This window comes from Streptomyces sp. ISL-43, from assembly GCF_018614195.1.
Classification (GTDB): domain Bacteria; phylum Actinomycetota; class Actinomycetes; order Streptomycetales; family Streptomycetaceae; genus Streptomyces.
On the sequence record NZ_JAGGOT010000008.1, the window covers coordinates 55824 to 169577 of the forward strand.

Sequence of the window (113754 nt, forward strand, 5' to 3'; positions counted from 1 at the left end):
GCTACAAGGCCTTCATGGACTCCGAGTACTGGCGGCTCGGCCTGCCCGAGGAGATCGGCGGCACCACCTCGCCCCGCTCCCTCATCTGGGCGTTCGCCGAGACGATCCTCGGCGCGAACCCGGCCGTGTGGATGTACTCCTCCGGCCCGGCGTTCGCCGGCGTCCTCTTCGAAGAGGGCAACGAGGCGCAGAAGAAGATCGCCGAGATCGCCGTCGAGAAGCGCTGGGGCTCGACCATGGTCCTCACCGAGCCGGACGCCGGCTCGGACGTGGGCGCCGGCCGCACCAAGGCGGTCCAGCAGGCCGACGGCTCCTGGCACATCGAGGGCGTGAAGCGCTTCATCACGTCCGGTGAGCACGACATGGAGGAGAACATCCTCCACTACGTTCTCGCGCGCCCCGAGGGCCACGGCCCGGGCACCAAGGGCCTGTCCCTCTTCCTCGTGCCGAAGTTCCACTTCGACTGGGAGACCGGCGAGCTGGGCGAGCGCAACGGCGTCTACGCGACGAACGTCGAGCACAAGATGGGCCTCAAGGCCTCCAACACGTGCGAGATGACCTTCGGCGACCAGCACCCCGCCAAGGGCTGGCTGATCGGCGACAAGCACGACGGCATCCGCCAGATGTTCATGATCATCGAGTTCGCCCGCATGATGGTCGGCACGAAGGCGATCGCGACGCTCTCCACCGGCTACCTCAACGCGCTGGAGTACGCCAAGGAGCGCGTGCAGGGCCCGGACCTCGCGAACTTCATGGACAAGACGGCCCCCAAGGTCACCATCACGCACCACCCCGACGTGCGCCGCTCGCTCATGACGCAGAAGGCGTACGCCGAGGGCATGCGCGCCCTGGTCCTGTACACCGCCTCCGTCCAGGACGAGATCCAGGTCAAGCAGGCCTCGGGCGAGGACGCCTCCTCCCTCGTCGGCCTCAACGACCTGCTCCTGCCGATCGTGAAGGGCTACGGCTCGGAGAAGTCCTACGAGCAGCTCGCCCAGTCCCTGCAGACCTTCGGCGGCTCCGGCTACCTGCAGGAGTACCCGATCGAGCAGTACATCCGCGACGCCAAGATCGACACCCTCTACGAGGGCACCACGGCCATCCAGGGCCAGGACTTCTTCTTCCGGAAGATCGTCCGCGACCAGGGCGCCTCGCTGAACGTCCTCTCCGAGACGATCAAGAAGTTCCTGGCCGAGGCCGTCGGCGGCGAGGACCTCGCCCCGGCCCGCGACGCGCTCGCCAAGGCCGCCGTCGACCTGGAGGCCATCGTCGGCCAGATGATCGTCGACCTCACCGCCACCGGCGAGGACGTCAAGAACATCTACAAGGTCGGCCAGAACACCACCCGCCTGCTGATGGCCTCCGGTGACGTGGTCGTCGGCTACCTGCTCCTCAAGGGCGCGGCCGTGGCCGCCGAGAAGCTGCCGGCCGCCTCCGCCAAGGACGCGCCGTTCTACACCGGCAAGATCGCGGCGGCGAAGTTCTTCGCCTCCCAGGTCCTCCCGGGCGTCTCGGTCGCCCGCGCGCTCGCCGAGAGCGTCGACAACACCCTGATGGAGCTCGACGAGGCCGCCTTCTAGGTCCTCTCCATCCCACAGCTGTACGCGGTGTACGTACGCGCAGACGGCCGGGTCCTCCCGCACGGGGGCCCGGCCGTCGGCGTGCGCGCTGCCGGGCCGGCCGTGCCCCCGGACCGGCTGTGGTCTGCGGGGTTCCCGGGTTGTCGGTGCTTCGTGGGACGCTCGTGGGTATGAGTCCACAGGAGCAGCAGCGCGGCAGCAGGGGGTACTCCGTCCCGACCGGGCGGCCGTACGCCCTCAAGGAGCTGCAGTCCGCCGTGGGCAGCCTCGGCGACCACCTCAAGGAGCTCTACGACGGAGCCCACCCCACCGAGTACGAGTCCGTCGCCGACGCCCTGTACACCGCCTTCCAGACCGCCTCGGGGCTCGCGCCCGCCAAGAGCTACACCGGCTGTCCGGAGCACCCCAACGGCGCCCTCGACCCCGAAGCACCCGAGGGCTGGGGCCGCTGCCTGATCTGCAACGACCGGCGGCGCCTGGGCCTGCGCGCCCAGGGCGCCCGGGCGGCCGCCGCCGCCCCGCCCGCCGCCGGGGAGCAGCGCCGGCTGGGATACCCCGTGCCCGACCCCCCGTACACCCTCCAGGCGCTGCGCGAGCGGCTGCGCACGGTCGAGGACCGGCGCTTCCACCTGAGCCTGTCCTCGCCCCCCGAGGAGTTCGTGCGGATGGCCGACGACCTGCACCGCGCGTTCATCGTGGCCCGCGAGCTGTCGCGGCCGCGCAACGCCTCCGGCTGCTCCGAGCACCCCGGAGCCCCCATCGATCCCGACGCGCCACCGGGTGAGGCCTGTATCTTCTGCGCCGGACGCAAAAGACGCGCACAGCGCTCCGCGCAGACCCCGGAGATGCTCCCGCGCATCCGCCGGGGCGAGCGCAGACAGCTGCAGCGACGCTTCGAGCGCCCGCCGGGCTGAGGAGCTCGGGGACCGGGCCACAGCCCTCGCGGTCCCTTCCTCTGGCTATCCGCCGCAGTCCGGCCATGACGAACACGACCGTCGTTAAGGTGAACCACATGAGCTCTCCCGCCGCCCGCTTCGACCGCGGCCACACCGACGACCTGATGACCTTCCTGACGGCCAGTCCGTCGCAGTACCACGCCGTGGCCAACGCGGCCGAGCGGCTGGAGAAGGCCGGATTCAGGCAGTTGGCCGAAACGGACGCCTGGGACGCGAGCACGGGGGGCAAGTTCGTACTCCGGGGCGGCGCGATCATCGCCTGGTACGTGCCCGAAGGCGCCGCCGCGCACACCCCGTTCCGGATCGTCGGCGCGCACACCGACTCCCCCAACCTCCGGGTCAAGCCGCTGCCCGACACCGGCTCGCAGGGCTGGCGGCAGATCGCCGTGGAGATCTACGGCGGCACCCTGCTCAACACCTGGCTCGACCGCGACCTCGGCCTGGCCGGGCGGTTGACCCTGCACGACGGCACCGAGCGGCTCGTCAACATCGACCGCGCGCTGATGCGCGTACCCCAACTCGCCGTCCACCTGGACCGGTCGGTGAACACCGACGGGCTCAAGCTCGACAAGCAGCGCCACATGCAGCCGATCTGGGGTCTGGGCGAGGTCCACGAGGGCGACCTGATCGCCTTCCTGGAGGACGAGGAGGGGCTCGAGCGCGGCTCCGTCGCCGGCTGGGACCTGATGGTCCACTCGATCGAGCCGCCGGCCTACCTGGGCCGCGACCGCGAGCTGCTGGCCGGCCCGCGCATGGACAACCTGCTGTCCGTGCACGCGGGCGTCGTCGCGCTGGCGGCGGCCTCGGCCGCCGACAAGCTCGACCACATCCCCGTACTGGCCGCCTTCGACCACGAGGAGAACGGCTCGCAGTCGGACACCGGCGCGGACGGGCCGCTGCTGGGCAACGTGCTGGAACGTTCAGTCTTCTCGCGCGGCGGCACCTACGAGGACCGCGCCCGGGCCTTCGCCGGCGCCATCTGCCTCTCCTCGGACACCGGCCACGCCGTGCACCCCAACTACGCGGAGCGGCACGACCCCTCGCACCACCCGCGCGCCAACGGCGGCCCGATCCTCAAGGTCAACGTCAACCAGCGGTACGCGACCGACGGCAGCGGACGCGCGGTGTTCGTGAACGCCTGCGAGCGGGCCGGCGTGCCGTGGCAGACCTTCGTCTCCAACAACTCCATGCCGTGCGGCACGACGATCGGCCCGATCACCGCCGCCCGCCACGGAATCCAGACCGTCGACATCGGCGTGGCCATCCTGTCGATGCACAGCGCCCGCGAACTGTGCGGCGCGGACGACCCGTACCTCCTGGCCAACACGATGGTCGCGTTCCTGGAGAGCTGACGCTCTTCCGACCCGTCGGTACCGGCGCCCGCCGGGGGACGTCCCCCGGCGGGCGGGTGACGCACGACCCCGCTACCGCATGGCGCACCCATCGTGACGGCGCGTCATGTTCTTCTGCCTTCTCGTCACGCCGGGTATTCCCCGCCCGGCCGAGAAGGAGAGCCCCGTGATCCGCACGCTCCGCACACTCCGTCTGCCGCGCATCGCCGGCAGCGGTGCCGTCGCCGTCACCCTCGCCCTGCTCACGTCCGCCGCCGCCACCACGGCCACCGCCACGGCCGCGGCCGAACCGCCCCCGCCGTCGCGGTCCTCGTTCTCGCTCACGGATCCGCGCGTCGTCGCCCACTTCGACTTCGCCGCCGGGCAGACACCCGAGGCCATCGCCCTGGAACCCGACGGCTCCGCCGACCTGACCTTCGCCCTCGCCCGCCAGGTCGCCCGGGTCACCAAGCACGGCGACACCCGGATCCTCGCGACCCTGCCCGCCGTCGAGAACCCGGCCACACCCGTCGTCGGCGTCGCGGTCGTCACCGGGATCGTGCGCACCCACGACGGGACGATCTACGTCCCCTACCTCACCGGCACGACCGAGACCGGCATCTACCGGATCGACCCGGACGGCGAGGTCTCCAAGTTCGCCGACCTGCCCGCGGGCAGCTTCGCCAACGGCCTCGCGCTCGACGAGCACCACGGCGTGCTCTACGCCGCCGACTCGGTCCTCGCCACGGTGTGGCGCGTCTCCCTCGACGACGGCGAGGTGACGCGGTGGGCCACCGGCGCCGCGCTCGAACCGACCTCGTTCATCGGCGCCAACGGCATCAAGGTGCACCACCACGCGGTGTGGGTGTCCAACTTCGACCGGGGCACGCTCCTGCGCATCCCGATCGGGGCGGACGGGTCGGCGGGGGCGATCGCGGTCCGGGCAACCGGGCTGGCGGGGATCGACGATTTCGCCTTCCCCGGACCCGGCGACACGGCCCTCGCCGCCCTGAACGCCACCAGCGAGCTCGCCCAGGTGCGGCCCGACGGCACCCACACCGTCCTGCTGACCGCGCAGGACGGGCTGTCCAACCCCACGTCGGTGGCGATCCGCCACCACAAGGTCTACGTACCCAGCGCCGCCTTCGTCACGATGCGCGACCCGAACCTCCTCCTCGCCCGCATCGGGAAGGACGAGGAGAAGGACGGGGAGAAGGACGGACACGGGGACCACGGGGACCACGGGGACCACGGGGACCACGAGGGGCAGGAGGACCACGAGGGGCAGGAGGGGCAGGAGGGTTAGGCCCGCGCTCCGGCCGTCTACGCGTCGAGGCCCGCGAGGACGAGGGGGAGCCGGGCGACACCCTGCGGGGTGACCCGTACCGGCACCCCCCAGTCCTGCTGGTGGACGTGGCAGGCGGGGTACTCGTTCTCCGGGTCGTCGTCGCAGGAGGCGGCCATCGCGGAGACGTGCAGGACGCCCTCGGCGACCTCCGGGTTCAGCGCGAGCTCCCGGATCAGGTCGGTCCCGGCCCCGTCCCCGCCCGCCAGCAGCTCGGGCGGGGTCGAGGAGACCAGCAGGCGCGTCGAAGGCCCGTACCGGGTGTCCAGCTTCTGGCCGCTCGGAGCCTGGAAGACGATGTCCAGCCGGAGCGTGCCGGGGGCCACCTCGGTCGCGGCCCGCCGCGTACGGTGGGCGACCGCGTCCACGCGTACGGCCTCCTCGGGGAGCCGCAGCCGGGTCAGCCGGTGTCGGGCGGACTCGACGACCACGATGTCCTCCCCGGCCAGCACGGCGGCACTGGGCTCGCGCAGGTCGGTGGCGAGCGTGGTGACCTGCCCGGTCGCCGGGTCGTACCGCCTCAGGGCGTGGTTGTAGGTGTCGCACACCGCGACCGAGCCGTCGGGCAGGGCGGTGACTCCGAGCGGGTGCTGGAGCAGCGCCTGGGCGGCGTCGCCGTCGCGGTGCCCGAAGTCGAACAACCCCGTCCCGACGGCGGTGGTGATGACGTATCCGGCATCGGTGCGGTGGACGTACCGCAGGGCGCTGGTCTCGGAGTCGGCGATCCACAGCCGGTCCCCGGCGGCCGCGAGCCCGGACGGCTGCGCGAACCAGGCCTCGGCGGCCGGCCCGTCGTGCAGCCCCTCGTTGGTCGTGCCGGCGGCGACCTCCACGGTCCCCGCCTCCGGATCCCAGGTCCACAGCTGGTGGACGCCCGCCATCGCGATCCACACCCGGCCCTGCCACCAGGCCACGTCCCACGGCGAGGACAGGTCCACCTCCAGGGCCGGCCCGGAGGTGGGCGAGCCCTGCCACCACTGGCGCCCGGTCCCGGCGACGGTTTCGACAGTGCCCGTGGCGGGGTCGAAGCGGCGCAGCGCGTGATTGACGGTGTCGGCGACGATCACGGACCCGTCGGGCAGCAGCGCCAGCCCCTGCGGCTCGCTGAAGCTCCCGGCGGTGAAGCCGCGCTCCCCGCTGCCGACGCGTCGTACGACGCTCTCCCCGTCGGCGGCCAGCTCCACCAGCTGGTGGCGCGTCGAGTCGGAGACGAGGAAGTTCCCGGACGGCAGCGGGAGCGCCTTCCCGGGGAACCGCAGCACACCCGCCACCGGCTCGGGAGCCACGTACGGCCCGTCCCCGCGCCGCAGCGTCCCCTTGGCCTCGTGCTCGGCCTCCAGCTCCTCGACGAGTCGCGCGATGGCGTGCGCGTGCCCCTCGCCGGCGTGCTGCGCGACGATGTACCCCTCGGGGTCGATCACCACGAGCGTGGGCCACGCGCGGACGGCGTACTGCTTCCAGGTCGCGAGCTCGGGGTCGTCGAGCACGGGGTGGTGCACCCCGTACCGCTCGACGGCGTCGACCACGGCGGCGTGCTCGGCCTCGTGCACGAACTTCGGCGAGTGCACCCCGATGATCACGACGGTGTCGCGGTGCTTCTCCTCCAGCTCGCGCAACTCGTCGAGGACGTGCAGGCAGTTAATGCAGCAAAAGGTCCAAAAATCCAAGATCACAACACGTCCCCGCAGGTCGGCGAGGGTGTACGGCTTACCGCCGGTGTTGAGCCAGCCGCCCTTGCCGATCAGCTCGGGGGCACGGACTCGGGCGCGACGGGGTGCGGACGCGGCAGAATTCATGCCCCAAGGGTGCCACCCCGTCCTATGTGCACCCGTCCGGGTGACGACCCCGGGCGAAGCCCCGTGGGACGCTGGTCGAAGGCAGCGAAGGAGGCGTCCGGCATGACCACCGCGCACGACTACAGCGAGGGCATCGACCCCGAGCACGCGCTGAAGTACGCCATCCAGCGCTGGCACGGGGACCGTAGCGAGATCGTTGAAGGGATCCTCACGCAACTGACGCCGAGCTGGGACCACGAACGAGCCGCGAAGCTCGTACGCCGCCAGATCGAGGGGCGGGTGGACGAGCTCGGCTGTGTGGAGGGATCGGGGAATCTCGATCTGCCGGGCTCCGCGAACTGGTACGTCCCCGATATCGCCGTGGTCCCTGAGGACCTCGCACAGGGTGGCTCGTCGCTACTGCCCGACCAGACCCTCCTGATTGTCGAGGTCACCTCGAAGTCCAACGCCGAGACCGACCGGGTCGTCAAGCGGAAGCGGTATGCCGAGTACGGCGCGCCGCTGTACCTGCTGGTCGACCGGCTGGAGAAGACCGTCACCCTGTTCGGCGGCCCGGGCCGCCTCGGCTACACCGACGTCGACGGTCCGCACCCCTTCGGGACCCCGGTCCACCTCCCGGCCCCGTTCGACCTCGACCTCGACACCAGCGGGCTCTAGGCGAAGAGGGCCGTCAGGCGGGGGAGGCGGGGGGAGATTTCGGCGGTGTCGTCGAAGTCGAAGTCCCAGGACGGGTCCAGGGGCGGGTAGCTGATCGTGAAGGAGTCCGACGGCTATCTCCGGCGCCGGGTAGTGCGCGAGCAGCTCCGCCGCGCGCACCGCGACCTGGTCGGGCTCCGCGTCCGCGCGGGCTGTTTCGATCAGCTTCCAGAACGTCTGCTTGTCCATGGGCCGAGCGTCGCACCCGGGTCTGACATCACGTCGTGAACGCGTGGAGGGAGCGGACGAGGGACGTCACGAACGCTTCGCGGGTCGGCTCGGGCAGGAGGTCGAGGGAGAGGTACGGGTTGAGGTCCTCCAGTTCGACCAGGAGGAGCTCGCCCGAGGGGGCGCGGCAGGCGTCCACGCGCTGGCCCGCTCGGCCGGGGCCGGGGACGGCCGAGCGGGCGGGGCCATGGACGGCCGCTCGGCCGGGGCCGGGGACGGCCGCTCGGCCGGCGGCTCCGGCTGCCCCGCCGCCGGTGCCGCCCCTCTGTCCCCTATGTCCCCGTCCGCCACGTCCCGCACTCACCCTTCGTCTCGCGCTGACTTCGCACAAGTGGACCCCACCGGTTCAGCGACCCAGGCGGCGGTCCTTCAGGGCCGGGAACTGCTCCCGCGTCTCGGCGACCTTCGCCGGGTCGAGCTCCACCGTCAGCACGTCCTCGCCCGGGCCCGCCTCCGCCAGGACCTCGCCCCACGGGTCGACGACCAGGCTGTGGCCGGCCTGCTCGACGCCCGCGTGGGTGCCGGACAGCCCGCACGCGAGGACGTACGACTGGTTCTCGACGGCCCGTGCGCGGTTCAGGAGGGTCCAGTGGGAGCGGCGGCGGGCCGGCCAGCCCGCGGCCACCACCATCGTCGTCGCCCCGGCGTCGACCAGGCCGCGGAACAGTTCCGGGAAGCGAAGATCGTAGCAGGTGGCGATGCCGAGCGTCTGCTCCGGCAGGGCGACGGTGGTCAGGGAGTCGCCGGCGGACATCAGGACCGCCTCGCCCTGGTCGAAGCCGAAGCGGTGGATCTTGCGGTAGGTGGCCGCGAGCTCGCCCGTCGGGGAGAGGACGAGCGCGGTGTTGTAGAGGGAGCCGTCGCCCGCGCGCTCCACGAAGGAACCGGCGTGCAGCCAGACCCCCGCGTCGCGGGCCGCCTTGGACATGGCCTCGTAGGTCGGGCCGTCCAGCGGCTCCGCCTCCGTCTCGAACTGCTCGTAGGCGAAGGCCCCGATGGTCCACAGCTCGGGGAGGACGACGAGATCGGAGGCGGACTGTTCGCGTACGAGGTCGGCCGCGCGGGAGCGGCGGGAACCCACCGACTCCCCCTCATTCACCGCGATTTGGATCAGGGAAGCGCGCACAGTACCACCGTCCTGGCATTCAAGCCGTCAACTCGGGCCTACGATCGTCACACGAAAGCACTGCCGGGGTGCTCTTCGGCAGCGTAGTTTTGAAGCCATTGCATAAGCTTCCAGAACGCGCCAACGCGCCAATGAACAGCACGCGAGGGGTCCCGTTGACCGTCCATCCGCATCCCAGCCTTCAGCCCTATGCCGACGCGTGGACGCACTCCATCGAGGCGATATCCGAGCTGGTCCTTCCGCTGACGGAGGGCGAGTGGAGCAGGGCGACGCCCTGCCCCAACTGGTCCGTGCGTGATGTCGTGTCACACATCATCGGCATTGAATGCGAGCAGCTCGGCGACCCCCGGCCGATCCACACCCTGCCCAGGGACCTGCGGCACGTGGTCGACGAGTTCTCCCGGTACATGGAGGTGCAGGTCGACGTACGGCGTCACCACACCGCGCCGGAGATGACCTCGGAGCTGGAGTACACGGTCATCCGCCGCTCGCGCCAACTCCGCAACGAGAAGCGGGATCCGGACACCTTGATTCGCGGACCGCTGGGCGAGCCGGCGACGCTGGAGCACTCGCTGCGGCTGCGCGCCTTCGACGTGTGGATCCACGAGCAGGACCTGCGGGCGGCGCTGGGCGCGCTGGGGAACTGGGACTCCCCGGGCGCGCACGTGGCCCGGGACGTCCTGCTGGCCGGGCTGCCGAAGGTCGTCGCGAAGAAGGCGGGCGCGCCCGCGAACTCCGCGGTCGTCATCGACGTGCACGGAGCACTGGAGTTCATGCGGACCGTACGGGTCGACGCGGAAGGGCGCGGCACGATCGACAAGGCCCCGTCGCTGGGGCCGGCGGTGACGCTGACGCTGGACTGGGAGACGTACGTACGCCTCGCGGCCGGCCGCGTGCGGGCGCACTCGGTCGCCGACCGGGTGAAGGTGGAGGGCGACCAGGCGCTGGCGGAGGCCATCCTGACGCACTTCTCCGTGACGCCGTAGCCGACCGGCCGGCCGGCCACACCCGGACTCCTGCGCGCGCGGCACACGCGGCCGCGCGGCCCGCTCGTAGGGACGGGGGTCTGTCCCGCCCGGCCCATGTCAGAGGACGCGGGCCCCGGCGCCTACGTGCACCCCGTCCTACGTGCACCGGGCCGGCGGGGCCGCGGCCCGTTCCGGCAGCAGCACCGGCACCGGCACCGGCACCGACCGCTCGCGTTCGCGGGCCAGGGCCCGGCCGCGCAGGCGCAGGATCTGGGCGATGCCGAACACCTCCAGGACGAAGACCGAAGAGAACGCGACGCGGTAGTTGTCGCCCGTGGCGTCGAGGAGCAGGCCCACCACCAGCAGGGTCGTCATGGACGCGATGAAGCCGCCCATGTTGGTGATCCCGGATGCCGTGCCCTGGCGCTCCGCCGGGTTGGCCGGACGGGCGAAGTCGAAGCCGATCATCGAGGCCGGACCGCACGTGCCCAGCACCAGGCACAGGCAGACCAGCAGCCACATCGGGGCGTGGTCCCCCGGGTAGACCAGGACCGAGCCCCACAGCAGCGCGGTGACGGCGACCGTGCCGAGCGCGAGGGGGATCCGCGAGGACTGCCGCCGGCCCACGACCTGGCCGTAGACCAGGCCGAGTGCCATGTTCGAGGCGACGACCAGCGTCAGCAGCCCGCCCGCGGTGGTGCGCGAGAGGCCTTGCGCCTCGACGAGGAACGGCATGCCCCACAGCAGCAGGAACACCATCGCCGGGAACTGCGTGGTGAAGTGCACCCACAGGCCGAGCTTGGTGCCCGGCTCCTTCCAGGAGTCGGAGATCTGGCGCCGTACGAATTCCCCCGCGCCGAAGCCTCCCGCCCCGGTGGCCGCCGGCGCGGGCTCGTGGCCCTCGGGGTGGTCGCGCAGGAACAGCACGAGCGGGACCAGCACGATCAGCCCCGCCACCGCACTGCCCGCGAACGCCGGGATCCAGCCGACCCCGTGCAGGACGGGCGCCAGCACCAGGGTGGAGACCAGGTTGCCCGCCATCCCGATCAGGCCCGCCAGCTGCGCCATCAGCGGGCCCCGGCGGGCGGGGAACCAGCGCGTCCCGAGCCGCAGCACGGAGATGAAGGTCATGGCGTCGCCGCATCCCAGCAGGGCGCGGGCGGCCAGGGCCATCCCGTAGGAGGGGGAGAGCGCGAAGCCGATCTGGCCGGCGGTGAAGAGCACCGCGCCCAGGGTGAGGACCTTCTTGGTGCCGAGCCGGTCCACCATCAGGCCGACGGGTATCTGCATGCCCGCGTACACCAGCAGTTGCAGGAGGGAGAAGGTGGACAGCGCGGAGGCGTTCACGTGGAAGCGGTCGGCGGCCTCCAGCCCCGCGACGCCGAGGCTGGTGCGGAAGATGACCGCGACGAAGTACACGGCGACGCCGATCGACCACACCAGGACCGCCTTGCGGCCGCCCGGTGGATCCTTGACGACGGGCACGACGGGCACAAGGGGCACAGCAGGAGCAGCGGCCGGAGCCGCCGCCCCGCCGGCCTCGGCGCTCATCGGTCGGACCCCCGCACCAGTTCCGCGACCCGGCCCACGTGCGCCCGTACCGCGGCGGCGGCCGTCTCGGCGTCGCCCGCGCGCAGCGCGTCGAGGATCTCCGTGTGCTCGGACAGCGTCCGCTCCACCCGGTCGGGGTGCGCGTGCAGCACGGCGACTCCCATGCGCAGCTGGCGGTCGCGCAGCTGGTCGTAGAGGCGGCTCAGGATCTGGTTGCCGGCGCTGCGCACGATCTCCGCGTGGAAGGCCCGGTCCGCGGCCATCATCGCGCCGAGCTCGCCGGCGGCGCCGAGCCGGCGCTGCTCCTCGATGAGCTCCGCGAGCCGCTCCAGCAGGCCGGGCGGGGCGGGCACGGCCCTGCGGACGGTGAACTCCTCGACCAGCAGACGGGTTTCGATCACGTCGGCGATCTCCTGGGCGGAGACCGGGAGGACGAGGGCGCCCTTCTTCGGGTACAGCTTCAGCAGCCCCTCGGTCTCCAGCCGCAGCAGCGCCTCGCGGACCGGCGTGCGGGAGACCCCGACGGCGACGGCGAGCTCGCCTTCCGTCAGCAGGGTCCCGCCCTCGTAGTGGCGCTCCAGCACGCCCCGCTTCACGTGCTGGTAGACGCGTTCGGCGGCGGTCGGGGCGGTGGTGGCTGATGGCATGCGCACAGCATAGATACAACAGAGGTGCAAGCCGCCGCCCGTCCAGGATGCGGACCCCCACCGGCGGGGCCCCTCACCGGCCCTCACTCCCCCGGCGCCGCCACCACCACGTCCAGGACGAACTCGTCGTACGGCGCCTCCTGCGGATACGGCGGCCGGACCTGCGCGAACCGGATCCGCGCCCGGCCGCCCGCCCGGGCCCGTACGACGTACACGCGCTCGACGCTCGCCCCGGGCAGCGGAGGCTCCGCGGCGGCGGGCGGCGGCGGGCCCTCGGACACGGAGACGGCGTCCGCGTCCCCGGTCACCTGCCAGGTCCACACGTACCCGCGCGCACCACGCCCTGTCAGCCGCAGCTCGTACGGCTCACCCGGGGCCAGCGACACCTCGCGTACCTCCACGCGCACTCCTCTTCGCCCGGCCCCCGAGACCGGGTCCCCTCACGCCGGGCCGATCACGGCCCCTTCGTGCCAGCCCGCGCCGTCGCGCCAGTAGTGCTGGAGCAGGCGGTCGGTGCGCAGGGCGATCACCTCCAGGTTGAACCCGAAGCTGCCCTGCAGCATCCCGGTGACGGCCAGCACGTCGTGGCCGAAGACCGCGGAGCGCTGCCAGGCCGTACCGGCCGCGTTGCCGCGCCACCAGTGCTCGATCCGGCCGCCCGCACCCGTCACGCACAGCTCGTAGTTCCCGGCGGTGTCCTCGTCGGCCGCCCCGTGCTGCGCCTCGATCATGCAGGGTGCGGAGGTGATCCCGGCGCCGAAGATCTCGCCGGGGCGCCAGACGAAGCCGTTCGGGTCGTCGCGCCACCACAGCTGCATCCGGCCGTCGGTGCGGGCGGCCACCAGGTCCAGGTGGCGGGAACGGGTCTGGATCAGGGCCGGGCCGTAGTGGGCGATGCCGGAGGCGAAGCGGCCGCCGTCGTTCCAGGTCCAGGGGGCGCCGTTGATGCGCCACCAGTGGTTCAGGCGGCCGTCGGCGGTGCGGACGACCACCTCGAAGTTGCCCGGCGCCCCGTAGTCGCTCTGGATGAAGCCCGGGGTCGAGCCGATCGCCGCGTCGCCCGGGCCGAATGCGCCGCCGTCGCGCCAGGCGCCGCCGGACTGCTCGTAGTACCAGTGGCGCAGCCGGCCGCCGGCGGTCACGTGCAGCGACTCCATGTTCCGGTTGTAGGTGGTGCCCGTGAAGGCCGGCTGGCCGGAGGCGTCCGACGCGAAGGCCCGGCCGCGGGCCCACGGGAAGGGGTCGTCGCCCCCGCGCCACCAGTGCTGGAGCGAGCCGCCGCCGCCCCGCGCCGCCATCTCGAAGTTGCGGTGGGCGCGCCCGTTGCCGCTCTCGTAGACGTTCCCGGCGTGCAGGCGGCGCTTGCTCCACGGGTCGATGTTGGTGTCCTGCAGCCCGCACTTCGCCCAGTCGTCGATCCGCGCCTCGCCGTACGCGATCCGGCCGTAGCCGCCCACGTGGTAGCCGGTCCCCCAGGAGTTCTTGAACAGCCAGCAGCCGGCCGCGTCGTCGTAGCCGGTGATCAGGACGCAGTGGCCGCCCGCCAGGCGGTCGCTGGTGCGGTGGTAGACGCCGGAGCCGAGGCCGAAGAAGTCCTCGTACACGTCGAAGCAGGCGGTCAGCGGGCCCACCGTGTCCAGCCACGCCTTCTGCTGCTCCACGTCGCCGAGCCGGACGTGCCCGGTGATGCGGACGGTCCGGCCGGAGCGGTCCCAGCTCGGGGTGTACTCGGCCCGCCAGGCCTCCCGGCGGTCGACGGGGGTACCGGGCGGCGGCGGCGAGTACGGCCAGCAGCCCGGGTCCGCGAGTCCGCCGTTGGTCCGGATCCAGTCGAGGGCGGCCTCGGGGCTGCCCGTCTGCCCGCAGGGGGCCTTCATCCCGTCGTGCACGTCCCCCTCGGACCGCTCGGCCCACACGTGGTGCTCGATGCGGGCCATCGACTCCACCAGGCCGGCCGCCCCGAACGCCCAGCACGCGCTGCACGGGTTCTGGTCCTTCACCTTGGTGAGCCAGGGCCAGCCCCACCGGCTCCGCCAGTCCACGGCGGAGGGGCGGGCGGTGGGGGCCCGGGTTCCCGTGCCCGTGCCCGTGCCCGGGAGCAGGCCGTGCGCCGTCCTGCGCCGGGTGAGGTGCGGATTGCCACTGGCCCGGCCCACGAGGCTCCGCAGGTCCACCGGCGGCGCGGCCTCGGCGGGGGTCAGCTCGACTGCCGCCGCCGTGCTCGCCCCCAGGCCCAGGGCGGGCCGCGGTACGGGATCCCCGTCGGCGAGGTGCTCGCTCACGGACCACCGCGCCCCGCGCGCCGCGAGCAGGGCCCGCAGCTCCCCCGCCGTCTGGACACGCCCCTCCGACTGCTCCGGCATTCCGGCCCCCCAACGCACCGTACGGATCCGAGCCCCGGGAGCGTCCACCTGGGCGGGGGGCGCGTCAAGGGGGTCCGTACGGTCGCGCGGCGGCACGCGGGGGCGCTGGCCGCTTCGTGAACGGGAGCCCCGGGGGCCGGGCGTGCCGCAGCCCGGGGTGCACCGGGGCGGGGCCGCTGCCGCGGAGGGAACCGGAGCCCCGGGGCGGGGGCGTGCCACGCTCGGCCGCGAGGGCCCGGCGGGGCGCTGCCGCTCCTGGGCGGGCAGCGCCGGGGCCGGGGGTGCGGCAGCCGCTACTGGACGGGCAGCGGGACCGGGACCGGGAGCGGGGGCAGGCCCGGGAGGCCGAGGCCGGTGAGCAGGGCGACCAGGGCCGCGACCAGGTCGGTCACCACGTCGGTGGCCTTGGCCTTGGCGTCCGTGGAGCAGCCGCAGGGGCCGGCGGCCTTGGTGAGGCCGTCGACGGAGCCCTTGAGCTTGTCGATGGCACCCGTGGCCAGGTCGAGCGGGCCGGCGGCGGCCTTGGCCTTGTGGGCGGAGACGGGGAGCGCCACGGGCAGCTTCGGGGCGTCCACGGGGAGCGCCGGCGCCTCCACCGGGAGCTTCGGGGCATCGACGGGCAGCTTCGGCGCCTCCACCGGCAGCGCCGGCGCCTCCACCGGCAGCTTCGGAGCGTCCACCGGCAGCTTCGGCGCCTCGACCGGCAGCTTCGGCGGGTCCACCGGGAGGTTCGGCGCGTCCACCGGCGGGACCGGTACCGGCACGGCCGGGGCGGCGGGCAGGCTCTTCTTCAGCTCTGCGATCGCGGCGTCGATCTTCTCCTTGAAGGCGGCCAGGTCCGCCTCCGGGATCTTGCCGTCGGGGGACTTCAGGACGGCGGCCAGCAGATCGGTGACGGGTTTGAGCAGCCCGCCGACCCCGCCCAGCGACTGCACCTGCGCGAGCAGGGCCTCGGTACCGGGGATGGCCTTCCCGGCCGGCGCGGCGGCCACGAACGCGGCGGCCTGCGGCTTCGCGGACGACTCCGCGGCCGCCGACGCCAGACCGGGGGACGCGGTCAGGAGGCTCAGGCAGAGGGCGGCGGGGACGGTGTAGCGCGTGATGCGGTGCAACGGATCTCTCCTGTCGAGGAGCCGCGGCATGGGACGTGCCGGGGCGTGAGGTGACGTGGGACGTGACATGGGACGTGTCCCAGCCCACTCACCGACACCCCGTCAGACCCCGCAACCCGAGCCCCCGCACCGCCGCCGCGGACACGCCGCGCAACCGGCCTACGTACGCCTTTGACCTGCGTGTACACCGTCACCCTCGAACGATGCCCCGTCAGGCGGGTCCCTCCCAGCGGATCTCGCCGTCCTGGACCCGGTCCGTGGCGGTGAGTCCGACCCGCGTGGCAACGGCGGCGGATGCGGTGTGGTCGGGGTGGACGTGCGCGATGACGGTGCGCACCCCGGCCTGCTTCCCGAGCCACTCGACCATCGCCCGGGTCGCCTCGACGGCGATGCCGCGGCGCTGCCAGGGCGTACCGACGACCCAGGCGATCTCGGCGGCCTCCCCGGACACGGTCGCCTGGACCGTCCCGGTCAGGCAGCCCTCGGCGTCGAGCCGGACCACCCAGTTGCACCAGGAGACGGCGGGGTCCGGCGAACCGGCGACCAGCCGCGCGTAGCGGGTGCGCAGCTCTGACACGGTGAGCGGAGCCCCGCCGATGAAGGCGTGCAGCTCCGGATCACCCAGCACCGTGGTCATCTCCTCGGCGTGCGCAGCCTCCAGCGGCAACAGGGTCAGCCGCCCGGTCCGGATGATCACCCCGCCTGCGCCGCGAAGGCGGTCCACGCGGTGGCGGTGACCCGGATGACGGGCCCGTCGCTCCGCTTGCTGTCCCGAACGGCAACCGTGCCGGCGATGTTGGTGGCCACCTCCACGCACTCCGTGTTGGCTTGGTCGCTGCTGTAACTGGACTTCACGAACTCGTATTCGTTCACGGGCTTACATACCTTTGCTGATGGCATCGATCAGGCTCACGGAGTCGTGCGGCGCAAGACTCAGCCGTGACACCCGGGCGAACGCCCGGCCGTACGCCTCGTTGGCCTCCGCCCCCTCTGCCCACAGGGTAGAGCCGATGGTCTCGGCGTAGCCGACGTCCAGCGCCCCGGGATCCGCGAACGAAACGATGTTGAAGGAACCGTCGACTCCATGGTGTCTCCCCGCCCGGAAGGGCAGCACCTGCACGTGGACATGCGGCAGCTTCGCCATCTGCACCAGATGGTCGAGCTGCGCGCGCATCACTTCGACAGTGCCGACTTGGTGGCGCAACGCGGCTTCCCACAGCACTGCGTGGAACTCCAGGGGCGCGTCACCCCGCAGCCGGGCCTGCCGCTTGATGCGTGAGGTCACCAACGCCTCGATCTCGTCGGGGTGCGACCAGTTGGACGTGACGCCCAACGCCCTCACGTATTCCGGGGTCTGGAGAAGTCCGGGGACCAAGGCAGGGTGCCACGTGCGGATACGTGTGGCGATCTCCTCCATCGCGATGTACTCACCCAGGCCGCCCACGATCGGCATGTGGTGCCACCAGCCCTTGGCCTTGCGACGCTCTCGGTCCAGCTTGGCGAGGGACAGCAGGCTGTGGACCACTGCCTCGTCCGTCACCCCGTAGAGCTTGCACAAGGCCACGATGTCCGGGTCGCGGAACGGAACCCAGCCGCGCTCCATCTTGGCGACCTTGGCCGCCGTCGCACTCAGTACCTGCGCCGCCTGTGGCTGGGTCAGCCCCGCCGCGTCACGCAAGCGCAGCAGCTCCCCGCCCAATCGGCGTGCCAGCACCGTCGATACCCGGTTGTCCGTGGCCACTTGGCCCACCTCCCTGTACCGAATGCAGTCAACCGTGCCCGGCCGGAACCGCACAACTACTCCTTGGGGATAGATATCTCCGGAAGAGGTTGCACCCACCCACGCGGTCACTCTACGGTCAGTGACGAACTACTCACCGCACAGAGTCAGTTGGCGGAAGCGCACCGGGCTGTCCACGAGACGGCACCGGCATGCCACCGCCCGTACCGGAGGTGCACAGCAATGGACGGACTCACACGTCGCGACGTACGGAACTACCCGCCCCGCCAGGACTCCGTACCCACCGCCCGCCGGCACACCGCGTGGCTCGCCGTGGCGTGGGGGCGGCCCGAGCTCGCCGCGGACGCGGCGCTGCTGACCAGCGAGCTGACCACGAACGCGCTACTGCACGGCTCCGTGTGGGACCGGTACTTCCGGGTCGAGGTCCGGCTCACCGGAGCAGTGCTCCGCATCGAGGTCACCGATCCGAAAGGAGAGCGCCGCCCCGAACCGCGAGCAGCCGCCGACGACGACCAGTTCGGGCGGGGGCTGCACATCGTGAGCGCGCTCTCGGAGCGCTGGGGCGCGTCCGACCGGGTCGTCGGCAAGACCGTATGGGCAGAACTGGCGCGGACCGACCCCCGCCAGGACAACCGATAGGCGGCCGCCGCGGGGCATTCGCGTCGGATCACCCTTCCGTGGAGGCGAGTTTGCCTCCCTTCCGATCAATGGCCCAAGATCGCTCGGGCCGCCCCCCTCCCTGTCGGCCGAGAGGAAACGCCGTGCAGATCGCGCCCACCCTTGTACGCGTGCTCGTGGCCGGCTTGGCCGCGGCACCGCTCATCCTCGCCCCCTCGGCCGCAGACGCGGCCGGGACTGCACCGCACGCATGGCGCGGTCCCGACCCCTCCACAGGTGACGGTCTGCGGAAATGCATGGAACAGGCAAAGGCGGAACGGCCGGCGGCTTGGACCTGCATCGGCGGCACCTTGACGGTCACCGAGGACAACCAGGGGCGGTCGACGGACCGCACCACCGTCGTCGCAGACGACTTCACGATTACCCCGGCCCCGGCCCCGGCTTCCGCCCCCGCCTCCCGCGCCGCGGCGGACGACTACGACTCCTGGTGCGAGAACGGCAGCGTCTGCGGCCGGGAGATCAGCCGCTACGCGGCCGAGGTCAAGGGAAACGGCGCATACGGGGACCGTAACGGATCCATCGGGTCCATCGACATCGTGTACCGACAGGAATTCAACGGCCCTTGGCCCCAGTGGCGCAGCCTGCTGATCCACGACTCCGGACCGCAGATCAACCCCGGCAACTGGACGAACGACTGCCGCATCAACATCAAGGACGGGCCCGATGCCTACTGCGGCAGGAACACCGTGAACTTCAACGACATCAACGCCTCCCAGCGTCGGGCATGGTGGCCGTCGCCGACGCGTCTGGCCTCCAACGAGTCCAAGGTGACCGACAGCCGCAACTACCACGACGACCACTCCGGGGAGTTCGTCGCCTGGGGGCACACCCAGATGTTCAAGGCAGGCGTGCTCCACACCGGCCGCTGGAACAATTGTGACTCGGGCACCTGCAAGTACTACCAAGTCCCCTGGCGTCCCTGAGAGCTGCCGATGGAGAAGGCAGCAGGCAGCCTGGGAATCAATCCCGGGCCGGCCCTTGGGCGAGTGCGGCCAGTTCCTTCGCGCACAGTGCCACGAGTGAGCGGCTGAGCGACAGGTCCACACCTTCGCCATCGGCGCGGGCACAAAGGTGGTCGAGCAGCCCGGCCAGGTCTCCAAACGGCCCCACGGGGCGCAGGAGCCACAGCCGGCCTGCCGGCGGCGCCGGAACCCCGGCGTCGGCGAGCAGCGTGCCCTCGTCGGCCGTGATGACGCGCAGCTCCTCCTCGGTCATCGGCTCGCATCTCACGTCGGTGATCGCGAGCAGGGCGTCCATGCATGTTTCGACCACCCACCGGGTCGACCGGTCCCGGATCCAGGTACGCGCCCCCTGGGGCCAGACGTACGGCAGAAACGCCCACGACGGGGCGTCCGGAGCCAGCTCCCAGCCGAGCTTCCTCAACTCACGTACCTCGGGAAGACGGTCCGGTTCCTGCTCGCTGCGCCCCGACCGACGCAATGAGAAGCCGTGCGGCTGTCCATCCTCGTCCCAAGACATGACGGCAGAATACTCCCGGCGCTTCCGAATCCCCCGAAGGAGAAGTCCGGGCCGGGCGGACCTCCTTCCCGGACTCGACAGGCCCTCGGCAGGACCCCCGGCAGCGCCCCGGCTGGCCCCGTTAGGGTGATGCGCATGGATGGGTGGACGGCGCCGATTTCCATCGAGCGCGAGCTGTACGAGGCCAAGGCGCGCGGAGACCGGGCGGGGCACCTCGACGCCTCGCCCGCAGGGAGCAGTTCCTGCCGCAGTCCGCGCACACCGTGTACCTGCCCAGGTCCTGCGCGGCCTGCTCCCCGCCGGGATGGTCAGCCCCGTCCGGGAGTTCGCACTGCGCGTGCGACGCGTCCTCGCCTCCGACTTCGCCGGCCCGTCGACGAGGAGGAGTTCGGCGAGTGGTACGCGGGCTCCCAGGCCACCCACCTCACCCTGACCACCGACCCGGCGAGCCCCTGGCGCAACATCCCCTGGCGGGCGGCCGAAAGGACACCATGACGCAGCAAGAGACCACCGAGACAGCGCGCATGGACGGCTCGGCCGCGCTGCGGGCCGCGGACGCGTTCGAGCTGATCTACGCCGAAGCGTTCGCGGAGCCTCCGTACAACGAGACCGCGGACGACGTCGCCGCCGCCTTCCACCGCTTCCCGGTCCAGACGCGCAAGCCCGCCTTCCGCGCGGCCTTGGCCCGTACCCCGGAGGGCGAGCCGGTCGGCATGGCGTACGGCTGGTCGCTCCCGCCCGACACGGTGTGGTGGGACGAGTTCACCGAGCCCGTGCCCGCCGCCATGCGGCGCGAGGACGGGCACCGGACCTTCGGGCTCATCGAACTCGCCGTGCGCGGACCGTGGCGCGGACAGGGTGTCGCGCGACGGCTGCACACGACGCTGCTCGACGGCGTCGCGGCCGAGCGGGTGCTGTTGAACGTCCACCCGGGGAGCGAAGCGGCATCGGCCGCCTACCGGGCGTGGGGATACCGAAAGATCGGCGAGGCGCGGCCCGGGGGCGAGGGCACGGACCTCCGTGACGCGATGCTGCTCGATCTGCGGCGCTGAAGGCGACAGCGCTCACGGTCAGGGTTCCATGGCGGCCTTGTCGGACTCGCTGCGCAGGACGCAGAACTCGTTGCCTTCGGGATCGGCCAGGACGGCCCAGCCCGAGCCGTCGGGATTGCGGCGATCGGCGACCAGCACGGCGCCGAGGCCCAGGAGCCGGTCCACCTCCTGCTCGCGCGAGGTCTCGGGGCGCAGACACAGGTGGATCCGGTTCTTGACCGTCTTGGCCTCGGGCACCTGGTTGAAGTACAGCACCGGGCCCTCTGCCAGCAGTACCTGTGTATCCAGGTCACCCGGTCTGGCGGCCGGATTCACCGGGCGGCCCGTCACGCCGCTCCAGAAGCGGGCCAGCCCATAGGCATCCGCACAATCGATCGCTACGTTCTGCACTACCGAAACCATGCGTCCCAGCCTTCCCGATCACGGCTCAGGACGCGACCGCGGTGCGGCGCTCGTCACGGCTCCGCGGGAGGCGGGCGAGGGTGACCGCGCGCAGCAGCCATTCCACCGGGCCGTACCGGTACCTGGCCATCAGGTGCTTGCTGAGGGCGAGTTGGGCCCCGTACAGGACGAGCGCGCCGAGTACGACGACGGCCGCGCCGAGGCGGTCGTACAGGGCGAGGCCGTAGGCGGTGAAGACGAGGGCCATGACGAGGGACTGGCTCAGGTAGTTCGTCAGGGCCATCCGGCCGGCGGGGGCGAGGAGTACTGCCGTGCGCTCGCCCCGGGCCGTCTTCATGAAGAGGAGCATCCCGCAGACGTACGCGGCGGTGAGCGCGGGGGCCGTGACCGTGCCCACGACCGAACCGAGGAGGCTCCACCGGGGACCGAGCGCGCCGCCGGCGGCGAGAGCCATGAAGAGGCTGCCGGGCAGGCCCAGGGCGACGCCGAGCACGCAGATGCGGCGCATCCGGGCCGCGTACTGCCCCGTGTCGGCGAGGAGCCGCCGCTTGCCGCAGTACAGGCCGGTCAGGAAGGCGGCCAGGACGAAGCCGCCCATCAGCAGCACCGCGGGGAGCGTGTCGGGCAGCTGGCCGAGGTTGGCCCGCACGACGGACGCCGGGTCGCCGCGGTAGTCGGCGACCAGTGCGGCGGCTTCCGCGGAGAGTTCGTTCAGTTCGGCCGCCTCCGCGTCCGACATGAACAGGGAGCCCAGACCCAGGAGGAGCAGGAAGGCGCTCGCGCATCCGTACACGATCCGGGCCGCGCGCAGGGCTGCCCCGGGCGAGCAGTTCCGTGCGGCGATCAGGACCAGGCCGAGCAGCGCGTAGGTCATGAGGATGTCGCCGGTGTACAGCAGTACGGCGTGCAGGAAGCCCAGGACGAGCAGGCCGAGCGAGCGGCGCAGCATCCGGGGAACGGCGCTCGCGCCGTCGCGTGCGGCGGAGTCCTGCTGGAGGGTGAAGCTGTAGCCGAAGAGGAACGAGAACATCAGGTAGAACTTGCCGACCACCAGGGCCTGTACGACCCCCTCGACGGTCCGGTCGAGCGTGGTCGCGTCCGGGTCGACGGCGCCGCCGGGGCCGTACGGGCCGGCCATCATCAGCGCGTTGACCAGCAGGATGCCCAGGAGCGCGAAACCGCGCAGGGCGTCGACCTCCGGTATGCGTGCGGACCGGTCTGTCCGTTCGTGCGCAGCAGCCGTTGCGGACACGGCTTCCCCCCAGGTGGTCGTGGGCGCGTGGAGCGCCCTTCTCCTGGGGTGACGGTAGCCCGGCGGGCCGGGGCACGCGTTCCTCGGGTCGATGCCACGCGTTCCTGCGGCTTGCCCTTCGACTCCGCGGCCGACCTGCCCCAGTCGTCCCGAGTCCGCGCCGAAGTCGCTTTGGGCGGGCGGGCGTCCCCATTACCGTGCCCACATGACTCTTGTGCTGAACGACACCGTACGAAAGCTCCTCGACGCCCCGCACCCCGCTGTGCTCGCCACCCTCAACCCGGACGGCAGCCCGCAGAGTTCGGTGGTGTGGGTGACCCGGGACGGGGACGAGATCCTGATCTCCACCGAACGCGGCCGCCGCAAGGAGCGCAACATCGTGGGGGACCCCCGCATCGGCCTCACCGTCTTCGACCTGGCCAACTCCTCGCTCTACGCCGAGATCCGCGGCACCGCCACCGTCACCGAGGACATCGGCCGGGCCGTCGCCGTCCGCGTCGCGGAGGAGTACGAGGGCCCGGGCGCGGGCGAGGAGTATGCGAACGCCCCGGCCGAGAACGTCCGGGTCGTCATACGCCTCACCCCGGCCAAGGTGCTCGGCAGCGCGGCGCGCTGAAGCCCCCGCGGAAGGCCCCCTACGGAAGCCCCGGCCGCACCGCCGCCCAGGCGTCCACGGCCACCGCCAAGGGGTCGGTCGCCGCGAGGTACGGCCGGGCCGGGGCCATGCAGGGGATCAGGTTCTTGATCCGGCGCAGCCGCAGGATGGCGGGGCGCGGCAGGTCCCGCCATCCGGGGGCCTGCGCCGCCGCCTGCGCCGGGGTCAGCTCGAAGAGGGCCAGCACGTCCCGGCACAGGGCGGCGGGGTCACGGTCCGGATCCCCGTCCCCGCCGGGACCGAAGCGCTGGAGCAAGTAGTGCCGTACGTACGGCTGTTCCTCGGGACGGCCCAGCCGGTCGAGCGCGGCGAGCGCGATGCGGCCCCAGCGCAGCCGCACCCCGTCGGGCAGCCCCTCGTCCTGCATCCGGAACGTGGCCAGGGACCGCAGCTGCTCCGAATCCGGCTCCTCCAGCAGCGGGGGCCCGGTGGCCAGCCACGCCTCCAGCTCCACCAGCGCGTGCCCGGTCGGCGGTACGCACGTCAGCACCTGCCCCCGCGCGAGCAACGCGACCACGGGCCCCGTGAGGTGTACCTTCGCCACGTGCCCGGCGTCGAAGGATCCGACCGTGCGCCCGTACCGCTCGATCCCCCGCAGCCTGGTCCGCAGCTCGCCGGTCGCGTACACCTGCCCGGCCCGCGCCACTCCGCCGATGCACCGCACCACGCACACGCCACCCGTGACATCGGCCGCCTCGACGGCACACACCTGCAACTCCGCGAAGGACACCCCGCCCCACCCCTCTCCCGGCCGGGAGGCCCCGGGAGCCTCCGCGCGCGGTCACTTCCGGCTTCGGCGGCTCACCGCCAGGTGTTGGTGTCGACGATCCCCGCCGCCGCCCACGGAAAGCTCACCGGCCCAGGCCTCGGGCTTCACGAGCCGTGGGTTCGCCACCGCCCGCGCGCCCGCCACGTACGCGAGCCACCGCAGGTCCTCCCAGGCGAAGGAGGGCTCGCCCCACGTGTCCGTCCAGAGCCGCAGCACCCCGTTCCCCGTGGGCGCGGCCGTCAGGTCCCACCAGGCCCAGCCCCGGACCTCCAGGTCGGGATCGAAGCGCGCGAGCCAGTTCTGCAGCTCCCAGGGCGCACCGCCGGTATCTTCCCGTCCTCATCCCTCACGCGTCAGGGGACCCCGTCGGTTCCCTCAGGCCCCCTGGGCCGCCTCCAGGACCAGGCGGATCTCCGTGACCTCGTAGCCGGCCCGCGTGAAGGCGGCGGCCATCGGGACGTTCACCGTGTCCGTGGTGGCGGTGATGCGCTGGGCGCCCTCGGAGGCGTGGAAGCGGGTGATCTCGGCGAGGATCTCGTCGATCAGGCCCTGCCCGCGCTGTTCGGGGACGACGCCGAGGTAGCCGACGTTGCGGTGGTACGGGGTCGCGGAGGGGATCGCCATGCCGGCGAGGGTGCCGTCCGGGAGGTGGGCCAGGCGCCACCAGGAGCGCTCGCCGGGGCAGTCGAGGTAGAACTCGATGTCGTCGCGCGCCAGTTCCCCGGCGTCGATCGTGCGCAGCTCGTTCTGCGTGTGCAGGTCCAGGCTGCCGGCCGAGAGGCGGACGAAGGCGTCGAGGAACTCCTCGTCCGTGCCTTCGCGGAAGACGAGGCGGCCGGTGGGCTCGGCGGTACCGGCGGCGGGGGTCCACTCGAAGCGGAGCCGCTCGATCTCGCGGACCAGGCCGGAGGAGGCGGCGGCCTTCTGGCGCCAGGCGACCGCGTCGGCCAGGCCGTCCGGGGAGGTGCGCCAGTCGCGCGGCAGCGAGATGTTGTAGTCGGGGAGCTTGCCGAAGGCCTCGTGCCCGGCGGCGAGCAGTCCGGCGGCGACGGCGGCCGGGTCGGCCACGGAGCCGCGTACGTGGAGGCAGTCGAGCGCGATCGGGCGCTCGCTGTCGGCACGGCCCCACCACAGCGCGCGGGCCAGGATCTCGCCGTTCTCGTCCTCGGCGAACCAGGTCCACTCGGGGCGCATCTGGCCCGCGGCGAACTCTTCGCAGATCTTCTCGGGGGTGAGGGCGGGGACGGGGCCGTCGGCCGGGTAGGCGAGGGCGCGGTCCAGGTCGGTGGGGTCTGCTGTGACAGCGCGGAAATGCATTGGCCGATGATCACACCGCAGCGGAAACCCCCACAAGGGCATTTCGCCGCGTCGGAGCGGCTGCCGGGCGGCGTACCGGGACCGGCCCCCGGGCAGGTGCCAGGGGGCCGGTCCGGGCCGTCAGGACCAGGTGATCAGACGGCGGGGGTGCTCCAGGACGGCGGCGATGTCCGCGAGGAAGCGGGAACCGAGTTCGCCGTCGATGAGGCGGTGGTCGAAGGACAGCGCCAGGGTGGTGACCTGGCGGGCCTTGACCTTGCCCTTGTGGACCCAAGGCTGGAGCTTGATCGCGCCGACCGCGAGGATCGCGGACTCGCCGGGGTTCAGGATGGGCGTGCCGGTGTCGACGCCGAAGACGCCGACGTTGGTGATGGTGATGGTGCCGTTCTGCATGTCGGCCGGGGAGGTCTTGCCCTCGCGGGCCGTGGCGACCAGCGCGGACAGGGACCCGGACAGCTCGCCGAGCGTCTTGGCGTGGGCGTCCTTGATGTTCGGGACGATCAGCCCCCGGGGGGTGGCCGCGGCGATGCCCAGGTTGACGTAGTGCTTGAGCACGATCTCCTGGGCCGCCTCGTCCCAGGACGCGTTGACGTCCGGGTTGCGGCGGATGGCCACGAGGACGGCCTTGGCGATCAGGAGCAGCGGGTTGATCCGCAGACCGGCGAGGTCCGGGTCCTCCTTGAGCTCCTGGACCAGCTTCATCGTGCGCGTCACGTCGAAGGTGATGAACTCGGTGACGTGCGGCGCGGTGAAGGCGGAGCCGACCATGGCCTGGGCGGTGACCTTGCGGACGCCCTTGACCGGGATGCGGGTCTCCCGCGCGGATGCCTCGGCCGGGGCCTGGACCGCGGCCTGGACCGAAGCGGCCGGAGCCGGGGCCGCTGCGGCCGGGGCCGCTGCGGCCGGAGCCGCCGCCGGAGCCGCCGCCTGCGGGGTGATCGCGGCCGCGGCGGCCGCGTGCACGTCCTCTCGGGTCACGATCCCGCCCTCGCCGGTCGGGACCACGGCGGCCAGGTCGATGCCGAGGTCCTTGGCGAGCTTGCGCACCGGCGGCTTGGCCAGCGCCTTGGCGCTGGCGGCGCCGGAGGCCGTGCCGTTCTGGGCCGGGACCGCGACGGTCGGCGCGGCCGGGGCAGCCGCCTGGGCGGCGACGCCCGTGCCGTTCCGCGCGGCTACCGCCGCCTGCGGAGCCGCCTTGCGCGGGCGGCGCTTCGTAGAGGCCGTGGAGACTCCGTAGCCGACCAGCACGGGCTGGCGGGCCGCGGGAGCCTCCGGCGCCGCCTCGGCGGCCACCGGGGCCGCGGGGGCGGCCACGGCCTCGGCCGCTGCCGCCGCCGGAGCCTCGTCGGCCGGGCCCGTCCGGACCGAGATGATGACCTGGCCGACATCGACCGTCACGCCCTCCTCGAAGAGGAGCGCGTGCACGACGCCGTCGAAGGGGATGGGGAGCTCCACCGCCGCCTTGGCGGTTTCGACCTCGCAGACGACCTGGCCGTCGGTGACGGTGTCACCGGGCTGGACGTACCACTTGAGGATCTCGGCCTCGGTGAGGCCCTCGCCCACATCGGGCATCTTGAATTCGCGGATCGTCACAGGGCTCTCCTCAGTACGCCAGCGAGCGGTCGACTGCGTCGAGCACCCTGTCCAGGCCCGGCAGGTACTCGTCCTCCAGGCGGGCCGGCGGATACGGGGCGTGGTAGCCGCCCACCCGCAGCACGGGCGCCTCCAGGTGGTAGAAGCACCGCTCCGTGATGCGAGCGGCGATCTCCGAACCCACACCGAGGAACACCGGCGCCTCGTGGACGACCACGAGCCGGCGGGTGCGCTCCACCGACGCCTGCAGACCGTCGAAGTCGATCGGGGACATCGAGCGCAGGTCCACGACCTCCACCGACTTGCCCTCCTCGGCGGCGGCCGCGGCCGCCTCCAGGCAGACCTTCACCATCGGGCCGTAGGCCGCCAGGGTGATGTCGGTGCCCGAGCGCGCCACCCGCGAGCCGTGCAGCGCGTCCGGGATGGCCTCGACGTCGACCTCGCCCTTGTCCCAGTAGCGGCGCTTCGGCTCGAAGAAGATCACCGGGTCGTCGCTGAGGATCGCCTGCTGGAGCATCCAGTAGGCGTCGCTCGCGTTCGACGGGGAGACCACCTTCAGGCCGGGGATGTGCGCGAACAGCGTCTCCGGGGACTCCGAGTGGTGCTCGACCGCGCCGATGCCGCCCGCGTAGGGGATGCGGATGACGACCGGCATCTTGATCGTGCCGAGCGAGCGCGCGTGCATCTTGGCGAGCTGCGTGACGATCTGGTCGTACGCCGGGAAGACGAATCCGTCGAACTGGATCTCCACGACCGGCCGGTACCCGCGCAGGGCCAGGCCGATCGCGGTGCCGACGATGCCCGACTCGGCGAGCGGGGTGTCGATGACCCGCTCCTCGCCGAAGTCCTTCTGCAGTCCGTCGGTGATGCGGAAGACGCCGCCGAGCTTGCCGACGTCCTCACCCATGATCAGGACCTTGGGGTCCTCTTCCAGGGCCTTGCGCAGGGAGTCGTTGAGCGCCTTGGCGATGGTGAGCTTCTGTACGGCCATGACGGTCACTCCCCGCCTTCGAAGGACGCGAGGTAGGCGGCGAACTGCGCGCGCTCCTCGTCGACGAGCGCGTGCCCGTCCGCGTAGACGTTCTCGAAGATCGCCATCGTGTCGGGGTCGGGCATCGAGCGCACGACCTCGCGCACCCGCTTGCCGAGCGCCTCGCTCTCCACCTCCAGCTCCTCGAAGTACGCCTCGTCGGCGCCTCCGGTGGCCAGCAGGTGAGCCTTCAGGCGCAGGATCGGGTCCTTGGCCTCCCAGGCCGCCGTCTCCTCGTCGCGCCGGTACTTCGTCGGGTCGTCGGAGGTCGTGTGCGCACCCATGCGGTACGTGAACGCCTCGACCAGCGTGGGGCCCTCGCCCCGGCGGGCGCGCTCCAGCGCCCACCGCGTCACCGCGAGGCAGGCCAGCACGTCGTTGCCGTCCACCCGGACGCCCGGGAAGCCGAAGCCCTGCGCGCGCTGGTAGAGCGGCACGCGCATCTGGCGCTCGGTCGGCTCGGAGATCGCCCACTGGTTGTTCTGGCAGAAGAACACCACGGGCGAGTTGTACACGGCCGAGAAGGTGAAGGCCTCCGCGACGTCGCCCTGGCTGGACGCGCCGTCGCCGAAGTAGGCGATGACGGCCGAGTCGGCACCGTCCTTGGCCACGCCCATCGCGTACCCGGTCGCGTGCAGCGTCTGCGAGCCGATGACGATCGTGTACAGGTGGAAGTTGTTGGTGGTCGGGTCCCAGCCACCGTGGTTCACACCGCGGAACATGCCGAGGAGGTTGGTCGGGTCGACCCCGCGGCACCAGGCCACACCGTGCTCGCGGTAGGTCGGGAAGACGTAGTCGTCGTCGCGCAGCGCCCGGCCGGAGCCGATCTGCGCGGCTTCCTGCCCGAGGAGCGAGGCCCACAGGCCCAGCTCGCCCTGGCGCTGCAGGGCGGTCGCCTCGCCGTCGAAACGGCGGGTCATGACCATGTCGCGGTACAGGCCGCGCAGGTCCTCGGTGGTGATGTCGGCGACGAAGGGCGCGAATTCCGCGACGTCGGGATGGTCCGCGGCGTCGACCCGTTCCCCTTCGGGCGTCAGCAGCTGTACGAGCTGGGGCTCGGCGTTATGCGTCTTCGCGGTGGCAGCGGCGGGCTTGGCGGCGTTGGCCGTGCCGGCCGGCCGCTTGGTGCCGCTGCTGCGTCGCGGCTTGCGCGCGGCAGTGCTCTCCACGGTCACGATTGCTCCTCCGTCGGTCCGGCACCCGGGTTCTCCGGGGTCCAGTGCGGCTCACCTGTATCTCTGCCCGCGCACGGGGTGGGTGCGCTTCGGGTGTGGGATTCAGGCGTGACAGGTGCCCCGGCGAGTGCCCTGCGCAATGCACGTTACCCAGTGCGTCGCATAACTGCGAAACCCCGTTTGACCTGCGATTTTGCTTGGATTTCCAAGTAAATCGGCTGAAGCGGGAACAACCACTGGTCACAGCCTTGCAGGGGGCCGGAACAACGGCACGTTATCCCGGGCTTCACCTTCAGGGAAGAGTTTGAGTGTTTGAATCCTCGACCCCTTGTGCGACGCGTGTGCGGCGCGGTGCGCGTCCGCTATCCGGGTCCGGCCGGCCCTGGAGCCGCCCGCACGATTACCCCGGCGGCGGCAACATGTCAGCTTGCTCCGATTGCGCCCGCTCCGCCCTCAAAAGCGCCCCTTAGAGCACTTCGCCGCTAGGATGGACGCAGAAAGGAGCCATGCTCTTGACACGAGCGGCTCTTTTCTGCTGAGTCGCCGCCGGTGGTCATCCGGGGACGCACAACCACTCGGACGGGTAGTCGATGAGCGCACAAGACGGTCAGGCAAAGATCAAGGTTTTCCTCCTGGACGACCACGAAGTGGTGCGTCGGGGCGTGCACGAGCTGCTGTCCATGGAATCCGACATCGAGATCGTCGGTGAGGCCGGGACGGCCGCGGACGCGCTGGTCCGCATCCCCGCCACCCGCCCGGACGTGGCCGTTCTCGACGTCCGGCTGCCCGACGGCAGCGGCGTGGAGGTCTGCCGCGAGGTGCGCTCGCAGAACGACGACATCAAGTGCCTGATGCTCACCTCGTTCGCCGACGACGAGGCCCTCTTCGACGCGATCATGGCCGGGGCCTCGGGCTACGTACTCAAGGCGATCCGCGGCAATGAGCTGCTCAATGCCGTACGGGACGTCGCGGCCGGCAAGTCGCTGCTGGACCCCGTCGCCACGGCCCGCGTGCTGGAGCGGCTGCGCGACGGCAAGAACGGCAAGGGCGACGACCGGCTCTCCAACCTCACCGACCAGGAGCGCAAGATCCTCGACCTGATCGGCGAGGGCCTGACGAACCGCGTGATCGGCGAGCGGCTGCACCTCGCCGAGAAGACCATCAAGAACTACGTCTCCAGCCTGCTCTCCAAGCTGGGCATGGAGCGCCGCTCCCAGGCCGCCGCGTACGTGGCCCGCCTGCAGGCCGAGAAGCGGAACTAGGTCGTCTCTTTCGGATCTTGTCGGCCGAGCCCCCCGGGGCGACAGCCCCGCAGGTGACGCAGTGTGACGCCCCGTGGATGCCCTATTCCACGGGGTGCTCTGTTTGATTCGGGACCAACGTCCTCGATGTGTGGGGCGGGGTCCTCTTTTCCGGCGCCGTGTCGGTACCGGAAAGTGGGTGACATGTCCCCAGAGGAACTCCACGCCATCGAACTGCTGCGCCGCGTGCCGTACGGCCGAGTGGCCACCAGCATGCGCGCGCTGCCCTTCCTCGCCCTCGCCCGCCACATCGTGGTGAACGGCAAGGTCGTCCTGCGAATGCACGCCGGTTTCGGCTACCACCAGGCCTGCAATGGCAGCGTGGTCTCCTACGGCGCCGACAACTTCAATTCCCCGGATCCCCAGTTGTGGTCGGTGCAGTTCACGGGCACCGCGAACATCGTCGAACCCACCACCGCCGAACTGGAACTTTTCGGTCCGGGCCCGCACTTCGTGGACGGCGCGGTCTTCGACCCCGTGTACATGCGCATAGAACCCCAGCTCGTCACCGTCCACACCCTCGCGGGGAATCTGGACCGGCAGTACCAGCACGCGCTCTGAGGGATTGTCGTCCCCCGTGCGAACGGCCCGGCGGAATTCCGCCGGGCCGTTCGCATTACTCAGGGTTACCGACGCGGGGTCACTCTTCCACGTTCCGCGCGTCGGGGGTCACCGTCGAAGTCGGGGTCGGCGTCGGCTTCGGCGTCTTCGTCGCGGTCGGCGTCGGGGTCGGCGTCGGAGTCGGGGTCGGCGTCGGAGTCGGCGACGGCGACCAGCTCGGCGTGCTCTTGGTGCGCGAAGCCGACGGCGAGGTGCTGTCGTACGAGCGCGAGGACTCAGGGGTCCGCGACGACGTGTTCTCCGGCGTCGGGGTGCTCGCCCCGCCGCTGGGAGAGGCCGACGAGGAGGACGTGATCGGCGGCGTCGTGTTCGGATCGGCGCTCTTGCCGCCGATTCCGTTGACCGCGTACGCCGCGTACGCCACGCCCGCCGCGACCGCGAGGACCGCGAGGACCGCGAAGAGCCACAGCTTCCAGCGGCCGCCGCCGGCCCGGTCGTCGTAACCGTCGTAGCCGTCGTACCCGCCGTTCCCGCCCTGGCCGCCCGCGCCCCCGCCGGGGAAGGCCGAGCCGTCGTCCGGGTTCAGCGGCGGCACCATCGGCTGCTGGAACTGCGAGGTCGAGGCGTGCGCGCCGTACTGCGGCTGGCCTTGGCCTCCGGGCATCGGCATCGCCGTGGTCTGCGAGGGGCCGCGCCCGTGCGGCAGCGCCATCGTGACCGGGCCGGTGTTCCAGGTGCCGGTGTTCGATCCCTGGTCGTGCAGCATCTGCAGGGCGTACTGGACCAGCCCGCGCATCTCCTCGGCGCTCTGGAACCGGTCGTCCGGGTCCTTGGCCAGCGAGCGCATGACGAGCCCGTCGAGCTCCTGCGGGATCGAGTGGCCCTCGGGCAGCTGCGAGGGCGGGACCGGCGCGTCCTGGACGTGCTGGTAGACCACCGACAGCGGGGTCTCCCCGGTGAACGGGGGACGCAGCGCGAGGAGTTCGTAGAGCAGACAGCCCGTCGCGTACAGGTCGCTGCGGTGGTCCACGGCCTTGCCGAGGGCCTGTTCCGGCGACAGGTACTGCGGGGTGCCCATGACCATGCCGGTCTGAGTCATCGTCGACTGCGCGCCGTGCAGGGCGCGCGCGATGCCGAAGTCCATCACCTTGACCGCGCCGGCGTCCGTGATGATCACGTTGGCGGGCTTGATGTCACGGTGCACGATGCCGTGCTGGTGCGAGTACGCGAGCGCTTCGAGCACACCGGAGACGATGATCAGCGCCTGGTCGGGGCCCGGGGCCTCGGCGCTGATCAGCAGGTCGCGGATGGTGCGGCCCTCGACCAGTTCCATGACGATGTAGGGGACGACGTTCGGTCCGACCCGGTCCTCGCCCGAGTCGTACACGGCGACCACGGCATGGTGGTTGAGGCCGGCGACCGACTGCGCCTCGCGCGTGAAGCGGGCCTTGGAGACCGGGTCCTCGGCGAGGTCGGGGCGCAGCAGTTTGACGGCCACGGTCCGGCCGAGCCGGACGTCCTCGGCGGCGAACACCTCGGCCATGCCGCCGCGTCCCAGACGGTGGGTCAGCCGGTAACGGCCGTCTCCCACCAGGCCGCCCGCGCCCCAGTGCTCAGGACCTTCGGCCATCCCGGCGCCGCTTCCCTCGGGTTCGGGTGCCATCAGTCCTCACCGTCGTCTGTCTCGGCCGCCGCTCAGCGGTAGGTCCTCGTCGTGTGCTCCGATGAACGCTACAGCCTCGCAACCGGTCACCGTTCGGACAAGGACCCCGCGCGGCACCTTGTGGTCACGGAACGGGCACCCGGCTTGACGTGTGCTTGCCCTCCGGCAGACTGGGCGCGACATGCGCTCAGCCGGACGCGTAGGGACACATCCCGAGGGGAAGCAACAGTCATGAGCCAGGACGGCACTCAGGGCCAATACGCGGGCGGCTCTCTTGCCGGTGGCCGTTACCAGCTAAGGGATCTGCTCGGCGAGGGCGGGATGGCTTCCGTGTACCTCGCCTACGACTCCGCGCTCGACCGGCAGGTCGCGATCAAGACGCTGCACAGCGAGCTCGGACGCGAGCAGTCCTTCCGCGAACGCTTCCGCCGCGAGGCCCAGGCTGTTGCGAAACTGTCGCACACCAACATCGTCTCGGTGTTCGACACCGGCGAGGGCGTGGTCACCTTCGCCGACCCCGGCCGGGACGACGGCGCGGTCATGCCGTACATCGTCATGGAGTACGTCGAGGGGCAGCCGCTCGGCTCCGTCCTGCACGGGGACATCACGCAGTACGGGGCCATGCCGGCCGACAAGGCGCTGAAGGTGACGGCCGACGTGCTGGCCGCCCTGGAGAGCAGCCACGAGATGGGGCTGGTCCACCGCGACATCAAGCCGGGCAACGTCATGATGACGCGGCGCGGCGTGGTCAAGGTGATGGACTTCGGCATCGCGCGGGCCATGCAGTCGGGGGTCACCTCGATGACGCAGACCGGCATGGTCGTCGGCACCCCGCAGTACCTCTCCCCCGAGCAGGCGCTCGGCCGGGCCGTGGACGCCCGCTCCGACTTGTACGCGGTCGGCATCATGCTCTTCGAGCTGCTGACCGGGCGGGTCCCCTTCGTCGCGGACTCGGCGCTGGGCATGGCGTACGCGCACGTGCAGGAGGACCCGGTCGCCCCGTCCTCCATCAACCGCTCCGTGACCCCGGCGATGGACGCCCTGGTGGCGCGGGCCCTGAAGAAGAACCCGAACGAGCGTTTCCCCACGGCGGCGGCCATGCTCGACGAGGTGGCGCGAGTGGCGGGCGCCGGGCAGACCGGGGCCCCGGTCATCGTCCCCGGCTCGCACCCGACCAACAGCGGTGCCGGGCTCGGCTCGGCCGTGTTCCCGCCGGTGGAATCCGGCCTCCAGGCCCCGCCGCACTCGCTGCAGCAGCCGTACCAGGCCCCGCAGACCCCGACGCCGTACTCGTACGCGCCGGCCCCGCCGCCCGCGCAGACGCCCGCGCCGGGCTCGTACGGGTACCCACAGCAGCACCAGACGCCGGCTCCGCAGCCGTACGCGGCGTCGACCCCGCCCCCGTACTCGATCTCGCCGCAGGGCGGGCAGCACGTGCAGGGGCAGACCGGCGGGGGCGCCGCCGGGAAGAAGAACACCCCGCTCGTGGTGGGCGCCGTCGTGGTGGCGCTGCTGGCCATCGGCGGGCTGATCGCCGTGCTGAACATGGGCGGCGACAAGAACAAGGGCGGGACGGCGACCCCGGGCTCCTCGACGTCGCCGTCCGGTCCGGCGAAGACCGGGCACAAGGGGCCGGACCTCTCCCGCACGATCGACGCCTCGAAGTGCAAGGAACCCTCGAAGGACTTCAGCGACGCGACCAAGGTGCGGGCGCCGGACTTCCGGTACATGAACCAGGTCTCGGTGAAGGCGTGCATCCGGGCCGGCGGCTGGAAGTACGAGGAGAAGCCCCGGGACGAGGCGGTCTACGGCGAGGGAACGGTCATCGAGCAGCAGCCCGCCGGCGACGACAAGATCGACCCGAAGAACACCACCTTCACCCTGTGGATCTCGACGGGCAACCCGGAGTGACGCGGCGGGCCGCAGGCGCGGAGCGGTGACGCGGGGGCGGTAACACGTTGTGGTGAAGGGGAGTTCGCCCGGGTGGTCCCGGTTCTGATACATACGCGCAGGACAGACCGCCGAACCTCCGGGAGTCCTCTTGCCGAACCTCGCCCGCGTCCTGACCGGCGCCGCCGCCGCGGTGGCGGCCGGCCTGCTCGCCGTCTCGCCCGCCTCGGCCGCCAGGCCCTCGTCGAGCTGCGACACCACCGGCGCCTACGGCAGCGCCGACTGGACGTGGCTGGACGGCTCCGCCATCATCCACGTCACCCTCACGTCGGTGGACACCGCCGACGACTCCCGGGTCGCGGCGGTCCAGCTCTACACCCTGGACAACGCCGGCCACTCGCACGAATGGCCGTGGCGCTTCAACAAGGGCGGGGCCGGGAGCAGCCGCACCTGGGAGACCGACCTGCGGGACGGCCGGGGCATCGTGCGCGTCGGAGTGCACGCGGCGGCGTTCAACGACGCGGGCTACCGGACCCTGTGCGGGTCCGGGTCCGTGCGCAACCCGTACTTCTGATCGGGCCGGTGCCTGCGGCCGGCTCCCCAGGGCCGGTCGCTCACGGCCGGCTCCACAGGGCCGGTCGCTCACGGCCGGCCGACGCGGCCATCCCGTACGGCCCGTACGGGATGCCGGTTTTGTCCCGTTGTGCAAATCTGAGTGCGTGACATACGCCCGCGCGCTGCGCTGGACCGCCGGGGCCGCGATGGTGACCGCCTCGCTGCTGGCCACGGCGCCCGCGCACGCCGGTCCCGCGCACGCCGCCCGCACCGCCGCGCCGTCGTACGCGGACGACGCCGGCGACCCGGCGGACCCGGTGTTCGAGGAGCTCGCCGGAAGCGCCGCCGGGGCCGGTCGGGAGCGGCCCGGGCTGCCGGTGTCCGAGCCCGCCAACCCCGAGGCCGTGGTCGTCTCGCGCCCCGTGCCGGTGCGCCCGCGCCCCGAGCCCGCCCCGCCGGATCCCCTGGCCCTCTCCGTGCCGGCGGTGGCCGGCGCGCTCGGCACCGAGCCGAACGAGCGCGCCGCCGATCTGGCCGCGCACATGCTGCCCCTCGGAACGGGGTTCGCCCTGATGGGGACCGGTCTCGGCTTCATGGGGATGCGACTGCGCCGAGGGCGCTAGACCCCGCCGAGAACCCGCCCCCGGGCCCGCCCCGGGTCCCTCCCGAGACGTACGGAGCCCCCTCCTCCCCCTCGCGGCGTAGGCCTCAAGATGGTTGCGGCGAGGGGCATACTCGGTATACATACTGAGTATGTCGATCCGCCACGGCCTTCTCGCCCTGCTGGAACGGGGCCCTCGGTACGGCTCCCAACTCCGCACCGAGTTCGAGTCCCGCACCGGTTCCACCTGGCCGCTCAACGTCGGGCAGGTGTACACCACCCTCGCGCGCCTGGAGCGCGACGGCCTCGTCGCCCCCGGCGGCGAGGACACCGCCGGGCACACCCTCTACGCCATCACCGAGACCGGCCGCCGCGAACTGCGCGAGTGGTTCGAGCGCCCCGTCGACCGGGCCAACCCGCCCCGCGACGAACTCGCCATCAAACTCGCCATGGCCGTCGGCGCCCCCGGCGTGAACATCCGCGCCGTCATCCAGGCCCAGCGGCACGCCACCGTCCACGCCATGCAGGACTACACCCGCCTCAAAGCACAGGCGCTCACCGCCATCGAGACGGGGGGCGGCAGCGAACGCGACGACATCGCCTGGCTGCTGGTCCTGGAACAGCTGATCTTCCAGACCGAGGCCGAGGCCCGCTGGCTCGACCACTGCGAATCCCGGCTCGTACGGCTCTCCGCGAACCGCGAGCTCGCACCGGCCGAGGCCGAGCCACCCGAGGGCCGCGGCCCGGGCGGGCCCGCCGAGGCCACCACCACTGCCATCTCGACCACGACCACCGACCGGCCTCTGCCCCGTACCGCCCGCACGCGGCGGGGCTGAACAACCGCACCACGTCCCAGGGGGGACCCTTCATGCCCGACCAGCCCGTATTGCAGCTGGACCAGCTCGTCCGCACCCACGGCAGCGGCGCCACCGAGGTGCACGCCCTGCGCGGGATCAACCTCAGCGTGTATCCCGGCGAACTCGTCGCCGTCATGGGCCCCTCCGGGTCCGGCAAGTCCACGCTGCTGACCCTCGCCGGCGGACTCGACACCCCGAGCAGCGGCAAGGTGATCGTCGAAGGCACCGACATCACCACCGCCAGCCGCAAGCAGCTCGCCGCCCTGCGCCGCCGCAGCATCGGGTACGTCTTCCAGGACTACAACCTGATCCCCGCCCTCACCGCGGCCGAGAACGTCGCCCTGCCGCTCGAACTCGACGGCGTCTCCGCCCGCAAGGCCCGCGTCTCCTCGCTCGCGGCCCTGGAGGAGATGAACCTCGGGCAGCTCGCCGACCGCTTCCCCGACGAGATGTCCGGCGGGCAGCAGCAGCGCGTGGCCATCGCCCGCGCCCTCGTGGGCGACCGCCGCCTCGTCCTCGCCGACGAGCCGACCGGCGCCCTCGACTCCGAGACCGGGGAATCCGTACTCGCCCTGCTGCGCTCGCGCTGCGAGGCCGGCGCGGCCGGAATCCTGGTCACGCACGAGCCGCGCTTCGCGGCGTGGGCCGACCGCGTGGTGTTCCTGCGCGACGGCAGCGTCGTCGACGAGACCCTGCGCAGCCAGGCCGACTCCCTGCTCACCGGGCAGGCGGCCGCTCAGTGATCGCTTCGTACCACTCCTGGATCGCGGCCATCCGGATAGCCCGCCGCGACGCCTGGCGCTCCAAGGGCCGCAGCGCCCTCGTCCTCGCCATGATCGCCCTGCCCATCGTCGGCGTGAGCGCCGTCGACCTCACCGTGCGCAGTTCCCAGCTCTCCGCCGAGCAGCGCATGGAGCGGCTGCTCGGCGCAGCCGACGCCAAGGTGAGCGACCCGGAAATGAGCACGGCGCTCTACCAGAGCCCCGACGCCCAGAATTACGCCCCGGTCGGCGGATTCGACAAGTACGACCCGTCCGTCGGGGCCGGGCGGGACGAAGTCACCAAGCCCGCGCCGGAACTCCCGGCCGGCGCCCAGGCCGTCAAGGACAGCCTGTCCTACGGGAAGGTCCGTACCCGGTACGGGATCCTGGAGACCGAACTGCGGGAAGTGGACCCTGCGCACCCGCTGGTCAAGGGGCTGTGGAAGCTGGACCGCGGCCGGCTGCCGCAGGCGGCGGGCGAGGTCATGGCCACCAACGCCTTCCTGGAGGAGTCCGGTTACTTCGTCGGCTCCAGCGTGACCCCGCGCGAGTCGACCACCTCGTACAAGATCGTGGGCGCCTACGAGATGCCCGACGCGCTGAAGCGGCCGCAGCTCCTCGCGACGGCCGGCACCCTGATCGCCCCGCTCGACCGGGACCTGAAGGCCGCCGGCAGCCAGGGCCTGCGCGCACGCGACGACTATCTGGTGAAGGTCGGCGGCGACGGTTTCACGTGGAACATGGTCATGCAGGCCAACGCCAAGCGGCTGCTCGTCGAATCGCGCGCCGTCCTGCTGAACCCGCCGGCCGACTCCGAGGTGCCGCTCTACAAGGAGCAGCCCAATGACCAGTGGCGGCCCGGCGCCGTCATCGGAGCCACCGAACTCGCCATCGTCTCCACCGTCGTCGGCCTCGCCATGCTGGAGATCTGCCTGCTGGCCGGACCCGCCTTCGCGGTCGGCGCCCGGCGCTCGCGCCGCCAGCTCGGCCTGGTCGGCGCCAACGGCGGCGACCGGCGGCACATCCGGGCCATCGTGCTCTCCGGCGGCCTCGTCATCGGCGCCGCGGCGGCCGTCAGCGGCACCGTCATCGGCGTGGCCCTCACCATCGGGCTCCGGCCGGTGCTGGAAGACACGATCGGCAAGCGCTTCGGCGGCTTCGACGTCCGCCCGCTGGAACTCCTCGCCATCGGCCTGCTCGCCGTCCTGACCGGGCTGCTGGCCGCCATCGTCCCGGCCGTCACCGCCTCCCGGCAGACCGTGCTCGCCTCCCTCACCGGCCGTCGCGGCGTGCGCCGGGCCAACCGGGTGCTGCCCGTCCTCGGCCTGCTCGCCATCGCGGGCGGCGCCGCCATCGCCCTGTTCGGCACCGTGTCCGGCATGGGCTCCACGGTGGTCGCCGGCGGCAGCGCCATCGCCGAGCTCGGCGTCGTCGCCCTCACCCCCACGCTGGTCGGCCTGTTCGGGCGGGCCGGACGGTGGCTGCCGCTCTCGCCCCGGCTCGCACTGCGCGACGCCGTCCGCAACCGGGGCCGTACGGCACCCGCCGTGGCCGCCGTCCTGGCCGCCGTCGCCGGCACCGTCGCCGTGGCCACGTACCAGCACAGCAAGGAGATCCAGGCGCGGCACGAGTACGTCGCCGAGCTGCCCTACGGGACCGGGCTGATCGAGACCAACGAGAACTCCGCCTTCCGGGACGTCACCCAGATGCGCGAGGCCCTATCGAAGGAACTCCCGCTGGCCGTACGGGCCGACGTGGAACGCCCCGCCGTCGGCAAGCCGGGCTGTTCCACGTACTCCTCCAGCCCGGACTGCGGGCGGGCCGAGATCGTCATCCCGAAGGAACAGCGCTGCCCCCTCTTCACGGCCGAGAACGGCCCCAGTTCCTTCAGCCTGGAACGACAGAAGGAGCTGCGCAACGACTGGCGGTGCAAGGACCAGCGCTTCGGCGTCCGGGCCCCCCTGGTCGTCGCCGACGAGAAGCTGCTCTCCGTCCTGGCCGTCGAGGATCCGGCTGCGGTGTCCGCGCTGAAGGCGGGCAAGGCCGTCTCCTTCAAGAAGCAGAACGTGCTCGACGGCAAGGTCACCGTCCGGCTGATCATGGGCCGGGACGGGGGCTCCGCGGCCCCCGGTGATCCGGAGCCCGGCGAGGACAAGGTGTTCGCCACCCACCAGGCACCCGAGACGGCGAACGGCTACGGCGTGGAGCTTGTGCTGCCGCCCTCCGCCGCGAAGAGCGCCGGAATCGCCACCGCCCCCTTCGGCTCGTACTTCACCCTCGACGGTGAGGCGAGCTCCGAGCAGCGCCAGCGGCTGGACGGTGCCCTCGACAAGATGGGCCTGGACGCGTCCGTACGGATCGAGAAGGGCTACGAGGGCGACGACAGCCTGGCCATGCTCGCCCTGACCGTCTTCGCGGGCCTGGTCACCATCGGCGCGGCCGGCATCGCCACCGGACTGGCCCAGGCGGACGCCGAAGGCGACCTGAAGACCCTGGCGGCGGTCGGAGCGCCGCCGCGGGTGCGGCGCACGCTCAGCGGCTTCCAGTGCGGGGTGGTCGCCATGATGGGCGTCGTCCTCGGCTCGGCGGCCGGGATCCTGCCCGCGGTCGGACTGCGCCTCACCGAGCGGCGGGCCATGGCCGACATGGTGCGGTCGGGCATCGAGAACGGCTACGCGGCGGCCTCCGAGGCCGTGCCGTACGTGCCGATCGCGGTGCCGTGGACCACGCTGGCCGGGCTGCTGGTCGCGGTACCGCTGGGCGCGGCGCTGCTGGCGGCCCTGGTCACCCGTTCCAGCGGGGCGCTGGCGCGGCGCGAGGTCTGACGCGCGACGGCCGCCTGCGGCCGTGCACGGGCGGCGCATTGGTGCCCCCGCACAGGGTGGATCACGCCTGTGCGGGGGCACACCGTGTGAAAGCGAAGGTGTGCGAGAGAATGACGGCATGGAGATGCCGAGGAGTGAACGGTCGCAGGACAGCCCCCCGCACGGCCTGATCGTGGGGCAGGACGGGATGCCGGTCGGCGGCGCCGATGACGAGTCGCGCGAGGTCCCGGTGACGGAGATGGTCGAACAGCCCGCCAAGGTCATGCGGATCGGCAGCATGATCAAGCAACTCCTGGAAGAGGTACGCGCCGCACCTCTGGACGAGGCCAGCCGGGTCCGTCTCAAGGACATCCACGCCGCGTCGGTGAAGGAGCTGGAGGACGGTCTGGCTCCCGAGCTCGTCGAGGAACTGGAGCGGCTCTCCCTGCCCTTCACCGAGGAGGCGATTCCCTCCGAGGCGGAACTGCGGATCGCCCAGGCCCAGTTGGTGGGCTGGTTGGAGGGCCTGTTCCACGGCATCCAGACGGCCCTGTTCGCGCAGCAGATGGCGGCGCGGGCCCAGCTGGAGCAGATGCGCCGCGCTCTGCCTCCCGGTTCCTCCCACGAGGACGACGAGGACGGCTCCCACGGCGCGATCCGCTCGGGCCCCTACCTCTAGGCCCTGCCCAGGCCCTGCTACCGAACCGAACGAGGCCTCCGGGGCCGCACGCACCCTCAGGGGCGCGGGCGGCCCCGGAGCCGTTCGGGGCGCAGTCCCGGGGGCCGCGGAGTGCGGGCGAAGTCCGGTCTCACAGCGGGCCCGTAAGGACCCGGTAAACGGCGGAACCCGTCCGCAACGCGGCCCCCGCATACTCGGGGCATGACCTACGACGCCATCGTCCTGGCCGGCGGCGCCGCACGGCGGCTCGGCGGGGCCGACAAGCCCGGCCTCCTCGTCGGCGGCCGCCCGCTCCTCGACCGCGTCCTCGACGCCTGCGCCGACGCGGCCACCACCGTCGTCGTCGGCGGCCGCAGGCCGACGGCCCGGCCCGTGCGCTGGGCCCGCGAGGAGCCGCCCGGCGGAGGCCCCCTCGCCGCGCTGGACGCCGGGCTGCGGCACACCACGGCCGCGCTGGTCCTCGTACTCTCCGCCGATCTGCCGTTCCTGGACGCGCGGACGGTACGCCGGCTCCTCGACGCGCCCGGCGCCGACGGGGCCGTGCTCCGGGATCCGGACGGCCGCGACCAGCCCCTCGTCGCCGCGTACCGCGCCGAGCCGCTGCGCCGGGAAATCGCCCTGCTGGCCACCGAGCACGGCTCCGTGACCGGCCTCCCGCTGCGCGCCGTGACCGCCGAACTCGACCTCGCCCACGTCACCGCGGCTGCGCCACTCGCCTCCTTCGACTGCGACACCTGGGACGATCTCGCCGCCGCTCGCGCCCGGATCAGGGAGCATGGAACCGTGCTGGAATCATGGATCACCGCCGCCAAGACCGAGCTGGGCATCGATGTCGACGTCGACACCAAGACCCTGCTCGACCTCGCCCGTGACGCCGCCCACGGCGTCGCCCGGCCCGCCGCACCGCTGACCACCTTCCTGGTCGGCTACGCGGCGGCCCGCGCCGAAGCCGCCGGCGCCGACCCCGCCGAGGCCGTCGCCGAGGCCTCCGCCAAGGCCGCCGACCTGGCCCTGCGCTGGGCCGCGGAAGCCGCCGAGACCGCCGGCGCCGAGGGCACCGCCGCCGAAGAGACTGGATCCGGATGACCGCCGACACCGACGCCGACGCCGACGCGGACACCACCGCCGCCGCCACCGACGCCGCCTCCGACGCCGACCGGGCCCTCGACCAGGCCCTGGCCCTGGTCAGCCGCAACCCGGACGGCGGCGGCCACCGCGCCGCGCCCTGGCTCCGGGCCCGGCAGACCGCCGTCCGCGCCGGGACGGCGGCCCCGGTCCGCAGCCACCGGGTCCCCCTGGCCGCCGCGCTCGGCGAGGTCCTCACCCAGCCCCTGACCGCCCTCGGCGACCTGCCCTCCTTCGACACCTCCGCCATGGACGGCTGGGCCGTCGCCGGACCCGGCCCCTGGACCGTCCGCCCCGGCGGCAGCGCACTGGCCGGCTCCGAGCGCCCCGCGCCCCTCGCGGACGGCGAGGCCGTACGGATCGCCACCGGCGCCCGGATCCCCGCCGACACCACGGCCGTGATCCGCAGCGAGCACTCCCGCGAGGCCGGCACCCAGCTGCACGCCGAGCGGCCCGTCGCCACCGGCCAGGACATCCGCCCGCGCGGCCAGGAGTGCCGCTCCGGCGATCTCCTGCTGCCCTCCGGGTCCCTGGTCACCCCGGCCGTCCTCGGCCTGGCCGCGGCCGCCGGGTACGACGAGCTCACCACCCGGCCCCGGCCGCGCGTCGAGATCCTGGTGCTCGGCGACGAGCTGCTCACCGAAGGCCGCCCGCACGACGGCCTCATCCGGGACGCGCTGAGCCCCATGCTGGGCCCCTGGCTGACCCGGATCGGCGCCGAGGTCGTCTCCGTACGGCGGCTCGGCGACGACCGGGCGGGCGCCGAAGCACTGCTGCGGGCCGTCACCACCTCCACCGCCGACCTGGTCGTCACCACCGGCGGCACCGCCTCCGGCCCCGTGGACCACGTACACCCCGTGCTCGCCAAGGCCGGCGCCGAGCTGCTCGTCGACGGGGTCGCCGTACGCCCCGGGCACCCGATGCTGCTGGCCCGCCTCGGCGGCCGCGCCGACGGCCGCCACCTGGTGGGCCTGCCCGGCAATCCGCTCGCCGCCGTGTCCGGGTTGCTGACGCTCGCCGAGCCGCTGCTGCGCGCCCTCGCCGGCCGCGGCACGCGCCCCCGGTACGCGGTGCCCGTGCAGGGCGACGTACCGGGCCATCCGCACGACACCCGGCTCGTACCGGTCCGGCTGACCGACGAGCACGCCGTACCGTTGCGCTACAACGGCCCGGCGATGCTGCGCGGGGTGGCCGCCGCCGACGGGCTGGCCGTCGTACCGCCGCACGGGGCGCGCTCCGGGCAGGACCTGGAGATCCTCGATCTCCCGTGGGCTTCGGGGGGATGTTTCACGTGAAACTGCACGGCTCGGACGCGATGGCCCGCGGCGCCGACGAGAAACTCGTCTCGCGGCGCATCAAACTGCCCAGACGGGAAGTCGAGAAGCCGCTGCGGCAGGTCACGCGGCGGCTGCTGATGGCGCTGTTCGTGATGTGCCTGACGGTCCTGATCGTGTGGATCGACCGTGCGGGCTACCACGACAACGCCAACGAGAAGGTCGACTTCCTCGACTGCGTCTACTACGCGACCGTCACCCTGTCGACGACCGGCTACGGCGACATCGTCCCGTACAGCGACAGCGCGCGGCTGGTCAACGTCCTGCTCATCACGCCGCTGCGCGTCCTGTTCCTGATCATCCTGGTCGGAACCACCCTGGAAGTCCTCACCACCCGCACCAGGGAAGAGTGGCGGCTGAAACGCTGGAGGAAGAACTTGCGCGACCACACGGTCGTCGTCGGCTTCGGTACGAAGGGCCGCTCGGCCCTCCAGACGCTGCTGGCCACCGGCCTCTCCAAGGAGCAGGTCGTCATCGTCGACCCCAGCTCCAAGGTGATCGACATGGCCAGCGCGGAAGGCTTCACGGGGGTCGTCGGCGATGCCACGCGCTCCGAAGTGCTGCTGCGAGCCGAACTGCAGAAGGCGCGTCAGATCGTCATCGCCACGCAGCGGGACGACACGGCGGTACTGGTCACCCTGACGGCCCGCCAGCTCAACCGCGGCGCGAAGATCGTGGCGGCCGTCCGGGAAGAGGAGAACGCGCCGCTGCTGCGCCAGTCGGGCGCGGACGCGGTCATCACGAGCGCGAGCGCGGCGGGCCGGCTGCTCGGACTGTCGGTGCTCAGCCCGAGCGCGGGCACCGTGATGGAGGACCTGATCCAGCAGGGCAGCGGCCTCGACCTGATCGAGCGTCCGGTCACCAGGTCGGAGGCCGGCAAATCGGTCCGGGACACCGCCGACCTCGTCGTCAACGTCCTGCGCGGCCACCGCCTGCTCCCGTACGACGATCCGCACGCGAGCCCGCTCCAGCTGACGGACCGTCTCATCACCATCGTCCGCGCGGCCCCGCCGACGTCCCCGCCGGTGATACTGGGATCGGCCGAGTAGCTCTCCGCCCGACCGGCCCGACCGGTAGCCTCCGGCCCATGCATGCGATCACCATCGAACAGCCCGGCGGTCCCGACGCCCTGGTGTGGGCCGAAGCGCCCGATCCGGTGGCCGGGGACGGCGAAGTCCTCGTCGAGGTCGCGGCGAGTGCCGTGAACCGCGCCGACGTCCTGCAGCGGCAGGGGTTCTACAACCCGCCGCCCGGGGCCTCGCCCCATCCCGGCCTGGAGTGCTCCGGGCGGATCTCCTCGATCGGGCCCGGGGTCTCCGGCTGGTCGGTCGGCGACGAGGTGTGCGCGCTGCTGGCCGGCGGCGGGTACGCGCAGAAGGTGGCCGTCCCCGCGGGCCAGCTGCTGCCGGTGCCGGCGGGCGTGGACCTGGTGACGGCGGCGGCGCTCCCGGAGGTCGTCACGACGGTCTGGTCGAACGTGTTCATGGTCGCGGGCCTGCGCCCCGGCGAGACCCTGCTGGTGCACGGCGGGTCGAGCGGCATCGGGACCATGGCGATCCAGCTGGCGAAGGCGGTCGGCGCGCGGGTCGCGGTGACGGCGGGCGGCAAGGAGAAACTGGCGCGCTGCGCGGAGCTGGGCGCTGACATCCTGATCGACTACCGCGAGCAGGACTTCGTCGAGGAGGTGCGGGCGGCCACCGGCGGCGCCGGGGCGGACGTGATCCTGGACATCATGGGCGCCAAGTACCTGACGCGGAACGTGGAAGCGCTGGCCGTCAACGGGCGCCTGGCCATCATCGGGCTGCAGGGCGGGGTCAAGGCGGAGCTCAATCTCGCCACCCTGCTGGGCAAGCGCGCGGCGATCACCGCCACCACCCTGCGGGCGCGGCCGCTGGAGGAGAAGGCGGCGATCGTCGCGGCGGTACGTGAGCACGTGTGGCCCCTGGTCGCCTCGGGCCGGATCCACCCGGTCGTGCACGCCCGCTTCCCGATGCGGGAGGCCGCCGAGGCCCACCGCGTCCTGGAGTCGAGCACCCACGTGGGCAAGCTGCTGCTCACCACCTGAGCACCCGGGCGCGGCGGGGCCGGTCTTCGGCCCCGCCGCCCGGTCCGGGCTACAGCGTGCGCAGCAGGACGCCCGGGGACTCGACGCAGTCGGCCACGTACCGCAGGAAGCCGCCCGCCGTGCCGCCGTCGCAGACCCGGTGGTCGAAGGTCAGGGACAGCTGCACGACCTGGCGGACCGCCAGCTCGCCCTTGTGCACCCACGGCTTGGCCATGATCCGGCCCACGCCGAGCATCGCCGCCTCGGGGTGGTTGATGATCGGCGTGGAGCCGTCCACCCCGAACACCCCGTAGTTGTTCAGGGTGAAGGTGCCTCCCGTGAGGTCGGCCGGGGTCAGCTTGCCCGCCCTGGCCAGCTCCGTGAGGCGCGCGAACTCCGCCGACAGCGACTCCGCGTTGCGCGCCTGCGCGTCCCGGACGACCGGGACCATCAGGCCCCGCTCCGTCTGCGCGGCGAAGCCCAGGTGCACGGCCGGGAGCCGGACGATCTCGTTCGCCGCGAGGTCCACCGTGGAGTTGAGCTCCGGGTACCGCGCCAGCGCCGCCGTGCAGATGCGGGCCAGCAGCGCGAGCACCGAGATCTTGGGCCCGCCCACCGCGTTCATCGCGGCCCGCGTCGCCATCAGCTCCGTGGCGTCCGCGTCGACCCAGCACGTGGCGTCGGGGATCTCGCGCCGGCTGCGCGACAGCTTGTCCGCGACCGCACCTCGTACCCCCTTGAGCGGGATCCGCGTGGCGCCTTCCGGCGCGCCGGACGGGGCCGGTGCGAGGGAGGCCGCGGCGGGGGCCGCGGCCGCCGGCTGCGGGGCGCGCAGCGCCGTCTCGACGTCCGCGCGCAGGATCAGGCCCTCCGGGCCGGATCCGCGCAGCGAGCGCAGGTCCACCCCGTGGTCCCGGGCCAGCTTGCGGACCAGCGGCGAGATGACCGGCACGGGTCCGGAAACGACGGCGGGAGCGGTGGCGGCGGGAGCGGCGGGGGCGGGAGCGGCGGGGGCGGTGACCGCCGGTGCGGTGACCGCGGGGGCGGCGACCGCCGGTACCACGGCCGGAGCCTGGGCCGCGGGGGCGGGCCCCGGCGCGGCGGAGCCGGGTCGCACCCGCCTCCGACGCGCCGGACGTGAATGGTCCGTCCCGTAGCCGACCAGAACGTTCCCCGAGCCGGACGAAGGCGCTGCGGGCGCGTCGGAGGCCTCGGCCGCACCGCCCACCGCCACGGTGATCAGCGGTGCGCCGACCGGCAGTTCGGTGCCCTCCTCGCCGAAGCGGGCGGTGACCACACCCCCGTACGGGCAGGGCACCTCCACCATCGCCTTGGCCGTCTCGACCTCGACGACGGGCTGGTCGATGGCGACGACGTCGCCGACCGCCACCAGCCAGCGGACGATCTCCGCCTCCGTCAGCCCTTCCCCGAGGTCCGGCAGCTTGAACTCCATGACCTGCGGCATCAGTTCTCCCACTGCAGACGGGCCACGGTGTCCAGGATCCGGTCCACGCCGGGCAGGTGGTACTTCTCCAGCATCGGCGGCGGATACGGGATGTCGAAACCGGTCACGCGCAGCACCGGCGCCTCCAGGTGGTGGAAGCACCGTTCCGTGACGCGGGCGGCGATCTCCGCGCCCGGCCCGCCGAAGCCGCCTGACTCGTGGACCACCACCGCGCGCCCGGTCCGCCGTACGGAGGCCACGACGGTCTCCTCGTCGAAGGGGACCAGCGAGCGCAGGTCCACGACCTCCAGGTCCCAGCCCTCCTCGCGCGCCGCCTCGGCCGCCTCCATGCACACCGGCAGCGAGGGCCCGTAGGTGATCAGGGTCGCGCTCGTGCCGCTGCGCCGGACGAGGGCCTTGCCGATCTCCGGCACCGCCGCGGGCGCCTGCGGCGACCACTCGGCCTTGGACCAGTACAGCCGCTTCGGCTCCAGGAAGATCACCGGGTCGTCGCTGGCTATCGAGGCGCGCAGCAGCCCGTACGCGTCCTCGACCGTCGCGGGTGTCACGACGGTGAGCCCGGGCGTGGCCACGTAGTAGGCCTCGGAGGAGTCGCTGTGGTGCTCCACACCGCCGATGCCGCCGCCGTAGGGCACGCGGATGGTGATCGGGAGCGGCATCGCGCCGCGCGTGCGGTTGCGCATCTTGGCCACGTGGGAGATCAGCTGCTCGAAGGCCGGGTAGGCGAACGCGTCGAACTGCATCTCCACGACCGGCCGCAGCCCGTACATGGCCATGCCCACCGCCGCGCCGAGGATTCCGGCCTCCGCGAGCGGGGTGTCCGTACAGCGGTCCTCGCCGAACTCCTTCGCGAGCCCGTCCGTGATGCGGAAGACCCCGCCGAGCGCCCCGACGTCCTCGCCCATCACGTGGACGGTCGGGTCCTCGGCCATCGCGTCGCGCATCGCCCGGTTCAGGGCCTGCGCCATGGTCGCCGGCTTCGCCGCCACCGTGGTCATGACGCGTCCTCCTCTTCCTGCTCTGCCGCGTCCAGCTCTGCCGCGTCCAGCTCGGCACGCAGCATGGCCGCCTGCTCGCGCAGCCGTCCGGTCTGCTCCGCGTAGACGTGTCCGAAGAGGTCCATCGGATCGAGTACCGGTTCCGCGTTCATCCCCTCCCGAAGCGCCGCCGCCATCTCCTCGGCCGCGTCCTTGGCGGCCTGGATGCCCGCCTCGTCCAGCAGCCCGCGCGCGATCAACTCGCGCTCCAGCAGCTCGATCGGGTCGTGCGCCTTCCAGGCCTCGACCTCGGCGTCGCCCCGGTAGCGGGTGGCGTCGTCGGCGTTGGTGTGGGCCTCGATCCGGTACGTGACCGCCTCGATCATGGTCGGTCCGCCGCCGGCCCGGGCCCGCCGGACCGCCTCGGACAGCACCTCGTGCATGGCGGCGATGTCGTTGCCGTCGACGAGGCGGCCCGGCATCCCGTACCCCACGGCCTTGTGGGCGAGGGTCGGGGCGGCGGTCTGCTTGGCGAGCGGGACGGATATCGCGAAGCCGTTGTTCTGGACGAGGAAGACGACCGGCGCCTGCCAGACGGCGGCGAAGTTCATGGCCTCGTGGAAATCGCCCTCGCTGGTGCCGCCGTCGCCGACCATGGCGAGGGCGACCACGTCGTCGCCGCGCAGCCGGGCGGCGTGCGCCAGGCCGACCGCGTGCGGCAGCTGGGTGGCGAGCGGGGTCGACAAGGGGGCTATCCGGCGCTCGCGCGGGTCGTACCCGGTGTGCCAGTCGCCGCGCAGCAGGGTCAGCGCCTGTACGGGGTCCAGTCCGCGCGCCACGGCCGCGAGGGTGTCGCGGTAGCTCGGGAAGAGCCAGTCCTGGTCCTCCAGGACGAGCGCGGCGGCGATCTCGCAGGCCTCCTGGCCCACGGTGGACGGATATACGGCCAGACGGCCCTGCCGGGTGAGGGCGGTGGCCTGGGCGTTGTAGCGGCGGCCGCGCACCAGCTCGGCGTAGCACCGGCGCATCAGCTCGGGGTCGAGCCGGTCGGCGGCCGGTGTGCCCAGCACCCGGTACGGCTCGGGGTCCGGGAGCAGCGGGGCGGCATCCGTACGGGGCCTCCAGGCGGGCGGCGGGGTGGAGCGGTGGGACGCACCGGCACCGGGCAGCTCTTGGACCGTCATGGCGGCGTACACCTCCTCGTGGGAAGCGGGCAGGGAGGGCCCCGGGTGTGAGGCGCCTCACCTACCGATTGTTCGGTTGTCCAGGCAATTTGGCTACAGGCGGCTCCAGGCTGTGGACAAAGTGGTGCCGACGCCCTGGTATGGGTGCAGGACGTCCAGGAGAGGCAGGCAGCGGGCGATGGCGGATGAACAAATGGCCGGAGCGGGTTCCGGAGCGGCGCCCGGAACGGGGGGCGCACCGGGGGGCGCGTCCGGGGGCCCGTCGGGACCGTCGGGGCCGATCGGACCCCCCGGACCGCCGCGCGCCCTGGATCCGATCGACCGGTCGATCGTGCGCCTGCTCCAGGCGGACGGCCGCGCCTCGATACGCTCCGTCGCCGAGCAGGTCCACGTCTCCCGGGCCAACGCCTACGCCCGTATCAACCGGCTCATCGACGACGGGGTGATCCGGGGCTTCACCGCCCGCGTCAACCACGAGAGGGCGGGCCAGGGCGCCTCCGCCTACATCACCCTGAAGATCGTCCAGAACTCCTGGCGCACGGTCCGCGAACAGCTCCGCGAGCTGCCGGGCGCGGCGCACATCGCCTTGGTCAGCGGCGATTTCGACGTCCTGCTCCTGGTCCACACCCCGGACAACCGCACCCTGCGCGAGCTGGTCCTGACCCGCCTCCAGTCCATCCCGGAGGTGCTCTCCACGCGCACGCTGCTGGTCTTCGAGGAGACCGACCTCCTGGCCCGCGACCCGTCCGCCGGCCCGACGATCCAGGAGGACTAGGTCGTCCTACGCCTGCGCCGGGACCGGCCCGCGCGCCCGGGGTTCAGCGCTGCGTGCGCAGGCCGTCCAGGGCCATGCTGACCACCGCGTCCGCCAGTTGGTCGGGGGTGGTGCCCGGGTGCGGGCGGTACCACTCGACCAGGGAGTTGACCATGCCGAAGAGCAGGCGGGTGGCGAGGCGGATGTCGACGTCCGCCCGCAGGTCTCCCTCGGCGGCGGCGGCCTTCAGCAGCTCCGCGACCTGGTGGTCGAACTCGCGCCGGCGCTCCAGCGCCCAGCGCTCGGTGCGGGTGTTGCCGCGGACCCGCAGCAGCAGGGTCACGTAGGGCAGTTCCGCGACGAGGACCTCGACCGTGCGCCGGGTGACGTACTCGACGCGCTCGACCGCGCGTCCCCGTACCGCCCCGGGCTCCACCAGCACCGCGAAGAGCTCGTCCAGGGCCCGGCTGACGGCCCGGTGGAGCAGCTCCTCCTTGCCCGCGACGTGGTGGTAGATGGAGGACTTGGAGATGCCCGCGGCCTTCGACAGGTGCTCCATGGAGGTGCCGTCGTATCCGCGCTCGTTGAAGACCTGGACGGCGACGGTCAGGAGCGTCTCGGGCGTGTACGTGTCCCGCTTGGCCGTCGTCATTCCGTCTCCCCCGCCTCGTCGTCCCCGTCGTCTCCGTCCGCCCCGCCGTCGCCCTCGTCCGCCGCGTACCCCAGCTTGTACAGCGCCAGCGACGGCGCGTACCGGCCGCCCGGGCAGCGCTCGTCGAGGTGGTGCAGCAGGTCGTACGCCCAGTCGCGGCCGAGCCGGTCGTGCCATTCGGCGGGGCCCGCCGGGTAGTTGACCCCGAGCCGCATCGCCGTGTCGATGTCCTCGGCGCCCGCCACCCCGCGCGCGACGGCGTCGGCGGTGAGGTCGATCAGCATCGCTACGGTCCGGGCGACGATCATGCCGGGGACATCGCCGATGACGGAGACCTTCTTGCCGAGCTTCTGGAAGAGCCCGATCGCCTCGGAGAGGGTCCGCTCGCTGGTGTCCTCGCTGACGGAGAGCGCGATCCGGGTGGCGTCGCGGTAGTCGAAGGCGAGGTCGAAGTAGACGACGTCGGCGAACTCGATCGAGGTCTTGCCGTCGGCGAGCACGAGCTGACCCTCGCCCGGGAGCTGGATGTACGGGCCCCCGTGCTCGGTGGCCGTGACCTCGATCCCCGCCTCCTCGAAGAGGTCGGCGAGCGCCGCGGCGGGCCCGAGGTCACCGACGACGGTCACCTTGGCGGGCGCGTCCTCGGGACCGGCGGTGTGCGGGGCCGGGGCCTTCACGTCCGGGCCGTACGGGTACCAGCCGTGCCCCGACTTGCGGCCGAGGCGGCCCGACTGGACCAGCCGGCGCTGCGCGAGGGACGGGGTGAACTTCGGGCTGCGGAAGAAGGACTCCCACACGGAGCGGGTGACGGCCTCGTTGACGTCCTGGCCGATCAGGTCGGTCAGTGCGAAGGGGCCCATCTTGAAGCCGCCGCACTCGCGGAGCACGGCGTCGATGGTGGCCGGGTCGGCGCCCTGCTCCTCGTACACCGCGAAGGCCTCGGCGTAGAAGGGGCGGGCGATCCGGTTGACGATGAAGCCCGGGGTGTCGGCGCAGCGCACCGGCGTCTTCCCCCAGCCCAGCACGGTGCGGTACGCGCGCTCGGCGGCGGCCGGGTCGGTCGCGAAACCGGAGACCACCTCGACCAGCGGGAGCAGCGGGGCCGGGTTGAAGAAGTGCAGGCCGAGGAAGCGGCCGGGGTGCGCGAGGCCCGCGGCGAGCTCGGTGACGGAGAGGGAGGAGGTGTTGGTGGCCAGCAGCGCGTCCGGCGAAACCACCTCTTCGAGTGCGGCGAAGAGCGCCCGCTTGACGGTGACGTCCTCGACGACCGCCTCGACGACGAGGGCGGCGCCGGCCAGCCCGGACAGTTCGGCCGCCGAATCGATTCGGCCGATCGCGTCCTCGGCCTCGGCGCGATCCAGCCGCCCCTTGGCGGCCATCCGCTCGACGCGGTCCTGCACGAAGCCGACCGCGTCGGCGGCGAGCACGGCGTCGATGTCGTAGATCAGCACGCGGTGACCTGCGAGAAGAGCGACCTGGGCGATTCCCTGCCCCATCGTCCCGGCGCCGACTACCGCCACTGTGCGGGACCGCTCGATTGCTGTCATGACCCGATCCTCCCGCACCGACTTATCCACAGGCCTGCCGGGCCCTCTTGTCCCGACCGATCGTTCGGTTACTCTAACTCCAGTCTGCTCTTCTTCATCCCTTCTTGCCCGACCCGATCGCCTGATCCCGCCCGGCTCAACGAGGAGTTGGTCCCTGATGGCCGCCGAGCTCACCGTCCCCCAGCTGTCCGCCAAGCACCGGCCCACCCTGGACCAGGCCCTGGCCACGATCCGCAGCCGCGCCTACTGGTCCCCGCATCCCGAGCACCCCAAGGCCTACGGGGAGACCGCGCCGGCCGACGGCCTCGCCGCCTTCGAGGCGCTGCGCGGCACCCGGCTCGACCTCGGGCAGCCCGGCACCGACGACTGGACGGGCGCCGAGACCTCCCCGTACGGCGTCGAGCTCGGCGTGGAGTACCCGCACGTGGACCCGGAGGTGCTGCTGCCCGCGATGCGCGCCGGCATGGGCGCCTGGCGCGACGCCGGGCCCGAGACCCGCGCCCTGGTCTGCATCGAGATCCTGGCCCGGATCTCGGCGCGGACGCACGAGTTCGCGCACGCGGTCATGCACACCAGCGGCCAGGCCTTCATGATGGCGTTCCAGGCGGGCGGCCCGCACGCGCAGGACCGCGGCCTGGAGGCCGTCGCCTACGCGTACGAGGAGCAGACCCGGGTCCCGGGACAGGCCGACTGGTCGAAGCCGCAGGGCAAGAAGGACCCGCTGGAGCTGGGCAAGACCTTCACGGCCGTCCCGCGCGGGATCTCCCTGATGATCGGCTGCAACACCTTCCCCACCTGGAACGGCTACCCGGGGATCTTCGCCTCCCTCGCCACCGGCAACCCGGTGCTGGTCAAGCCGCACCCGCGCGCCGTGCTCCCGCTGGCGCTGACCGTCCAGGTGGCCCGCGAGGTCCTGGCCGACGCCGGCTTCGACCCGAACCTGGTGGCGCTGGCGGTGGAGCGGCCGGGCGAGGGCATCGCCAAGGAGCTCGCCGTCCGCCCCGAGATCAAGGTCATCGACTACACCGGGTCCACCGAGTTCGGCGAGTGGCTGGAGACCAACGCCCGCCAGGCGCAGGTCTACACGGAGAAGGCCGGCGTCAACACCGTCGTCCTGGACTCCACCGACAACTACAAGGGGATGCTGTCCAACCTGGCCTTCTCGCTGTCCCTGTACAGCGGCCAGATGTGCACCACCCCGCAGAACCTGCTGATCCCGCGCGACGGCATCGAGACGGACGCCGGGCACAAGACGTACGACGAGGTCGTGTCGGACCTCGCGGGCGCGGTCGGCGGCCTGCTCGGCGACGACGCCCGGGCCAACGCCCTGCTCGGCGCGCTGGTCAACCCGGACGTCAAGGCCCGCCTGGAGGCGGCGGCCGGGCTCGGCGAGGTCGCGCTGGCCTCGCGCGAGGTGGCGCATCCGGAGTTCCCGGGCGCCGTGGTGCGCACGCCGGTGATGGTGAAGCTGGACTCCGCCAAGCCGGACGACTCCGCCCCCTACCTCTCCGAGTGCTTCGGCCCGGTCTCCTTCGCGGTGGCGGTCGACTCCACGGCGAGCGCGCTGGACCTGCTGCGGCGCACGGTCCGCGAGAAGGGTGCGATGACGGTCGGGGCGTACACGACCTCCGCGGACACCGAGCGGGCCATCGAGGAGGTCTGCCTGGAGGAGTCGGCGCAGCTCTCGCTGAACCTGACGGGCGGGGTCTATGTGAACCAGACCGCGGCCTTCTCCGACTTCCACGGCTCGGGCGGCAACCCCGCGGCGAACGCGGCGCTGTGCGACGGGGCGTTCGTCTCCAACCGCTTCCGCGTGGTGGAGGTCCGCCGCCAGGGCTAGTCCGCCGGGCGGGCCTCCGGGCGGGGCCCGCCCCAGTGGAAGAGGGTCATGGCCACGCTGGTGGCCAGGTTGTAGCTGGAGACCTGCGGGCGCATCGGCAGGGACACCAGGTGATCGGCGCGGGCGCGGAGCTCGGGCGAGATGCCGTGGCGTTCGGAGCCGAAGGCGAGCAGGGCGTCGTCCGGGAGGGTGAGGGCACGGATGTCCTCGCCCTCCGGGTCGAGCGCGTACAGCGGGCCGGGCGGCAGGGTGTCGAGGTCGACCTGGTCCACGGTGGTGGCGTAGTGCAGTCCCGCTCCGGCGCGGACCACGTTGGGGTGCCAGGGGTCGAGGTCGCCGCGGGTGACGACGCCGGTGGCGCCGAAGCCCGCCGCGAGGCGGACGACGGCGCCGACGTTGCCGAGGTTGCGGGGGTTGTCGAGGATGACGACCGGGGCCGTCCTGGGCATGGCCGCGAGCCGGGCCCGCCCCTCGGCCCGGCCGGGCCGGACCGCGAGGGCCGCCACCCCGGTGGGATGCACCCGGGTCAGCAGTTCCCGCAGGGGCGCCCGCCGCACCAGCCGCGCGACGTCCGCCTCCACGTCGGCGGCCAGCTCGCGCGCGAGGCCCCGTACCGCCTCCGGGTCGTCGGCGACGGCCATCCGCACGTCCGCCCCGAAGCGCAGGGCGTGCTTGAGCGCGTGGAACCCGTCGAGGAGCACGAGGTCCTCCCGGGCGGCGGCCTCCCGCCACTGCCGCTGGGTGCCGTCGGGGTTCTCGTGCTGCTCACTCATGCCACCGAGCCTACGGTCCCGGGCCGCGCCTCCCGCTCCGGTCCGGTTCCGGGCTCCTGGTCCTGGTCCTGGTCCGGGCCCGGCTCCTGGTCCGGCGCGGGCCCCCGGCCGCGCCGCCGCAGCGCCGCGGCCCGCGCGCCGAGCCACAGCAGGAACGCCGTCGGCAGGAAGACCGCGTCGGCGGCGATCATCGCCAGTGAGAAGAAGGGCAGCCCCAGCAGCACGGCGATGCCCACGTGCTCCAGCATCATCAGCCCCAGCAGCACGTTCTTGATCCGCCGGTTGAACACCGTGAACGGGAACGCCACCTGGACCGCGACCGTGCCGTACGACAGCAGCATGACCAGCGTGCCGCTGCCGGCCAGGAGGGCCGACAGCCCCGGCCACGGGGCGAAGTAGTCCAGGCCCAGCGGGTAGTACAGGGCCGTCCCGTCCTGCCAGCGCGAACCCTGGATCTTGTACCAGCCGGCCGTCGCGTAGATCAGGCAGACCTCCGTCATGATCACCAGCATCCCGGCGTTGTGCACCAGGTTGGCCAGGACGTCGAGGACCGCCCGCCCCTCCCCCTCCGGCTCGTAGCGGTCGACCATCCACCACAGCGCGGCGAGCACCCACAGCGCGGCGAAGGCCACCATCCAGCCGGTGCTGAACCCCCCGGTCACGGACCCGTACGCGAACACCGCGCCGAGCACGCCCCACAGCGCCGGCCCGGCGCTCCCGGCCGAGGCGGTGCCCAGCCGGCGGGCGCGGCGGGCGTCCAGCGACCACACCCGCGCGCAGCGGGTCAGTACGAGGTAGATCGCCATCAGGTGGATGACGTTGTCGCCGCCGTCGCCCATGAAGACGCTGCGGTTCTGCAGCGACAGCACGCCGACCATGAACAGCACGGACGTCGCCCGCGTGCGCCAGCCCAGCAGCAGCAGCGCGCTCGACAGTACGGAGAGGGCGTAGACGATCTCGAACCAGAGCGGCGAGTCCGACCACATCAGCACCGTGAAGGCGTGGTTCGAGTCGATCAGCCGGCGCGCCAGCTCCCAGCTCCAGGGGCCGTCCGGCCCGTACAGCTCGTGCCGGTGGGGGAACTCCCGGAGCAGGAAGAACAGCCAGGTGCCGGCGAAGCCGATGCGGACCACGGCGCTCTGGTACGGGCCCAGCGCCTGCCCGGTGACCTTGGCCAGCGCCCGCCCGGCCGCGGCCCGCACGCCGCTCACACCGTCCACCACGCCAGCTCCCGGTAGTACGTCTGGGTGTCGGTCTCCTCGTCGGACCACTCGGGCGCGGGGACCGCCGTCGTCGCCGCGCGCAGCTGGATCCGTACGATCCGGCCCACGGCGAGGCGCCCGCCCTTGCCCACGGCCATGTCGGCTTCCGTCCGGGGGTCCAGCCGGTCCAGCGCGATGCGGCGCAGGTACTGCTCCGCGAGTTCGCCGCGCTCGCCGTTCGCCTTGTTGTCCTCGTCGTGGGAGCTGGTGAAGAAGTCCCAGGCCCGGCGGAGCTCGTTCTGCTCGGTGTGGCTCGGCAGCAGGCTGTGGCGGATGGCCAGGCCGTCCTCGGCGGACAGCCCGCGCCAGTTGCCGGTGACCAGCAGCCCGTCGTCCGTCCGCACCTCCGCGCGGACCTCGACGGAGATGTTCTGCTGGAGCGGGTTGGGCGCGAAGAGCTTCCAGTTCTGTTCGAATTCGGGGTAGACCCAGCCGTCGACCATCTCCGCGTTCTGCTTGCTCACCGTGTTGGACGGGGCCACGTGCAGGAACACGAGCGCCAGGTGCCCGCAGGCCGCCACGGCCACGCCGCCTAGGGCGAGGGCCGCTACGACCCGGTACGGGGTGGACAGACCGGCGATTCCGGGCGCCCTCGGCGGGGGCGGCGCGCCCCCTTCCGGGGGCTGGTGCTCGTTCGAATCCATCCCGCCCCGATCATCCGGCATCCACATGGTTGACCACAGAGGTTGACACCCTACGGGCCGTCGTCCCACCATTGAAGAGCATGAACCGAACGATCGGTCGGTCGGGCGGACAAGGCGGAAGAACCTCTGACAGGGGGCCGTGATGGTGGCAGTGACCCCGGAAACGGGGCAGGACGCGGGACGGGAGTCCGGGATCGGCGTGAGCGCCGACCTCGGCGCGCAGCTCGCGGCGGCCTTCGACGCCGCCGTGGCGGCCGACGAGCGCGTGGAACCGCGCGACTGGATGCCCGACGAGTACCGCGCCTCCCTGGTCCGCCAGATGGCCCAGCACGCCCATTCCGAGATCATCGGCATGCAGCCCGAGGCGAACTGGATCACCCGCGCGCCCTCGCTGCGCCGCAAGGCGATCCTGATGGCGAAGGTCCAGGACGAGGCCGGCCACGGCCTGTACCTGTACAGCGCCGCCGAGACCCTCGGCACCAGCCGCGACGAGCTCCTCGACAAGCTCCACGCCGGGAAGCAGAAGTACTCCTCGATCTTCAACTACCCCACGCTGACCTGGGCCGACGTCGGCGCCATCGGCTGGCTCGTGGACGGCGCGGCGATCACCAACCAGGTCCCGATCTGCCGCTGCTCCTACGGGCCGTACGCGCGGGCCATGGTCCGGATCTGCAAGGAGGAGTCCTTCCACCAGCGCCAGGGGTACGAGCTGCTCCTCGCGCTGTCGCGGGGCACCGAGGCGCAGCACGCGATGGCGCAGGACGCCGTCGACCGGTGGTGGTGGCCCTCCCTGATGATGTTCGGCCCGCCGGACGGGGAGTCGGCGCACTCGGCGCAGTCGATGGCCTGGCGGATCAAACGCCACTCCAATGACGACCTGCGCCAGCGCTTCGTCGACATCGCCGTCCCGCAGGCCGAGTCGCTGGGCCTGACCCTGCCCGACCCGGACCTGAAGTGGAACGAGGAGCGCGGGCACCACGACTTCGGCGCGATCGACTGGACCGAGTTCTGGGAAGTGCTCAAGGGCAACGGCCCGTGCAACGAGGAGCGGATAGGGCAGCGCCGGGCGGCCCACGAGGAAGGCGCCTGGGTGCGCGACGCGGCCGCGGCGTACGCGGAGAAGCAGGCGGCAACAGCAGCAGCAGCAGCAGCAGCAACAACAACAACGGGAAGCGAGGCGCGGGTATGACGCAGAACTGGCCCCTGTGGGAGGTGTTCGTCCGCTCGCGGCGCGGCCTCTCGCACACGCACGCGGGCAGCCTGCACGCCCCCGACGCGGAGATGGCCCTGCGCAACGCCCGCGATCTCTACACCCGGCGCGGCGAGGGCATCTCGATCTGGGTCGTGCCCTCCACGGAGATCACGGCGTCCTCCCCGGACGAGCGGGACCCCTTCTTCGCCCCGTCCGCCGACAAGCCGTACCGCCACCCGACCTTCTACGAGATCCCCGAGGGGGTGAACCACCTGTGACCAGCACCTCCGGGACCCGCGGGACCTCCACCACCGCCGCTGCCACCGCTGCCGCCGCCTCCTTGACCTCGGGCGACGAGGCGGTCCCCACGGCCGCCCTCCTCGCCCTCGCCGACGACGCGCTGATCCTCTCCCACCGCCTCGGCGAGTGGGCGGGACACGCGCCCGTCCTGGAGGAGGATGTCGCCCTCGCCAACATCGCCCTCGACCTGCTCGGCCAGGCACGCGTCCTGCTGTCGATGGCCGGCGACGAGGACGAACTGGCGTACCTGCGCGAGGAGCGGTCCTTCCGCAACCTCCAGCTGGTCGAGCAGCCGAACGGCGACTTCGCCCACACCATCGCGCGCCAGCTCTACTTCTCCCTCTACCAGCACGAGCTCTACGCGGAACTCGCGCTCGGGGACGGCCCGTTCGGGCCGCTCGCCGCGAAGGCGGTCAAGGAGACGGCCTACCACCGCGACCACGCCGAGCAGTGGACGCTGCGGCTCGGCGACGGCACCGAGGAGAGCCGGGCCCGGATGCGGGCCGCGCTGGACGCGCTGTGGAAGTACACCGGCGAGATGTTCCGGCCGGTGGACGGGCTCGACGGGGCCGACGGCGTCGACTGGGCCGCCCTGGAAGGCCGGTGGCTGGCCGCGGTGGGCGGCGTACTGGAGCGGGCCGGGCTGGAGCTGCCCCAGGGGCCGCGCCACGGAGCCTGGGCCGCGGGAGCCGGCCGGCAGGGACTGCACACCGAGTCGTTCGGCCGGCTGCTCGCGGAGATGCAGCACCTGCACCGCAGCCACCCGGGGGCGTCATGGTGACCAAGGGCGGCACGAGGGCAGAGGCCGGGACCGGCGCCGACGCCGGGCAGACCCGGCTGGAGGTGGAGCTCGCCGCTCTGGCCGGCTCCGTCCCCGACCCCGAGCTGCCCGTGCTCACCCTGGCCGAGCTCGGCGTGATGCGCGGGGTGCGGATGCACGAGGACGGCCACGTCGAGGTCACCCTCACCCCCACCTACACCGGCTGCCCGGCCATCGAGGCCATGTCCGCCGACATCGAGCGGGCCCTGACCGACCACGGCATACCCGATGTCCGGGTGCGCACCGTCCTGGCCCCCGCCTGGTCCACCGACGACATCAGCGCCGAGGGCCGCCGCAAACTGGCCGAGTTCGGCATCGCCCCGCCGCGGCCGCACTCCGCCGACGGACCGGTCCCGCTCACCCTGTCCGTCCGCTGCCCCCAGTGCGGATCGACCGAAACCGAGCTGCTGAGCCGGTTCTCCTCCACCGCATGCAAGGCGCTGCGCCGCTGCACCGCCTGCCGTGAACCGTTCGACCACTTCAAGGAGCTGTAGATGGCCGTGTCACCGCCGTCGCCCACGCTGGGGTCCACGAGCCCGGCGCGCCCCGCGCGCCACGGCGCGTTCCACACCTTGACGGTGGCGGCGGTCGACCGGCTCACCGAGGACTCCGTGGCGCTGACCCTTGCCGTCCCGCCGGAGCTGAGTGCCGATTACCGGCACGCCCCCGGCCAGCACCTCACCCTGCGCCGGCAGTCCCCCGACGGCTCCGAGGTCCGCCGCACCTACTCGATCTGCTCCCCCGCCCCGGCGGCCGACGGGTCCGGCCCGACGGCGCTGCGGGTCGGGGTGCGGCTGGTGGAGGGCGGCGAGTTCTCCACGTTCGCGCACAAGGAGATCGCCGCCGGGGACGTGCTGGACGTGATGGTCCCGGCCGGGCGCTTCGTCCTGGACCCGGCGGCGGCGCCCGCCGCCGCGCACTACGCCGCGATCGTCGGCGGCAGCGGGATCACCCCGGTGCTGTCGATCGCCGCCACGCTGCTGGCGGCCCGCCCCGATGCCCGGTTCTGCCTGGTGCGCAGCGACCGCAGCGCGGCCTCGACCATGTTCCTGGAGGAGGTCGCCGACCTCAAGGACCGCTATCCCGACCGGTTCCAGCTGGTCACCGTCCTGTCCCGGGAGGAGCAGGAGGCCGGGCTGCCCTCGGGCCGGCTCGGCGAGGAGCGGCTGACACAGCTGCTGCCCGCGCTGCTGCCGGTCGCGGAGGTGACGGGCTGGTTCCTGTGCGGGCCGTACGGGCTGGTGACGGGCGCCGAGCAGGCGCTCGGCGCGCTCGGGGTCCTGCGGGGCCGGGTCCACGAGGAGGTCTTCCACGTCGAGGACACCGCCCCGCCGGCGCCCGCCGCTTCGGCCACCGCCACCCACGGCCGGGTCACGGCGCGGCTCGACGGCCGCTCGGGCACCTGGCCGGTGCGGGAAGGCGAGTCCCTGCTCGACGCGGTGCTGCGGGCCCGCGCGGACGCCCCGTACGCCTGCAAGGGCGGTGTGTGCGGCACCTGCCGGGCGTTCCTGGTGACGGGCGAGGTGCGGATGGACCGCAATTTCGCCCTGGAGGAGCACGAGACGGAGGCCGGGTTCGTGCTGGCCTGCCAGTCGCACCCGGTGTCGGAGGAAGTGGAGATCGACTTCGACCGCTGACGGGCCGCCCGCGCTGCCCCCCTGTCCAATTTCAGGAACGTGTTCTATCTTGACGCACCGTCAGAGAGAGCACGTTCCGGGCACGCGGGAGGACAGGCAGTGGACTTCACCTTCACCGAGGAGCAGCAGGCCGCCGTCGAGGCGGCCAAGGCCGTGTTCGCGGACGTCGCCCCCGACAGCGTGCCCAGCCCGGCGCTCACCCCGCGGGCCGTCGCCGAGGAGTTCGACCGCGGCCTGTGGGCCAAGCTCGCCGACTCCGACCTGCTGAGCCTGGTCCTCGCCGAGGAGCACGGCGGCGCCGGACTCGACACCATCGCCCTGTGCCTGGTGCTGCGCGAGGCGGGGAAGGTCCTGGCCCGGGTGCCGCTGCTGGAGCACTGCGCCACCGCCATGGCCGTCCAGGCCCACGGCAGCCCCGAACTGGCCGCCGCCCTGCTCCACGACGCCGGACACGGCAGCCTCGTCCTCACCGTCGCCGCGCACGGCCGCACCGGCCACGACCCGGCCGAACTGGCCGTCACCGCACGGCGGGACGGCGCGCAGTGGGTCCTGGAAGGCGTGCAGACCTCGGTCGCCTGGGCGCACAGCGCCGACTGGATCGCCGTACCGGCCCACACCGGGGAGGGCGAGGCCGTCCTCGCGTTCGTCCCCCGCGTCACCGAGGGCCTGACCCTCGCCGAGCAGTACTCCACCAGCGGGGAGCGGCTCGCCGAGGTCACCCTCGACGGCGTACGGGTCCCGGCCGCGCACCTCGTCGACTCCCCCGGCGCCTGGGACCACCTGCGCCAGCTCCTCGCCACCGGGACCTGCGCGCTCGCGCTCGGCCTCGGCGAGGGCGTCCTCACCATGACCAGCCAGTACACGAGCAAGCGCGAGCAGTTCGGCTTCCCGGTGGCCACCTTCCAGGCGGTCGCCGTCCAGGCCGCCGACCGCTACATCGACCTGCGCGCCATGGAGGTCACCCTCTGGCAGGCCGCCTGGCGGCTCGACGCCGGGACGGGCGGAGCGGGCGGCCCGCTGCCGAGCGCCGGAGACGTGGCCGTGGCCAAGATCTGGGCCTCCGAGGGCGTACGGCGGGTCGTGCAGACCGCGCAGCACCTGCACGGCGGCTTCGGCGCCGACACCGACTACCCGCTCCACCGCTACCACGCGTGGGCCAAGCAGCTGGAGCTCCAGCTCGGCCCGGCCGCCGTGCACGAGGAGGCGCTGGGCGACCTGCTGGCCACCCACCCCCTCGCCTGAGGCACCCGTCAGACGACGAAGCCCGGGGCGCCCGCGTCGGTGACGACCGGGCGGCCCGCGGCCTCCCAGTCCTGCATGCCGCCGTCCACGTTCACGGCGTCGATGTCCTGGCCCCGCAGGTACTGGGTCACCTGCGCGGAGCGGCCGCCGACCCGGCACATCACGTAGACCGGGCGGTCGTCCTCGATCTTCTCGGTCAGCTCACCGATGCGCGCCACGAACTCGCTCATCGGGATGTGCAGCGCGCCTTCGGCATGGCCGGCCGCCCATTCGTCGTTCTCCCGAACGTCGAGGACGAAGGCCTCGGAGGGCAGTGCGGAGGCGGCCACCGAGGGAAGCGGTCCGGAGTTCATGTCTGTCGCCTTATCTCGTCACGGATAGGTAAGCCAACCTATCCGACCCGTCCGACCGCCCCGGGCCCGCTCGGCGGCGGCGCCGGGCACGGCCGGCTCCGCCTCACTCCGCGGCGGCGAGCGCCGCGAGCTCCGCCTCACGCTTCTCGACGTCGCCCAGCAGCTGTTCGGCGATCTCCTCCAGCAGCCGGTCCGGATCGTCCGGAGCCATCCGCAGCATCGACCCGATCGCGCTGTCCTCCAGCTCCCGGGCCACCACGGACAGCAGTTCCTTGCGCCGCGTGAGCCACTCCAGGCGCTCGTACAGCTCCTCGCTCTCGCTCAGCCGCGGCTCGGCCGGCGCCGGGCCGGCCGCCCACTCCTGCGCCAGCTCGCGCAGCAGCTCCTCCTCGCCGCGCCCGTAGGCCGCGTTGACCCGCACGATGAACGCGTCGCGCCGCTCGCGCTCGGCCTCGTCCTGGGCCAGGTCCGGATGCGCCTGGCGGACCAGCTCGCGGTAGAGGCGGCGCACCTCCTCCGAGGGGCGCACCCGCTCCGGCGGCCGCACCGGGCGCTCGGTGAGCATCGCGGACGCGTCGTCGGACATCCCGTCCGAGTCCAGCCAGTCGTGGAACAGCTCGTCCACCCCGGGCATCGGCATCACCAGCGAGCGGGCGTCGCGCGCCCGGCGCAGGTCCTCCGGGTCCCCGGTGCGCGCCGCCTTCGCCTCCGCGATCAGGGCGTCCAGCTCGTCGAGGCGCGCGTACATCGGGCCGAGCTTCTGGTGGTGCAGGCGGGAGAAGTTCTCCACCTCCACCCGGAAGGTCTCCACCGCGATCTCGAACTCGATCAGTGCCTGCTCGGCGGCCCGGACCGCGCGCTCCAAGCGCGCCTCGGGCCGCTCGTCGGCAGCGGGGCCGGGACCGTCGCCGGGGCCGGGCTCGGGCGCTTCGGGAACTGTCTGCTCGCTCACCCGGCCAGCCTAAGGCCCGCCCGGCCGGGTGTTTCACGTGAAACATCCACCGGTTTTCCCGAACGGTTCCCCGACCGGTTTCCAGACCGGCCTGTTTCACGTGAAACATCGCCCCGGCGGGCTCGGACCGGGCTCGGACCGGGCTCGGACCGGGCTCAGACCCCGGACTCCGCCGCGATCCGCCCGGACCGCACCGCCGCCACCAGCACGGCGTGGTCGGCCTCGCTCCGGTCGGCGTAGGCCACGGCGAAGGCCGCCATGGCCTCGTCCAGCTCCTCGTTCTTCCCGCAGTAGGCGGCCAGCAGCCGCGGATCGGCGCTGTGCGCGTGGGCGCGCGCCAGCAGGGCTCCGGTCATCCGCCCGTAGTCGTCGATCTGCTCGACGGCCAGCGCCGCCGGGTCCACGCTGCCCTTGCGGTTGCGGAACTGGCGGACCTGGAAGGGCCGCCCCTCCACCGTCGTCCAGCCCAGCAGGATGTCGGAGACCACCTGCATCCGCTTCTGCCCGGCCACCACCCGACGGCCTTCGTGCTCCTCCGGCGCGGAGACGAAGCCGAGCCCGGGCAGGTACGGCAGCAGCACCGAGGGCCGGGCCTCCTTCACCTGGAGGACCAGCGCCTCGCCCCGGTGATCCAGCAGCAGCACCACGTAGGAGCGGGTGCCGACGCTGCCGGTCCCCACCACCCGGAAGGCCACGTCGTGGATCGCGTACCGGGCCAGCAGCGGCTGCCGGTCCCCCTGGAGCGTCTCCAGGTACGGGCCCAGCGCGGCCGCCACGGCCGCCGCCTCCCCGTCCCCGACCCGGCGCAGCACCGGCAGCGCGTCCACGAAGGCCCGGCCCCCGTCGGGCGTCGCCTCGGTGGACTTGGCGGCGAACCGGGCGGAGGTGTTGTTGCGGGCCTTCTCGGAGACCCGCTCCAGCGTGCCCAGCAGGTCCCGGGCGTCGGTGTGCGAGACGAGTTCCTCGTCCGCGATGGCGTTCCAGGCGTCCAGGGCCGGCAGTTTGGCCAGCAGCCGCATGGTGCGGCGGTAGGCGCCGGCGGCGTCGAGCGCGGCCGCGCGGCAGGTGTCCTCGTCCGCGCCGGCCACCCGGCCGGCCAGCACCAGCGAGGTGGCCAGCCGCTTGAGGTCCCACTCCCACGGGCCGAAGACGGTTTCGTCGAAGTCGTTGAGGTCGATGACGAGCCGGCCGCGCGCGTCCCCGTACAGGCCGAAGTTGGCCGCGTGGGCGTCGCCGCAGATCTGCGCGCCGACCCCGGTCACCGGGCCTCCGGAGAGGTCGTGCGCCATCAGCCCGGCCGCACCGCGCAGGAACGCGAAGGGGTTGGCGGCCATCCGGCCGACCCGTATCGGCGTCAGCTCGGCGACCCGGCCGACATTGGACTCCTCCACCGCCCGCACCGCGTCGAGACGGTCGGCCGGGGCCTCGAAACGCGCGTGCGCCGCCCGGGGCACGCGCGTGCGCAGCGCCTTGCCGGCCTCCCTGGGCGAACCCTTCGCCGGCCCCGCGGCGAGGCGCGGCGCGAACCCCGCGACCTCCGGGATCCGTTGCCGCGACCGCGGTGCCACCACGCGCTGTTCCGGTACCGCCTTCATGCGTTCCGCCCCCTGATCGCCATCGGTTCGGCCCAGACCGTACTAGGGCTGCGACCGCCACGGCTCACCGGGCAACGGCTCAGAGCCCGGCGTCCCTGGCCAGCAGGGCCGCCTGCACCCGGTTCTCGCACTCCAGCTTCGCCAGGATCCGGCTCACGTACGTCTTCACCGTCGCCTCGCTCATGTGCAGCCGCCGCCCCGCGTCCGCGTTGGAGAGCCCCTCGCCCAGCAGGGCCAGTACGCCGCGCTCGCGCTCGCTCAGCTCGGACACCCGGCGCCGGGCCTCCTCGGCGCGGCCCGTGGACCGGCCGGACGCCAGCTGGTCCACCACGTGCCGGGTCGCCGCCGGAGACAGGTACGCGTCCCCCGCCGCGGCCGCCCGTACCGCGCCGATCAGCTCGCCGGGCGCGGAGTCCTTCAGCAGGAATCCCGCGCCGCCGCCGCTCAGCGCGCGCAGCACGTTCTCCTTCTCCCCGAAGGTGGTCAGGATCAGCGCCCGCACCTGGGGCACCGCCCGCCCGAGCTCGGCCAGCGCCGTCAGCCCGTCCATGACGGGCATCTGGATGTCCAGCAGCACCACGTCCGGTCCGTGTGCGCGGGCCAGCTCCACCGCCTCCCGGCCGTTCGCCGCCTCCGCGACGACCTCGATGTCCGCGGCCGAGGTCAGGATCATCCTGATCCCGGCCCGGATCAGCGGCTCGTCGTCAGCGATCACCACGCGGATCACCTGCGCTGTCACCCGTGCTCCTACTGCTTGGCCTGGTACGCCTGCTTCTCGACGAGCTTGCCGTCCTTGAAGCAGAACCGGAAAACACTGTCGCTGCCCAGGTCGGAATCGTCGTCCGCGAGCAGGGCCAGACACGCGGCGCCCTGCGGACGCGGCGGCCCCTTCCGGTCGAGCCCCTCGGTCAGAATGCTGTCCCCGCTGGGCAGCCGCGAACGCACCGCGTCCTCCGCCTCGCCCACGTGGATGCCCTCGTACTCGGCCCGGCTGAGCATCGCGTCGCCCACCGAACCCACGAGCAGCGCCACCGCGGCCCCGATGACGATCAGCAGCACCACCACGGCCGCGACCGCGATCCCGCAGCCCAGTGCCACGCCCCCGGACCGGCCGCTGCGGGTCAGCAGCTTCCGGTCGACCGCGGCCCAGTCGATCGGCTCCGAGCCGTCGGCCGGCGTCCGGGCCCGCAGCTGCTGTCCGAAGTCGTCGGCGACCTCGCCCGACACCGTCTGCGAAATCCCGGTCTCCTGCGCCCCGGCCGGCTCGGTCCCGTACGGGAGCACCCCCGCGACCCGGAAGCCGCCGCCCTCGGCGGCCCCCGCGTAGACCATGCCGCCGACCAGCCGGGCCCGTTCGCGCAGCCCCGTCAGCCCCTGCCCGCCGGACACCACCTCGCCGGCGCCCGGGCCGGCCGCCGGGCCGTTGGCGATCTCCACCACCAGCGAGTCGTCCTCGTACCGCAGTTCCACGGTGATCGGCGCGCCCGGAGCGTGCTTGTAGGCGTTGGTCAGCGCCTCCTGAGCGATCCGGTACGCCGCGTGGTCGCACGCCGCGACCAGCGGCCTGGGCCGGCCCGCGGTCGTGAGCCGTACGTCGGTCCCCGCGCTCCGCGCCGCCTCCACGATCCCGGCGATCCCCGCCACCCCGCGCGCGGCCGGCTGCGCCTCCTCCACCGGCTGCGGCCCCTCCACCCCGTCCCGCAGGATGCCGACGACCTCGCGCAGCTCGTGCATGGCCGCGACCGAGGCCTGCCGCAGTACGCCCACCGCCTCGCGCTGCCGGTCGGTCAGCACGGGATCGACCTCCAGCGCACCGGTGTGCACCGAGATCAGCGCGAGCTGGTGGCCGAGGCTGTCGTGCATGTCCTGGGCGATGCGCTGGCGTTCGCGCAGCCGGGCCTGCCCGGCGACCATCGCCCGCTCGCGCAGCAGCTGGGCGTTGCGCTCCTGGAGGGCGCGCAGCAGCGTATTGCGCTGGGACCAGTAGCGGCTGGCCAGACCGGGCATGACCACCGTGGCCAGGAACATCAGCGCACCGAAGACGACGATCAGCACCGGCCGCCCCTGCGACCACTCCTTGACCACGTTGAGGGCGACCGCGGCGACGAAGGCGACGGTGAAGGCGCCGAGCGCCCGCCCGACGCCCACGATGCGCCGCCCCGCCGACCAGCCGAGCGGGATCGCCACGAGGAACGCCCCAGGCAGGTACACGCCCACCGCCGAGCCCACCACCAGCGTGAACACCGGCAGCCGCCGCCGCAGCAGGGTGAGGGCCACCACGGCCACGACGCTGGCCAGCATCCGCGCCGCGGAGCCCTTGTCGAGCTCCTCGACCCCCAGCCCGAGCAGTGCGAGGACCCCGGCCAACGCCAGGTCCCCGGCCAGCATCCGGCGCGTCCAGGGCTCGGGCCCCTTCAGCCAGTCCCAACCCGCACGCGTCCTCGCCGTCACATCCACCCGACCGACCCTAGACACCGCGGTCCGCCCCGGGCTGCTCTCTTTCGTCGCGCCCCACGCGACGAAAGTCGGACGGCCCACCTCCACCCCCACGGGTGTTTGCGGCCCGGCCTTCCGAGGGATGCGTCACCAGAGCACGCGCCGGAACAACGCGAAACGGCCGCCATCGCTTTCGCGATGACGACCGTTTCGTCAAGTGGAGCACCGACGAAACCCCTTGACCAGCAACGCCAGCCCCATCCCTGACCTGCGCTTCCCACGCTGATGTAGATCGTTTCCCGCCGAATGCCGTCCCTCACATCGGTGCCCGCGCACAGATGCTGGTAGCACGCCACGCCGTCGGCCATGACAAATGTCATGGCCCAGCAGTGCGTTTCCAACAAAGATCGATTACGTCTGGTACTGCCCTGCCTTGGGCTGCCTCGGAACAATGGAACCATGCGATCTCACCGCCCAACAGAGCAAGACGACAACGTCATCATCGACGCGCGTGATGCGCGCAGGACGTACGGGGCGGGCAGCAGGTCTGCGTACGAGGCCGTTCGTGGCGTAACCCTGCAGGTACAGAGAGGAGAGGTCTTCGCGCTCCTTGGGACCAACGGAGCCGGGAAGACCTCGACTGTCGAGCTACTAGAAGGGCTGGCACGACCCTCTGCCGGGCGGGTACGGGTCCTTGGGCATGACCCGTTCACCGAGCGCACTAGGGTTCGCGCGCGGACTGGGGTGATGCTTCAATCCGGAGGCTTCCCCGGAGAACTGACCGTGGCCGAGGTCACGCGTTTCTGGGCTCAGTGCAGTTCTGGCGCGCGCGCGGTGTCCGAGGTCCTCGACTTGGTCGGATTGACAGACCGGAGTGGGGTCCGTGTCAAGCAGTTGTCCGGCGGGGAGGCGAGGCGGCTGGATCTCGGGCTGGCGGTGATTGGACGGCCGGAGGTGCTGTTCCTCGACGAGCCCACGACCGGGATGGATCCTGAGGGGCGTCGGGACACATGGCGAGTTGTGAGGCAGCTGCGGGAGGAACATACAACCGTGCTGCTGACCACGCACTACCTGGAAGAAGCTGAGGAACTCGCCGACCGTCTGGCGATCATGCAACACGGTCGGGTTGTCGCCGGAGGAACGCCGGCGGAGGTGATTGCCGCCCATCCTTCTCGCATCCGCTTCGAGCTTCCGCACGGCTGGGACTCCGAGAGTCTGCCGCCGCTTCCTGGTACGACCCACCGTGAGACGACCGGGCCGAGCATCACTGTCCACACGACGAGCCTTCAGGCCGCCTTGAATCGGCTCCTCTCCTGGGCTGATGACGGCCAAATCACCCTGGAGCGGTTGGACGCAAGGTCCGCGTCACTGGAGCAGGCATTCCTGACCCTGACCTCTGCATCGAGGACCGATCTTGCGGAGAGTCACTCATGACCAACCCCATGCATGCTGCATTCGTTGGCAGGGGTGCCCGCATGACGGCCCTGGCCCAAGCGGAAATGATCATGTTGGCGCGGAACAGGAGTGCGCTTGTTGCCGCACTAGTACTGCCGCTCGGGTCGTTGTGGCTCTTACATTCCGCCACCCCGTCGTCGTTCAACGTGGGCCAACACGAGACCGTTGAAGCCGGAGGAGTGCTCGCAACGGGCACGATCGGCATGGTATTCCTCTTCGTCGTCTACTCCACCTTGGTCAACGCGTACGTTGCCCGCCGCGAGGGGATGGTGCTCAAGCGCCTGCAAACCGGTGAGCTCACCGATGGCGAGATCTTGGCGGGAACGGCTTTACCCGCCGCAGGACTGGCATTGGGACAATGTGCGGTGGTAATCGGCATCGGGATCACCGTCCTGGACCTACCGGTCCCGGCGAACGCCGTCGTACTGCTGATCGGCGTGCTTTCGGGGACAGTGCTGGCGGCAGCGCTCGCAGCCTGCTCCTCGGTCCTGACCCGGACGGTGGAGATGGCCCAATTGACCACGATGCCGGTGCTCCTGGCATCCATGGCCGGCTCCGGGCTGGTATTCCCCCTCGCCGCCATGCCCGCGTGGCTGGCAGATGTGTGCCGCCTGCTGCCGCTGACACCGTCCATGGAGATGGTACGCATCGGATGGCTCGGCGTTGTGGGCGCCGGTACCAGCAGTCAAACGGGGACCGGTGTGTGGAGCATGGCGCTTCCCCAGATCGGCGGCGCCGTGCTGTGGACGGCCGCAGCGGTGTGGGCTGCCCGACGCTGGTTTCGCTGGGAATCACGCAAATGACCTTGGACGCCTCAAGCCGGAGGCTTGACACGAGGTGGTCAAGGCCCTTGCGGTCACTAGGGAGGGACCATACGGGCCGGGAGCTAAGGGGTCGATATCACCACAGTGGCCCAGAGCGGTTCGAGCTCTATACGCGCCTGTCGCTCTATCTTCTGTCACTCCTTGAGCCGGTGCTCGTCACAATTTGGCTCATAACCGCTCCCTTGTCGCCGGGAGCGAAGGTGATCTGGCCGGTTGTGACCGGCGGAGTCCTGCACACAGCCCTATGCCTGGGTCTGCTTCGCGTGGGACTCAGAGACGGCGCGTCGCACCGCGCGTGGGATTGGCCCTGGGTGGGATCCGCCGTGGCTACGAGCCTGGCGGCGGCTGTCGGCATGCTGACACTGCACTCGTCTGTCGGTTCGGGCACTGCTGAACTACTGGTGGCCGGCGCGATCGTCTTCTTTGCCGGCCCACTCATGATTGCGTGGCCTGTCAAGGAATCGCTGGCCCTGCTTCTGGCGTTGTCGGTTTGCCTTGTGATAGTTGCCAATGGGATGAACGTTCCTCGCGGGTTCGTGGCGAACGCTGCCCTGGACACTCTTTTGGGTGTCTTGGCATTCGGCGTTACCTACCGATTTTCGGCATGGGCTCTGGGTGTCGTACGTGAGCTCCGACGCACCCGGGAAATTCAGGCTCAGCTGGCGGTTGCCGAGGAACGGCTCAGATTCGCCCGGGATCTGCACGATGTATTGGGTCGCAACCTTACAGTGATCGCCCTGAAGAGCGAACTGGCCGCGGCTCTGACCAAAATGGGCAAGCCATCGGCGGCTGCACAAATGGCGGAAATCCAACTCATTGCCCGAGACTCCCAGGACGAGATGCGGGCCGTGATCCGGGGATATCGGAACATGAACCTTAATACCGAACTGGAGGGCGCGCGCGCAGTCCTGCGAGCTGCGGGCATAGATTGTCTTATCGAAGTCGAGATCGAATCTCAAGGCGACCTCGATCAGGAAACTCAGATGGCACTTGCTTGGGTGGTTCGCGAAGGAACCACAAATGTACTTCGGCACAGTGACGCGAAGGTCTGCAGCCTACGATTTTCCTCATCGGGCGAAACGGTCACGCTCATGGTTGAGAATGACGGCGTGGACAAGACTGCGATGCCCGACTTCAGCAGGGCCGGTCTTGTCGGCCTGCGCGAACGGCTGGACACCCTCGGTGGCAGTCTGCAAACGGCAGCGACGGCCAATGGCCGATTCACTCTTTCCGTTCACCTCCCGAAGACCTCACGTAAGAAGAACGTCCAGGTTCCGAACCGGCTCAGGGTGGGATCATCATGAAGAATCAGATTCGGGTTCTGCTCGCTGATGACGAGCACCTCATTCGCGGCGCCTTGGCCACATTGTTGGGACTCAATGACGATCTCATCGTGGTGGCCGAGGCATCGACGGGGCCAGAAGCAGTGGCCATGGGCCAGCAGCATCGGCCCGATGTCGCCGTCCTCGATATGCAGATGCCGGGTCTCGACGGTCTCGCCGTCGCACAGTCGCTCCGCATTGATGTGCCGACTTGCCGAACAATGATCGTGACCAGTTTCGGCCGACCCGGCCACCTCAAGCGTGCACTGGAGGCAGGTGTCCGCGGATTCCTACCCAAAACCGTTTCCGCATCCGATCTGGCTGACATCATCCGCACGGTTCACGCTGGCAGGCGCTACATCGCGTCGGAGATTGCGGCTGACGCGATCAGCGCAGGGAACAGTCCGCTGACCCCTCGCGAAGCTGACGTACTCAGCTTCGCAGCCGATGGTGCGTCGATCGCAGAGATCGCCAAACGCGCCGGCCTCTCAGCGGGAACTGTTCGAAACTACATCTCCTCGGCTGTCAACAAACTCGGGGCGGAGAACCGACATTCCGCAGCGAGATCAGCGCAAGACCGTGGCTGGATTTAACGGGTTGCCAGACCCCGCAGAAAAACAGATGATCACTGTTGGAAGATTCGACATCCGCACGCCCTCTTACGCCGCATCCCGGCGTTGACGTGCGGATCTAAAATTCCAACGGGGGTTGAAAGACCATGGGAAGACCGGAGTCTCACATAGATCCAGCGGAGGGCCCGCTGCAGCGCTTCGCCTATGACTTGCGAACCTTGAGGAAGCACGCGGGAAGTCCGTCCTACAGAGCACTATCCAGCCTGGCCAACTACTCGGGAACGTCACTTTCGGAAGCGGCTCGCGGGGTCAACCTTCCAAGCTTGGAGGTGACTTTGGCCTATGTGAACGCGTGCGATGGTGACACCGCCTTCTGGTCTCAGTACTGGCAAGAGACCGAGGCGTCGTTGTCCAAGACCAGCACATCTGGCATCGAACGTCAGTCACCCCAGGAACCTGACTGTTCTGCAGAGGCGGGAACCGGCCATACACCCATGCCCCAGCGGCCGGGTTGGCGCCTTGGGGGCCACTTTGCGGTGGCCTTGCCCACACTCGCCGCGCTGGCCGGAGTGGCGGGAGTGACCGGGCTCATTCGACGGAAGCCGGAAGCGGTGATGACCGTCGTGGCCAGCAGTTGTCTCGCCTCAGGTTTCTTACTCGGGAGGACTCTCAATGACTGATGAAAACGGCCGTACGCCGCCTCAAGCCGAGGTGGTGATGCGGAGAACGGTATGGGGATGGTTCAAGGACATGATCCGCGCCCTGATCGACTGGTCCGCCCGCAGGCCACTGACCGAACCCGCAGGGCACCAGTCGATTCCCCACTCTTCAGACGTCCGCATGATGGTCTGGGCCATCACTGTGGTTGATCTCATCACCGGCGTGGTGGTCGACGGGATGGTCCCGCCGGCGTTCCGACCGCTTCACCTCCTCTGGGTCGTGGGTGTTCTGGTGCTGTCGCTCGGCTTCTGTGCGATGACCGCTCGCACCCCCCACCTGATCAACGAATCAACTCTCCGCGTGCGCACCGGGCCCCTGCGGGAGCTGACCATCCCGCTCGCCAAGGTGAGCACTGTGCGTCATGCGCACGGCGCCGTCACGAGCCACGGGCTGCGCCGCGTGCTGGACGAAAGCGACGCGGTGGCCTGCTCTGTCAGTAGCGCCACCACCCTCATCCTCGATTTGACGCACGCCATTCCGGTGAAGTTCCGGAAGGGGGGCACCGTGATGGCTAGCCGGATCTACTTTTCGGCCGATGAGCCTTCGAAGGCCGCACAACTGATCAACCGTGCGGCCGTTCGCAGCGGCGAAAGGATGACGGGTTCCTGAACATGACCACATCCATTGAACCGATGTCGGCCGGGGATCTCGACGGATCTCCGGAAGTGGAATCCCTGCTGGCGAGACTGGGACTGGGCTCCCTCTCCAGTCAGCCGGATGTGCGGAAGCTGCCCGGCCGGAACACGAACTGGATCGGTACCACGGACATGGGCCGAGGAGTCTTCGTCAAGCGACTCGCCGGTCCGTCCGAGATGACCGCGGCACGGATCCGGCAGTGCCTCGCCTTTGACCGGATGCTCCGGAACGGCGGGCCCTCAGGGCTCCTTTCCCCTCACTGTCTGGGAGCCGACGCGGAAGCCCACCTCCTCGTGTACGAGGCCGTACCAGGGGCGAAGACAGCTGCCGAGTTGGTGCGCGAGGACGAGCTCGGCGACGACCTGATGTACTCCGTGGGAAGAACGGTGGGACTGCTCCACAACCTGCCGTCCGAAGAGCTTCCACAAGGCGCCGAGACCACACCTCTCCTACCCTCCGCAGAACTCCTCGACGGCATACCGATCTCCCTGTTCGAGGCCTCTTCGGCCGCCGAGCTGCAGGTGTGGAGCGTCATGCAGAACGACCTCCCCCTCGCAGGTGCCCTACGCCGGCTCCTCGAAGAGGAACAGCGAGCCGGCCTGGTGGCCGCCCACTGCGACTTGCGGCTCGATCAATTCCTCGTCGCCGACGGCCGGGTCCACCTGACCGACCTCGAAGAGTTCCAGGCTGGTGACCCCGCCCGTGACATCGGAGGCGTCATCGGAGACCTGCTGCACCGCGCCCTGCTGGCTGCGGTGGCCCAAGAGGATCCGTATGCGGACGAGCCGGTGTCCCATGCCCAGATGGTGGCGCGGCTGACGGATGGCATCCGAACGGTCCGCCCCCGGATCGAGATCTTCTGGCAGGGATACCTCAGCGAGCGGCCCGGTGCGGGCGACGTCGCAGGCCGAGTGGTGGCGTTCGCCGGCTGGCATCTGCTCGATCGCCTGCTGGCGGGTGCCAGGAACGCACCGCGTCTGGCAGCCATCCCTCGCGCGGTGGCCGGCATAGGCAGAAAGGCACTGCTCACGCCTGAGGCATTCATTTCAACCCTCGGACTGGCGGAGGCCACACGATGAACGGCATGCCCTCACACCGTGTTGCCGGTTTCGGCCCGGCTCTCGAATCGGCGCCCCTGCTGTCCGAGAAACTCGAAGACGTACTGGACAGCGTGCACGTAAACAGGGACGGGCTGACCGCATCGGTGAGCGGGAGAGCCGTCACGGGCACGTCCCCCCTCACTCTCTCCGGGCAGCTTGCCACCGCTCTCTATCAAGTGATTCACGTCGGCAGGCCGGCGGTGGAAGAGGGCCGTGGGCCAGACTCACTGGAGCGCGACCTGGAAGCCGAGCTGGCCGGTGCGGTGCCTCACCGATACACCCGGCACCGTGTCCCGGTCCTCACCGAAGACCAGTCCGGCCTGATCGTCGGGCTGACGGGGGTACGAGTCCGCCTCGGACCGGGCCGCCTCGCCGAAGGAGTCGCCGAATCGCAACGTGAGGCCACCATCCTCGTCGCAGCCGCGCGGCCCTCGCTGTCCCCCGGCTTCTTTCTGGCCGACGGGTCGATGCCCTTGGCCGGGGATGACCCGGTACTGAGGGTCTACGTGCATGTGAGGACACCGGAAGCCGCAGTCGAATCATGGTCGAAGGCCCTGGAGTATCTGGAGGCACACTCCGTCCCCTACCGGGCCAAGGCATCTTCATCCCGTGGACTCCTCCCACGGAGGGATGGCGTGGTGGTCTATGTGGGAAGCCGCCATCAAGCCGCTCTCCCCGGGCTGGCGCAGGCGGTGACGGGGACCAGCGACCTCGGCAGCGATTGCTCACCGTTCACGCGGGCCCTGGCCCCGGGGGTCGCTCTCGCCTGGGAGCCCGACGACACCAGGCCGGGTATGCGCAACACGAGTCTCGGGGAGCACCGGTCCCGGGCGATTGCCGCCGGCCTGGTCAAGGAGGCGACTCAACCTGACGGCCGACTCAAGGCCACTTTTGTACGGGACGCCTTGCTGGAAGCAGGTATTGACCCGTCGGACCCATCGCGCAACCTGTCCTCTCCACCGTTTATCTCCCTCATTGAAAACTGACGGGACCACTTAACCGATCATCAAAACGATCTTGCCCGCTCCACGACTGACCCCCTACGTTTCTACTCGTCGCCGGAAAGAGATTCCAACAAGCTTTCCGGAACACTAAATTGTCTGCATGCGGAAACTATCTGCATCTTGAACAATAGAGGAGAAGTCATGAACGACGTAGAGCTGGCCACCGGTTTCGACGCTTACGCCGATGTGAACGAGATGGCCGCTGAGGTCACCCCGGACGAGGCTCCCTCGCCGCAGACCATCATCTCGCTGAGCATCGTCGCCAGCTTCAAGTGGGGCTGCTGAACCAGCGCGCAACGTGTCCTGTACGGCCGGCGGTTCGTCCGCCGGCCGTACAGGTCGTCCTCGAGGAATACATGCCGTTCAACCGTTCCAGCGACAAGCCACTTGAAGGGGGCACGTATGGGCGTATCTGTTCTTCTTCCTTTCATGCCGACGGGTGGCAGGCAACTCCTACCCTTCGCGGAAATCGTCCAAGCCGGATCTGCCGACCGTCTATGGACCGGCCAGTCCCTGCTGATCGAACCGCATGCCGCTCTGGCGTATGCGGCAGGAGCCGGCGTACGAATCCCGATCGGTACCAGCGTGGCTCTGATGCCGTTGCGCCACCCCTTCCAAGCCGCCCTCCAGGCACGGTCACTGGCCGCCTTGTCCGGTCACCCGGTGGTGGCTGGCCTAGGAACCGGCCCCGCCCCCTTTGTGCAATCCCTCCGCGGAAGCGGATACGCCAGCCCACTCGGGGCTGTGCGTGAATACGCCACCATCGTCCGGAACCTTCTCGCCGGTACCGTGGTCGAGCTCCCCGGGGAGTACTACTCAATGGGCGGAGCGCTTCCTCCCATGAACACCCCGCCGGTCGAACTCGGCCTCGGCGTACTTAGGCCTCGGATGGCCGAGCTCGCCGGTGAGCTGGCCGACGTGGCCATCACCTGGCTGACCCCTCCGAACTACCTTGCCGAAGTCATCGTTCCCGCTCTCGGCAGGGGCGCGGAACGCGCTGGGCGACCGCGCCCGCGTGTGGCGGCGGTGGTCCACGTCTCGGTGGACGACGTCGACCGCGATCACGTGCGTGTCATCCAGGCCGCCTCTCACGCCCACCTACGGGCCCCTCACTACCAGGACATGCTGCACCGCGCCGGTGTCGAGGTGAACCTCGACGACCTTGCCGGAACCGCCGCCCGGCTCATCGACAGCCGGACAGCCGCCGTTGGCAGCGTCGACGACATCCTGCGGACCGTCGCCGCCTACCGGAAGGCCGGCGTGGACGAGGTGGTGATCAGCACTGTAGGACTCCAGGCCACGGGCGGAACATCCACCTCGCTCGCTGCTCTCGCCGCGATCACAGAAGCCGCCTCGGCCCGTCCGGCGACGGCCGGCCATGGGAGCCACCGATGAACCAAAGCCCCATGACGCTTCCGGAGTTCTCGCCCAAGCGTCTGCTCCTGGTAGGTACAGGTGCCCTCGGCGTCTCGTCTCTGCCCGGATGGCTCGGCTGGCTGCGTGAAGGCTATCCGGACGTCGAGACCCGGGTCGTACTCACCAGGCAGGCCACCTCGTTCGTCACGCCCGCGGCGCTCACCGCGATCGGTGGCAGGGCCGTCCTTCTCGACGCGTGGCCCACCGAACCTCAAGTGGCCGCTCCGCATGTCGAACTGGGCCAGTGGGCGGAGGCCGTCGCCGTCTACCCGGCCACCTTCCACTTCACCAGCCGTCTCGCCCTCGGGCTGGCAGATACACCTGTGATGCTCGCTCTCCAATGCACAAGCGCTCCGATCGGGCTCGCTCCCGCGCTCCCGCCCGGCGGACTGCACAGTCACGCCTTCCAGTCCCACCTGGCCGCACTACATGAACGATCCAACGTGGTGGTCGCCGAACCCGAGGCAGGGCTCAGCACCACCACCGGGCGCCTCGATGCATCCACAGCCGCCCCCTTGCCCACTCTGCTGCAGCTGATCCAGAAGCGCTGGTCAGAGGGCGGCGGGGGAAGCACACGATGAAGCCGCCATCAGTGGGTATCGGAGAGCGTGTCGTCGACCAGTACGGAACCGGCCACGTCCAGACCAAAATCATTTCCCGCTCCGACGGGGACTTCACCTGGATCCGAACTCCGGGTGCTGCTCGCAGTCAGCCGTTCGGCGGTCCCCCCGATCCGATCCGCAGCGCCCTGGCGGCATGGACCACGGGCCATTACCCGGGAGCCCGGTGCGTTCTTCCACAGCCGCATGGGCCGGAGCTGCGCTACACACTGCCCGGCCACCGATCAGCCGCCGAACTTCTGCTGTCCGGTGAGCCTGCGGCTCACACGACAGCAGAAGGCCTGCTCCACGGCCTTGGTGTCCTCTTGCGTGTCCTACACGAGACGACCCTGCCTGCCGGTTCCGAGGCGTACACGCCGCTCACCTACCGGCGTTTGTCTTCCTGGACCGACACGCCGCAGGGCGACCGCGCGACGCGGCTCCACGGCGCCCTGCGTACCTCTCTCGGTCCGACCCGTTGGAACAGGGTCCGGCAGTGGCTCGGCGAACTGCTCGATGCCGAGAACCGTGTACTGGTTCACGGTGGACCCGGCCTCGGCCTCCTGGTCGCGGCAGCTGGAGCGGACGCGGCTGCACTGCTCACCGGGGAGGACGCGGGGCTCGGCCCGCGGCAGGGTGACGTCGGTTGGGTACTGGGCGAACTGAGTGAACTGCGCACGTGGTCGACCCTTCATCGGCCATCGGCGGACTCCTCCTTGTGGGACAGGGCCGAAGCCGCCTTCAACCACGGTTACGGACAGCAGCCCGATCTGCTCACCCATCGCGCTGCCGTCCTGCGCGTGCTGCTGCACCTGCACGACTTCTGCGTCTTCGTCACGTGGGACCAAGCCCAGGTCCAGCGGTACACGGCCCTACTCAAGGGCCTTATCGACGACCTGACATGAAGCGCCCGGCCCCGCCCGCCCCACGAGACAGGAACGAGGAGTACCGTTGCCCGCGGGAACACAGTCGAAGAACCGTCTCATCTACCCCGCCGCTCGGCGCCGGCAACTCGTCGAGGTGATCCACGGACGAACCGTCTCCGATCCGTATCGGTGGCTGGAACAGCCGGACGACGACGAGACACGACAGTGGATGAGGGCACAGGACGAACTGAGCCACACCGTGCTCGACGATCTGCCGGGCCGTGAGTGGCTGCGCACCCAGCTCAGCGGGTTGGTCTCCGTCGGCGTGACCGGCCCGCCGGTATGGCGCGGCGCCCGGAAGTTCTTCATGAAGCGGCGGGCTGGCCAGGAGCACGCGGTCCTCCACATCGCCGATCCGGACGGCACCGAACAGGTGCTGCTCGACCCGATGACTCTCGACCCCACTGGACGCACCACGCTGGACAGCTGGCAAGCCGATGCCGAAGGACGGCGGCTCGCATACCAGATATCGGTCGGTGGAGACCGGGACAGCCGTCTGTACGTTCTGGACATCGACACTGGAACATTGCTGGACGGGCCGATCACGGGGTGCAGGCAGTCCCCGGTCGCCTGGCTGCCCGAAGGCGAGAAATTTTACTACGTACGCAGCTCTCTCGCGGGATCCCACTCCCGCGAGAACCGTTACCACCGGCGCGTCTACCTGCACACGATCGGAACGGACCCGGACACCTGCGACCAGGTCGTCTTCGGCGAGGACGGCCCGATGACCGCTGCCTACCACATCGCGGTAGGTCCAGGCGGCCGGTGGCTGACCGTAACCCGCACCACAGGCGCGGTCCGGCGCAACGAGATCTGGATCGCCGAACTCACGGAAGACAACCTGGCACGGCCCGCCTTCGTGCCCCTATATCAGGGCCAGGAAGCCCACACCAACGCCGTCGTCGGAAAAGACGGCCGGGTGTACATGCACACCGACCTCGATGCGCCCAGGGGCCGGCTCGCCGTCGTCGGCATCGAAGACCTGCAGAGCGGTGAGTGGACCGAACTCCTCCCCCAGGACCACCAAGCTCGGCTGGAACACTTCGCCGTGCTCGACGGAGCCGGGCTGGAACGCGGCGTCCTGCTCGCCGGCTGGAGCCGCCACTCCATCAGCGAGATCACGGTGCACGACCTGGAGACCGGGGACAGGCTCGGAGCCATCCCCCTGCCCGGACTGGGGGCGGTCGGGGAGATCCGGGGTAGGGGGCACGAAGCATGGTTCACGTACACCGACCCGTTCACCCCCATCACCGTCTACCGTTGGGACGCCCTCACCCGCACCACCAGCGTGTGGGCCGTGCCCCCGAGCCAGGACACCGACGACGGCGCTCACCCTCATGCGCAGCACCCCGTCGGAACCATGCAGCAGATCACCTGTGTCTCTCCCGACGGCACAGAAGTGCGAGTCACGGTCCTGGCTCCACAGGGCCGCACCGGCCCCCTCCCCACCATCCTTTACGGATACGGCGGATTCGGGCTGTCACCGGCGCCCGTGTACAACCCGGAGGCTCTCGCCTGGGTCCAGGCCGGCGGGGTCTACGCCATAGCCCACGTGCGCGGCGGCCTCGAAGAGGGCACGCAGTGGCATGTCGCGGGAACGAGAGCGAACAAGCAGCGGTCCATCGACGATTTCCACGCCGCGGCTAGGGCCCTTGTCAGCGGCCGTTGGACCGCCCACTCACAACTGGTGATCAGTGGCGAGTCGAACGGCGGGATGCTGGTCGGCGCCGCTCTCACCCAGCAACCGCACACTTACCGGGCGGCACTCTGCACGGCTCCCCTCCTGGACATGGTCCGCTACGAGCACTCTGGCCTGGGACCTTCCTGGACCGCCGAATACGGTTCCGCCTCGGTTCCCGAGGAGCTCGGCTGGCTGCTCGGCTACTCGCCGTACCACCGCGTTACGGCGGAAGCCGACTACCCAGCAGTGCTGTTCACCGTCTCCGACGGAGACACTCTGGTCGATCCCCTGCACGCACGGAAGATGTGCGCGGCGCTCCAGCACGCCGCCGGTGGAAAGGCTCAACCGGTTGGGCGAGGGCTGACACTGCTCCGTCGTGAAGCTGGCGTCGGTCACGGTGCGCGAGCTGTGAGCCGCATTGTCGAGCTGTCAGTCGATCAGCTGTCATTCGCCGCACAACAAACGGGGCTGCAGCTGCCGAGAACCTAGTTCTCCCTTCTGCTAGATCGGTGCTCCACAGATCACTTATTCGCGAGGATCAATTGATCACATCGTGGTCGGCAGCCGGTTAACGCGGTTGTTTAGATCTTAACCTCCACCGCACAACGCCCCGTTCGAGACGGTGATCAAGCACGGAGGTGCGTGCGCAGAAGTGTGACCTGCGGAGTACGGACCGAGACATAGTGATCGTCTGAACAGCCACTTCCGTTGCTAGCGAGCAGGGGCGGGTTGTGACCTGTGCCAGTGATGAGCCAGCGCGGCTGAGCCGGGCGAAAGCTGACGGCATGTGACACCAGCAGGGAGAACTTCAAGGCCATTGACAAGCATAAGAAACGAGGGAGTGAAATGACGAAACGAATCGCCTCCAGAGCCAGCGATCATTGGCCACGGGCTCGGTGATGCTGCTGGCAGTTCTGACGGCGCCGGGGGCACGCTTCGACTGTTCCGACCGACAGACGTAAAGCGGTCCGTTGCTCTCCTGGCCGCCACGGCCGCTCTCGTTCTGGGGGCCTCACCGGTCTTCGCCGCCGCTCCGGCGCAGCAGCCCGCCGCATCCACGACGAGCGACTGGACCTCTCCCACCGGCCACGTCATGGAAGGTCCTTCGTCGGTTCGTCCGGTGCCTGCGAGGTGCTGGGCAGCGAGGGCATCGCGGACGGCAACTGGAGCGCGTACGCCTGCAAACAAGAAACCCGCAAGCTGACCGACATCTACGTGATCGCCACTACCTCTACGTCAAGAAGTAGCACTCCTCGCAACCGCCTCCAGCCCACCCCATGGCCGTTTCCCGGCGCGACCGCAAAAAAGGAGTTCGACATGCGTAAAGCAGTTTCCGTTGCTGTCCTGGCCGCCACGGCCGCTCTCGTTCTGGGGGCCTCACCGGTCTTCGCCGCTGCTCCGGCGCAGCAGCCCGCCTCGTCTACGACGAACGCCTGGACCCCTCCCGCCGGCTACACCCACGAGGGCTCAATTTTCGGAGCCGCCGCTTGCCAGGCCGCAGGCAAGGCAGGCATCACGGAGAACCGATGGAGCGCGTACATCTGCTACCAGAAACTGCCCTTCACACCTGTCCAGGAGCTTTACGTCAAGAAGTGACGTCTGACGCCTCCCCCATGATCCGGCAACGGGCCGCACCACTCCTGCGCCCTTCACGCGGGTGCAGCAGACTCGCGAGGAGCACCCTGGTGTTGATGGCGTTCTGAATGGGGTCGCCCAGAGCTGGGGTTGACCCAAGGCCGGAGGGCTAAAGGACTTGCAGATGATTTACCCGTAGCTTCCCAGTCAGTGGTTCGTTGGTGCGCTATAGAAGCGATCGAAGGCATGACGGCGGCGATGGCGGCAAGGTTCACGGTGCTGTTCCCGCATCTGGATGAACGTCAGCGCCGTCTGCTGCTGGCGGCCGAGGCCCGGGCACTGGGGCGTGGCGGGATCAGACTCGTTGCCCGGGCCGCTGGCGTGCGCGAGGCAACCGTTTCGCTGGGCGCCACCGACCTGGATTCCGGCGAGGCGCCGTTGGGGCGGGTGCGGCGTGTCGGCGGTGGCTGCAAACGGGTGGTCGACCTGGATCTGGGACTGCGCCCGGCACTGCTTGCCCTGGTGGAACCAGATGTGCGGGGTGACCCGATGTCGCCTTTGCGGTGGACGACGAAGTCCACCCGTCACCTGGCCGCCGAGCTCTCCCGCCAGGGCCACCGGATATCCGCCGACACCGTCGCTGACGTGCTGCGCGAGGAAGGCTTCAGTCTCCACGGCAACGGCAAGGTCATCGAAAGCAAGCAACACCCCGACCGGGACGGACAGTTCTGCTACATCAACGAGCAGGCCAAGACCCACCACCGACGAGGCCGCTGGCCACAAGGGCCACACGGCCGTCGTCCCGCTCCATGAGCGAATCGAGTTGGTCCGCGCCGTCAAGCACGTCGACGAGGCCGTCGTCGACACCACCCTGGAGAAGATCGAGGCCGGGCGCCAGGTCGGCTTCCACCGCCTCTTCAGAGGGGACGACTGGAGGGGCACCGCTCGCGGCAAGCAGTGGGGACGCGACTTCGCCGCTATCGGCGTGGAGGTCGTCTGCCTCCCGTACGCCGCACACGTCTCGAGCACCAGCCTGCGCCGCATCGTCAGCGTCCTCGCCGCCACCAACCGACACTGAACACCAGGACACCGATTCCCGACCTCACTCCAACGTGATCTCGCCGTCCGGGAGCCATCCCTCCCAATAGCCGTCAATGAGGTCGGGCAGAGCCACCGGTTCGACAAGGATCCGCTCTGCACGCACTTGGGCTGTCGTCCACCACTGCGCCGCAGTCCCGAGCCGGGGAGCAGGGTCCCGTGGCCAGATCCCGTTGGCGGGTGCCACGAGGAATACGTACTCGGTCCACAGGCGACCTCCGCCGGCCGGGAGACGTCCGACAACGGGTGTGATCCGCAGACAGGGCAACCCGACCTCTCGTCGCAGGTAGCGGATGGTTGCCCGGCGGGCTGGCTTGTGAGGCGGCAGGGGGACCGTAGGGACTGACCAGCCGATCGTTCCCCCGCGTAGTTCGGGAAGCAGGAGGAAACGGTGGGCCCTCGGGTCGATGACGACAGAGCGGGCACAAATGGTCGGGGCCGTGGTTTCAGACGTCACACCTTTACCCTGCACGCACGCAATTGGAATTGCATGCCGAGTGTTCCATACGAGTAGCTCGGGGGCAGGATGCTCCTGTCCGTTCATCCAGCGGACTGGATGCCCCCGTATCTGGTTGGCTGGGCGCCGGAGCCCGGTAGGAGTGAGCGGCGTCGGTGTGTCGTACGCGGTGTGAACGCATACGGCGGTCCGGTGCCCGCTCAGTCCACCCCTGTTGCAGTCATCGAGGGATCTATGGACATGCTGTGGCCCGACCGGCTGGGAGTGGGGGACCGGGTCCGATTCGGCGGACGCGCCTGCACCGTCACGGAACTCTACGGTCGCCGGCTCACGCTGGCGGATGCCTTCGGCGGGGTGCAGCAGGTGGATGTGGTGGCACTCCTCCAGAGCGATGGATTCGAGGTGCTCGACCACGAGCCCAGGCCCACACAAGACCGGGCACAGCTGCTCGGCGAAGATGCTGCCCAGCGGGCTCGCTGGTGGCGGTCCCACGTCGTCGAGGTGATGACGGGGCTGCCGTGGGACGCGCCTCCGGGTTCGCAGCCGCGTGATGCCTACGATCCGGCCCGACACACGCTGGGCGAACGGGAGGAGGCCAAGGCCGAGGAACTCGCGTGGGCCGGAGTGCACGGTGCTTCGGTGCGGACCGTGCGCCGCAAGCGGCAGCGTTATGCCGTAGAGGGGCTCGCCGGACTCGCAGACGGACGAGCCGTGCGACGTGAAGACGCGAGGGCGCGATGGGATCCGCGGGTCATGGATGCCATGAGGGAAGCGGGCTTCGACTCCGCGCATGGAGAGCGGAACGTGGAGACGGTGCGTCGCCTCGTGGCGCAGCGGCTCCAGAGCGCCGTGGAGGCAGGCGAGTTGACGCTTCCGTCCAGATCGGCCTTCCACAGACTGTATGCCGAGATGGTGGCAACCGACAGCCTGCGTGGCCCACAGCGGTGGCCGGGGCGCCTTGTGGTGCTGGACACTGTGTGGCTGCCCTCATTTGCGGAGGTGTACGCGGTACGCGGCGGGCTGCGGCTGGTTCTCGCGATCGATGTGGACACCTCGGTGTTGCTGACCGCCGTGGTCCACGAGGGGCTGCACCCCCTCGACCCGGCTGCCCTGTTGGCTCGAATGTGTGTCCCCGCGGACCAGAGGGCTTCCTGGGGCGTATGGCCACCGGTGGTGCTGGAGGCCGCGGCCGGGGAGAGACCAGCAGCTCCTGTGATCCGTCCGGAGGTCCTGGTGGTCGACCGGTCGCCCGTTCTACGCGCGCGCCGCCTGACAGAAGCATGTCGCCGCCTCGGGATCCGGGTGCAGTACGGGACAGGCACCATCCCGACAGGAAAGGTGTCCGTCGAGACGTTGGCTGCTCATGTTGCGGCACGGTTCTCGGACTATCTGCACTCGCCGGCCGGAACTTCAGCCCGTGCTGCGGGGTGGCCGGTGGAGCAGGTGCAAGGGCTCCTGGACGACTGGGTCCAGGTGGACTGGTCCCGGCGCGAGCTCCCCACATATGACGGCGCGCTTACAACACCCGACACTTCCGGAAGCCCAGCGTCACGTTACGCGATGCTCGTGGCACGGAGCGGATGGATCACCCCGCCCCTGGAGCCGGTGAAGTTCCTCGATCTACTGCCGAGCGCGCGCCGGGTGGTCAGCCCGTCAGGGGTTCACCTCCGCGGCCGCCGCTACGACGGTCGGGTCCTGGACAGGTTCCTCCGACGCGTACCACCTTCCGGGCGCAGTGCGTCCTGGAGTGTGCGCTGGGATCCCTACGACACACGTCAGATCTGGATCTGCACCCCGCAGGCCGAATGGGTGACCGTCCCGTCCGCGTCCACCTCTTCCCTACGGCACGAGACACCAGCCGAACCGAGCCACCACGAGCGCCCGAGCCTTGTGCACACCCGCGTCACCCAAGGAATCACCCCGGGTACGGCCCTGACGCCGCGCACCTTCGACGACACGGGACGAAAGCCTCTGCATCCCCCTCCGCCTGTGACCGCACCGGCACAGATCCGGGTGGCGTACCACGCCCAACTCCCCCTGTACACACCCGATGTACTGGCGGCTGTGGCGCGGGCCGAGGACTTGATCGTGCTCAACGAACATGGGGGAGGGGCACGACGCAGCATTCTGTTGAACGGTGCGGCCGGCACGGGGAAGACCACCGTGCTCCAAGAACTCGCTCGCCGCTGCACCGAATGGTTCCCCACGGTGTCGGATGACGGGGCCATGCCCGTGGTTCAAGTGCGACTGCCACCTGCTCCCACCGCCCGGGTTCTGCTCCGCGAGCTGGCACGCGCGGCCGGTTCGCCTGCTCCCGCCCGCGGCACCATCACCGACCTCATCCGCCACGTCCGCGACAGTCTGGCCGCCAAGCACACGCGCCTGGTCCTCGTCGACGAGTTCCATCAGTTCCATACCAGGGCCGAACAGCCCTCCCCCGTCACCGAAGTGGTGGCCTATCTGTGCGACAGCGTCCAGGCCACCTTCGTCTTCGCCGGATTTCCACCTCGGACCGGGGAGTGGGGCGCCCATCGCCGGCTGCTGTCCGTCTCACTCGGTCCGATGACGCTGGGTGAGGCCTGGCTAGACATGATCGCGCGAGCCGAGGCGGCACTCCGGCTGCGGGCACATGTCCCGGGGACGCTGCCTGAGCTTGCCGGTCATCTCCACGAGCTCACCGGTGGGAGCGCCCAGCACTTGGCCTATCTCTTGCGCAGCGGATCGATCCGGGCCATCCGAGAGGGAGTGGAGGAACTCAACCGCCCCCTGCTCGACGACCTCGCTTCGCCATGGCGGGCGACCACCCAGTGACCCTGGCGTGGTGGACTCCAGACCAGATACAGCGGGACATTCACCGCACTTGCGCAGTCGCTGGCCAGTTGCCCCGGCGGGGCAGCCAGCACCCGCGAGTGACCGCGTCAGGAGTATTCGGTCACGCATTCACTGCTCGAACGAATAAATAGGTACATATCGGGCGAATAATTCAATCCATTGACCGCCCGAAGATTGCCACATCAACTCAGAGACATATATGCCAGGGGCCCTCTACCGTTGCCCCATGGCCCACTATGCGACCGAGCAGAGTCAGCCTTCCGAAGCCGCAGATGAGATGGAGTTGCTCGTCGTTCAGTGCGACGCAGCAATTCGGAAGTACACGGAAGTCATCGCCTCTCTCGAGGAATCGCTCAACGCGGCACGCGACCGGTACGCCCGGCTCGTCGAGGCCAGGGATGAGGCCCAAACCGTTGCGGTGAATGCACGGTCCGTACTCCACCGCGCAAGCGCCTTGTTCAAGACGGAGCCCGGCTTCGATGCGGCTTCAGCCCGTCTGCGGGTCGTCCCCGACGAACCCTCCTCTGGCACGCCCCCCTCTGCGGGCGAAGCGGACGAACCCTCGACGCCCGAGCACGGTGCGGACTCATCCGCCCCAGCAGCAGAGGAACCTCCCGTCGAGGTACTGGTACGTGGTGCCCGGATGAAGGAGATCCTGACTGCGATCGGAGCGCGCCCCGACCTCAGCTGGGGCACCGCCGATGTCGCTGCCGTGCTCGGTGTCACCGAGGAAAACGCGGCCGGCCGCCGGGCGCTGCGTGAGAATCTGCGCAATCTCGCCATGCGCGGTGCGCTGGAACGCGTTGCCGTCGAGGGTGACTTCCACACCTACTACCGGCCCCGGATGAACTGGAGGTTCGTCTAGCGGATCCGCGTCTCACCATCGAGGCCCTCAGCACCGGTCACACCTAATGACCGCCGCCGCATAGAACGATCCAGGTTGCCCCCCGGATCAGCGGCGACGGTCTAGCCCGTTAGGCCGTCTCCGACAGTACCCGGGTTCATCCGGGCGCGTTCGGCATTCGGCCATTCCTTCGTGCCTTCTTTTCACGAGGAGTCGAATGTCCACACGAATTCACTTCGGCGGATTTCCCGGCGCGCGTCCTGGCCACAGGTCCACGTCGAGGGCTTTTTCCAGGTTCGCGATCGTCAGCAGGTCGCACCACACCTCACCGCCGAGCACCTTCATGATGGTCAGCCGGGCGACGTCGCTGCGCCGGGAGACCTCCGCGATCGACCACCCCCGCGCGTCGATCGCCCTGCGCAGCCGCGAGGCCACTTCCTGGGCGACCAGCGCCCCGTGGTGGTCATCGAGCACGGCGTGCGGCCAGGTTCCCTTGAGCCGGTACTCGGCGGGGCTGCGGCTTCGCTTGTCTCCTTGTGACACAGCGAAGAGTGTCGCCCATCCGGACCTCCTGACATGACAGCGGCCGCAATCTCCCCTGAATGTTATTGGAATGGCACCCCTGCTGGGGTCCTTTCCTGGTGGAGAGTCACGATGGATGCGATCGAGCGGTACCGACCCCAACTACCCGCTCCGGTATGGGAGCGGGTAGGGCCGGACTGCCGTCGTGCGGTGGCCCGGGCGAAACCTTCCTCGCCGAAGGAGGCCCGCGACTGGCTCGGTGCGCTTGCACATGCCGCCGCGCACGCGGACGGCTGCGGGCGCCCCACCAAGGCCGAGTTCCTGGTCACCCGTGAAGCCGTCGAGTGGTACCTGGCCACTGGATGCCTGCACGTGGGCGAGGCATCCCGCGGCAACCGCCGGTGTCGCCTGAGCGCCCTGCGCCACGCCCTTCTCGGCCCCGACCTGATCACCGGCGTACCTGCCGCCTACGCCGGCTCTGACGCTTCCCGCCCCTACACTCGAGCTGAACAGGCCCAGCTCTACGCCTGCGCCCGCGCGCAGCCCACAGCGGAGCTCCGCTACGGCTTCCTCACCCTGCTCGCCCTCGGCCTCGGCTGCGCCCTGGATTCGCCAGAGATCATCCCCGCGCGAACCCACGACGTACGCGAGGTACCCAACGGGGCGGTGGCCATCGCCGTACGGGGCCGACGTGCCCGGCTCATGTTGTGCCGCCAGTCCTGGGCGACCGTCCTGATCGAGGTCGCCGCCTGGTCGTCCGCACCGGGCGCGGCCCGCTACCTCTTCCGCCCGAACAGCTACACGCGGGGTGCCAACACGGTCACCCATTTCCTGGCCCGCGCGAAGTTCAGCCCTGGCACCCCACCGCTGGTGATGGGCCGGGCCCGCGCCACCTGGCTCGTCGACGCCATCGAGGCCCGGATGCACCTGCCGACCTTGATGGCCGCCGCCGGTCTGACCACCCTGCGCTCCATCGACCGGATCATGCCCTACGTCCGCAATCTCAGCGCTGACGAAGCGGCCACTGCCCTGCGGGAGCTGTGATGACCAGCCGTCTCCAACGCCACGCCCGGATCGCCAATCTCCGCTCACGCCGCCAAAGCGTGGGGGACGAGGAGGTACAGACGGTCCTCGCCCACCTGGACGACTGCGACCTCATCGAGGACGTAGAGGCCCTGGTCATGAAGTGGACCGGGCGCAAGCGGAACATCAGCGTACGCGGCCTGCTGGTCGGCATGTTCCTGGCCTCCAACCGCAACCGCGGCAGCGTCATCCTGACCCATGTCGCCGACCTGCTGGCTTTCTCGCTGAGTGACACCATGCGCGAAGAGCTCGAGGTCCACCGCTACCCGGACAACGACCGCGGCTTCGAAGCCATCTACGCCGTCGTCCGTCGCCTCTTCAAAGCCATCGTCAAAGAGGTCGACCCCTCCCCACTGCCCAAGGGCCGACGCCTCGACCTCGACGTCGTAGCCGAGCTCCTGGCCTCCGCGGACCACTCCGAACTCGCCGACCGCCGCGAACTCATGCTGACCATCGCCAACAAGATCCTGGGCACGTCCCTGCTCGATGCCCAGCCTCTCCTCGAGGAGACACCGAACGGCTCGGCCGTGGTCGACGCCACCGTCTTCGGCACCTACTCCAAGGGTCTGGGGCGGGAGAGCACGGTCACCGCCACCGACCCCGAAGCCGGCTGGTACGTGCGCACGACCAAGCACAAGGACCCACTCGCCCTCGACGGCCTCGCCCCCACCCCTTCCAGGCAGCAGAAGAAGGGTGCGAAGCAGCCGAAGGAGAAGGACCGGGTCAAGAAGAAGCTCTACGGCTACGACGCCACCCTCATCGTCTTCCGTAATCCTGACCATCACGGCGCACCCCTGCCCGATGGCTCCGCCGACCCCGATGTCGTCCCCGCGCTCATCCTGGCGATGTCCGTCGAAAAGCCCAGCTGCCGTCCAGGCGAGGCCGCCGTCGAAGCACTCCGCCACGTCGACCCCCGATACGCCCGCAACTTCCTCGCCGGAGACCGTCTCTTCAACAGCCAGAGCGAAGACATCTTCCAGCTCCCCATCCGGGCCATGGGGTACCAGCCCGTCTACGACTACAGCAAGGACCAGCTCGGCGCCCATGGCGACATCGGCGGCGCACAGCTCGTCGAAGGCAACTGGTACTGCCCTTCCATGCCCGCCGAGCTGATCACCGCCACCCACGACCTCGTCGTCACCGAGACGATCGACCAGCAGACCTGGATCAACCGCATCCGCGCACGCACCGCCTACCTGCTCATGCCCAAGCAGGCCACCGACGCCGAGGGCCACCGCCGCATGATGTGCCCGGCCGAAGCCAAACGCACCCAGTGCCCCCTCAAACCCCACACTCTCGGCCGCGGTATCCACCTCCCCCTCGTGGACCCCGTCCCCCGCCCCGAAGGCCCTCCCAAGGTGTGTGAGAAACACAGCCTGACCGTCCCACCCGAGGCCGGCGCCAAGCTCTGGCAACCCCTCCAATACGGCACCGCCGAGTGGCAACGCGTCTACTTCCGCCTCCGCAACTCCATCGAGGGCATGAACGGATTCGCCAAGGACCCGCTCCGCGAACGCATCGAGCCCGGCGGCACGCGTCGCATCCGCGGCATCGCCGCCCAGACGATCCTGCTGGCCTTCCAGCTCGCCCACGCCAACAAACGCAAGCTCCAGAGCTGGGCCGACGCCGTCGCCCTCAACGGCGACCGCCCACGCCGACGCCCCACCAGGCGCCGACAGACCAAAGCACTCGGGACCTGGACCCCCACCGGCTACATCGCCACAGCCTGACCGGCCCGGCCCTGCAGACATAGGGGAACAGTCACAGACAGACCAAGATCTGGATCGTTGGCGGCACCACAACGCCGGCGGTCCCATTGCCATGCCCAGTCGGCATCCACCACTCCAAGGCCGGCACCCGTCAGCCCAGGCAAAGCAAAACGGTCGTCATCGTGATCACGATGACGACCGTTTCGTCGTTGCAAAGAACACCGTTTCGTCGGTGTCCCCAAGTGGGCGAGGGGGGATTTGAACCCCCACGTCCCGAAGGACACTGGCACCTGAAGCCAGCGCGTCTGCCGTTCCGCCACTCGCCCGAGTAGCTACCAGTGGTTCTTCCCTTGCGGGCCGTTCCCCTGGCGACATCGGAACATTAGCACGTAGGACGGGGGGGATTCACATCGCTTTCCGGGCCCCCGAGAGCCCGCCCGGGGGCGGCACCTCCCGCACTCGGCTCCGGGTGCGGGACACTGTCCCCGGGGCGCCCCTACGATCGCTTGTGAGGACCAACACTCCTGCGCTCGTGACCGATGGGGAACCACCCGAATCCGCCATGCGTGGATACGATCAGTAAGCAGTACAGGGCGACAACGACGGAGGAGGTGCCCCATGGGAGTCCTGAAGCGGTTCGAGCAGCGACTCGAAGGTCTGGTGAACGGCACCTTCGCCAAGGTGTTCAAGTCCGAGGTCCAGCCGGTGGAGATCGCCGGCGCCCTCCAGCGGGAGTGCGACAACAACGCCACCATCTGGAACCGGGAGCGGACGGTCGTCCCGAACGACTTCATCGTGGAGCTGAGCGCGGGCGACTTCGATCGCCTGAGCCCCTACTCGGGCCAGCTCGGCGACGAGCTCGCGGGCCTCGTCCGCGACTACGCCAAGCAGCAGCGCTACAGCTTCATGGGCCCCATCAAGGTCCACCTGGAGAAGGCGGACGACCTGGACACCGGTCTCTACCGGGTCCGCAGCCGCACGCTCGCCTCCAGCACCTCCCAGGCCCCGGGCCAGCCGGCCCAGGGCCAGGGCCAGGGCCAGCCGGCCCCGCCGGCCCAGCCGGGCGGCTACGGCTACCCGCCGGTCGGCGCACCGCCGATGCCCCCGGGACCGCCCCCGGGCGGACCCGGCGGCGCGCGCAGGGCGGCTCCGGCCGGCCAGGCCCCCGCGGCTCCCGCGTCCCCCGGCGGCGGCGTCCGGCGCCACTGGATCGAGATCAACGGCACCCGCCACCAGATCTCGCGCCCCACGCTCGTACTCGGCAGAAGCACCGAAGCCGATGTGCGGATCGACGACCCCGGCGTCTCGCGCCGGCACTGTGAGATCCGGACCGGAACGCCCTCGACGATCCAGGATCTCGGGTCCACCAACGGCATCGTGGTGGACGGGCAGCACACCACCCGCGCTACGCTCCGCGACGGTTCGCGGATCGTCGTGGGCAGTACCACCATCATTTATCGGCAAGCCGAAGGGTGAAGCGGGGGCAATGTCAGAGCTGACCCTGACGGTCATGCGGTTGGGTTTCCTGGCCGTTCTGTGGCTGTTCGTCATCGTGGCCGTCCAGGTCATCCGCAGCGATCTCTTCGGTACGAGAGTCACGCAGCGCGGTTCCCGGCGCGGCGCAAGCACCGCCACCGGCGCCCCGCAGCAGCAGGGCCGCCAGGCCGCGGCTCCACCGCAGCAGCGCCAGCGCCGCGGTGCGCCCACCAAGCTCGTCGTCTCCGAGGGCACCCTCACGGGTACCACGGTGGCCCTCGCGGGTCAGACGATCACCTTGGGGCGCGCCCACGACTCCACGATCGTGCTGGACGACGACTACGCCTCCAGCAGGCATGCCAGGATCTACCCCGACCGTGACGGGCAGTGGATCGTCGAGGATCTCGGGTCCACCAACGGCACGTATCTCGACCGGACCCGGCTGACCACCCCGACGCCCATTCCGCCGGGCGCCCCGATCCGCATCGGCAAGACCGTCATCGAGCTGCGGAAGTAGTACGAGAATGAGCGAGCGGAGCGAGCGAGCCGCAGTGGTCCGTCCCACCGGGGACACGGACCCGAGCGCGCTCCCGACCGGAGGGTGGGCAGTGTGGCTCGAGACCGGTTGTACCCGGAGGCAGCGTCGTCGACAGGGCAGGTGCGCATGAGTCTGTCCCTGCGGTTCGCCGCCGGATCGCACAAGGGCATGATCCGCGAGGGAAACGAGGACTCCGGCTACGCCGGACCACGTCTCCTCGCGATCGCCGACGGCATGGGCGGCCAGGCCGCCGGTGAAGTCGCCAGCTCCGAGGTGATCTCCACGCTCGTGCAGCTCGACGACGACGTCCCGGGCTCCGACATCCTCACCGCGCTCAGCACCGCCGTGCAGCGCGCCAACGACCAGCTGCGCTCCATGGTCGAGGAGGACCCCCAGCTCGAGGGCATGGGCACCACGCTCACCGCCCTGCTGTGGACCGGCCAGCGCCTCGGCCTCGTCCACGTCGGGGACTCCCGCGCCTACCTGCTCCGCGACGGCGTCCTCACGCAGATCACCCAGGACCACACCTGGGTGCAGCGCCTCGTCGACGAGGGCCGCATCACCGAGGAGGAAGCCACCACGCACCCGCAGCGCTCCCTCCTGATGAGAGCGCTCGGCAGCGGCGACATCGTCGAACCCGACCTCTCCATCCGCGAGGTCCGGGTCGGCGACCGCTACCTCATCTGCTCCGACGGGCTCTCCGGCGTGGTCTCCCACCAGACCCTGGAGGAGACCCTCGCCGACTACCACGGCCCCCACGAAACCGTGGCCTCGCTCATCCAGCTCGCGCTGCGCGGCGGCGGCCCCGACAACATCACCTGCATCGTGGCCGACGTCCTCGACACCGACAGCGGCGACACCCTGGCCGCGCAGGTCAACGACACCCCGGTCGTCGTCGGCGCGGTCGCCGAGAACCAGCACCACCAGCTCTTCGACGGCGGCAACGCCATGCAGACGCCCGCCGGCCGCGCCTCCGGGCTCGGCCGCCAGGCCCCCCCGCCCGCCGGCGCCTTCGGCCCCCCCGGCAGCGGAGAGGCCCCCGGCTACGGCGGCTACGGCGCCCAGGGACAGGGCGGCGGAGCCGGCGGGTACGGCGGCTTCGGCGAGCCCGACCCGTACGACGGCGACGCGGGGTACGAGGACACGTACGACCACCCCCGCAGGCGGCGCGGCAAGGGCCGCAAGTGGACCACGCGCACGCTGACCCTGCTCGTCGTCCTCGGCGTGCTCGGCGGCGGCCTGTACGCGGGCTACCGCTGGACGCAGACCCAGTTCTACGTCGGCGTCAAGGGCGAGCACGTCGCGCTCTTCCGCGGCATCAGCCAGAAGCTCGGGCCCCTGGAGCTCTCCAAGGTGGAGACCGACCGCCCCGACATCGAACTGAAGTACCTGCCGACCTTCAAGCGCAAGCAGGTCGAGGCCACCATCAGCGAGGACAGCCTCGACGGTGCCCGCGAGAAGATCGACCAGCTCGGCACCCAGGCATCCGCGTGCAAGAAGGACGAGGAGCGGCGCGCCGCCGAGGGGCAGAACAACCAAACACCCGGCCCCGTCCTGACTGCCGCCGAGCAGCAGGTCGTCGGCCTGTGCGAGAAGCAGTAGACAGACGCGGGCACAGGGGGCCTGCCACACCATGAGCGTTGTCACCAACACGACCACCATCGGCGCCATCGAGCTGCCGAGCCGGCGGAACACCGAGCTCCTGCTGCTCGCCTTCGCCGTGGTCATCCCGATCTTCGCCTACGCCAACGCGGGGCTGTCGATCCACGGGAAGCTGCCCCCGGGCATGCTCACCTACGGGCTCGGCCTCGGCGTGCTCGCCGGCATCGCGCACCTCGTCGTACGCCGCTACGCGAAGTACGCCGACCCGCTGCTGCTGCCGATCGCCACGCTCCTCAACGGGCTCGGCCTGGTGCTGATCTGGCGTCTCGACCAGTCCTCGCGCCTGCAGAACACGGCCAAGCGGATCTACGGGGCGTTCTCCGAGTCCGCGCCCCGGCAGATGATGTACACGGCTCTCGCCATCGCCCTGTTCGCGGGCGTGCTGATGGTCCTCAAGGACCACCGCGTGCTCCAGCGGTTCACCTACATCTCGATGGCCGCCTCGCTCGTCCTGCTGATCCTGCCGGTCATCCCGGGCCTGGGCGCGGACGTCTTCGGCGCCAAGATCTGGATCAGCGTCGGCGGATTCTCCATCCAGCCCGGTGAGTTCGCGAAGATCGTCATCGCCGTCTTCTTCGCCGGCTACCTCATGGTCAAGCGCGACGCCCTGGCACTGGCCAGCCGCCGCTTCATGGGCCTCTACCTGCCGCGCGGCCGCGACCTCGGCCCGATCCTGATGATCTGGGCCATGAGCCTGCTCGTCCTCGTCTTCGAGAACGACCTCGGCACCTCGCTGCTCTTCTTCGGCATGTTCGTGATCATGCTGTACGTCGCCACCGAGCGCACCAGCTGGATCGTGATCGGCCTGCTCATGAGCGTGGGCGGTGCGGCCGTGGTCGGCGCGACCGCGAGCCACGTCAAGGCCCGCGTCACCGCCTGGCTCGACCCCTTCGCCTGCTACCAGAAGTCCGGTGCCTGCGAGCAGGTCGGCCAGTCGATCATGAGCTTCGGCTCCGGCGGGGTCCTCGGCACCGGCTGGGGGCAGGGCAACTCCGACCTCATCGGATTCGCCGCCAACTCCGACTTCATCTTCTCCACCGTCGGCGAAGAGCTCGGGCTCGCCGGGGTCATGGCCTTCCTCCTGCTCTACGGCCTGATCATCGAGCGGGGCGTGCGCACCGCCCTCGCCGCCCGCGACCCCTTCGGCAAGCTCTTCGCCATCGGCCTCTCCGGCGCCTTCGCCCTGCAGGTCTTCGTCGTCGCCGGCGGAGTCATGGGGCTCATCCCCCTCACCGGCATGACGATGCCCTTCCTCGCCTCCGGCGGCTCGTCCGTCCTCGCGAACTGGATCCTCATCGCCGTGCTCATCCGGATCAGCGACACCGCACGCCGCCCCGCCCCGGCCCCGGCACCGTCCCCCGACTCCGAGATGACCCAGGTGGTCCGCCCGTCATGAACAAGCCCCTGCGCCGCATCTCGATCTTCTGCGGGCTGCTCGTCCTGGCACTGCTCGTGCGGACCAACTGGCTCCAGTACGTCAAGGCCGAGGAACTGAGCACCCGCAAGGAGAACCGCCGGGTCCAGATCGCCCAGTACGCCACCGAGCGCGGCAACATCATCGTCGAGGGCAACCCGATCACCGGCTCCGCCGTCACCGACGGCAGCGACTACAAGTACAAGCGCACCTACACCGAAGGCGCGCTGTGGTCCCCGGTGACCGGCTACGCCTCGCAGGCCTTCGGCTCCACGCAGCTGGAGTCCCTCGAGGACCAGATCCTGACCGGCAACGACGACCGGCTGTTCTTCGACCGCACCGTCGGCATGTTCACCGGCGAGAAGAAGCAGGGCGGCAACGTCGTCACGACGCTCAACGCCGCCGCGCAGAAGGCCGCGTTCGAGAAGCTCGGCGACAAGAAGGGCGCCGTCGCGGCGATCGACCCGCGCACCGGCGCGATCCTCGCCCTCGTCAGCACCCCCTCGTACGACCCCTCCGTCTTCGCCGGCAACTCCAAGACCGACGAGAAGAACTGGGTCGAGCTCAAGGACAGCGAGGACAAGAAGCTGGTCAACCGCGCCCTGCGCGAGACCTACCCGCCCGGGTCCACCTTCAAGGTGGTCACCGCCGCCGCGGCCCTGGAGCACGGCGTGGTCCAGGACATCAACGCGGCGACCGACACCCCCGAGCCGTACATCCTGCCGGGCACCAAGACCCCGATGGTCAACCACGCCAGCGGGTGCGAGAAGGCCAGCCTCATCGAGGCCCTGCGCGTCTCCTGCAACTCCGTCTTCGCCAACATGGGCGACAAGGTGGGGCGGGACAACATGGTGAAGACCGCCGAGAAGTTCGGCTTCAACAACGACAAGATCGACATTCCGGTCCGCGCCTTCGCCAGCGTCTACGACAAGACCATGGGCAAGGACGGCAACGCCCAGAGCGCCATCGGCCAGTTCAACACCGCGGCCACCCCGCTGCAGATGGCCATGGTCACCGCCGCGATCGCCAACGACGGCAAGCTGATGAAGCCGTACATGGTCGACCAGCTGACCGCGCCCAACCTCGACGTCATCGAGAAGCACGACCCGCAGGAAATGGGCCGGCCGGTCTCCGGGGAGAACGCGAAGAAGCTCCAGGAGATGATGGTCAACGTCGTCGAGAAGGGCACCGGCGGCAACGCCAAGATCAAGGACACCGTCGTCGGCGGCAAGACCGGCACCGCCCAGCACGGCGAGGGAAACAAGAAGCGCCCGTACGCCTGGTTCATCTCCTACGCCGAGAACCCCGACGGCAGCTCGCCCGTCGCCGTCGCCGTCGTCATCGAGGACAGCGACGCGAGCCGCGATGACATCTCCGGCGGCGGTCTCGCCGCACCGGTTGCCAAGGCCGTCATGCAGGCCGTATTGAAGAGCAACAAGGTGTGACGGAAGAGGCCGGGCACCAAAAGAGAGCCGCAAGGGGCACACAGGCGTGATCCGGGTCACCATTCCCGTCCGGATCCGTGCGTACGGTACCGGTCCGGTATCAGCCTGTGGTCACGAACCGATCACCGACGATCGGCCGGTAGCCTTTGCGCGAACAGCACACCGCCGGACCACACACGGGTGCGGTCGGGACTGACGGAGAGGGCTGCAACGTTATGGAAGAGCCGCGTCGCCTCGGCGGCCGGTACGAGCTGAGCCACGTGCTCGGCCGCGGTGGCATGGCCGAGGTCTACCTCGCCCACGACACCCGGCTCGGCCGTACCGTCGCCGTCAAGACCCTGCGCGCCGACCTCGCCCGCGACCCGTCCTTCCAGGCCCGGTTCCGGCGCGAGGCCCAGTCGGCCGCATCGCTCAACCACCCGGCGATCGTCGCCGTGTACGACACCGGCGAGGACTACGTCGACAACATCTCCATCCCGTACATCGTGATGGAGTACGTCGACGGCTCGACCCTGCGCGAGCTCCTGCACTCCGGGCGCAAGCTGCTGCCCGAGCGCACCCTGGAGATGTGCATCGGCATCCTCCAGGCGCTGGAGTACTCGCACCGCGCCGGCATCGTGCACCGCGACATCAAGCCCGCGAACGTCATGCTGACCCGCTCCGGCCAGGTCAAGGTCATGGACTTCGGCATCGCCCGCGCCATGGGCGACTCCGGCATGACCATGACGCAGACCGCCGCCGTCATCGGCACCGCCCAGTACCTCTCCCCGGAGCAGGCCAAGGGCGAGCAGGTCGACGCGCGCTCCGACCTCTACTCGGCCGGCTGCCTGCTGTACGAGCTCCTCAGCGTCCGGCCGCCCTTCATCGGCGACTCGCCGGTCGCCGTCGCCTACCAGCACGTACGGGAAGAGCCCCAGCCCCCGTCGAACTTCGACCCCGAGATCACGCCCGAGATGGACGCGATCGTGTTGAAGGCGCTGGTCAAGGACCCCGACTACCGCTACCAGTCGGCCGACGAGATGCGCGCCGACATCGAGGCCTGCCTCGACGGGCAGCCCGTCGCCGCCACCGCCGCCATGGGCGTGGCCGGCTACGGCTACCCCGACCAGAACCACGGCTACGGGCACCAGGGCTACGACCAGCCCACCACCGCCCTGCGCACCGCCGACCCGGGCCAGACCTCCATGCTCCCGCCGATGCCCCCGGGTGACGGCGGCTACGGGTACGGGGACCAGGGCGGCTACGACCAGGGCGGCCACGGCCGCCGTCCGCAGAAGAAGAGCAAGGCCTCGACGATCCTGCTGGTGACCGCCGGCATCCTCGTCCTGGTCGGCGCGATCCTCATCGGACGCTCCCTCTTCAGCGGCGGCGCCGACAACCGGCCCGTGGTGCCCAAGCTCATCGGCGAAACCTTCGAGCAGGCGCAGAAGAGCGGCGACAACCTCGGCCTCACCGTCCAGAAGGACGGCGAGATGCCCTGCGACGCCGCGCCCAAGGGCAGCGTCTGCGAGCAGAACCCGGTCGAGGGCACCAAGGTCGACAAGAAGTCCGTCATCAAGGTGAAGGTCTCCACCGGCGCGCCCAAGGTCGCCGTTCCGGACGTCATCAACATGCCGGTCGCCGACGCCGAGAAGGCGCTCACGGCCAAGGGCTTCCAGGTCGACAAGAAGATGGTCGAGTCCCCGCGGTCCCCCGGCACCGTCCTCGACCAGAACCCGAAGAGCGGCGGCGAGGCCGAGAAGGGCTCGTCCGTCACCCTCGACGTGGCCAAGGAGCAGTCCAAGGCGATCGTCCCGGACCTGCTGGGCAAGAACAAGGATCAGGCCTCCAAGGCCCTCACGGACGCCAAGCTGAAGCTCGGCAGCGTCACGGAGGTGGACTCCCCCGGGGCCCCGCCGAAGTCGGTGGTCCAGCAGGACCGCCCGGCCGGCGACTCGGTCGACGTCGGCTCGGCGGTCAACATCTCCATCGCCAAGGCCGTCCAGCAGGTCCCGGTCCCGAACCTGGCCGGCAAGACGGTCAACCAGGCCAAGGCCGAGCTCGCCTCCAAGGGTCTGGTCTTCGGCAACGTGCTGTCGGGTCCGAACGAGGGGAAGGCGATCGTCCTGACCTCGGACCCCGGCCTCGGCCAGATGGTCGCCCCCGGCACGGTGATCAACGTCAACACCCTCGCCGGCGGCCAGCAGAACGGCGGCAACAACAACGGCGGCGGCGGCTTCTTCGGAGGCCTGGGCGGCTAGCCTCCGGCGGAAGCAGCGCGAAAGGTCCGGCCCCTCTCGACGAGAGGGGCCGGACCTCTTTCCGAGCATCCTCGGCCAAGGTCCCGCGCCGAGCCGACGCGGCCCTCTACGCGGCCGCCTGCGCCTTTACCCGCGATCCCTGGCCATCGGGGACCCCGGGAGGCGTCACGGTCGTCCACAGGGGCCTCTTGGAGGCCTGGAGCGCCGGAGTCCGGCTCCAGGTGCTCCGGTCCTCCTAGCGCAGCTCCGCGGGGAGGGTGCGCTTGTCGTCGACCTTCTCCGTGCGGACCAGTTCGCCCCACACGATGTAGCGGTACTTCGAGGTGTACACGGGTGTGCAGGTCGTCAGGGTGATGTAGCGGCCCGGAGCCGTCTTGCCCGACTCCTTGGGGACCGGGCTGATCGCGTCCACGTCGTAGCGCGAGGTCTGCTTCAGCTCCGCGAAGACCTTGTACACGTACCAGGTGTCCCGGGTCTCGAAGACGACCGCGTCGCCCTTGCCCAGCTTGTCGATGTCGTGGAACTTGGCACCGTGCCCGTCCCGGTGTGCCGCCAGCGTGAAGTTGCCCGTCGCGTCCCACGGCAGCGCCGACTTGATCGGGTCCGTGTAGTACCCGGCGACGCCCTCGTTGATGACCTCGGACTGCGTGCCCCGCTTGACGAGCACCTCGCCGTTCTTCATCGCCGGCACGTGCAGGAAGCCGATGCCGCCCTGGGTGTCCAGCGCCCCCGGCTCGGCGGGCGCCGACGGGGCAGTCGCCGGCTGCTCCCACTGTTCGCGGATCGCGTCGCCGCGCGCCGAGGCGTCCCGGTCCGCCAGCACGTTCGTCCACCACAGCGAGTACGCCACGAACAGGCCGAGCACCAGGCCCACCGTGATCAGGAGCTCGCCCAGCAGGCTCAGGAACCCCGCGAGGACGCTGCGACGGGGGGGCGGTGCGGCACGTGACACTGCGAAATCCTCTACGGGCTGGCCAGTTCGGGCGGAGCACCCTGGCTGCGGGGGCGTTCTGCGGTCATCCTGCCCCATACGATCAGCCGGTAGGTGCTGGTGAACTCCGGGGTGCAGGTGGTCAGGGTGATGTACCGGCCCGCGGATGTGAAGCCGGAACCCTCGGGTACGGGTTTGAGCACGGAGACGTTCTTCGTCGACGTCTGTGCCAGCTGAGAGGTCGTCTCGTACGTGTAGTACGTGTCCCGCGTCTCGACCACGATCTTGTCCCCCGGCACCAGCCGGTTGATGTAGCGGAACGGTTCGCCGTGCGTGTTGCGGTGCCCCGCCAGGCCGAAGTTGCCCTGGACGTCGGACGGCATCGCCGACTTCACCGAGTTCTCGCCGCCGTCGTAGTGCCCGACCAGACCCTTGTCGAGCACCTTCGGCTTGCTGATGCCCTCCGCCACGGGCACCTTCACGTCCAGCTTCGGGATGTGGAGGATCGCGAAGCCCTGGCCCGGCTCGAAGGCCGACACGGGCGGCGCGGCCGTCCCGGCCGTCCCAGCCGTCCCGTCGCCGCCGCTCTCCCAGTTCTGCTGCAGCGATCCGGCGGCGTCCTGGGCCGTCCGGTCCGCCAGGAAGTTCGTGTACCAGATCTGGTACACGACGAAGAGCAGCATCACCAGGCCCAGCGTGATGAACAGCTCCCCGCCGAGCCGGCTGGCGACCACCACCGGGCCGCCCGAGGCGGGCCGCCTGCGCCGGCGGCCCCGGCCCCGGCTGCCCGTGCGGTTACGGGCGCGCTTCGCGGCCTGCTGCGCCGCCCTGCGCCGCGCGGCCCGGCCCTCCGAGGGCGCGGACGGCGCGAGGGACGTCACGCGACGGCCTTGCCCACCACCGGGGCGAGCCCCACCGAGCGCTCCACGGCACCCGCGTCACCGCAGCGCACCAGCCAGTTCGCGAGCATCCGGTGGCCCCACTCGGTCAGCACGGACTCGGGGTGGAACTGCACACCCTCGACGTCGTGCTCCCGGTGGCGCAGGCCCATGATGATCCCGTCCTCGGTCCGCGCCGTGACCTCCAGCGCGTCCGGGAGGGTCAGGGGCTCTGCGGCGAGGGAGTGGTAGCGGGTCGCGGTGAAGGGCGACGGCAGGCCGGCGAAGACGCCGAGGCCCTCGTGGAGCACGGGCGAGGTCTTGCCGTGCAGCAGTTCCGGGGCCCGGCCGACGACCCCGCCGTAGGCGACGGCCATCGACTGCATGCCGAGGCAGACGCCGAAGACCGGTACGCCCGTGTCCGCGCAGTGGCGGACCATGTCCACGCAGACTCCCGCCTCTTCCGGGGTGCCCGGTCCGGGGGACAGCAGGACGCCGTCGAAGCCGTCCTGGGCGTGGGCGAGTTCGACCTCGTCGTTGCGCAGCACCTCGCACTCGGCGCCGAGCTGGTAGAGGTACTGGACCAGGTTGAAGACAAAGCTGTCGTAGTTGTCGACAACCAGAATGCGCGCGCTCACGGAGTGGCTCCCGATCCCTCGTCCACCGTCACATCGTTGAACGGAAGCAGCGGCTCGGCCCACGGGAAGACGTACTGGAACAGCACGAACACCACCGCGAGCACCAGCACGAGGGAGATCATCACGCGTACCCACGCGTTGCCCGGCAAATGCCGCCAGATCCAGCCGTACATGCCGCCTGTGTCCTTTTCGTCCACGATCGTTCAACGCACCGCGGGGGCGGTACAGCCACAGCCTAAAGCCAGCCGCCCGGCGCGGAGGGTCACCTTGCCAAACCCTCGGGCCTTCCCTCGGCGACGGTCCGCGCCAAGGTCAGCTCGGCCCAGACGACGAGCCGGTGGCTGTGGCCCCATTCCGGGTCGCAGGTGGTCAGTGTCAGGTACCGGCCGGGGGCGGTGAAGGGCGAGCGGCCCGGCACCGGGTCCACCACCCCGAACTCGTCGGGCAGCACGCGCAGCGCCTCGCGCCGGACGGTGTACGTGTACCAGGTGGTCGCGTCCTTGAGGATGACGGCGTCGCCGGGGCGCAGCTCCGGGATGTCCTTGAAGGGGTCGCCGTAGGTGCGGCGGTGGCCGGCCACCGCGAAGTTCCCTTCGCCGCCGAGCGCGGCCGTGCCGGAGTAGTGGCCCAGGCCCTTCTTCAGCAGGTCGGTGCCCGTGCCCTCCAGGACCGGCTTGTTCCAGTCCGGGCCGAAGCGCGGGATGTACATCTCGGCGAAGGCCTGGTCCGGGGGGTAGCCGGCGGGCCGCGGGGCCGCCGGGGAGGCGACGGGGGCGGGTCCCGGGGCGGGTCCGGTGGCGGCCGCGGGCGCCGCCGACCAGCGGTCGCGCATCCGGGCCATCTCGCCGTCCATGGCCTGGTCGGCCTTGACCCCGGTCCACAGCATCACGTAGGCCACGAAGAGCACGATCAGGGAGCCGGCGGTCAGGCACACCTCGCTGAACGTCCGTACCAGCAGGCGCAGTACGACGTCACGGGGTGGCGGACTCCAGCGGCTTCGCATAGTGGAGGTCCACTGTGCCGGAGTAGCCCGGCAGTGTCAGCGCCTTGTGCTCGTCCACTTTCCAGCCGAGCCCGTACGCGTTCACGTACAGCTGGTAGTTCTGCAGGGCCGGGGAGGCGGCGAGGGCCTTCTTGAGCGCGCCCGGGTCGCCGACCGCCGTCACCTTGTACGGGGGCGAGTACACGCGGCCCTGGAGGATCAGGGTGTTGCCCACGCAGCGGACGGCGCTGGTGGAGATCAGGCGCTGGTCCATGACCTGGATGCCCTCGGCGCCGCCCTGCCACAGGGCGTTCACGACGGCCTGCAGGTCCTGCTGGTGGATCACCAGGTCGTTGGGCTGGGGCTCGGGCACGTTGGGGATGCGGGCCGTGGCGTTGGGCGGGGCGTCGTTCAGGGTGACGGTGACGGCCTTGCCGGTGATCTCCTCGGTGCCCGAGGCGACGCGCAGAGCGGCCAGTCGGGCGTCCTCGGCCTTGGTGCTGCCGTCGTCGCGCTCGGCGAGGGCGTCGACCTGGCCGCGCACGGTCGCGGTGCTCTTCTCCAGGTCCAGATTGCTCTGGCTGCGCTCGTGGATCAGGTCCGAGAGCTTGAGGAGCGAGGCGTCCGTCCGGATGTTCGTACCCTTGGAGGTGTTGAAGCTGGTGACGAAGATCAAGCCGGCCAGGGCGAAAACGGCGGCCGTCAGCAGCCGGACCGGTCTGGCACGGCGACGGGGACCCGCGGAGGAGTCGTCGGAATTGCTCAACGTACCCTTCTCCTTCAACGCCACAGGTCCACTACGCTAACGGACGCCCGGGGCAGGCAACGTCCCCAGCCCATCGACAGGAGAGCCCCTCGTGCCGAAGTCACGTATCCGCAAGAAGGACGACTACACCCCGCCGCCCTCGCGGACGCCACAGACGATCAAGCTGACGAACCGCAACTGGGTCGCCCCGGTCATGCTGGCGTTCTTCCTGGTCGGCCTGGCGTGGATCGTCGTCTTTTATCTGTCCGAGACCCAGCTTCCGATCGAAGCTCTCGGAAATTGGAACATTGTGGTCGGTTTCGGCTTCATTGCGGCGGGATTCGGCGTCTCCACGCAGTGGAAGTGACCGCGCCGAAGCACGGCGAAAGCCCCGCGACACCCCCGCGATAGTCGCGCGGCGGCAGCGGCCGCGCAAGCTCTCCCCATGAGTTATCCACAGCGTCATCCACACCTGAGGAAAAGACAGAAGATCTGTGGATAACTCTGTGGAGAGTTGACGCCGGTGTGATCAGGTGAGTGCGGAAAGTTCGGCCGTTCGGACCGCGATCACGACTGCCGCCAGCAGGAACACCGCCACACAGGTGCCCCACTGGACGAGTTTGCGATTCCGGGCGCCGCTCTTCGTCGCGGGCCGCAGCAGGCCCAGCGCGAGCAGCGCACCGGTCACCAGACCGCCGATGTGGGCCTGCCACGACACACTGAGCCCGCCGCCGAACGGCACGAAGGTCAGTACCAGCATGAACACCACCACGGTGATCAGCGGGCGCATCTCGTAACGCATCCGGCGGGCCAGCACCACCGTGGCGCCGAGCAGCCCGAAGACGGCCCCCGAGGCGCCGAGGGTCGCGACGTTCGGCGGGGTCAGCAGATAGACCACGGCGCTGCCGCCCAGGGCCGACAGCAGGTACACGGCGAGGTAGCGGGCCCGGCCGAGCGCCTGCTCCAGCGGTCCGCCGATGAACCACAGGCCGAACATGTTGCCGACGATGTGCCACCACTCGACGTGCAGGAACGCCGAGGTCAGCAGCCGGTGGTACTCGCCGGTCGAGACGCCTTCGAGCGGACCGCCGATCTGCTCGCGGTAGCGGCCGAGGAGCTCCAGCTGGATCGCCAGCTCGGGGAAGGCGGCGGCCGCGAGGAATACGGCCGCGTTGATCCCGATCAGGATCTTGGTGACCAGGTGCGGATCGGCGGCGACGACCCCGCCGGCGATGGTGCGCGGGGTGTTGGCGGCGGGCCCGCGGCCGCTGCCCGAGCCCGCACGGACGCATTCGGGGCACTGGAAGCCGACCGAGGCGCTGATCATGCACTCGGGGCAGATCGGCCGCTCACAGCGCGTACAGCGGATGCCGGTCTCGCGGTCCGGGTGGCGATAGCAGCCCGGAAGACGGTCGGTGTCCATCGGTCCCCTCGGTCGGCGGCGGGCGCGGCGGATCCGCCGTGCCCGTCCGGTACGTAACGAGGACGGACGGGCGGGGCCGAAAGGTTCCCTGGCGCTTCCAGGTCCGGTCCGGGCGGTCGCTCGGGATCAGCCCTCAGCGGTTCTCGATGACGACGGACTGGATGACCACGTCGTCAAGGGGGCGCTCGGTGCGCGGGTTGGTGGCGCCGGAGGCGATGGCGTCCACGACCTTCCGGCTGTCCTTGTCGGTGATCTCGCCGAAGATGGTGTGCTTGCGCGTCAGCCAGGCGGTGGGGGCGACGGTGATGAAGAACTGCGAGCCGTTGGTGCCCGGGCCGGCGTTGGCCATCGCGAGCAGGTAGGGCTTGGTGAAGGCCAGGTCGGGGTGGAACTCGTCGGCGAACTGGTAGCCGGGGCCGCCGGTGCCGTTGCCGAGCGGGTCGCCGCCCTGGATCATGAAGCCGCTGATGACGCGGTGGAAGACGGTGCCGTCGTAGAGCGGATCCGTGGTCTTCTGCCCGTCCGTGGGACGCGTCCATTCGCGGGCGCCGGTGGCGAGTTCCACGAAGTTCCGCACGGTCTTCGGAGCGAAGTTCGCCAGCAGCTCGATCTCGATGTCGCCTTGGTTGGTCTTCAGGGTGGCGTAGAGCTTCTCGGCCACGGATCTGCCTTCCATAGTCATCACTGTCGGTTTCAGATCCTCCCACGGAGGGGCGCACCGGACAGAAATCGTCCACCCGTATGCCCTGTCACGCATGCCGGTCGGCCCTAGGGGAGGCATGATCCGACAAAGGGTGGAAAGGTGAACTGTGTCCGCCACCGAGGAGGAGGAACCGTGACCCGCAAGGAAAGCGTGCGCCTGGCAGCCGAGAGCGCCAGGGAGAGTTTCCTGCACGCGGCGGAAGTGGTGGCACCGTACGCGGAATCCGCCAAGGATGCCGCGGTGCACTACGCCCATGAGGCCAATGAACGTCTGGCGCCGAAGGTGTCGTACGCGGCCGACGCGGCCGCCCGGCAAGCGCGTACGACCTACGACTGCCATGTGCATCCCCGGCTCAAGGCGGCGCGCACGCATGTGCCGCCGAATGTGGACCGGGCGGCGACGAAGGCGGTGAAGCAGTCCCGCCAGGCGATGCGACAGGCCGCCGATTACACCCAGCCACGGCTGGAGAACGCGCTCGCGGCGGCCCAGCCGATGGCCGAGGAGGCCGCTTCGCGGTCGACGGCCGCACTGGCGGCGCTGCGCGGCCAGGTGTCCGCGAAGGAGGTGCAGAAGCTGGTGCGGCGACACGAGCGGCGGGCCCGTACGGGCCGGCTGCTCAAGGGCGCCGCGCTGGTCGCCGTACTGGCCGGCGGGGCCTTCGCCGCGTGGAAGTGGTGGGACCAGCAGTCGAACCCGGACTGGCTCGTCGAGCCGCCGGCGGCCACCGAGCTCTCCGCGCGCGAGGAGGAGGCTCCGGCGAGCTTCGACGACGAACTGGCGGCGAAGGAGCGCGAGGCGGGGACGGAATCCGCGTCGCGGTCCGGCTCGACGCTGGAAGCCGAGGCCGAGGCCGCGGAGGCCCGGATCGACGCGGAGGACGCGAAGCGCAAGCACCGCTGACGCCGGCGGCACAGCACGGAGAAAGAACGACAAAGGGGCCCGGATCCTGATGAGGATCCGGGCCCCCGCGTCGTTCCGCTTTCCCGCCCTAGCTGGGGAGGGTGAGCTTCTGCCCCGGGTGGATCATGTCGGGGTTGGACCCGATGACCCCCTTGTTCATGGCGTAGAGCTCACGCCAGCGGCCCTCGTTGCCGAGCTCGCGGCGGGCGATCGCGGAGAGCGAGTCGCCGGGGCGGACGGTGTACGAGCGCTGCATCTTGGGCGCGGGCGCCGGCGCCGCGGGGACCGCCTTGTGCGCGGCGGAGGTCGGGGTCGGCGTGTGCGAGGCGGGGCGGGCGAGGGGCGGGGCGCTGGGCGGTGCGGGGGCGGGCTTGGGCGCCGCTGCCGCCATGCGCTCGGCGGCCGCCTTGGTGGCCGCCGCCGAGTCGGTGTACCGGGTGCCGGCGTCGCCGGACATCGCGGCCGGGGGCGCCGGGGCGTCCGCGGCATGCTGTTGCACCTGCTCGGCCGCCTTCTCGGCCGCCTTTTCCTTCTTCTTGTCGGACCTCATGAAGTCGAACAGTCCCATGTGTGTACGCCTCCGGCATGGTGGTGCCCCCCTGGGCTGAGTGCCTCTTCCCACTCTCTGCCAGAAGGCGCGGGACGGCCGTGTGACTGAGCCGTCCGGGGGACCGGGCGGTGGCGCCCGGGGGACGCGGGCGGTGGCGCCCGGCCTCTACTGGCGGGCGCGGCGGGCCGGGCGCGGGGTCTGCGACGGGCTCTCCAGATCGCCCTGGACCAGCAGTTTCAGACCGTGCAGCAGGGCGGCCCGGTCCTTGTCCCCGAGGGAGGCGAGGGCGTCGGCGTGCACCTGGTCGACGATGCGGGTGCTCTGCTCGGCGACGGCGGCCCCCCGCTCGGTGACGAAGATGACGCGGGCCCGGCGGTCCTTGGTGGACGGGCGCCGCTCGGCCAGTCCGGCCTGCTCCAGGGCGTCGACGGTGACGACCATCGTCGTCTTGTCCATGTCGCCGATCTCGGCGAGCTGGATCTGGGTCCGCTCCTCCTCCAGTGCGTGCACGAGTACGCAGTGCATGCGCGCCGTGAGTCCGATCTCCGAGAGGGCCGCCGCCATCCGCGTGCGCAGGACATGGCTGGTGTGGTCCAGGAGGAAGGAGAGGTCGGGCTCGGTCCGGGTGGGTGCCATCGCGGTCATGTCCTCCAGCCTAGCAACTCGATCCGAAATAAATCGTCTGCAACAAAACTATCTGCTACGGTCACACCAGTCGCCGCCGCCGCACACGGACCGGCCGCCGACCACCGATCAGCCACCGATCACCGATCACCGATCACCGATCACCGACTGGAGAGACAGATGCCCGCCGTTTCCGCTCCCGCCAACGCCGTCCACGCGGTCCCGGCACCCGCCGTCCCCGCCTCCCCGCGCGGACCGCGGTCCCGCTGGACCGCCCTCGGCGTCCTGTCCACCGGCGTACTGATGACGGTCCTCGACGGCAGCATCGTCACCGTCGCGATGCCCGCCATCCAGAACGACCTGGGCTTCACCCCCGCCGGACTCAGCTGGGTCGTCAACGCCTACCTGATCGCCTTCGGCAGCCTGCTGCTCCTCGCGGGCCGGCTCGGCGACCTGATCGGCCGCAAGCGGATGTTCCTGGCCGGGACCGGCGTCTTCACCGCGGCCTCGCTGCTCGCCGGCTTCGCCGGATCGCCCGAGGTACTGATCGCAGCCCGCTTCCTGCAGGGCCTCGGCAGCGCCATGGCCTCGGCCGTCAGCCTCGGCATCCTGATCACCCTGTTCACCGAGCCCCGCGAACGCGCCAAGGCCATCGCCGTCTTCTCCTTCACCGGCGCCGCCGGGGCCTCACTGGGGCAGGTGCTCGGCGGGGTCCTGACCGACGCCCTCGACTGGCACTGGATCTTCTTCATCAACCTGCCCATCGGGCTGGCCGCCCTCGCGCTGGCCCTGCCGGCGCTGCCCTCCGACAGCGCTCATGCCGGACCCGGCCCGCGTGCGGGGGCCGACGTACTGGGCGCCGCCCTGGTCACCGCCGGTCTGATGCTCGGCATCTACACCGTGATCGAGGTCGAGCGGCAGGGCTGGCTCTCCGCGCACACCCTCGGCCTCGGCGCCCTCTCCCTGGCCCTGCTCGCCGGCTTCGCCGTCCGCCAGGCCAAGGCCCGCACCCCGCTCGTGCCCCTGCGGATCTTCCGCTCCCGCACCGTGGTCGGCGCGAACCTCGTCCAGATGCTGATGGTGGCCGCGCTGTTCTCCTTCCAGATCCTCCTCGCGCTCCACCTCCAGAACGTGCTCGGCTACGGGGCCGCCGAGACCGGCCTCGCGATGCTCCCGGCGGCCGTGGTCATCGGCGGGGTCTCGCTCTTCGCCTCCGCCCCGCTGAACGCCCGCTTCGGCGAACGCCGCGTACTCCTGGCCGGCCTCGCCCTGCTCGTCGCCGCCCTGGGCCTGCTGACCCGGCTCCCCGTCCAGGCCGACTACGTCCGCGACCTGCTCCCCGTGATGCTGCTGGCCGCCGGCTTCGGCCTGGCCCTGCCCGCCCTCACCGCGCTCGGCATGTCCGGCGCCGACGAGCGGGACGCGGGCCTCGCCTCGGGCCTGTTCAACACCACCCAGCAGATCGGCATGGCGCTGGGCGTCGCCATCCTGTCCACCCTGGCCGCCTCCCGCACCGACTCCCTGCTCGGCGCCGGACGGGGCCGCGCCGAGGCCCTGACCTCCGGCTACCACCTGGCCTTCGGGATCGGCGCCGGCCTGCTGGTCACGGCCCTCGCGGTGGCCGCGACCCTGCTGCGGGCCGGCCGGCGCCCGTGACGGCCGGGCCGTCCCTTTCGGGCAGACACGGCTGTGGGCCGCTCCGCACACGCGGAGCGGCCCACAGCCGTCTGTGCCGGCGGCCTACTTCACGAACAGGCCGTTGAGCGTCGGGTAGTCGAGCGTGCCGCCGAGCCCCCCGTACGTGCCCTGCGCCAGCACCTCCTCGGCGGCGGCGCGGGCCGCCGAGTACGCCACCTGCGCCACAGCGGTGCCGACGCTGACCCGTCGCACGCCGGCCGCCGCCAGCTCGGCGACCGACGGACCGCCCGGGCCCGCCAGGGCGTTGACCGGCAGCGGCCCCCGCGCGATCTCGGCCAGGGCCTCCAGGTCCAGCAGGCCGGGCACGAAGAACCCGTCGGCGCCGGCGGCCGCGTACGCCTCCCGGCGCGCGAGCACGTCGGCCAGCCGGCCCGACTCCTCGCCGATCCCGAACAGGAAGACGTCGGTACGGGCGTTGACCACCAGCTCCGGCAGCCCGGCCTCGGCGGCGGCCCCACGGGCCGCCCTGATGCGCTCGGACTGCTCCTCGGCGGTGTACAGCGTGCCGTTGGACGCCTTGGAGTCCTCCAGGTTGATGCCGACGCCGCCCAGTGCCACGACCTCGCGCACGGTCCGCGCGACGTCGTCGTAACCGCCCTCCACGTCCACGCTGACCGGCAGGTCCACGGCCGCCACGATGCGCGCGGCCGCCTCCAGCATCTGCGCGCGCGTCGCGTGCTGGCCGTCCCCGCGGCCGATCCCCCAGGCCACCCCGCCGCTGGTCGTGGCGATCGCCGACGCGCCGGCCGCCTCGATCACCGCCGCGCTGGCCGCGTCCCAGGCGTTGGGCAGGACGAGGACAGCCTCGCTCAACGCCCGCAGCCGCAGCGCCTTTTCGGTGGTCTTCGCATCCACGGTCATCTGAAGTCTCCTCAGTCTTGCCCGGGTTGAAAGAACGTTCTTCTGCTCAGCCTCCAGGAACCCTATGACAGTCGTATGACAAGTCGGCGGCGCGGCAGGGCGGGTGGGGTGACAGAGCGGGTGGCGGGGAGGGCGGGCGTGGCAGCGAACGGGCGGAAATTCGGCCCCGCGGGTCCGGGGACGGGGCCCCGGGCCGGTATTCGTTGACTGGTTTCAGCGGTTGTCGGCAATCTCGAACTCACCGCGACCGACCGAAACGGGAGAACACCAGATGTCAGAAACCAGAGCTCCGAAGAAGGTGATTCTGGCGGAGCCGCGTGGATTCTGCGCCGGTGTGCGCCGCGCGATACAGATCGTAGAGGAGGCCCTGAACAAGTACGGAGCGCCCGTATACGTACGGAAGGAAATCGTCCACAACCACTACGTCGTCCGCTCCCTGGAGCAGCGCGGCGCGATCTTCGTGGACAGCGAGGAGGAAGTGCCGGAGGGCTCGGTCTGCGTGTTCTCCGCCCACGGAGTCTCGCCGGCCGTCCGCACCAACGCCGCGCACCGCGAGCTCGAAGTCATCGACGCGACCTGCCCGCTGGTCTCGAAGGTGCACCAGGAGGCCATCCGCTACGCACGGGACGGCAAGACGATCCTCCTCATCGGCCACAGCGACCACGAAGAGGTCGAGGGCACCTACGGGGAGGCCCCCGCGTCGACCATCATCGTCGAGGACGTCGAAGCGGTGGCCGAGCTGGACCTGCCGTCCGACGCGAACGTGGCCTACCTGTCGCAGACCACGCTGTCGCTGGACGAGACCTCCGGCGTCATCGACGCCCTCCATGAGAAGTTCCCGGCGCTCGAGGGCAAGGGCGACATCTGCTACGCCAGCCAGAACCGGCAGAACGCCGTGAAGGCGATCGCCCAGCGCAGCGACCTGGTGCTGGTGGTCGGCTCGGTCAACTCCAGCAACTCGATCCGGATGGTCGAGGTGGCCCGTGACCTGGGGACCGCCTCGTACCTGGTGCCCGAGGTCGGCGACTTGCGGACCGAGTGGCTGGACGGGGTCTCCTCCGTCGGCGTGAGTGCCGGGGCGAGCGCGCCGGAGATCCTGATCGACCAGCTCCTCGAGCGGCTGGCGGAACTCGGCTACGTCGATCTCGAACTCGAGCAGACCGCCATCGAAAACGTGGTCTTCAGCCTTCCGGCAAGTCTGGCCGGGGCATCGGCTCGGTGATCTATCCCGAAATCTTCACACGGTTTCGCGCACATTCCGATTTCATCTCAGAGAAGGCTGCCATGACGACCGTCGTTACCGATATTCAGCAACTCCGGGCCGGATTGCTCGACCAGGTGGAGCAGCGGCTCGAGCAGTTCGTCGAGCACCAGCGCGCGTACTGGTACGGCATCAACCCCCGTGCCGCCCAGCCGGTCGACGCGATCTCCTCACTGGTCTCCAGCGGCGGCAAGCGGCTGCGTCCCGTGTTCGCCCTCAGCGGCTTCCTGGCCGCCGGCGGCAACCCGTCCGACTCGGTCGCCATCGACGCCTCGGCGGCCCTGGAGCTGCTCCAGGCGTTCGCGCTGATCCACGACGACGTCGTGGACAACTCCTCCCTGCGCCGCGGCTCCCCCACCGTCCACCGGCTCCACGAGGCCGAGCACCAGATCAACGGCTGGCAGGGCGAGTCCCGCCGGTTCGGCGAGGGCGTCGCGGTCCTCGCCGGCGACCTGGCCCTGATCTACGCCGACCAGCTCACCACCCGGTTCCCCGCCCCGGCGCGTGCCGTGTGGGACGAACTGCGCGCCGAGATGGTCATCGGCCAGCACCTGGACGTGGCGGTCGCCGCGGAGGGCGTGGTCGACCCCTCGCTCTCCCGCTGGATCGCCGTGTGCAAGTCGGGCCGCTACACCATCCACCGCCCGCTGGTGCTGGGCGCCACCCTGGCCGGACGCCCCGACCTGGCCTCGGCGTTCGAGACGTACGGACTCGCCCTGGGCGAGGCCTTCCAGCTCCGCGACGACCTGATCGACGCCTTCGGCACCACCGAGGACGCCGGCAAGCCGACCGGCCTGGACTTCGCCGAGCACAAGATGACGCTGCTGCTGGCGCTGGCCGCCGAGCAGGACCAGCGGGTGCGTTCGCTCCTGGACCGCAAGGACGGCGCCCCCTGGGACGTCGACCTCCTGCGCAAGGTGCTGGAGGAGACCGGGGTCCGCGCCACCGTGGAGCGCACCATCGCCGGACTCGTGGACAAGGCGTGCGAGTCGATCGCCCGGTCCGGGCTGGACCAGTCCTGGTGCGAGGAGTTCTCGCGGCTGGCTACCCGGGTCGCCTACCGAAGCCACTGACCTCGAGCGCCAACGGGAGTGAATCATGCCCAGAACACTGATCGTAGGCTTCGGCCGGGCCGGTCACGGGCTCCATTGGACCGTCCTGGAGCGGCTGCGCCGCACCGAGCGCGGTGCCGCCCTCATCTCCGGCCTCCCGCCCGTGGTCTACGACTTCAACCCGCACACCCCGCAGCTGTCCGACGCCGACGTGATCTCCGTACCGGAGCTCGCCAAGGCCGCTGAACTCCTCGACCCCAAGGACACCGTCGTCCACCTGTGTACGCCGCCCACGCACCGGCTGGAGCCGTTGCGGGAGCTGGCGGAGCTGGGGTTCGACCGGATCCTGGTGGAGAAGCCGCTCGTGGCCGACACCGAGGAACTGGCGGCAATCGACGCCCTGCGCGCCAGCCACGACCTGAAGGTCATGGTGGTCGCGCACTGGCTGCAGAGCGCCCTGACCACCCGGCTGCGTTCCCTGGTGCAGGGAGGCAAGCTCGGCGCGCTGGAGACCATCTTCGTCGCGCAGCGCAAGCCGCGCCTGGTGCGCACGCTCCAGACGGAGGGCCACCCGACGGCCTTCGACGTGGAGCTTCCGCACTCGGTGGGCGTGGCGCTGAGCCTGGCAGGCGCGGGCCGTACGGCCGGGGCCGAACTGCACGACATGCACGTCGGCGACAAGGTCGTCCCCGAGATGGGCGCGGCCCGGCTGCTGCTGAACCACGACGCCGGCGTCCAGACGGAGATCTTCTCCGATCTGGCCTCGCCGATCCGGGAACGGGTGATCCGCCTCGGGTTCAGCGACGGGTGGGCGGTCGGCCACTACCCGATCAGCGAGAGCGACGACTACGCGCACCTGAACACCTCCGCCGACGGGAAGAACGTCCGCTCGGTCTTCCGGGACGACTCCCTGGCCCGGTTCCTGATCCACGCGTACGAGCAGTTCACCACGGACGCGGACCTGGAAGCCGACTTCCGGCTCAACGCCCGGGTGACGACCGTGCTCGCGGAAGCCAAGGAACTGGCCCGGATCGCCCGTCTCGAGGAATCGCTCCAGGAAGAGGCACTGCCCCATGCTTCCTGACCTGCGGACCGCCGTAGTCGGCCAGCGCGGCGCCCGGCACCCGCCGCGGGGCGAGGCCGCCCCCGGGATCCTCTACGCGGGGATCGGCGACGAGGCCGGACGCACCTTGGAGCAGCAGGTCCGCGCGGTCTCCGGACTGGGCTGGCAGCTGATCGAGATGCGCAGCGTGGGCGGGGTCGCGATCGCGGACCTGGACGACGCGGCCTTCGGCGACTGCCTGCAGGCGCTGGGGGAAGCGGGGCTGGGCACGGCCTGCGTGGACTCGCGGATCGCGGACTGGTCGCGGCCCATCAGCCAGGGCATCGAGCAGGACCTGGCCGAGCTGAACCGGCTCGCCGGGCGGTGCGCGGCCCTCGGCACCCGCTACGTGCGGGTCATGTCCTACCCGAACGACGGGTGGGACGAGGCCGACTGGGGCACCGAGGTGATCCGCCGGATGCGGCTGCTGGCCGCCCGGGCGAACGCCTCGGGGCTGGTCCTCCTGCACGAGAACTGTGCGGGCTGGGCCGGGCGCAGCGCCGACCGGATGCTGCGGCTGCTGGAGGAGGTGGACAGCCCCGCGCTGCGGCTGCTGTTCGACACCGGCAACGGGGCCGCGTACGAGTACGAGGCCTACGGGGTGCTGGAGCGGCTGATGAGCCAGTACCCCGAGGCGGTCGCCCACGTCCACGTGAAGGACGCGGTCGGCAGCGGGGCGAAGGCGGCGTACACGCTGCCCGGCCAGGGCGAGAGCCAGGTGGCCCGGTGTCTGCGGCTGCTGCTGGAGAACGGGTACACCGGCGCCTGGTCGATCGAACCGCACCTGGCGCTGCGGCCGCACGAGAGCCGCACCGAACTGGGCGAGGACGGACCGGACCTGTTCGTGGAGTACGGACGGCACCTGGAGCACCTGGTCGCCACCGAGATCGTGGCATCGGCCACTGACGAGACGAGAGAGGAGTACGTACGTGCCGGCATCCACGACTGAGCTGCTGCGGACCGCGCCGCTCACCGCCGGGGACGACGAGCTGCTGCTGCGGCTGCTGTCCCTGCCGACCGCCGGTCCGCTGGAGACCGGGGCGGGCGGCGAGGTCCGGCTGTGGGAGGCGCAGCGGGCCTACGCCGAGGCGGCGCGGGAGCTGGGCTTCACCGTCGAGTGGCACGGCACCGCCGATGCGGAGCAGCTGGCCGACGAGCAGGTCCCTGCGGTGGTGCGCTGGGCGGTGCAGGGCGGCGAGGAGTTCCTGTCCTCGCAGCCCAGCCTGGTGCTGCGGCTCGGGCCGCGGCTGCCGCACTCGCGGACCGTGATGTTCAACATCCATGTGGACACGGTCGCCGGGGTGCAGCCGGTGTCGCTGGCGGAGGGCCGCTTCCACGGCCGGGGCGCCATCGACGCCAAGGGTCCCGCGGTCGCCCTGCTGGCCGGGATCCGGGCGGCGCTCGCCGCCGAGCCCGCCATCGGCCGCGAGACCGGTGTCCTGATCCAGCTGGTGTCCGGCGAAGAGGGCGGCGCCATGGGGGTCTACGGCACCCGGCCGCTGATCGAGCGCGGGTACACGGGCCGGCTGAACATCTTCTGCGAGCCGACGGGCCGGCGGCTGCTGACCCGCTCCACGGCCGCGATGACGGCCCGGGTGCGGGTGGCGGGCGACG

The 113754-nt window shown here is 70.8% G+C and carries 107 protein-coding genes, 1 tRNA gene and 2 pseudogenes (2 of these 110 running past the window's edge); 64 read left to right on the forward strand and 46 right to left on the reverse strand.

From position 1 onward, the window contains the following. The 4 genes from J7F03_RS04100 to J7F03_RS04115 all read left to right on the forward strand — a co-directional run. A protein-coding gene (locus tag J7F03_RS04100; RefSeq protein ID WP_214947444.1) for an acyl-CoA dehydrogenase crosses the window boundary here: on the forward strand, positions 1 to 1580 show its 3' portion. Its footprint begins 247 nt before the window's first position; the window shows 1580 of its 1827 coding nt (coding positions 248-1827); its start codon lies beyond the left edge, outside the window; the stop codon is at positions 1578 to 1580. A gap of 170 nt (positions 1581 to 1750) precedes the next feature. After that, the gene (locus J7F03_RS04105) at positions 1751 to 2494 is read left to right on the forward strand and encodes a hypothetical protein (protein ID WP_214947249.1); all 744 of its coding nucleotides are present in this window, start codon (positions 1751 to 1753) and stop codon (positions 2492 to 2494) included. A 98-nt stretch (positions 2495 to 2592) separates the two neighbouring features. Continuing rightward, the gene (locus J7F03_RS04110; RefSeq protein ID WP_214947250.1) at positions 2593 to 3888 is read left to right on the forward strand and encodes a M18 family aminopeptidase; all 1296 of its coding nucleotides are present in this window, start codon (positions 2593 to 2595) and stop codon (positions 3886 to 3888) included. Positions 3889 to 4054: 166 nt separating this feature from the next. After that, positions 4055 to 5173 (forward strand): SMP-30/gluconolactonase/LRE family protein, encoded by a 1119-nt coding sequence (locus J7F03_RS04115; RefSeq protein ID WP_308379046.1) that lies wholly within the window; start codon positions 4055 to 4057, stop codon positions 5171 to 5173. A gap of 17 nt (positions 5174 to 5190) precedes the next feature. Here the strand turns inward: J7F03_RS04115 and J7F03_RS04120 are convergent, their stop codons facing one another. Next, complete coding sequence (locus tag J7F03_RS04120; RefSeq protein WP_214947251.1) at positions 5191 to 7008, reverse strand: thioredoxin-like domain-containing protein; 1818 nt, start codon at positions 7006 to 7008, stop codon at positions 5191 to 5193. A gap of 102 nt (positions 7009 to 7110) precedes the next feature. On the opposite strand from J7F03_RS04120, the gene J7F03_RS04125 reads away from it, so the two are divergent. Then, positions 7111 to 7665, forward strand: coding sequence for a Uma2 family endonuclease (locus J7F03_RS04125; protein ID WP_214947252.1), 555 nt, complete (start codon positions 7111 to 7113; stop codon positions 7663 to 7665). 256 nt (positions 7666 to 7921) lie between these two features. Here J7F03_RS04125 and J7F03_RS04130 read toward each other — a convergent pair whose 3' ends face one another. Further along, a complete protein-coding gene (locus J7F03_RS04130; RefSeq protein WP_214947466.1) occupies positions 7922 to 8071 on the reverse strand; it encodes a hypothetical protein in 150 nt (49 codons plus the stop codon). Between the two features lie 207 nt (positions 8072 to 8278). Further along, entirely contained in the window at positions 8279 to 9058 is a 780-nt protein-coding gene (locus J7F03_RS04135; protein ID WP_214947253.1) for a carbon-nitrogen family hydrolase, read from the reverse strand. A 155-nt stretch (positions 9059 to 9213) separates the two neighbouring features. Here J7F03_RS04135 and J7F03_RS04140 point away from each other — a divergent pair, with 155 nt between their 5' ends. After that, a complete protein-coding gene (locus J7F03_RS04140; protein ID WP_214947254.1) occupies positions 9214 to 10044 on the forward strand; it encodes a maleylpyruvate isomerase family mycothiol-dependent enzyme in 831 nt (276 codons plus the stop codon). 138 nt (positions 10045 to 10182) lie between these two features. On the opposite strand, the gene J7F03_RS04145 is transcribed toward J7F03_RS04140, so the two are convergent. The 8 genes from J7F03_RS04145 to J7F03_RS04180 form a co-directional block, all read right to left on the reverse strand. Continuing rightward, complete coding sequence (locus tag J7F03_RS04145) at positions 10183 to 11577, reverse strand: MFS transporter (RefSeq protein ID WP_214947255.1); 1395 nt, start codon at positions 11575 to 11577, stop codon at positions 10183 to 10185. After that, a complete protein-coding gene (locus J7F03_RS04150; RefSeq protein ID WP_214947256.1) occupies positions 11574 to 12224 on the reverse strand; it encodes a GntR family transcriptional regulator in 651 nt (216 codons plus the stop codon). The genes J7F03_RS04145 and J7F03_RS04150 overlap by 4 nt, the downstream gene beginning before the upstream one ends. 83 nt (positions 12225 to 12307) lie before the next feature. Continuing rightward, a complete protein-coding gene (locus J7F03_RS04155; RefSeq protein ID WP_214947257.1) occupies positions 12308 to 12625 on the reverse strand; it encodes a protease inhibitor I42 family protein in 318 nt (105 codons plus the stop codon). A 39-nt stretch (positions 12626 to 12664) separates the two neighbouring features. Further along, entirely contained in the window at positions 12665 to 14587 is a 1923-nt protein-coding gene (locus tag J7F03_RS04160) for a C1 family peptidase (protein ID WP_214947258.1), read from the reverse strand. Positions 14588 to 14880: 293 nt separating this feature from the next. Continuing rightward, on the reverse strand, positions 14881 to 15699 hold the full coding sequence (locus J7F03_RS04165; protein WP_214947259.1) for a hypothetical protein: 819 nt from the start codon (positions 15697 to 15699) through the stop codon (positions 14881 to 14883). A gap of 211 nt (positions 15700 to 15910) precedes the next feature. Further along, the gene (locus J7F03_RS04170) at positions 15911 to 16423 is read right to left on the reverse strand and encodes a GNAT family N-acetyltransferase (protein WP_308379051.1); all 513 of its coding nucleotides are present in this window, start codon (positions 16421 to 16423) and stop codon (positions 15911 to 15913) included. Beyond that, on the reverse strand, positions 16393 to 16572 hold the full coding sequence (locus J7F03_RS04175) for a DUF397 domain-containing protein (protein ID WP_214947260.1): 180 nt from the start codon (positions 16570 to 16572) through the stop codon (positions 16393 to 16395). Before J7F03_RS04175 ends, J7F03_RS04170 begins: the two co-directional genes overlap by 31 nt. A gap of 4 nt (positions 16573 to 16576) precedes the next feature. Then, positions 16577 to 17440 (reverse strand): helix-turn-helix transcriptional regulator, encoded by an 864-nt coding sequence (locus J7F03_RS04180; RefSeq protein ID WP_308379053.1) that lies wholly within the window; start codon positions 17438 to 17440, stop codon positions 16577 to 16579. A gap of 222 nt (positions 17441 to 17662) precedes the next feature. Between J7F03_RS04180 and J7F03_RS04185 the strand changes: the two genes are divergently transcribed. Beyond that, positions 17663 to 18079 (forward strand): ATP-binding protein, encoded by a 417-nt coding sequence (locus J7F03_RS04185; protein WP_214947261.1) that lies wholly within the window; start codon positions 17663 to 17665, stop codon positions 18077 to 18079. A 275-nt stretch (positions 18080 to 18354) separates the two neighbouring features. Beyond that, on the forward strand, positions 18355 to 19041 hold the full coding sequence (locus tag J7F03_RS04190) for a hypothetical protein (protein ID WP_214947262.1): 687 nt from the start codon (positions 18355 to 18357) through the stop codon (positions 19039 to 19041). Between the two features lie 37 nt (positions 19042 to 19078). On the opposite strand, the gene J7F03_RS04195 is transcribed toward J7F03_RS04190, so the two are convergent. Then, on the reverse strand, positions 19079 to 19597 hold the full coding sequence (locus tag J7F03_RS04195; protein ID WP_214947263.1) for a DUF5956 family protein: 519 nt from the start codon (positions 19595 to 19597) through the stop codon (positions 19079 to 19081). 491 nt (positions 19598 to 20088) lie between these two features. Here J7F03_RS04195 and J7F03_RS04200 point away from each other — a divergent pair, with 491 nt between their 5' ends. Next, positions 20089 to 20649 carry a GNAT family N-acetyltransferase gene (locus J7F03_RS04200; RefSeq protein WP_251071401.1) on the forward strand — a complete coding sequence of 187 codons (561 nt, stop codon included), beginning with the start codon at positions 20089 to 20091 and terminating at the stop codon, positions 20647 to 20649. Between the two features lie 18 nt (positions 20650 to 20667). On the opposite strand, the gene J7F03_RS04205 is transcribed toward J7F03_RS04200, so the two are convergent. Further along, positions 20668 to 21051: a VOC family protein gene (locus J7F03_RS04205; protein WP_214947264.1), complete on the reverse strand. Its 384-nt coding sequence runs from the start codon at positions 21049 to 21051 to the stop codon at positions 20668 to 20670. A 25-nt stretch (positions 21052 to 21076) separates the two neighbouring features. Then, entirely contained in the window at positions 21077 to 22303 is a 1227-nt protein-coding gene (locus J7F03_RS04210) for a DUF418 domain-containing protein (RefSeq protein ID WP_308379054.1), read from the reverse strand. A gap of 205 nt (positions 22304 to 22508) precedes the next feature. Between J7F03_RS04210 and J7F03_RS04215 the strand changes: the two genes are divergently transcribed. Continuing rightward, positions 22509 to 22919, forward strand: coding sequence for a PPOX class F420-dependent oxidoreductase (locus tag J7F03_RS04215; protein WP_214947265.1), 411 nt, complete (start codon positions 22509 to 22511; stop codon positions 22917 to 22919). Between the two features lie 19 nt (positions 22920 to 22938). Here J7F03_RS04215 and J7F03_RS04220 read toward each other — a convergent pair whose 3' ends face one another. The 5 genes from J7F03_RS04220 to pdhA (J7F03_RS04240) all read right to left on the reverse strand — a co-directional run bounded on the left by J7F03_RS04220 (position 22939) and on the right by pdhA (J7F03_RS04240) (position 28842). After that, a complete protein-coding gene (locus J7F03_RS04220) occupies positions 22939 to 23688 on the reverse strand; it encodes a hypothetical protein (protein WP_214947266.1) in 750 nt (249 codons plus the stop codon). 414 nt (positions 23689 to 24102) lie between these two features. Next, complete coding sequence (locus J7F03_RS04225) at positions 24103 to 25044, reverse strand: GNAT family N-acetyltransferase (RefSeq protein ID WP_214947267.1); 942 nt, start codon at positions 25042 to 25044, stop codon at positions 24103 to 24105. A gap of 120 nt (positions 25045 to 25164) precedes the next feature. Then, on the reverse strand, positions 25165 to 26616 hold the full coding sequence (locus tag J7F03_RS04230; protein ID WP_214947449.1) for a dihydrolipoamide acetyltransferase family protein: 1452 nt from the start codon (positions 26614 to 26616) through the stop codon (positions 25165 to 25167). Positions 26617 to 26647: 31 nt separating this feature from the next. Then, positions 26648 to 27628, reverse strand: coding sequence for an alpha-ketoacid dehydrogenase subunit beta (locus J7F03_RS04235; RefSeq protein WP_214947268.1), 981 nt, complete (start codon positions 27626 to 27628; stop codon positions 26648 to 26650). 5 nt (positions 27629 to 27633) lie between these two features. Beyond that, positions 27634 to 28842, reverse strand: coding sequence for a pyruvate dehydrogenase (acetyl-transferring) E1 component subunit alpha (pdhA, locus tag J7F03_RS04240; protein ID WP_214947269.1), 1209 nt, complete (start codon positions 28840 to 28842; stop codon positions 27634 to 27636). 590 nt (positions 28843 to 29432) lie between these two features. Here pdhA (J7F03_RS04240) and J7F03_RS04245 point away from each other — a divergent pair. Continuing rightward, positions 29433 to 30104: a response regulator transcription factor gene (locus J7F03_RS04245; RefSeq protein WP_214947270.1), complete on the forward strand. Its 672-nt coding sequence runs from the start codon at positions 29433 to 29435 to the stop codon at positions 30102 to 30104. Between the two features lie 183 nt (positions 30105 to 30287). Then, positions 30288 to 30704: a pyridoxamine 5'-phosphate oxidase family protein gene (locus J7F03_RS04250; RefSeq protein ID WP_214947271.1), complete on the forward strand. Its 417-nt coding sequence runs from the start codon at positions 30288 to 30290 to the stop codon at positions 30702 to 30704. A gap of 79 nt (positions 30705 to 30783) precedes the next feature. Here the strand turns inward: J7F03_RS04250 and J7F03_RS04255 are convergent, their stop codons facing one another. Next, positions 30784 to 32367 (reverse strand): protein kinase, encoded by a 1584-nt coding sequence (locus tag J7F03_RS04255; RefSeq protein WP_214947272.1) that lies wholly within the window; start codon positions 32365 to 32367, stop codon positions 30784 to 30786. A gap of 231 nt (positions 32368 to 32598) precedes the next feature. Here J7F03_RS04255 and J7F03_RS04260 point away from each other — a divergent pair, with 231 nt between their 5' ends. The 11 genes from J7F03_RS04260 (at position 32599) to J7F03_RS04310 (ending at position 45038) form a co-directional block, all read left to right on the forward strand. Beyond that, the gene (locus J7F03_RS04260; RefSeq protein WP_214947273.1) at positions 32599 to 34278 is read left to right on the forward strand and encodes a Stk1 family PASTA domain-containing Ser/Thr kinase; all 1680 of its coding nucleotides are present in this window, start codon (positions 32599 to 32601) and stop codon (positions 34276 to 34278) included. Positions 34279 to 34408: 130 nt separating this feature from the next. Continuing rightward, a complete protein-coding gene (locus J7F03_RS04265; RefSeq protein ID WP_214947274.1) occupies positions 34409 to 34831 on the forward strand; it encodes a hypothetical protein in 423 nt (140 codons plus the stop codon). Between the two features lie 145 nt (positions 34832 to 34976). Continuing rightward, positions 34977 to 35435: a hypothetical protein gene (locus tag J7F03_RS04270; protein WP_214947275.1), complete on the forward strand. Its 459-nt coding sequence runs from the start codon at positions 34977 to 34979 to the stop codon at positions 35433 to 35435. Positions 35436 to 35565: 130 nt separating this feature from the next. After that, complete coding sequence (locus J7F03_RS04275; RefSeq protein ID WP_214947276.1) at positions 35566 to 36249, forward strand: PadR family transcriptional regulator; 684 nt, start codon at positions 35566 to 35568, stop codon at positions 36247 to 36249. Positions 36250 to 36281: 32 nt separating this feature from the next. Continuing rightward, positions 36282 to 37013 (forward strand): ABC transporter ATP-binding protein, encoded by a 732-nt coding sequence (locus tag J7F03_RS04280; protein WP_214947277.1) that lies wholly within the window; start codon positions 36282 to 36284, stop codon positions 37011 to 37013. Then, positions 37010 to 39856: an FtsX-like permease family protein gene (locus J7F03_RS04285; protein ID WP_214947278.1), complete on the forward strand. Its 2847-nt coding sequence runs from the start codon at positions 37010 to 37012 to the stop codon at positions 39854 to 39856. The genes J7F03_RS04280 and J7F03_RS04285 overlap by 4 nt, the downstream gene beginning before the upstream one ends. Before the next feature lie 118 nt (positions 39857 to 39974). Next, entirely contained in the window at positions 39975 to 40514 is a 540-nt protein-coding gene (locus J7F03_RS04290) for a bacterial proteasome activator family protein (protein WP_214947279.1), read from the forward strand. A gap of 201 nt (positions 40515 to 40715) precedes the next feature. After that, complete coding sequence (locus J7F03_RS04295) at positions 40716 to 41600, forward strand: NTP transferase domain-containing protein (RefSeq protein WP_214947280.1); 885 nt, start codon at positions 40716 to 40718, stop codon at positions 41598 to 41600. Continuing rightward, entirely contained in the window at positions 41597 to 42934 is a 1338-nt protein-coding gene (locus J7F03_RS04300) for a molybdopterin molybdotransferase MoeA (protein ID WP_214947281.1), read from the forward strand. The genes J7F03_RS04295 and J7F03_RS04300 overlap by 4 nt, the downstream gene beginning before the upstream one ends. Then, on the forward strand, positions 42922 to 44022 hold the full coding sequence (locus tag J7F03_RS04305) for a TrkA family potassium uptake protein (protein ID WP_214947282.1): 1101 nt from the start codon (positions 42922 to 42924) through the stop codon (positions 44020 to 44022). The genes J7F03_RS04300 and J7F03_RS04305 overlap by 13 nt, the downstream gene beginning before the upstream one ends. Before the next feature lie 38 nt (positions 44023 to 44060). After that, positions 44061 to 45038: an NAD(P)H-quinone oxidoreductase gene (locus J7F03_RS04310; RefSeq protein WP_214947283.1), complete on the forward strand. Its 978-nt coding sequence runs from the start codon at positions 44061 to 44063 to the stop codon at positions 45036 to 45038. Positions 45039 to 45087: 49 nt separating this feature from the next. Here J7F03_RS04310 and J7F03_RS04315 read toward each other — a convergent pair whose 3' ends face one another. Genes J7F03_RS04315 through pdhA (J7F03_RS04325) form a run of 3 tightly spaced genes read right to left on the reverse strand, consistent with a single transcriptional unit; the run spans position 45088 to position 48643 of the window. Beyond that, positions 45088 to 46482, reverse strand: coding sequence for a dihydrolipoamide acetyltransferase family protein (locus tag J7F03_RS04315; RefSeq protein ID WP_214947284.1), 1395 nt, complete (start codon positions 46480 to 46482; stop codon positions 45088 to 45090). Further along, the gene (locus J7F03_RS04320) at positions 46482 to 47480 is read right to left on the reverse strand and encodes an alpha-ketoacid dehydrogenase subunit beta (protein ID WP_214947285.1); all 999 of its coding nucleotides are present in this window, start codon (positions 47478 to 47480) and stop codon (positions 46482 to 46484) included. Before J7F03_RS04320 ends, J7F03_RS04315 begins: the two co-directional genes overlap by 1 nt. After that, positions 47477 to 48643, reverse strand: a complete 1167-nt coding sequence (pdhA, locus tag J7F03_RS04325) for a pyruvate dehydrogenase (acetyl-transferring) E1 component subunit alpha (RefSeq protein ID WP_214947286.1) — start codon at positions 48641 to 48643, stop codon at positions 47477 to 47479. Before pdhA (J7F03_RS04325) ends, J7F03_RS04320 begins: the two co-directional genes overlap by 4 nt. A gap of 331 nt (positions 48644 to 48974) precedes the next feature. Here pdhA (J7F03_RS04325) and J7F03_RS04330 point away from each other — a divergent pair, with 331 nt between their 5' ends. After that, a complete protein-coding gene (locus tag J7F03_RS04330; protein WP_374104261.1) occupies positions 48975 to 49418 on the forward strand; it encodes an Lrp/AsnC family transcriptional regulator in 444 nt (147 codons plus the stop codon). 43 nt (positions 49419 to 49461) lie between these two features. On the opposite strand, the gene J7F03_RS04335 is transcribed toward J7F03_RS04330, so the two are convergent. Continuing rightward, positions 49462 to 50049: a TetR/AcrR family transcriptional regulator gene (locus J7F03_RS04335; protein WP_214947288.1), complete on the reverse strand. Its 588-nt coding sequence runs from the start codon at positions 50047 to 50049 to the stop codon at positions 49462 to 49464. Continuing rightward, the gene (locus J7F03_RS04340) at positions 50046 to 51596 is read right to left on the reverse strand and encodes a 3-hydroxyacyl-CoA dehydrogenase (RefSeq protein WP_214947289.1); all 1551 of its coding nucleotides are present in this window, start codon (positions 51594 to 51596) and stop codon (positions 50046 to 50048) included. The genes J7F03_RS04335 and J7F03_RS04340 overlap by 4 nt, the downstream gene beginning before the upstream one ends. Before the next feature lie 157 nt (positions 51597 to 51753). Here J7F03_RS04340 and paaN point away from each other — a divergent pair, with 157 nt between their 5' ends. Next, positions 51754 to 53436 carry a phenylacetic acid degradation protein PaaN gene (gene paaN / locus J7F03_RS04345; protein ID WP_214947290.1) on the forward strand — a complete coding sequence of 561 codons (1683 nt, stop codon included), beginning with the start codon at positions 51754 to 51756 and terminating at the stop codon, positions 53434 to 53436. Here the strand turns inward: paaN and J7F03_RS04350 are convergent. The 3 genes from J7F03_RS04350 to J7F03_RS04360 are packed head-to-tail and all read right to left on the reverse strand — an operon-like array spanning position 53433 to position 56115. Further along, on the reverse strand, positions 53433 to 54209 hold the full coding sequence (locus J7F03_RS04350; RefSeq protein WP_214947291.1) for an RNA methyltransferase: 777 nt from the start codon (positions 54207 to 54209) through the stop codon (positions 53433 to 53435). The genes paaN and J7F03_RS04350 overlap by 4 nt on opposite strands. After that, a complete protein-coding gene (locus J7F03_RS04355) occupies positions 54206 to 55480 on the reverse strand; it encodes an HTTM domain-containing protein (protein WP_374104263.1) in 1275 nt (424 codons plus the stop codon). Before J7F03_RS04355 ends, J7F03_RS04350 begins: the two co-directional genes overlap by 4 nt. Beyond that, complete coding sequence (locus J7F03_RS04360) at positions 55417 to 56115, reverse strand: DUF5819 family protein (RefSeq protein ID WP_308379063.1); 699 nt, start codon at positions 56113 to 56115, stop codon at positions 55417 to 55419. Before J7F03_RS04360 ends, J7F03_RS04355 begins: the two co-directional genes overlap by 64 nt. Positions 56116 to 56257: 142 nt before the next feature. Here J7F03_RS04360 and paaA point away from each other — a divergent pair, with 142 nt between their 5' ends. The 6 genes from paaA to J7F03_RS04390 all read left to right on the forward strand — a co-directional run bounded on the left by paaA (position 56258) and on the right by J7F03_RS04390 (position 61306). Further along, a complete protein-coding gene (gene paaA, locus J7F03_RS04365; protein WP_214947293.1) occupies positions 56258 to 57304 on the forward strand; it encodes a 1,2-phenylacetyl-CoA epoxidase subunit PaaA in 1047 nt (348 codons plus the stop codon). Beyond that, on the forward strand, positions 57301 to 57585 hold the full coding sequence (paaB, locus tag J7F03_RS04370; RefSeq protein ID WP_030153111.1) for a 1,2-phenylacetyl-CoA epoxidase subunit PaaB: 285 nt from the start codon (positions 57301 to 57303) through the stop codon (positions 57583 to 57585). The genes paaA and paaB overlap by 4 nt, the downstream gene beginning before the upstream one ends. A gap of 62 nt (positions 57586 to 57647) precedes the next feature. Beyond that, positions 57648 to 58388, forward strand: a complete 741-nt coding sequence (paaC, locus tag J7F03_RS04375) for a 1,2-phenylacetyl-CoA epoxidase subunit PaaC (RefSeq protein WP_214947450.1) — start codon at positions 57648 to 57650, stop codon at positions 58386 to 58388. Further along, positions 58382 to 58921: a 1,2-phenylacetyl-CoA epoxidase subunit PaaD gene (paaD, locus tag J7F03_RS04380; protein ID WP_214947294.1), complete on the forward strand. Its 540-nt coding sequence runs from the start codon at positions 58382 to 58384 to the stop codon at positions 58919 to 58921. The genes paaC and paaD overlap by 7 nt, the downstream gene beginning before the upstream one ends. Next, positions 58922 to 60064, forward strand: a complete 1143-nt coding sequence (locus tag J7F03_RS04385) for a 2Fe-2S iron-sulfur cluster-binding protein (RefSeq protein WP_214947295.1) — start codon at positions 58922 to 58924, stop codon at positions 60062 to 60064. A 99-nt stretch (positions 60065 to 60163) separates the two neighbouring features. After that, entirely contained in the window at positions 60164 to 61306 is a 1143-nt protein-coding gene (locus tag J7F03_RS04390) for an acyl-CoA dehydrogenase family protein (RefSeq protein ID WP_214947296.1), read from the forward strand. Positions 61307 to 61314: 8 nt separating this feature from the next. Here the strand turns inward: J7F03_RS04390 and J7F03_RS04395 are convergent, their stop codons facing one another. From J7F03_RS04395 to J7F03_RS04415, 5 genes are all read right to left on the reverse strand, one after another. Continuing rightward, positions 61315 to 61659, reverse strand: coding sequence for a rhodanese-like domain-containing protein (locus J7F03_RS04395; RefSeq protein ID WP_214947297.1), 345 nt, complete (start codon positions 61657 to 61659; stop codon positions 61315 to 61317). 103 nt (positions 61660 to 61762) lie between these two features. Beyond that, entirely contained in the window at positions 61763 to 62611 is an 849-nt protein-coding gene (locus tag J7F03_RS04400; protein WP_374104264.1) for a J domain-containing protein, read from the reverse strand. 155 nt (positions 62612 to 62766) lie between these two features. Next, positions 62767 to 64206, reverse strand: coding sequence for a DUF2252 domain-containing protein (locus tag J7F03_RS04405; protein WP_214947298.1), 1440 nt, complete (start codon positions 64204 to 64206; stop codon positions 62767 to 62769). A 79-nt stretch (positions 64207 to 64285) separates the two neighbouring features. Next, a complete protein-coding gene (locus tag J7F03_RS04410) occupies positions 64286 to 64945 on the reverse strand; it encodes a response regulator transcription factor (protein WP_308379066.1) in 660 nt (219 codons plus the stop codon). Positions 64946 to 64953: 8 nt separating this feature from the next. Beyond that, a complete protein-coding gene (locus J7F03_RS04415; protein ID WP_308379068.1) occupies positions 64954 to 66663 on the reverse strand; it encodes a histidine kinase in 1710 nt (569 codons plus the stop codon). Between the two features lie 438 nt (positions 66664 to 67101). Here J7F03_RS04415 and J7F03_RS04420 point away from each other — a divergent pair, with 438 nt between their 5' ends. The 17 genes and pseudogenes from J7F03_RS04420 (at position 67102) to J7F03_RS04500 (ending at position 85724) form a co-directional block, all read left to right on the forward strand. Next, entirely contained in the window at positions 67102 to 68076 is a 975-nt protein-coding gene (locus J7F03_RS04420; protein ID WP_214947299.1) for an ABC transporter ATP-binding protein, read from the forward strand. Further along, on the forward strand, positions 68073 to 68900 hold the full coding sequence (locus J7F03_RS04425) for an ABC transporter permease (RefSeq protein WP_214947300.1): 828 nt from the start codon (positions 68073 to 68075) through the stop codon (positions 68898 to 68900). The genes J7F03_RS04420 and J7F03_RS04425 overlap by 4 nt, the downstream gene beginning before the upstream one ends. A 344-nt stretch (positions 68901 to 69244) precedes the next feature. After that, the gene (locus J7F03_RS04430) at positions 69245 to 70225 is read left to right on the forward strand and encodes a histidine kinase (protein ID WP_214947301.1); all 981 of its coding nucleotides are present in this window, start codon (positions 69245 to 69247) and stop codon (positions 70223 to 70225) included. After that, the gene (locus J7F03_RS04435; RefSeq protein ID WP_214947302.1) at positions 70222 to 70836 is read left to right on the forward strand and encodes a response regulator transcription factor; all 615 of its coding nucleotides are present in this window, start codon (positions 70222 to 70224) and stop codon (positions 70834 to 70836) included. Before J7F03_RS04430 ends, J7F03_RS04435 begins: the two co-directional genes overlap by 4 nt. 651 nt (positions 70837 to 71487) lie before the next feature. After that, entirely contained in the window at positions 71488 to 72144 is a 657-nt protein-coding gene (locus J7F03_RS04440; protein WP_214947303.1) for a hypothetical protein, read from the forward strand. A gap of 23 nt (positions 72145 to 72167) precedes the next feature. Beyond that, positions 72168 to 73250 (forward strand): class V lanthionine synthetase subunit LxmK, encoded by a 1083-nt coding sequence (gene lxmK / locus J7F03_RS04445; protein WP_251071435.1) that lies wholly within the window; start codon positions 72168 to 72170, stop codon positions 73248 to 73250. Next, positions 73247 to 74257, forward strand: a complete 1011-nt coding sequence (locus J7F03_RS04450) for a T3SS effector HopA1 family protein (RefSeq protein ID WP_214947305.1) — start codon at positions 73247 to 73249, stop codon at positions 74255 to 74257. Before lxmK ends, J7F03_RS04450 begins: the two co-directional genes overlap by 4 nt. A 159-nt stretch (positions 74258 to 74416) precedes the next feature. Continuing rightward, positions 74417 to 74560 (forward strand): hypothetical protein, encoded by a 144-nt coding sequence (locus J7F03_RS04455; RefSeq protein WP_214947306.1) that lies wholly within the window; start codon positions 74417 to 74419, stop codon positions 74558 to 74560. Between the two features lie 144 nt (positions 74561 to 74704). After that, the gene (locus J7F03_RS04460) at positions 74705 to 75670 is read left to right on the forward strand and encodes an LLM class flavin-dependent oxidoreductase (RefSeq protein ID WP_251056488.1); all 966 of its coding nucleotides are present in this window, start codon (positions 74705 to 74707) and stop codon (positions 75668 to 75670) included. Then, entirely contained in the window at positions 75667 to 76272 is a 606-nt protein-coding gene (locus J7F03_RS04465; RefSeq protein ID WP_214947308.1) for a flavoprotein, read from the forward strand. The genes J7F03_RS04460 and J7F03_RS04465 overlap by 4 nt, the downstream gene beginning before the upstream one ends. Continuing rightward, positions 76269 to 77195, forward strand: a complete 927-nt coding sequence (locus J7F03_RS04470; RefSeq protein WP_214947309.1) for a hypothetical protein — start codon at positions 76269 to 76271, stop codon at positions 77193 to 77195. Before J7F03_RS04465 ends, J7F03_RS04470 begins: the two co-directional genes overlap by 4 nt. 46 nt (positions 77196 to 77241) lie before the next feature. Then, positions 77242 to 79386 (forward strand): prolyl oligopeptidase family protein, encoded by a 2145-nt coding sequence (locus J7F03_RS04475; protein WP_214947310.1) that lies wholly within the window; start codon positions 77242 to 77244, stop codon positions 79384 to 79386. Positions 79387 to 80028: 642 nt separating this feature from the next. Further along, on the forward strand, positions 80029 to 80493 hold the full coding sequence (locus J7F03_RS04480) for a hypothetical protein (RefSeq protein WP_214947311.1): 465 nt from the start codon (positions 80029 to 80031) through the stop codon (positions 80491 to 80493). Between the two features lie 237 nt (positions 80494 to 80730). Then, a pseudogene (locus J7F03_RS04485) lies at positions 80731 to 81243 on the forward strand (ISAzo13 family transposase); the annotation flags it as partial. A 52-nt stretch (positions 81244 to 81295) separates the two neighbouring features. Then, entirely contained in the window at positions 81296 to 81550 is a 255-nt protein-coding gene (locus tag J7F03_RS04490; protein ID WP_214947312.1) for a hypothetical protein, read from the forward strand. Between the two features lie 648 nt (positions 81551 to 82198). Beyond that, entirely contained in the window at positions 82199 to 84838 is a 2640-nt protein-coding gene (locus J7F03_RS42265) for an AAA family ATPase (RefSeq protein WP_214947313.1), read from the forward strand. A 247-nt stretch (positions 84839 to 85085) separates the two neighbouring features. Beyond that, the gene (locus J7F03_RS04500) at positions 85086 to 85724 is read left to right on the forward strand and encodes a hypothetical protein (protein ID WP_214947314.1); all 639 of its coding nucleotides are present in this window, start codon (positions 85086 to 85088) and stop codon (positions 85722 to 85724) included. Positions 85725 to 85934: 210 nt separating this feature from the next. On the opposite strand, the gene J7F03_RS04505 is transcribed toward J7F03_RS04500, so the two are convergent. Then, positions 85935 to 86246 (reverse strand): helix-turn-helix transcriptional regulator, encoded by a 312-nt coding sequence (locus tag J7F03_RS04505; RefSeq protein ID WP_214947315.1) that lies wholly within the window; start codon positions 86244 to 86246, stop codon positions 85935 to 85937. A 189-nt stretch (positions 86247 to 86435) separates the two neighbouring features. Between J7F03_RS04505 and J7F03_RS04510 the strand changes: the two genes are divergently transcribed. Both J7F03_RS04510 and J7F03_RS04515 read left to right on the forward strand, forming a co-directional pair. Then, complete coding sequence (locus J7F03_RS04510) at positions 86436 to 87269, forward strand: hypothetical protein (protein WP_214947316.1); 834 nt, start codon at positions 86436 to 86438, stop codon at positions 87267 to 87269. Then, positions 87269 to 89038: a hypothetical protein gene (locus J7F03_RS04515; RefSeq protein ID WP_214947317.1), complete on the forward strand. Its 1770-nt coding sequence runs from the start codon at positions 87269 to 87271 to the stop codon at positions 89036 to 89038. Before J7F03_RS04510 ends, J7F03_RS04515 begins: the two co-directional genes overlap by 1 nt. Before the next feature lie 222 nt (positions 89039 to 89260). On the opposite strand, the gene J7F03_RS04520 is transcribed toward J7F03_RS04515, so the two are convergent. Continuing rightward, a tRNA-Leu gene (locus J7F03_RS04520) sits at positions 89261 to 89343 on the reverse strand. Positions 89344 to 89635: 292 nt separating this feature from the next. Here J7F03_RS04520 and J7F03_RS04525 point away from each other — a divergent pair. The 6 genes from J7F03_RS04525 (at position 89636) to pknB (ending at position 97792) form a co-directional block, all read left to right on the forward strand. Then, positions 89636 to 90493 (forward strand): DUF3662 and FHA domain-containing protein, encoded by an 858-nt coding sequence (locus tag J7F03_RS04525; protein WP_214947318.1) that lies wholly within the window; start codon positions 89636 to 89638, stop codon positions 90491 to 90493. A 10-nt stretch (positions 90494 to 90503) separates the two neighbouring features. Then, positions 90504 to 91010, forward strand: coding sequence for an FHA domain-containing protein (locus tag J7F03_RS04530; protein ID WP_214947319.1), 507 nt, complete (start codon positions 90504 to 90506; stop codon positions 91008 to 91010). Positions 91011 to 91157: 147 nt separating this feature from the next. Then, positions 91158 to 92633: a PP2C family serine/threonine-protein phosphatase gene (locus J7F03_RS04535; RefSeq protein WP_251071402.1), complete on the forward strand. Its 1476-nt coding sequence runs from the start codon at positions 91158 to 91160 to the stop codon at positions 92631 to 92633. 31 nt (positions 92634 to 92664) lie between these two features. Next, positions 92665 to 94089 carry an FtsW/RodA/SpoVE family cell cycle protein gene (locus J7F03_RS04540; protein WP_214947321.1) on the forward strand — a complete coding sequence of 475 codons (1425 nt, stop codon included), beginning with the start codon at positions 92665 to 92667 and terminating at the stop codon, positions 94087 to 94089. Then, complete coding sequence (locus J7F03_RS04545) at positions 94086 to 95552, forward strand: penicillin-binding protein 2 (RefSeq protein ID WP_214947322.1); 1467 nt, start codon at positions 94086 to 94088, stop codon at positions 95550 to 95552. The genes J7F03_RS04540 and J7F03_RS04545 overlap by 4 nt, the downstream gene beginning before the upstream one ends. A 215-nt stretch (positions 95553 to 95767) precedes the next feature. Beyond that, positions 95768 to 97792, forward strand: a complete 2025-nt coding sequence (pknB, locus tag J7F03_RS04550) for a Stk1 family PASTA domain-containing Ser/Thr kinase (RefSeq protein ID WP_214947323.1) — start codon at positions 95768 to 95770, stop codon at positions 97790 to 97792. Positions 97793 to 98027: 235 nt separating this feature from the next. Here the strand turns inward: pknB and J7F03_RS04555 are convergent, their stop codons facing one another. The 6 genes and pseudogenes from J7F03_RS04555 to J7F03_RS04580 form a co-directional block, all read right to left on the reverse strand. After that, a complete protein-coding gene (locus tag J7F03_RS04555; protein ID WP_308379072.1) occupies positions 98028 to 98744 on the reverse strand; it encodes a class E sortase in 717 nt (238 codons plus the stop codon). An 11-nt stretch (positions 98745 to 98755) separates the two neighbouring features. Beyond that, a pseudogene (locus J7F03_RS04560) lies at positions 98756 to 99619 on the reverse strand (class E sortase); the annotation flags it as partial. Then, positions 99601 to 100239: an aminodeoxychorismate/anthranilate synthase component II gene (locus J7F03_RS04565; protein ID WP_214947326.1), complete on the reverse strand. Its 639-nt coding sequence runs from the start codon at positions 100237 to 100239 to the stop codon at positions 99601 to 99603. The pseudogene J7F03_RS04560 and the gene J7F03_RS04565, both read right to left, overlap by 19 nt. Continuing rightward, positions 100236 to 100412 (reverse strand): hypothetical protein, encoded by a 177-nt coding sequence (locus J7F03_RS04570; protein ID WP_214947327.1) that lies wholly within the window; start codon positions 100410 to 100412, stop codon positions 100236 to 100238. The genes J7F03_RS04565 and J7F03_RS04570 overlap by 4 nt, the downstream gene beginning before the upstream one ends. An 89-nt stretch (positions 100413 to 100501) precedes the next feature. Continuing rightward, on the reverse strand, positions 100502 to 101242 hold the full coding sequence (locus J7F03_RS04575; protein WP_214947328.1) for a class E sortase: 741 nt from the start codon (positions 101240 to 101242) through the stop codon (positions 100502 to 100504). Next, positions 101211 to 101987 (reverse strand): DUF881 domain-containing protein, encoded by a 777-nt coding sequence (locus J7F03_RS04580; protein WP_214947329.1) that lies wholly within the window; start codon positions 101985 to 101987, stop codon positions 101211 to 101213. The genes J7F03_RS04575 and J7F03_RS04580 overlap by 32 nt, the downstream gene beginning before the upstream one ends. Positions 101988 to 102078: 91 nt before the next feature. On the opposite strand from J7F03_RS04580, the gene crgA reads away from it, so the two are divergent. Further along, positions 102079 to 102333, forward strand: coding sequence for a cell division protein CrgA (crgA, locus tag J7F03_RS04585; RefSeq protein WP_214947330.1), 255 nt, complete (start codon positions 102079 to 102081; stop codon positions 102331 to 102333). Positions 102334 to 102495: 162 nt separating this feature from the next. Here the strand turns inward: crgA and J7F03_RS04590 are convergent, their stop codons facing one another. Both J7F03_RS04590 and J7F03_RS04595 read right to left on the reverse strand, forming a co-directional pair. Further along, positions 102496 to 103389 (reverse strand): rhomboid family intramembrane serine protease, encoded by an 894-nt coding sequence (locus J7F03_RS04590; protein WP_214947331.1) that lies wholly within the window; start codon positions 103387 to 103389, stop codon positions 102496 to 102498. A 133-nt stretch (positions 103390 to 103522) separates the two neighbouring features. Further along, entirely contained in the window at positions 103523 to 104050 is a 528-nt protein-coding gene (locus J7F03_RS04595; protein ID WP_214947454.1) for a peptidylprolyl isomerase, read from the reverse strand. Positions 104051 to 104224: 174 nt separating this feature from the next. Between J7F03_RS04595 and J7F03_RS04600 the strand changes: the two genes are divergently transcribed. Further along, positions 104225 to 104992 (forward strand): DUF5324 family protein, encoded by a 768-nt coding sequence (locus J7F03_RS04600; protein WP_214947332.1) that lies wholly within the window; start codon positions 104225 to 104227, stop codon positions 104990 to 104992. Between the two features lie 88 nt (positions 104993 to 105080). Here J7F03_RS04600 and J7F03_RS04605 read toward each other — a convergent pair whose 3' ends face one another. Both J7F03_RS04605 and J7F03_RS04610 read right to left on the reverse strand, forming a co-directional pair. Next, on the reverse strand, positions 105081 to 105560 hold the full coding sequence (locus tag J7F03_RS04605) for a LysM peptidoglycan-binding domain-containing protein (protein ID WP_214947333.1): 480 nt from the start codon (positions 105558 to 105560) through the stop codon (positions 105081 to 105083). Positions 105561 to 105707: 147 nt separating this feature from the next. Further along, on the reverse strand, positions 105708 to 106187 hold the full coding sequence (locus J7F03_RS04610) for a MarR family winged helix-turn-helix transcriptional regulator (protein ID WP_214947334.1): 480 nt from the start codon (positions 106185 to 106187) through the stop codon (positions 105708 to 105710). Between the two features lie 159 nt (positions 106188 to 106346). Between J7F03_RS04610 and J7F03_RS04615 the strand changes: the two genes are divergently transcribed. Beyond that, positions 106347 to 107822, forward strand: a complete 1476-nt coding sequence (locus J7F03_RS04615; RefSeq protein ID WP_214947335.1) for an MFS transporter — start codon at positions 106347 to 106349, stop codon at positions 107820 to 107822. A gap of 84 nt (positions 107823 to 107906) precedes the next feature. Here J7F03_RS04615 and J7F03_RS04620 read toward each other — a convergent pair whose 3' ends face one another. Further along, positions 107907 to 108725: an isocitrate lyase/phosphoenolpyruvate mutase family protein gene (locus tag J7F03_RS04620; RefSeq protein WP_214947336.1), complete on the reverse strand. Its 819-nt coding sequence runs from the start codon at positions 108723 to 108725 to the stop codon at positions 107907 to 107909. Positions 108726 to 108996: 271 nt separating this feature from the next. On the opposite strand from J7F03_RS04620, the gene J7F03_RS04625 reads away from it, so the two are divergent. The 5 genes from J7F03_RS04625 to J7F03_RS04645 form a co-directional block, all read left to right on the forward strand. After that, positions 108997 to 109947, forward strand: coding sequence for a 4-hydroxy-3-methylbut-2-enyl diphosphate reductase (locus tag J7F03_RS04625; protein WP_214947337.1), 951 nt, complete (start codon positions 108997 to 108999; stop codon positions 109945 to 109947). 62 nt (positions 109948 to 110009) lie between these two features. Then, positions 110010 to 111059 carry a polyprenyl synthetase family protein gene (locus tag J7F03_RS04630; RefSeq protein WP_214947338.1) on the forward strand — a complete coding sequence of 350 codons (1050 nt, stop codon included), beginning with the start codon at positions 110010 to 110012 and terminating at the stop codon, positions 111057 to 111059. 25 nt (positions 111060 to 111084) lie between these two features. Beyond that, positions 111085 to 112122, forward strand: coding sequence for a Gfo/Idh/MocA family oxidoreductase (locus tag J7F03_RS04635; RefSeq protein ID WP_214947339.1), 1038 nt, complete (start codon positions 111085 to 111087; stop codon positions 112120 to 112122). Beyond that, positions 112112 to 113089 carry a sugar phosphate isomerase/epimerase gene (locus tag J7F03_RS04640; protein ID WP_214947340.1) on the forward strand — a complete coding sequence of 326 codons (978 nt, stop codon included), beginning with the start codon at positions 112112 to 112114 and terminating at the stop codon, positions 113087 to 113089. The genes J7F03_RS04635 and J7F03_RS04640 overlap by 11 nt, the downstream gene beginning before the upstream one ends. Then, on the forward strand, positions 113070 to 113754 hold the 5' portion of the coding sequence (locus J7F03_RS04645) for a M20/M25/M40 family metallo-hydrolase (protein WP_308379077.1). The gene runs 632 nt beyond the window's last position; 685 of the gene's 1317 nt are visible here — the first part of the coding sequence; the start codon lies at positions 113070 to 113072; its stop codon lies beyond the right edge, outside the window. Before J7F03_RS04640 ends, J7F03_RS04645 begins: the two co-directional genes overlap by 20 nt.

Excerpts from the sequence above, each read along its gene's own strand:
- J7F03_RS04200 (WP_251071401.1), top strand. The coding sequence starts at position 20,089 with ATGACGCAGCAAGAGACCACCGAGACAGCGCGCATGGACGGCTCGGCC.
- J7F03_RS04605 (WP_214947333.1), bottom strand. The coding sequence starts at position 105,560 with ATGGGACTGTTCGACTTCATGAGGTCCGACAAGAAGAAGGAAAAGGCG.
- J7F03_RS04450 (WP_214947305.1), top strand. The coding sequence starts at position 73,247 with ATGAACGGCATGCCCTCACACCGTGTTGCCGGTTTCGGCCCGGCTCTC.
- J7F03_RS04465 (WP_214947308.1), top strand. The coding sequence starts at position 75,667 with ATGAACCAAAGCCCCATGACGCTTCCGGAGTTCTCGCCCAAGCGTCTG.
- J7F03_RS04260 (WP_214947273.1), top strand. The coding sequence starts at position 32,599 with ATGAGCCAGGACGGCACTCAGGGCCAATACGCGGGCGGCTCTCTTGCC.
- J7F03_RS04615 (WP_214947335.1), top strand. The coding sequence starts at position 106,347 with ATGCCCGCCGTTTCCGCTCCCGCCAACGCCGTCCACGCGGTCCCGGCA.
- J7F03_RS04625 (WP_214947337.1), top strand. The coding sequence starts at position 108,997 with ATGTCAGAAACCAGAGCTCCGAAGAAGGTGATTCTGGCGGAGCCGCGT.
- J7F03_RS04395 (WP_214947297.1), bottom strand. The coding sequence starts at position 61,659 with ATGAACTCCGGACCGCTTCCCTCGGTGGCCGCCTCCGCACTGCCCTCC.
- J7F03_RS04630 (WP_214947338.1), top strand. The coding sequence starts at position 110,010 with ATGACGACCGTCGTTACCGATATTCAGCAACTCCGGGCCGGATTGCTC.
- J7F03_RS04440 (WP_214947303.1), top strand. The coding sequence starts at position 71,488 with ATGACTGATGAAAACGGCCGTACGCCGCCTCAAGCCGAGGTGGTGATG.
- pdhA (WP_214947286.1), bottom strand. The coding sequence starts at position 48,643 with ATGACGGTCCAAGAGCTGCCCGGTGCCGGTGCGTCCCACCGCTCCACC.
- J7F03_RS04590 (WP_214947331.1), bottom strand. The coding sequence starts at position 103,389 with ATGGACACCGACCGTCTTCCGGGCTGCTATCGCCACCCGGACCGCGAG.
- J7F03_RS04255 (WP_214947272.1), bottom strand. The coding sequence starts at position 32,367 with ATGGCACCCGAACCCGAGGGAAGCGGCGCCGGGATGGCCGAAGGTCCT.
- J7F03_RS04420 (WP_214947299.1), top strand. The coding sequence starts at position 67,102 with ATGCGATCTCACCGCCCAACAGAGCAAGACGACAACGTCATCATCGAC.
- pknB (WP_214947323.1), top strand. The coding sequence starts at position 95,768 with ATGGAAGAGCCGCGTCGCCTCGGCGGCCGGTACGAGCTGAGCCACGTG.
- paaD (WP_214947294.1), top strand. The coding sequence starts at position 58,382 with ATGGTGACCAAGGGCGGCACGAGGGCAGAGGCCGGGACCGGCGCCGAC.
- J7F03_RS04290 (WP_214947279.1), top strand. The coding sequence starts at position 39,975 with ATGGAGATGCCGAGGAGTGAACGGTCGCAGGACAGCCCCCCGCACGGC.
- J7F03_RS04110 (WP_214947250.1), top strand. The coding sequence starts at position 2,593 with ATGAGCTCTCCCGCCGCCCGCTTCGACCGCGGCCACACCGACGACCTG.
- J7F03_RS04225 (WP_214947267.1), bottom strand. The coding sequence starts at position 25,044 with ATGCATTTCCGCGCTGTCACAGCAGACCCCACCGACCTGGACCGCGCC.
- J7F03_RS04150 (WP_214947256.1), bottom strand. The coding sequence starts at position 12,224 with ATGCCATCAGCCACCACCGCCCCGACCGCCGCCGAACGCGTCTACCAG.
- J7F03_RS04320 (WP_214947285.1), bottom strand. The coding sequence starts at position 47,480 with ATGACCACGGTGGCGGCGAAGCCGGCGACCATGGCGCAGGCCCTGAAC.
- lxmK (WP_251071435.1), top strand. The coding sequence starts at position 72,168 with ATGTCGGCCGGGGATCTCGACGGATCTCCGGAAGTGGAATCCCTGCTG.
- J7F03_RS04105 (WP_214947249.1), top strand. The coding sequence starts at position 1,751 with ATGAGTCCACAGGAGCAGCAGCGCGGCAGCAGGGGGTACTCCGTCCCG.
- J7F03_RS04545 (WP_214947322.1), top strand. The coding sequence starts at position 94,086 with ATGAACAAGCCCCTGCGCCGCATCTCGATCTTCTGCGGGCTGCTCGTC.
- J7F03_RS04435 (WP_214947302.1), top strand. The coding sequence starts at position 70,222 with ATGAAGAATCAGATTCGGGTTCTGCTCGCTGATGACGAGCACCTCATT.
- J7F03_RS04425 (WP_214947300.1), top strand. The coding sequence starts at position 68,073 with ATGACCAACCCCATGCATGCTGCATTCGTTGGCAGGGGTGCCCGCATG.
- J7F03_RS04215 (WP_214947265.1), top strand. The coding sequence starts at position 22,509 with ATGACTCTTGTGCTGAACGACACCGTACGAAAGCTCCTCGACGCCCCG.
- J7F03_RS04310 (WP_214947283.1), top strand. The coding sequence starts at position 44,061 with ATGCATGCGATCACCATCGAACAGCCCGGCGGTCCCGACGCCCTGGTG.
- J7F03_RS04610 (WP_214947334.1), bottom strand. The coding sequence starts at position 106,187 with ATGACCGCGATGGCACCCACCCGGACCGAGCCCGACCTCTCCTTCCTC.
- J7F03_RS04350 (WP_214947291.1), bottom strand. The coding sequence starts at position 54,209 with ATGAGTGAGCAGCACGAGAACCCCGACGGCACCCAGCGGCAGTGGCGG.
- J7F03_RS04230 (WP_214947449.1), bottom strand. The coding sequence starts at position 26,616 with ATGCCCGATGTGGGCGAGGGCCTCACCGAGGCCGAGATCCTCAAGTGG.
- J7F03_RS04535 (WP_251071402.1), top strand. The coding sequence starts at position 91,158 with ATGAGTCTGTCCCTGCGGTTCGCCGCCGGATCGCACAAGGGCATGATC.
- J7F03_RS04160 (WP_214947258.1), bottom strand. The coding sequence starts at position 14,587 with ATGCCGGAGCAGTCGGAGGGGCGTGTCCAGACGGCGGGGGAGCTGCGG.
- J7F03_RS04515 (WP_214947317.1), top strand. The coding sequence starts at position 87,269 with ATGACCAGCCGTCTCCAACGCCACGCCCGGATCGCCAATCTCCGCTCA.
- paaB (WP_030153111.1), top strand. The coding sequence starts at position 57,301 with ATGACGCAGAACTGGCCCCTGTGGGAGGTGTTCGTCCGCTCGCGGCGC.
- paaN (WP_214947290.1), top strand. The coding sequence starts at position 51,754 with ATGGCCGCCGAGCTCACCGTCCCCCAGCTGTCCGCCAAGCACCGGCCC.
- J7F03_RS04570 (WP_214947327.1), bottom strand. The coding sequence starts at position 100,412 with ATGTACGGCTGGATCTGGCGGCATTTGCCGGGCAACGCGTGGGTACGC.
- J7F03_RS04460 (WP_251056488.1), top strand. The coding sequence starts at position 74,705 with ATGCCGACGGGTGGCAGGCAACTCCTACCCTTCGCGGAAATCGTCCAA.
- J7F03_RS04280 (WP_214947277.1), top strand. The coding sequence starts at position 36,282 with ATGCCCGACCAGCCCGTATTGCAGCTGGACCAGCTCGTCCGCACCCAC.
- J7F03_RS04500 (WP_214947314.1), top strand. The coding sequence starts at position 85,086 with ATGGCCCACTATGCGACCGAGCAGAGTCAGCCTTCCGAAGCCGCAGAT.
- J7F03_RS04305 (WP_214947282.1), top strand. The coding sequence starts at position 42,922 with ATGTTTCACGTGAAACTGCACGGCTCGGACGCGATGGCCCGCGGCGCC.
- J7F03_RS04315 (WP_214947284.1), bottom strand. The coding sequence starts at position 46,482 with ATGCCGCAGGTCATGGAGTTCAAGCTGCCGGACCTCGGGGAAGGGCTG.
- J7F03_RS04120 (WP_214947251.1), bottom strand. The coding sequence starts at position 7,008 with ATGAATTCTGCCGCGTCCGCACCCCGTCGCGCCCGAGTCCGTGCCCCC.
- paaA (WP_214947293.1), top strand. The coding sequence starts at position 56,258 with ATGGTGGCAGTGACCCCGGAAACGGGGCAGGACGCGGGACGGGAGTCC.
- J7F03_RS04335 (WP_214947288.1), bottom strand. The coding sequence starts at position 50,049 with ATGACGACGGCCAAGCGGGACACGTACACGCCCGAGACGCTCCTGACC.
- J7F03_RS04470 (WP_214947309.1), top strand. The coding sequence starts at position 76,269 with ATGAAGCCGCCATCAGTGGGTATCGGAGAGCGTGTCGTCGACCAGTAC.
- J7F03_RS04185 (WP_214947261.1), top strand. The coding sequence starts at position 17,663 with ATGGACGGACTCACACGTCGCGACGTACGGAACTACCCGCCCCGCCAG.
- J7F03_RS04635 (WP_214947339.1), top strand. The coding sequence starts at position 111,085 with ATGCCCAGAACACTGATCGTAGGCTTCGGCCGGGCCGGTCACGGGCTC.
- J7F03_RS04205 (WP_214947264.1), bottom strand. The coding sequence starts at position 21,051 with ATGGTTTCGGTAGTGCAGAACGTAGCGATCGATTGTGCGGATGCCTAT.
- J7F03_RS04525 (WP_214947318.1), top strand. The coding sequence starts at position 89,636 with ATGGGAGTCCTGAAGCGGTTCGAGCAGCGACTCGAAGGTCTGGTGAAC.
- J7F03_RS04640 (WP_214947340.1), top strand. The coding sequence starts at position 112,112 with ATGCTTCCTGACCTGCGGACCGCCGTAGTCGGCCAGCGCGGCGCCCGG.
- J7F03_RS04295 (WP_214947280.1), top strand. The coding sequence starts at position 40,716 with ATGACCTACGACGCCATCGTCCTGGCCGGCGGCGCCGCACGGCGGCTC.
- J7F03_RS04385 (WP_214947295.1), top strand. The coding sequence starts at position 58,922 with ATGGCCGTGTCACCGCCGTCGCCCACGCTGGGGTCCACGAGCCCGGCG.
- J7F03_RS04575 (WP_214947328.1), bottom strand. The coding sequence starts at position 101,242 with ATGCGAAGCCGCTGGAGTCCGCCACCCCGTGACGTCGTACTGCGCCTG.
- J7F03_RS04340 (WP_214947289.1), bottom strand. The coding sequence starts at position 51,596 with ATGACAGCAATCGAGCGGTCCCGCACAGTGGCGGTAGTCGGCGCCGGG.
- J7F03_RS04530 (WP_214947319.1), top strand. The coding sequence starts at position 90,504 with ATGTCAGAGCTGACCCTGACGGTCATGCGGTTGGGTTTCCTGGCCGTT.
- J7F03_RS04125 (WP_214947252.1), top strand. The coding sequence starts at position 7,111 with ATGACCACCGCGCACGACTACAGCGAGGGCATCGACCCCGAGCACGCG.
- J7F03_RS04250 (WP_214947271.1), top strand. The coding sequence starts at position 30,288 with ATGTCCCCAGAGGAACTCCACGCCATCGAACTGCTGCGCCGCGTGCCG.
- J7F03_RS04145 (WP_214947255.1), bottom strand. The coding sequence starts at position 11,577 with ATGAGCGCCGAGGCCGGCGGGGCGGCGGCTCCGGCCGCTGCTCCTGCT.
- J7F03_RS04300 (WP_214947281.1), top strand. The coding sequence starts at position 41,597 with ATGACCGCCGACACCGACGCCGACGCCGACGCGGACACCACCGCCGCC.
- J7F03_RS04360 (WP_308379063.1), bottom strand. The coding sequence starts at position 56,115 with ATGGATTCGAACGAGCACCAGCCCCCGGAAGGGGGCGCGCCGCCCCCG.
- J7F03_RS04190 (WP_214947262.1), top strand. The coding sequence starts at position 18,355 with ATGGAACAGGCAAAGGCGGAACGGCCGGCGGCTTGGACCTGCATCGGC.
- J7F03_RS04245 (WP_214947270.1), top strand. The coding sequence starts at position 29,433 with ATGAGCGCACAAGACGGTCAGGCAAAGATCAAGGTTTTCCTCCTGGAC.
- J7F03_RS04405 (WP_214947298.1), bottom strand. The coding sequence starts at position 64,206 with ATGAAGGCGGTACCGGAACAGCGCGTGGTGGCACCGCGGTCGCGGCAA.
- J7F03_RS04455 (WP_214947306.1), top strand. The coding sequence starts at position 74,417 with ATGAACGACGTAGAGCTGGCCACCGGTTTCGACGCTTACGCCGATGTG.
- J7F03_RS04620 (WP_214947336.1), bottom strand. The coding sequence starts at position 108,725 with ATGACCGTGGATGCGAAGACCACCGAAAAGGCGCTGCGGCTGCGGGCG.
- J7F03_RS04235 (WP_214947268.1), bottom strand. The coding sequence starts at position 27,628 with ATGGCCGTACAGAAGCTCACCATCGCCAAGGCGCTCAACGACTCCCTG.
- J7F03_RS04195 (WP_214947263.1), bottom strand. The coding sequence starts at position 19,597 with ATGTCTTGGGACGAGGATGGACAGCCGCACGGCTTCTCATTGCGTCGG.
- J7F03_RS04540 (WP_214947321.1), top strand. The coding sequence starts at position 92,665 with ATGAGCGTTGTCACCAACACGACCACCATCGGCGCCATCGAGCTGCCG.
- J7F03_RS04275 (WP_214947276.1), top strand. The coding sequence starts at position 35,566 with ATGTCGATCCGCCACGGCCTTCTCGCCCTGCTGGAACGGGGCCCTCGG.